89 protein-coding genes are annotated in these 97,137 nt (G+C 33.1%); 50 read left to right on the forward strand and 39 right to left on the reverse strand.

The features are described from left to right. The 5 genes from ABXT06_RS20445 to rpsF all read right to left on the reverse strand — a co-directional run. On the reverse strand, positions 1-6,763 hold a 6,763-nt coding region (locus ABXT06_RS20445), incomplete at its 3' end, for an Ig-like domain-containing protein (RefSeq protein ID WP_502909069.1). A 1,163-nt stretch (positions 6,764-7,926) separates the two neighbouring features. Next, positions 7,927-8,400, reverse strand: coding sequence for a DUF6495 family protein (locus ABXT06_RS20450; protein ID WP_354592396.1), 474 nt, complete (start codon positions 8,398-8,400; stop codon positions 7,927-7,929). Between the two features lie 131 nt (positions 8,401-8,531). Beyond that, complete coding sequence (gene rplI, locus ABXT06_RS20455) at positions 8,532-8,972, reverse strand: 50S ribosomal protein L9 (RefSeq protein ID WP_177210020.1); 441 nt, start codon at positions 8,970-8,972, stop codon at positions 8,532-8,534. A 66-nt stretch (positions 8,973-9,038) separates the two neighbouring features. Then, positions 9,039-9,335, reverse strand: coding sequence for a 30S ribosomal protein S18 (gene rpsR / locus ABXT06_RS20460; protein WP_002987043.1), 297 nt, complete (start codon positions 9,333-9,335; stop codon positions 9,039-9,041). A 5-nt stretch (positions 9,336-9,340) separates the two neighbouring features. Next, a complete protein-coding gene (rpsF, locus tag ABXT06_RS20465; protein WP_068842999.1) occupies positions 9,341-9,682 on the reverse strand; it encodes a 30S ribosomal protein S6 in 342 nt (113 codons plus the stop codon). A 177-nt stretch (positions 9,683-9,859) separates the two neighbouring features. Here rpsF and ABXT06_RS20470 point away from each other — a divergent pair, with 177 nt between their 5' ends. After that, entirely contained in the window at positions 9,860-10,558 is a 699-nt protein-coding gene (locus tag ABXT06_RS20470) for a LytR/AlgR family response regulator transcription factor (protein ID WP_008463025.1), read from the forward strand. Between the two features lie 10 nt (positions 10,559-10,568). Here ABXT06_RS20470 and priA read toward each other — a convergent pair whose 3' ends face one another. From priA to nadC, 5 genes are all read right to left on the reverse strand, one after another. Continuing rightward, the gene (gene priA, locus ABXT06_RS20475; protein WP_354592397.1) at positions 10,569-13,019 is read right to left on the reverse strand and encodes a replication restart helicase PriA; all 2,451 of its coding nucleotides are present in this window, start codon (positions 13,017-13,019) and stop codon (positions 10,569-10,571) included. A 24-nt stretch (positions 13,020-13,043) separates the two neighbouring features. Next, the gene (gene bla-B1-FLAV / locus ABXT06_RS20480; protein WP_354592398.1) at positions 13,044-13,802 is read right to left on the reverse strand and encodes a subclass B1 metallo-beta-lactamase; all 759 of its coding nucleotides are present in this window, start codon (positions 13,800-13,802) and stop codon (positions 13,044-13,046) included. 11 nt (positions 13,803-13,813) lie between these two features. Further along, positions 13,814-14,242, reverse strand: coding sequence for a DUF2147 domain-containing protein (locus ABXT06_RS20485; protein WP_354592399.1), 429 nt, complete (start codon positions 14,240-14,242; stop codon positions 13,814-13,816). Position 14,243: 1 nt separating this feature from the next. Next, positions 14,244-15,167, reverse strand: coding sequence for a YihY/virulence factor BrkB family protein (locus ABXT06_RS20490; RefSeq protein ID WP_354592400.1), 924 nt, complete (start codon positions 15,165-15,167; stop codon positions 14,244-14,246). Between the two features lie 63 nt (positions 15,168-15,230). Next, positions 15,231-16,088 (reverse strand): carboxylating nicotinate-nucleotide diphosphorylase, encoded by an 858-nt coding sequence (gene nadC, locus ABXT06_RS20495; protein ID WP_354592401.1) that lies wholly within the window; start codon positions 16,086-16,088, stop codon positions 15,231-15,233. 204 nt (positions 16,089-16,292) lie between these two features. Here nadC and ABXT06_RS20500 point away from each other — a divergent pair, with 204 nt between their 5' ends. The 9 genes from ABXT06_RS20500 to ABXT06_RS20540 all read left to right on the forward strand — a co-directional run bounded on the left by ABXT06_RS20500 (position 16,293) and on the right by ABXT06_RS20540 (position 23,100). Then, complete coding sequence (locus ABXT06_RS20500; RefSeq protein ID WP_354592402.1) at positions 16,293-17,393, forward strand: DNA alkylation repair protein; 1,101 nt, start codon at positions 16,293-16,295, stop codon at positions 17,391-17,393. Then, on the forward strand, positions 17,362-18,186 hold the full coding sequence (locus ABXT06_RS20505; RefSeq protein ID WP_354592403.1) for a YwqG family protein: 825 nt from the start codon (positions 17,362-17,364) through the stop codon (positions 18,184-18,186). Before ABXT06_RS20500 ends, ABXT06_RS20505 begins: the two co-directional genes overlap by 32 nt. Before the next feature lie 131 nt (positions 18,187-18,317). After that, on the forward strand, positions 18,318-19,199 hold the full coding sequence (locus tag ABXT06_RS20510; RefSeq protein ID WP_354592404.1) for a pirin family protein: 882 nt from the start codon (positions 18,318-18,320) through the stop codon (positions 19,197-19,199). A 2-nt stretch (positions 19,200-19,201) separates the two neighbouring features. Further along, positions 19,202-19,597, forward strand: coding sequence for an OsmC family protein (locus tag ABXT06_RS20515; protein WP_111376967.1), 396 nt, complete (start codon positions 19,202-19,204; stop codon positions 19,595-19,597). A 5-nt stretch (positions 19,598-19,602) separates the two neighbouring features. Then, on the forward strand, positions 19,603-19,887 hold the full coding sequence (locus ABXT06_RS20520; protein ID WP_354592405.1) for a GNAT family N-acetyltransferase: 285 nt from the start codon (positions 19,603-19,605) through the stop codon (positions 19,885-19,887). A 167-nt stretch (positions 19,888-20,054) separates the two neighbouring features. Continuing rightward, a complete protein-coding gene (locus ABXT06_RS20525; protein ID WP_354592406.1) occupies positions 20,055-21,470 on the forward strand; it encodes an adenosine deaminase in 1,416 nt (471 codons plus the stop codon). 92 nt (positions 21,471-21,562) lie between these two features. Beyond that, positions 21,563-21,865 carry an antibiotic biosynthesis monooxygenase family protein gene (locus tag ABXT06_RS20530; protein ID WP_354592407.1) on the forward strand — a complete coding sequence of 101 codons (303 nt, stop codon included), beginning with the start codon at positions 21,563-21,565 and terminating at the stop codon, positions 21,863-21,865. A gap of 98 nt (positions 21,866-21,963) precedes the next feature. Continuing rightward, positions 21,964-22,437 carry a 23S rRNA (pseudouridine(1915)-N(3))-methyltransferase RlmH gene (gene rlmH / locus ABXT06_RS20535; RefSeq protein ID WP_354592408.1) on the forward strand — a complete coding sequence of 158 codons (474 nt, stop codon included), beginning with the start codon at positions 21,964-21,966 and terminating at the stop codon, positions 22,435-22,437. Between the two features lie 186 nt (positions 22,438-22,623). Next, the gene (locus ABXT06_RS20540) at positions 22,624-23,100 is read left to right on the forward strand and encodes a CHRD domain-containing protein (RefSeq protein ID WP_354592409.1); all 477 of its coding nucleotides are present in this window, start codon (positions 22,624-22,626) and stop codon (positions 23,098-23,100) included. 64 nt (positions 23,101-23,164) lie between these two features. On the opposite strand, the gene ABXT06_RS20545 is transcribed toward ABXT06_RS20540, so the two are convergent. Together ABXT06_RS20545 and folP are read right to left on the reverse strand one after the other, a co-directional pair. Beyond that, a complete protein-coding gene (locus ABXT06_RS20545; RefSeq protein ID WP_354592410.1) occupies positions 23,165-23,797 on the reverse strand; it encodes a hypothetical protein in 633 nt (210 codons plus the stop codon). A 143-nt stretch (positions 23,798-23,940) separates the two neighbouring features. Continuing rightward, positions 23,941-24,768: a dihydropteroate synthase gene (gene folP / locus ABXT06_RS20550; RefSeq protein ID WP_354592411.1), complete on the reverse strand. Its 828-nt coding sequence runs from the start codon at positions 24,766-24,768 to the stop codon at positions 23,941-23,943. A 223-nt stretch (positions 24,769-24,991) separates the two neighbouring features. On the opposite strand from folP, the gene ABXT06_RS20555 reads away from it, so the two are divergent. From ABXT06_RS20555 to ABXT06_RS20630, 16 genes are all read left to right on the forward strand, one after another. Continuing rightward, complete coding sequence (locus ABXT06_RS20555; protein WP_354592412.1) at positions 24,992-25,534, forward strand: DUF1599 domain-containing protein; 543 nt, start codon at positions 24,992-24,994, stop codon at positions 25,532-25,534. A gap of 88 nt (positions 25,535-25,622) precedes the next feature. Then, positions 25,623-26,723: a BT_3928 family protein gene (locus ABXT06_RS20560; protein ID WP_354592413.1), complete on the forward strand. Its 1,101-nt coding sequence runs from the start codon at positions 25,623-25,625 to the stop codon at positions 26,721-26,723. A 151-nt stretch (positions 26,724-26,874) separates the two neighbouring features. Next, entirely contained in the window at positions 26,875-27,540 is a 666-nt protein-coding gene (locus tag ABXT06_RS20565; RefSeq protein ID WP_354592414.1) for an alpha/beta hydrolase, read from the forward strand. 324 nt (positions 27,541-27,864) lie between these two features. Next, complete coding sequence (locus ABXT06_RS20570) at positions 27,865-28,362, forward strand: TlpA family protein disulfide reductase (RefSeq protein WP_354592415.1); 498 nt, start codon at positions 27,865-27,867, stop codon at positions 28,360-28,362. Between the two features lie 56 nt (positions 28,363-28,418). Continuing rightward, the gene (gene tpiA, locus ABXT06_RS20575) at positions 28,419-29,171 is read left to right on the forward strand and encodes a triose-phosphate isomerase (RefSeq protein ID WP_354592416.1); all 753 of its coding nucleotides are present in this window, start codon (positions 28,419-28,421) and stop codon (positions 29,169-29,171) included. A gap of 136 nt (positions 29,172-29,307) precedes the next feature. Beyond that, positions 29,308-30,141 carry a 50S ribosomal protein L11 methyltransferase gene (gene prmA / locus ABXT06_RS20580; RefSeq protein ID WP_008462980.1) on the forward strand — a complete coding sequence of 278 codons (834 nt, stop codon included), beginning with the start codon at positions 29,308-29,310 and terminating at the stop codon, positions 30,139-30,141. Positions 30,142-30,177: 36 nt separating this feature from the next. Further along, positions 30,178-30,453, forward strand: a complete 276-nt coding sequence (locus ABXT06_RS20585; protein ID WP_095927736.1) for an ATP-dependent Clp protease adaptor ClpS — start codon at positions 30,178-30,180, stop codon at positions 30,451-30,453. An 86-nt stretch (positions 30,454-30,539) separates the two neighbouring features. Next, complete coding sequence (locus ABXT06_RS20590; RefSeq protein WP_354592417.1) at positions 30,540-32,051, forward strand: WG repeat-containing protein; 1,512 nt, start codon at positions 30,540-30,542, stop codon at positions 32,049-32,051. A gap of 109 nt (positions 32,052-32,160) precedes the next feature. Continuing rightward, on the forward strand, positions 32,161-33,432 hold the full coding sequence (locus ABXT06_RS20595; RefSeq protein ID WP_354592418.1) for a sterol desaturase family protein: 1,272 nt from the start codon (positions 32,161-32,163) through the stop codon (positions 33,430-33,432). Positions 33,433-33,440: 8 nt separating this feature from the next. Further along, complete coding sequence (locus ABXT06_RS20600; RefSeq protein WP_354592419.1) at positions 33,441-34,127, forward strand: lysoplasmalogenase; 687 nt, start codon at positions 33,441-33,443, stop codon at positions 34,125-34,127. A 19-nt stretch (positions 34,128-34,146) separates the two neighbouring features. Further along, positions 34,147-34,593, forward strand: coding sequence for a 2-dehydro-3-deoxyphosphooctonate aldolase (locus ABXT06_RS20605; protein ID WP_177210046.1), 447 nt, complete (start codon positions 34,147-34,149; stop codon positions 34,591-34,593). 579 nt (positions 34,594-35,172) lie between these two features. After that, on the forward strand, positions 35,173-35,991 hold the full coding sequence (gene kdsA, locus ABXT06_RS20610) for a 3-deoxy-8-phosphooctulonate synthase (protein ID WP_111376987.1): 819 nt from the start codon (positions 35,173-35,175) through the stop codon (positions 35,989-35,991). Between the two features lie 19 nt (positions 35,992-36,010). After that, positions 36,011-36,907: a hypothetical protein gene (locus ABXT06_RS20615; RefSeq protein WP_354592420.1), complete on the forward strand. Its 897-nt coding sequence runs from the start codon at positions 36,011-36,013 to the stop codon at positions 36,905-36,907. 99 nt (positions 36,908-37,006) lie between these two features. Next, positions 37,007-37,687 (forward strand): YiiX family permuted papain-like enzyme, encoded by a 681-nt coding sequence (locus ABXT06_RS20620; RefSeq protein ID WP_354592421.1) that lies wholly within the window; start codon positions 37,007-37,009, stop codon positions 37,685-37,687. An 86-nt stretch (positions 37,688-37,773) separates the two neighbouring features. Continuing rightward, positions 37,774-38,226 carry a hypothetical protein gene (locus tag ABXT06_RS20625; RefSeq protein WP_354592422.1) on the forward strand — a complete coding sequence of 151 codons (453 nt, stop codon included), beginning with the start codon at positions 37,774-37,776 and terminating at the stop codon, positions 38,224-38,226. 4 nt (positions 38,227-38,230) lie between these two features. Next, positions 38,231-38,533, forward strand: coding sequence for a hypothetical protein (locus tag ABXT06_RS20630; protein ID WP_354592423.1), 303 nt, complete (start codon positions 38,231-38,233; stop codon positions 38,531-38,533). A gap of 78 nt (positions 38,534-38,611) precedes the next feature. On the opposite strand, the gene ABXT06_RS20635 is transcribed toward ABXT06_RS20630, so the two are convergent. From ABXT06_RS20635 to dnaK, 17 genes are all read right to left on the reverse strand, one after another. Beyond that, positions 38,612-39,136 carry a PsbP-related protein gene (locus tag ABXT06_RS20635; RefSeq protein WP_354592424.1) on the reverse strand — a complete coding sequence of 175 codons (525 nt, stop codon included), beginning with the start codon at positions 39,134-39,136 and terminating at the stop codon, positions 38,612-38,614. A gap of 8 nt (positions 39,137-39,144) precedes the next feature. Beyond that, the gene (locus ABXT06_RS20640) at positions 39,145-40,536 is read right to left on the reverse strand and encodes a M20/M25/M40 family metallo-hydrolase (protein ID WP_354592425.1); all 1,392 of its coding nucleotides are present in this window, start codon (positions 40,534-40,536) and stop codon (positions 39,145-39,147) included. Between the two features lie 251 nt (positions 40,537-40,787). Next, positions 40,788-41,975 carry a hypothetical protein gene (locus ABXT06_RS20645; RefSeq protein WP_354592426.1) on the reverse strand — a complete coding sequence of 396 codons (1,188 nt, stop codon included), beginning with the start codon at positions 41,973-41,975 and terminating at the stop codon, positions 40,788-40,790. Next, positions 41,968-44,271 (reverse strand): C40 family peptidase, encoded by a 2,304-nt coding sequence (locus tag ABXT06_RS20650; RefSeq protein WP_354592427.1) that lies wholly within the window; start codon positions 44,269-44,271, stop codon positions 41,968-41,970. Before ABXT06_RS20650 ends, ABXT06_RS20645 begins: the two co-directional genes overlap by 8 nt. A gap of 173 nt (positions 44,272-44,444) precedes the next feature. After that, a complete protein-coding gene (locus tag ABXT06_RS20655) occupies positions 44,445-46,364 on the reverse strand; it encodes a discoidin domain-containing protein (RefSeq protein ID WP_354592428.1) in 1,920 nt (639 codons plus the stop codon). Positions 46,365-46,395: 31 nt separating this feature from the next. Next, complete coding sequence (locus ABXT06_RS20660) at positions 46,396-47,169, reverse strand: glycerophosphodiester phosphodiesterase family protein (protein ID WP_354592429.1); 774 nt, start codon at positions 47,167-47,169, stop codon at positions 46,396-46,398. A gap of 91 nt (positions 47,170-47,260) precedes the next feature. Then, positions 47,261-49,561: a beta-glucosidase BglX gene (gene bglX, locus ABXT06_RS20665; RefSeq protein ID WP_354592430.1), complete on the reverse strand. Its 2,301-nt coding sequence runs from the start codon at positions 49,559-49,561 to the stop codon at positions 47,261-47,263. A 10-nt stretch (positions 49,562-49,571) separates the two neighbouring features. Continuing rightward, a complete protein-coding gene (locus tag ABXT06_RS20670; RefSeq protein ID WP_354592431.1) occupies positions 49,572-50,063 on the reverse strand; it encodes a carboxylesterase family protein in 492 nt (163 codons plus the stop codon). 14 nt (positions 50,064-50,077) lie between these two features. After that, the gene (locus ABXT06_RS20675; protein WP_354592432.1) at positions 50,078-50,284 is read right to left on the reverse strand and encodes a hypothetical protein; all 207 of its coding nucleotides are present in this window, start codon (positions 50,282-50,284) and stop codon (positions 50,078-50,080) included. Between the two features lie 6 nt (positions 50,285-50,290). Next, the gene (locus tag ABXT06_RS20680) at positions 50,291-51,667 is read right to left on the reverse strand and encodes a glucoamylase family protein (RefSeq protein ID WP_354592433.1); all 1,377 of its coding nucleotides are present in this window, start codon (positions 51,665-51,667) and stop codon (positions 50,291-50,293) included. 74 nt (positions 51,668-51,741) lie between these two features. Further along, a complete protein-coding gene (locus tag ABXT06_RS20685; RefSeq protein WP_354592434.1) occupies positions 51,742-53,199 on the reverse strand; it encodes a RagB/SusD family nutrient uptake outer membrane protein in 1,458 nt (485 codons plus the stop codon). Positions 53,200-53,203: 4 nt separating this feature from the next. Continuing rightward, positions 53,204-56,212: a SusC/RagA family TonB-linked outer membrane protein gene (locus ABXT06_RS20690; protein WP_354592435.1), complete on the reverse strand. Its 3,009-nt coding sequence runs from the start codon at positions 56,210-56,212 to the stop codon at positions 53,204-53,206. Between the two features lie 244 nt (positions 56,213-56,456). Beyond that, positions 56,457-59,201: a helix-turn-helix and ligand-binding sensor domain-containing protein gene (locus ABXT06_RS20695; RefSeq protein WP_354592436.1), complete on the reverse strand. Its 2,745-nt coding sequence runs from the start codon at positions 59,199-59,201 to the stop codon at positions 56,457-56,459. Positions 59,202-59,303: 102 nt separating this feature from the next. Next, positions 59,304-60,488: an acetate/propionate family kinase gene (locus ABXT06_RS20700; protein ID WP_354592437.1), complete on the reverse strand. Its 1,185-nt coding sequence runs from the start codon at positions 60,486-60,488 to the stop codon at positions 59,304-59,306. Positions 60,489-60,644: 156 nt separating this feature from the next. Next, a complete protein-coding gene (gene pta / locus ABXT06_RS20705; protein WP_354592438.1) occupies positions 60,645-62,738 on the reverse strand; it encodes a phosphate acetyltransferase in 2,094 nt (697 codons plus the stop codon). Between the two features lie 65 nt (positions 62,739-62,803). Further along, entirely contained in the window at positions 62,804-63,877 is a 1,074-nt protein-coding gene (gene corA, locus ABXT06_RS20710) for a magnesium/cobalt transporter CorA (protein WP_354592439.1), read from the reverse strand. Positions 63,878-64,050: 173 nt separating this feature from the next. Next, positions 64,051-65,934 (reverse strand): molecular chaperone DnaK, encoded by a 1,884-nt coding sequence (dnaK, locus tag ABXT06_RS20715; RefSeq protein ID WP_354592440.1) that lies wholly within the window; start codon positions 65,932-65,934, stop codon positions 64,051-64,053. 425 nt (positions 65,935-66,359) lie between these two features. Between dnaK and ABXT06_RS20720 the strand changes: the two genes are divergently transcribed. The 7 genes from ABXT06_RS20720 (at position 66,360) to ABXT06_RS20750 (ending at position 70,708) form a co-directional block, all read left to right on the forward strand. Further along, on the forward strand, positions 66,360-66,854 hold the full coding sequence (locus tag ABXT06_RS20720; RefSeq protein ID WP_354592441.1) for a hypothetical protein: 495 nt from the start codon (positions 66,360-66,362) through the stop codon (positions 66,852-66,854). A gap of 33 nt (positions 66,855-66,887) precedes the next feature. After that, positions 66,888-67,286, forward strand: coding sequence for an NUDIX hydrolase (locus tag ABXT06_RS20725; RefSeq protein WP_354592442.1), 399 nt, complete (start codon positions 66,888-66,890; stop codon positions 67,284-67,286). A 16-nt stretch (positions 67,287-67,302) separates the two neighbouring features. Beyond that, positions 67,303-68,580 carry a Na+/H+ antiporter gene (locus ABXT06_RS20730; protein ID WP_354592443.1) on the forward strand — a complete coding sequence of 426 codons (1,278 nt, stop codon included), beginning with the start codon at positions 67,303-67,305 and terminating at the stop codon, positions 68,578-68,580. A 41-nt stretch (positions 68,581-68,621) separates the two neighbouring features. Next, positions 68,622-69,089 carry a hypothetical protein gene (locus ABXT06_RS20735; RefSeq protein WP_354592444.1) on the forward strand — a complete coding sequence of 156 codons (468 nt, stop codon included), beginning with the start codon at positions 68,622-68,624 and terminating at the stop codon, positions 69,087-69,089. Positions 69,090-69,144: 55 nt separating this feature from the next. Beyond that, positions 69,145-69,606, forward strand: a complete 462-nt coding sequence (locus tag ABXT06_RS20740) for an SRPBCC family protein (RefSeq protein WP_354592445.1) — start codon at positions 69,145-69,147, stop codon at positions 69,604-69,606. A gap of 75 nt (positions 69,607-69,681) precedes the next feature. Next, a complete protein-coding gene (locus tag ABXT06_RS20745; protein WP_354592446.1) occupies positions 69,682-70,155 on the forward strand; it encodes a DUF1203 domain-containing protein in 474 nt (157 codons plus the stop codon). Between the two features lie 115 nt (positions 70,156-70,270). Then, the gene (locus ABXT06_RS20750) at positions 70,271-70,708 is read left to right on the forward strand and encodes an acyl-CoA thioesterase (protein ID WP_008462813.1); all 438 of its coding nucleotides are present in this window, start codon (positions 70,271-70,273) and stop codon (positions 70,706-70,708) included. Between the two features lie 95 nt (positions 70,709-70,803). Here ABXT06_RS20750 and ABXT06_RS20755 read toward each other — a convergent pair whose 3' ends face one another. Continuing rightward, positions 70,804-71,496, reverse strand: a complete 693-nt coding sequence (locus ABXT06_RS20755) for a hypothetical protein (RefSeq protein ID WP_354592447.1) — start codon at positions 71,494-71,496, stop codon at positions 70,804-70,806. 280 nt (positions 71,497-71,776) lie between these two features. Between ABXT06_RS20755 and ABXT06_RS20760 the strand changes: the two genes are divergently transcribed. The 7 genes from ABXT06_RS20760 (at position 71,777) to ABXT06_RS20790 (ending at position 77,587) form a co-directional block, all read left to right on the forward strand. Further along, entirely contained in the window at positions 71,777-72,766 is a 990-nt protein-coding gene (locus tag ABXT06_RS20760; protein WP_354592448.1) for an alpha/beta fold hydrolase, read from the forward strand. A gap of 213 nt (positions 72,767-72,979) precedes the next feature. Further along, positions 72,980-73,369, forward strand: coding sequence for a DUF1398 domain-containing protein (locus tag ABXT06_RS20765; protein ID WP_354592449.1), 390 nt, complete (start codon positions 72,980-72,982; stop codon positions 73,367-73,369). Positions 73,370-73,383: 14 nt separating this feature from the next. Beyond that, entirely contained in the window at positions 73,384-74,241 is an 858-nt protein-coding gene (locus tag ABXT06_RS20770) for a ThuA domain-containing protein (RefSeq protein WP_354592450.1), read from the forward strand. 21 nt (positions 74,242-74,262) lie between these two features. Further along, on the forward strand, positions 74,263-74,625 hold the full coding sequence (locus ABXT06_RS20775; RefSeq protein WP_354592451.1) for a hypothetical protein: 363 nt from the start codon (positions 74,263-74,265) through the stop codon (positions 74,623-74,625). Between the two features lie 48 nt (positions 74,626-74,673). Further along, positions 74,674-75,528: a sulfurtransferase gene (locus tag ABXT06_RS20780; protein WP_354592452.1), complete on the forward strand. Its 855-nt coding sequence runs from the start codon at positions 74,674-74,676 to the stop codon at positions 75,526-75,528. A 202-nt stretch (positions 75,529-75,730) separates the two neighbouring features. After that, entirely contained in the window at positions 75,731-76,972 is a 1,242-nt protein-coding gene (locus ABXT06_RS20785; protein ID WP_354592453.1) for an ATP-binding cassette domain-containing protein, read from the forward strand. Beyond that, complete coding sequence (locus ABXT06_RS20790; protein ID WP_354592454.1) at positions 76,973-77,587, forward strand: 3-keto-alpha-glucoside-1,2-lyase-like domain-containing protein; 615 nt, start codon at positions 76,973-76,975, stop codon at positions 77,585-77,587. It begins immediately after the preceding gene. A gap of 218 nt (positions 77,588-77,805) precedes the next feature. Here the strand turns inward: ABXT06_RS20790 and ABXT06_RS20795 are convergent, their stop codons facing one another. Together ABXT06_RS20795 and ABXT06_RS20800 are read right to left on the reverse strand one after the other, a co-directional pair. Continuing rightward, a complete protein-coding gene (locus ABXT06_RS20795) occupies positions 77,806-78,849 on the reverse strand; it encodes an RluA family pseudouridine synthase (protein WP_274258008.1) in 1,044 nt (347 codons plus the stop codon). Then, positions 78,839-79,459 carry a PASTA domain-containing protein gene (locus ABXT06_RS20800; RefSeq protein ID WP_281632108.1) on the reverse strand — a complete coding sequence of 207 codons (621 nt, stop codon included), beginning with the start codon at positions 79,457-79,459 and terminating at the stop codon, positions 78,839-78,841. The genes ABXT06_RS20795 and ABXT06_RS20800 overlap by 11 nt, the downstream gene beginning before the upstream one ends. Positions 79,460-79,780: 321 nt before the next feature. Here ABXT06_RS20800 and ABXT06_RS20805 point away from each other — a divergent pair, with 321 nt between their 5' ends. The 6 genes from ABXT06_RS20805 to ABXT06_RS20830 all read left to right on the forward strand — a co-directional run bounded on the left by ABXT06_RS20805 (position 79,781) and on the right by ABXT06_RS20830 (position 84,366). Further along, positions 79,781-80,752, forward strand: a complete 972-nt coding sequence (locus ABXT06_RS20805) for a D-alanine--D-alanine ligase (RefSeq protein ID WP_354592455.1) — start codon at positions 79,781-79,783, stop codon at positions 80,750-80,752. A 193-nt stretch (positions 80,753-80,945) separates the two neighbouring features. After that, positions 80,946-81,638, forward strand: a complete 693-nt coding sequence (locus ABXT06_RS20810; RefSeq protein ID WP_354592456.1) for a DUF421 domain-containing protein — start codon at positions 80,946-80,948, stop codon at positions 81,636-81,638. A gap of 186 nt (positions 81,639-81,824) precedes the next feature. Beyond that, the gene (locus tag ABXT06_RS20815) at positions 81,825-82,469 is read left to right on the forward strand and encodes a hypothetical protein (protein WP_354592457.1); all 645 of its coding nucleotides are present in this window, start codon (positions 81,825-81,827) and stop codon (positions 82,467-82,469) included. Between the two features lie 145 nt (positions 82,470-82,614). After that, positions 82,615-83,073 (forward strand): pantetheine-phosphate adenylyltransferase, encoded by a 459-nt coding sequence (coaD, locus tag ABXT06_RS20820; RefSeq protein WP_111377084.1) that lies wholly within the window; start codon positions 82,615-82,617, stop codon positions 83,071-83,073. A gap of 80 nt (positions 83,074-83,153) precedes the next feature. Then, entirely contained in the window at positions 83,154-83,771 is a 618-nt protein-coding gene (locus ABXT06_RS20825) for a zinc-ribbon domain-containing protein (RefSeq protein WP_354592458.1), read from the forward strand. 16 nt (positions 83,772-83,787) lie between these two features. Continuing rightward, complete coding sequence (locus tag ABXT06_RS20830) at positions 83,788-84,366, forward strand: PhnA domain-containing protein (protein ID WP_354592459.1); 579 nt, start codon at positions 83,788-83,790, stop codon at positions 84,364-84,366. 211 nt (positions 84,367-84,577) lie between these two features. On the opposite strand, the gene ABXT06_RS20835 is transcribed toward ABXT06_RS20830, so the two are convergent. Further along, positions 84,578-85,024: a hypothetical protein gene (locus tag ABXT06_RS20835; RefSeq protein ID WP_354592460.1), complete on the reverse strand. Its 447-nt coding sequence runs from the start codon at positions 85,022-85,024 to the stop codon at positions 84,578-84,580. A gap of 214 nt (positions 85,025-85,238) precedes the next feature. Next, complete coding sequence (locus ABXT06_RS20840) at positions 85,239-86,600, reverse strand: DEAD/DEAH box helicase (protein ID WP_354592461.1); 1,362 nt, start codon at positions 86,598-86,600, stop codon at positions 85,239-85,241. 257 nt (positions 86,601-86,857) lie between these two features. On the opposite strand from ABXT06_RS20840, the gene ABXT06_RS20845 reads away from it, so the two are divergent. Then, positions 86,858-88,585, forward strand: a complete 1,728-nt coding sequence (locus tag ABXT06_RS20845) for a M14 family metallopeptidase (protein WP_354592462.1) — start codon at positions 86,858-86,860, stop codon at positions 88,583-88,585. Positions 88,586-88,983: 398 nt separating this feature from the next. Here the strand turns inward: ABXT06_RS20845 and ABXT06_RS20850 are convergent, their stop codons facing one another. The 3 genes from ABXT06_RS20850 to ABXT06_RS20860 form a co-directional block, all read right to left on the reverse strand. Further along, positions 88,984-89,436, reverse strand: a complete 453-nt coding sequence (locus tag ABXT06_RS20850; RefSeq protein ID WP_354592463.1) for a hypothetical protein — start codon at positions 89,434-89,436, stop codon at positions 88,984-88,986. Between the two features lie 101 nt (positions 89,437-89,537). Continuing rightward, positions 89,538-89,894 carry a hypothetical protein gene (locus tag ABXT06_RS20855; protein ID WP_354592464.1) on the reverse strand — a complete coding sequence of 119 codons (357 nt, stop codon included), beginning with the start codon at positions 89,892-89,894 and terminating at the stop codon, positions 89,538-89,540. Positions 89,895-90,360: 466 nt separating this feature from the next. Further along, positions 90,361-91,383 carry a hypothetical protein gene (locus ABXT06_RS20860; RefSeq protein ID WP_354592465.1) on the reverse strand — a complete coding sequence of 341 codons (1,023 nt, stop codon included), beginning with the start codon at positions 91,381-91,383 and terminating at the stop codon, positions 90,361-90,363. A 1,222-nt stretch (positions 91,384-92,605) separates the two neighbouring features. On the opposite strand from ABXT06_RS20860, the gene ABXT06_RS20865 reads away from it, so the two are divergent. Next, positions 92,606-92,836 (forward strand): DUF4287 domain-containing protein, encoded by a 231-nt coding sequence (locus ABXT06_RS20865; RefSeq protein ID WP_354592466.1) that lies wholly within the window; start codon positions 92,606-92,608, stop codon positions 92,834-92,836. Between the two features lie 55 nt (positions 92,837-92,891). Then, the gene (locus tag ABXT06_RS20870; RefSeq protein WP_354592467.1) at positions 92,892-93,632 is read left to right on the forward strand and encodes a DUF6882 domain-containing protein; all 741 of its coding nucleotides are present in this window, start codon (positions 92,892-92,894) and stop codon (positions 93,630-93,632) included. A gap of 149 nt (positions 93,633-93,781) precedes the next feature. Here ABXT06_RS20870 and ABXT06_RS20875 read toward each other — a convergent pair whose 3' ends face one another. Together ABXT06_RS20875 and ABXT06_RS20880 are read right to left on the reverse strand one after the other, a co-directional pair. Next, positions 93,782-95,335, reverse strand: a complete 1,554-nt coding sequence (locus ABXT06_RS20875) for an SGBP N-terminal domain-containing protein (protein WP_354592468.1) — start codon at positions 95,333-95,335, stop codon at positions 93,782-93,784. Between the two features lie 409 nt (positions 95,336-95,744). Next, positions 95,745-96,395 (reverse strand): NUDIX hydrolase, encoded by a 651-nt coding sequence (locus tag ABXT06_RS20880; RefSeq protein WP_354592469.1) that lies wholly within the window; start codon positions 96,393-96,395, stop codon positions 95,745-95,747. Positions 96,396-96,402: 7 nt separating this feature from the next. Here ABXT06_RS20880 and pyrE point away from each other — a divergent pair, with 7 nt between their 5' ends. Next, positions 96,403-97,047, forward strand: coding sequence for an orotate phosphoribosyltransferase (gene pyrE, locus ABXT06_RS20885; RefSeq protein ID WP_354592470.1), 645 nt, complete (start codon positions 96,403-96,405; stop codon positions 97,045-97,047). Positions 97,048-97,137: the final 90 nt, after the last annotated feature.

Here is a 97,137-nt window from a genome sequence, read left to right on the forward strand (position 1 = left end):
ACCAAACAATATTAGTCTCATTTGTCTGGATGCTTGCAAATGTAGGAGCATTTGCCAAACAGAAGTTTTGCGTTCCTGCAGTAACCAATGTTGGTGTTCCCGGATCATTAACTATCACATCAACCGTCAACCTTGTGGCGCTCTCGCAGCCTGTTACAGGATCTGAGATAGCCGCAAAATACTGACCTGTTGTTAGAGCCGTAGTAGATGGAATTAATGTTCCGCCTATTGCAGCTGTATACCAAACAATATTTGTTTCGTTAGTTTGGATGCTGGCAAATGTCGGAAGGTCTTCTTTACAGAAACTTTGTGTTCCCGCAGTCACCAATGTCGGTGTTCCCGGATCATTTACAATCACATCAACTGTCAGTCTTGCAGCGCTCTCGCAGCCAGTTGTCGGATCTGAGATAGCCGCAAAATACTGGCCTGTTGTTAGAGCTGTCGTAGATGGAATCAATGTTCCGCCTGTTAAAGCCGTATACCAGACAATATTTGTTTCATTAGTTTGGATGCTTGCAAATGTCGGCGCATTTGCCAAACAGAAATTTTGTGTTCCCGCGGTCACCAATGTCGGTGTTCCCGGATCGTTTACATTTACTGTTACTTCTAATCTTACTGAGCTTTCACATCCAGTAACTGCATCAGTTGCAGCTCCATAATAAATTCTGCTTACTAATGGAGTAGTTGAAGCAATTACGTTTCCTCCTGTATCAGCATCATACCAAATTACATTGCTTTCATTTACTTGAATATTTGCAACTGTAGACGAAGAAGATAAACAGAAATTCTGAGTACTTTCTGTAGTTGTCGGTGTATTTGGATCACTAATAATGATTACTGCATCTTGTAATGTTCCTGCTAAGTTTTCGCAAGTATTAGTGCTTGCAACAGCAACATAATATGTTTTAGGACTTACTGCTTTTGTTAAACCTGAAGCGGTTAAAACACCGGCAACATCTATAGTATAAGTAACTCCTGCAATAACATCTCCATTTGTAATAGGCTGTGTTTTATTAGCATCTAAATACCAAGTGAATACTGGGCTTGACAATGATGGTGCTGAAGGCGTTAATATCGCTGGAACTCCATTACAAACCGTTGTATCATCAACTAAAATATCATTTACTACTGAAGGAGGCAATATTGTGAATGTAATTTGTTTTCTATCTGCAGCTGCAGTTTCACACAATTCATCTGAACTCACTCCAACAAAATAAGTATAAGTTCCTGGAGTCAATCCATTTACTATCAATTGTGCAGTTGTTTCACCTGGAATTAATTGACTTGTTGTTCCATCAAAACGATACCAATGATAAACAGGATTTGTTAAAACTGGTGTTCCGCTTAAACTTGTTGCTAAAGTTACAGTTCCAGAAGCAGAACAAATTGATGTTGCTGTTCCTCCGTTTAAAGTAATATCTGTCAAAGCATTTACTGGAGCAGAAGCTTTTACTTCAACAGTAACTTCTCCTCTCGCGTAATTCTCGCAACCATAACGAACTGGCTGTACATAATATCTATAAATTCCTGCAGTTAAATTATCTGGCACTGTAAAAGTAGGTCCAGTAGCCACTAAGTTTCCTCCTGTCTCTGCATCGTACCATCGATAAGTAGAACAAGCCACTTCGGGTATTTGGAGCGTAATATCCGTTCCTGGACAGACCGTTATTTTATTCTGCGGATCTGCACCTATAACAGTTGTGTTAGCTGTTCTTTCTACAGTATGAACTCTTAAGAAATCTAACACTCCTGCAACCCCTCCTAAACGAATTCTAACTCTATCATAAATTTCTGTTGGAGAAGAAACCAATACCATTGCCAATGTATTTCCTGGCAATAATTTTATACTTAATAAAGTACTTGTATTTTGGATTGGAGCACCAACTGCCACATTTCCTAAATAACGCTGCACTGAAAACCCTGTAAGTAGATTCACGCTTAAAAGAGTGCCTGGTTTAGAAACCACAATTCTTAAAGTATCACTAAGAACAGAAGGTGTTTTAAATTGCACCGTTAAGTCTGCAGCTGCTAAAACTCCTGCCCCGCTATACATTGTTGCAAAAGTAGTCACATCATTGTCAGCAACATTCCAAGCATCACTCACTCCTATTAAAGCAGTTGCTGCGCCCACAGGAAGGTTTATGTCTGTTGCTCCATAAAATATATCCTGAATATCTCCCGGAGTACATGTTACAGCTGTAACTGGCTTTTTATAATAAGCCTCAAATACTTTTGTGTTTTGTGCAACACTTAGAAGTGAAGAAGACACAATACGAATACCATCATAATTTTGCGGACCAGATGCATCGGAAGGAACAAAAGTAAATTCATAAGTATTATCTCCTGAAATTAATTTTAATAGCGATCCTGACACAGGCTGCATTGCTCCAATAAGATTTCCTCCGATAGTTCCTACTACCGATAAGTTCTCTCCAACAGCCAATAAACTATATTCAGATCCTAATTTAACCGTTACTGGAGTACCTTTAGCAATAGGAGCTGACCAGTTTAAATTTTGCCATGTTGTACCAACTCCCAAAAGTCCCAAACCTGTAGTAATTGTTGAGAATGTCTGGGGATTTCCATCTACTGCATTAGCACCGTTTGTAACAGTTCCAATGATTATTCTGCCATCAGACTGTGTAGAAGCATAAACTCGTTCTGTTAAGTTTTGACAGCTTGTAAGGTCTATCACATTGATTACCTTAGTGGCAGTTGCAGTACAAATTCCGTCACTTGCAACTGCGGTATAAGTATATATTCCAGGGATATTTAATGGCCCCGTTGTAAATGGAGGTCCAGCAATTGGATTTCCTTGTGGATCAAACCAAGTAATTGTTCCTGTAGAAACTGCATTTAATGGAACATCTGTTCCAACATTTACAGATTCTTGCGGATTAGTAACTATCAAACTTGGTAAAGCATTAATTGTCACCGTTACAGTTTGTTTAGCTGAAGGACAAGTGTCACCAGCAAGCTGTGCTTCTATTGAATAAACCCCGCTTACTGTTATATTAGCTGCAGCATCCGCAGTTATCACATTATTTGAAGGATCATAAAAAGTATAAATAGTCGCTCCTGTTGAATCAAAATTAGTGATTGCATTTACTAAATTAGCACTTCCACAAGCTTGCAATGGAGTAGCGATAACAGTTAAAGACGTTGTTGAAGGGAAATTAACTGTTACTTGTTTTAAATCTCCATTCACATTCTCACAAGTACCTCCATTCACTGCAGATATATATAAATTGTAAGGAGAATTCAAAGCGGTCAAACCAGTTAATGAAAGATCACCAGTAATAGGGTCTTTTGCAAATGTTATACTTCCATCTATACTTCCATCTACAATTTCTGTTGCTTTATTTTGATCTTTATAATATTTAAATGTAGCTCCTGCAATTGTTGAAGTAGGTGCTACAGCCGCTGTTCCAGTACAAGTAGCTTCAATCGGACTTGCTATTACAATATTTGCCTCTGTTGGGATTTGTAAAACAGGAACAGTAACTGGCTGACGAACACTATTTATACATATTCCTCTTACCGCCTCTATATAAAAAGTAGTTGTTACTGTTAATGCACCAGTATTATAAGTGCTTGTATTAGTTGCTAAAGCAGTTCCACCGCTCGCGTCAGCATACCAATTAATCGTATCTCCTGCAGTAGTAGTAGCAGTTAAATTTGCCGACTGTCCAGAACAAATTGCAGGTGATATACCCGTAATAGCAGCTGCTTTATATTTAAATGAAGCACCATAAATATCCAATTCGCTTAAAACTGTAGCAACGCCTCCTAAACGTATTTGAACTCCAGAAAAGTCAGACCCAGCAACAAAGCTAGCTTTAAAACGATTTCCCCCTAAAAGCTGCACATTTAAAAGATTGTTGATAGAACCTCCATCACCATTATTTGTTCCTCCGTTATAACTTTCTAAAGCGATATACGAAAGAGCGCCAATATCTAAAACGCCTGTTGGCAAGCCAAGTTCCACTTCAATAATATCTCCCTGAAATCCTAAATTTGAAAAATCAAGCTTTTGTTGTATGTAAGCTCCTACTCCAACTACATTTTGAAGAGTTGTTGCGGTATCAAAATCATTGTCTACCGAATTTCCTTCAGTGCCTAAAACGGCTGTACAGCCAATACATAATCCATTTGTAGAAATGGTTTGCTGGAAAGGTCGTAAACAAGAAGTAATTGCTGCTGGAGGTGTCACCACAACATTAATTGCTGTTCTAGTACTGCTTAAACAATCAGAAGTATTTCTGGCAACAACATAAAATGTTTTGTTTGCTGTTAATGCTGGTGATGGTGTGTAACTAGGACTGTTAGTTACGAGAGCTGGTCCTCCAGTTGGCACATCATACCAGTCATAAGCAATTTGAGAAACAGGGTTAGAAACTTGTAAAGTCACTACCTGTCCTGACTGAATAACTACTGTTGACGATGCTACAGTAGGTGCGGCTGGTAGTGGGCTGACACTAAGTGTAACCTTAGTGCGAGTTGGACTCGAACAATTTCCTATTACCTCCTCTACAAAATAATCTGTAGTTGCGTTCAATGCTGGAGTTGTAAAGACATTGCCTGTAAACACTAAATTTCCGCCTGTATTATACCAATTATAAGTAGCTCCAGCCACTGGTGCTTGTACTGTAATAGTAGATGTCTGTCCAGCGCAAAGATTCACTGGAGTAGGCGTGACAGCTGGTGCTATAGGATTATCAATTGAAACTTGAACCGATGATCTTTCACTATTCACACAGCCATTTCTCGTAACCTCAAGATAATAAGTCGCTGGTGCAGTTAAAGCTGGCGTTATATAAGACGCTGTCGAAGCCAATGAAGTGCCTCCCGTAGGAACATTATACCATTTAACTGTTTCCCCTACTGCTAGTGCAGCAGTTAAAGTGGTAGTTGCCCCACTGCAAATAGTAGTATTTCCAGTAATCGCAGGGTCTTTATATCGGTAAGTTGCCTGATAAATGTCCAAATTAGTTAAAAGACCTAAAACTCCTCCTAAACGAACCTCTACACGATCAAAATTGGCACCAGCTGTAATGCTAGCTCTATATTTAGTACCACTTAATAATTGCAAAGTAATTAGAGGATTATTAATCGCAACTCTATCATTATTATAAGTCGCCCCATTGTAGGTTGCCAAACTAATTACGCTTAGCAACTGAACATCGGCTAAACCTCCTGGCAATTCTAAGTCAACATCAACACGATCTCCTGCTTTTCCAGGATTAGTAAATTGCAATGTTTGCTGCATAGATCCTAATACATTCACAGGAATAGTGAGTCTTGCTGCAGTTGCAGGATTTCCGTCTACGGAGAAATTCGGATTTGTAGCATTACACAATAAACATATTCCCACTTGGCTAGTTACCTGACTGCTGGCTTCAAGACATCCTCCTAAAGCTGCTGGCTGAACCGTTACAGTAACTGGTTCTCTAGTTGCACTAACGCAATTTCCATTTGGACTTTGCGCTTCAACATAATAGGTTTTAGTAGCTGTTAAAATTGGCGTGGTAAAAGTGGCTGTATTTGTAGCAACCGCTGTTCCGCCAGTGGCCGTTTCATACCAATTTAATTGTGCCCCAACTTCTGAAGTTGTTGCATTTAACGTTGCATTCTGACCAGATTGTATTGTTACACTTTGCGTCAAAACTGTTGGTGTAGCAGGAACAGCTGTAGAAACAACATTCGTTTGTATTCTATTACTTATACAGCTTCCAATAGAAGCTTCTACAAAAAATGGAGTAGTCCCTAAAGGAACTGTAGGTGAATAAGTTGTACCTGTTGCTAATGCAGGCCCTCCAGTTGAAGCAGAGTACCAAGAATAAGTTGTTCCTGGAACAGGATTTACAACTGATAAAGTAGTCTGCTGTGTCGCTCCTGTAGAACAAACTGTAAGCCCCGTGTTACTAATTGCTGGGGCAACTGGATTAGAAACATTTAAAACAACAGGCACACGAACATTTCCTTCGCATCCTGCAGCTCTAGTTATTCCTATATAATATGTAGTATTTGCTGTTAAAGCAGGAGTTGTATACGTATTTCCTACTGCTAAAGCTGCCGTAGAAAACTCAGAACTATACCAAGCTAGGGTAGTACCTGCTGCAGGTGTTGCGGTAAGAGTTGTCGGAACTCCAGAACAGACAGTCTGTGATAAACCGCCTGTTACGGTTGGCTGAGCAAATTCTAGTCTAACATCGTAAACTCTTAAACTTGTTAGAAGAGCTAACAAACCTCCTCCAACTTGAATTTGAATTTGGTTGGTATCACCCGTAATAGGAAATTTTGCAACGGCAACAGTATTGCCGCTTAGCAAATTCAAATTCAAAAGCGGACTATTTAATGCCACACTTGAACCGACATTGGTTCCCGAATTTTTAGCTTGAACTGTTGCATTTGACAACAAAGTTAAATCAAGTAATCCGTTGCCAGTACCAATGTATATTGCAACTTGGTCACCGGCTCGGGCAGTTTGATTTAAGGTCAATGTTTCTTCTGCAAAACACCCAGCTACTGCAATACCATTTGATAAGGTCGCATAAGTAGATAAGCCAGCGCTATCAAAAGCATTGGCAGGACTATTAACATCTACTCCTAAACACAAAAGCCCTCCTCCCGCACTATTTGTCTGAGACACAGGTCTACAAATAGTCTGAGAGAATGCATTAGTGCATATAAAGAATAACATTAAAAGTCCTAATAATCTCATTTGAGGATTGAGACTACAAAAAGTAAATTTTTTTTTCATAATTTGGAAGATTAGAAAATGGACAATAAAACACCTCTTGCAGTAAGTGCGAGCACCTACGCAATAAACAATCAATTAAAAATCAAACAGTTAAAACAAATCCTAGTAACTTATAAAAAAGCTACTGAATTCTGTTTTAATAAAAAAAATATTGAATTCGGTATATCTAAATATACCTGAGAACATATTCTATCTTCAAGAGACAAAATAAATTCCGCATTTTTTGAGGAAAAATGATTGCAGTCAATTTCCCTAGAGGAGTGATTTGTTGCAGGCCTAATTTTCATAACGAAAATTTTAATTTAAAGTAGAATGGGGATTCTATATATATGTCGATTCGTTTATTAGAAAGTTGATTAGGCATTCTAAACTATCTAGCTTGCAAAAGCTAATATGAATCTCTTTATATCCAATAAAATTATTGCTCCTTATAATCAGCCCGCAAAATGGGGCAGCTACAAGAGAGCAAACTAAAATGTAAACCTTTTGAAAAAAAATTAGATGTCGTATAACGATTAAAAATTTTGCTGAGATGAAGCAAGCTTAATAGGATAAAGTATAAAGCTAAAACAAAGGAAACAACTAAAGTAAATTTGATAAAGAAAGTAATTGTCAATTCCATACACAGACTTATTAAGTTATTATTTAATTTTCTATAATTTCAATCTCAACAGCAAAAGAAAAATAATTCAATCTTTTTTGCTTAAAAAACCAAAAGAAAAACTTTGTTTAACTTTTGTTACCTAAAATTAGGAAAAACAAAAACATAAAACAAGAATAAAATTCTTATAATTTATTCATGAAACTTTAATTTCAAAATTACAAGTCGCCAAAAACATTAGAAAAAACGCTACATTTAACATAAATTAATTGTTATTTACTCATTAAACAAAATATTAAACAAAATATGTTAAATCGATATAATTAAAGCATATTCTTACAATTTAGATTGATTTATCGGTAAAACTATCCGTAATTAAGGCCAAACATGTTCATGTTTTTCTAAAAAACTTAAATTTTAAAAAAGTTTAAAGAATTTTAAAAAAACGCGTAGAAATACGGGGCAAAAAACAACAAAAAGATTGAACAAAAGTTAAAAAACAAAAAAAGACAAGCATTTAATTAATAACTGCTTGCCTTCTAAAAGCTTACTTAAACTTAAACTAAGATTCTATAATTGTGTTAATTTGATTGAATAATTGGCCGTCACTTAAAAAAGCACCTTGTTTAATCAATTCAAAAATTGAAAAATTACGCTCTTCTGTAAACACCTTTTTCCCTACTTTCATTTCGATATTCTCAGTAAACATATTATCACTCAACCACTGAAGCCCTTCTTTTGTCAAAAAATCAACATCCAAAGAAAGTGATTTCAAAACAATCGATTGAATGTAAGTATCAAAACAATGAAACAAAAATATATGGCTTTTAGAAAAGTGCTCTAAATATTCTGCCCTAGACAATACACCTTCCCAAATTAAATCCGAAAAGACATCAAGTTCCTGTTCTGCTACTTCCGGCTTATTAGTTTTAAGCTCTTCCCACTCTTTCCTATCTATAGCTTGTGTAGCCAAAAAACTTGCAAATTCAGCGTGTAATTCGTCAAATTGTTCTTTTGTTAGTCTTGCGTATTTCATTTCCTTTTTAAGCTTTATGTTTATGCTGTAAGCTCTAAGCCTCAGCTATAAATCTAATTATTAATGTCAGTTTTATATTAAACAAAAAAATCCCGATTTACATCGGGATTTTAATATAGATTTTAAAACTATTACTTTTCAGCAACAATTTCGTATGGTAACTCAACAATTACATCTCTGTGTAAACGGATACTTGCACTGTATTTTCCAGTACGTTTTACGATACCACTAGTGATGAATTTTCTATCGATAGCGTTTCCAGATTTTTCTAAAGCTTCAGCAATGTCGATGTTTGTGATAGAACCAAAAAGTTTTTCTCCACCAGCTTTTGCAGAAATTTTAATTTCAAGAGCTTTAATTGCCTCAGCCAATGATTTAGCATCAGCAACAACTTTAGCTTCTTTGTGTGCTCTTTGTTTTAGGTTTTCAGCTAAAACTTTTTTAGCAGAAGGAGTTGCTAAAGTAGCAAAACCTTGAGGAATCAAGAAGTTACGACCGTAACCAGGTTTTACAGATACTACATCATCTTTAAATCCTAAGTTCTGTACGTCTTGTTTTAAAATAATTTCCATGTTGTTGTCCTTATATTTTAGAAGTTAGGTTCTGCTTGAACAGAAACCAGCGACTAGATTTTTATACTATTTTAATAAATCGGCCACGTATGGCATTAAAGCTAAGTGACGAGCTCTTTTTACAGCTACAGAAACTTTTCTTTGGTATTTTAATGAAGTTCCAGTTAAACGACGAGGAAGAATTTTTCCTTGCTCGTTAACGAATTTCAATAAGAAATCAGCATCTTTATAATCGATGTATTTGATTCCTGATTTTTTGAAACGGCAATACTTTTTAGTTTTGTTAGTTTCAATGTTTAAAGGCGTTAAATATCTGATATCTCCGTCTTTTTTTCCTTTTGCAGATTGCTCGATTGTAGACATAATAATTACGCTTTAGTAGATTTTAATTTTGCTCTTCTTCTCTCAGCCCATGAAATAGCATGTTTATCTAAACTTACAGTTAAGAAACGCATAACTCTTTCATCACGTCTGAATTCAGTTTCAAAAGCTAAAAGAACTTCTCCAGCTACTTTGAATTCGAATAAGTGATAAAAACCACTTTTTTTGTTTTGGATTTCGTAAGCCATTTTTTTAAGGCCCCAATCCTCTTTCGATACCATTTCAGCTCCTCTACTAGTAAGAAATTCTTCAAATTTCGTTACTGTTTCCTTCACCTGAACCTCAGATAAAACGGGATTTAAAATGAAAACAGTTTCATAATGATTCATAAATAAAAAATTTATTTGTTAAAATTGGGTGCAAAAGTAAGCATTTAATTTATATATGCAACAGTTTTTTCCTTTTATTCGTCATAATGCAAAAAAGATGCTCCAAGTTTAGTTTTTTTTACAAAAAAATAATACATTTACTACTGCTATCCTGAATTTATTCTAAATTTAAATGTTATGAAACTAAATTGTGTTGTCGTAGATGATAGTTCTATACAAAGGACAATTATTGCCAAATTGGTTAATAATCACCCAGGCTTGCATTTAATCGGGGATTTTTCTAATGCAATTGAAGCAAAAAGTTGTATCTCATTAAATAATATCGATTTAATATTTCTTGATATAGAAATGCCAGTTATTAACGGCTTTGATTTTCTTGACGGATTAAAATCAAAACCGCAGATTATATTTATCACTTCTAAAGCCGAATATGCATTAAAAGCTTTCGATTATGATGCTACCGACTATCTTCAAAAACCAATTGCAGTAGATCGTTTTAATGCCTCTGTAAAAAGGGCAATTGATATGCATTTACTTAAAAAAGATATCAAAGAAGAAGAAGGCGAACATATATTCATCAAAAGTAATCTTAAAAAACTTAAAATCTTTACTTCAAAAATAAAATGGATTGAAGCTTTTGGAGATTATGTAAGAGTAGTAACGGAAGATGACAGTAATCTGGTACTTTCTACTATGAAATCTTTTGAAAATGATTTATCCAAAGACAAATTTATCCGTGTTCACAAATCCTATATCATTAATATAGATAAGGTTGAGCGCTTTAATAGTAAATTTGCTGAAATAGGAATTACCAAAATACCTTTAAGCCGAAACAAAAAAGAAGATCTTGTAAAAGCACTTTCAACTTCTTCTTAATTATGCCGTCTTAATAGAAATCTACATTAATCACAACTTTTATAGCTCTATACTGAGCCACAGCTTCAAAACTATTCAGCATTTTCTGAATAGTTTTTTTTGTATTCCCTAAGTGAAGATTTTGCGGAATCTTAATTAATATAGTTCTGATATATTCATTTCGTATTCTGCTTATCGCTGGTTCTTCTGGCCCTAAAACTGGCATTCCTAAGTTTTGATTCAAAACCTGATATAGCCACATCGCTCCCTCTTTCAGTTTATCAAAATCTTTATGCTTTAGCGTAAGCTTTATAATTCTAAAATAAGGCGGATATTTATAAATTTGTCGATCATACAACTGCTCTTTATACATACCTATATAATTATGATCTGTAACTTGCTGAATTGTATTATGATTTGGATTGTAAGTCTGAATAACAACTTTACCTTGTTTTTCTGACCGTCCAGCTCTTCCCGCAACTTGAGTCATCATCTGAAAACTACGTTCAAAAGCCCTAAAATCGGGATGATGAAGCATATTGTCAGCATTCATAATTCCAACTAGACCTACATTATCAAAATCAAGCCCTTTGGCTAGCATTTGTGTGCCAACTAGAATATCAATTTCACGATTTTTAAACGTATCTATTATCTTTTCAAAACCAAATTTACCGCGCGTTGTATCCTGATCCATTCTGGCTGTTTTTGCTTTAGGAAAAAGTAAAGACAACTCCTGCTCTATTTGTTCTGTACCAAAACCTTTTGTTGTCAAATCTATGCTCGAACAGTTGTGGCAATTAGTTGGTTTTGCAATTGAATAGCCACAATAATGGCATCGAAGCTGATTTTTGTGTTTATGATAAGTCAAACTAACATCACACTGCTGGCAATGTGGAACGTGACCGCAAGTCATACATTCAATTATAGGCGAATATCCTCTTCTGTTTTGAAACAAAATAACTTGTTCGCCCAATGACAATGATTCAGCAATTTCTTCAATTAAAAGATCACTAAAATGCCCTGTCATTCTTTTTCTGAAATGTTTGTCTTTTATATCAACCAAAACCACTTCAGGCAAACGAACATTTTTATAACGCTCAGAAAGAGTTACCAATCCGTATTTATCATTTTGTGCATTAAAATAAGTTTCTATACTAGGTGTTGCTGAACCCAATAGTACTTTAGCCTTATGAAAATTAGCCAAAACAATCGCTGCATCTCTCGCATGGTATCTTGGCGCAGGATCCGTCTGTTTAAAAGTCTGTTCGTGCTCTTCGTCAACAATTAATAATCCCAAATCGTTAAAAGGCAAAAACAAAGCTGATCTTGCTCCTATTACGATTTGTGCTTTTGGCGAATTCTCAAGCGTTTGTCTCCAGACCTCAACCCTTTCATTATTACTATATTTAGAATGAAAAACCGCAACTTTATCCCCAAAATGAAGACGCAGTCTCGAAACAAGTTGCGTCGTAAGCGCTATTTCTGGAAGCAAATACAAAACCTGTTTTTCAGTCTGTAAATATTCCTCAATTAATTTAATATAAATTTCGGTCTTTCCGCTCGAAGTAACTCCATGAAGCAAACATACTTCTTTTTCCAAAAAGCTGTTTTTTATTCCAGAAAAAGCCTTTTCCTGAGCTACACTTAACTTTAACTCTTTTTCTGTTTTTTCTCCATCAAATACAACTCGGTCATGTTGCAAATAGTACTCTTCAAATATTTCCTTTTCAATTAGAGATTTGACAGCTGCCGATCCTGCATTTGAAGCCTCTGTAAGCTTTTTTACTGTTATCGGCTTTTTTTCTGAAGCACTGATTTGAAAATAAGTTAAAACAATTTCTCTTTGTTTATTGGCATTTTTCAACACAGCTAACAGCTCTTCCAAACCATTGTCTGATTCATATTGTGAATGCAATTTTACATATCGAACCAATTTAGGCTTGTAAGTTTCTTTTATTTCTTCATCCAAAAAAATAATATCCTTAGCAATCAATTTTTGCAGAATCGGAAGTATATTTTTTTTATTTAAAATTGAAACAATTTCCTGAACTTTTAAAGAACTCTGATGGTGCAAAGCTTCATAAATCAAAAACTCATCATCAGAAAGTTCGCTGTCGTTTACGGCAACATCAGGTTTATGCGAAATAATAGTTTCACTTTCCAATAGTAATCCGCTTGGAAAAGCTCCACGATATACATCGCCAATACCACACATGTAATAACTTGCCACCCAAAGCCAGTGCTTAATCTGAATTTCAGTAGCAATTGGTTTTTCGTCTAAAATCTGATGAATTTCTTTGGCTTCATACAATGTTGGAGCATTTTCATGAACATCCAAAACAAGTGCTGTATATATTTTGCTTTTACCGAAAGGCACAGCAACCCGCATTCCTTTTTTAAGGAAATGAAATTCAGCCTCAGAAACTCGATAAGTAAATGTCTTAGCTAAAGAAAGCGGTAAAATGACTTCGATAAAATGCATGCAAAATTTTTATAGGCCGAAAAATTATTTCTGGCCAGATTTAAGAGAGGCTTTATTTGAAAGATTATAATCTTGAACTAGCTTCAAAGTATGATTTATAGATTTATTGGTTGTTCCGCCATCATGCCCTGGAATAACATATTTTGGATTTTTAAATTTGGACTGAACCTTTTTAATAGATTTTTCCCATTCCTTAACATCGGCATCTCCTAAATATCCAAGATCTTTTGCTTCAGCGCTTTTTATAAAACATCCGCCGTACAGAATTTTATCTTTTGCAAACCACGCTACAATATTGTCTGGCGCATGTCCTTTGCCAGGATAATACATTTCAAATTTATATTGGCCTACAGTAAAAGTAGTATCATTCGGAATTACAAATTCAGCTCTTGGTTCATTTTTACTTTTCAGAATGTCATCTGTCAATTTAATTGAGTATGTTTTGATTCCTTTTTTTCTGTAAAAATCAAATCCGCCTGCACGATCCTCATGAGAGTGCGTACCAAAAAGCATTACAACCTCTTTATTGTGCTTTGCTTTTATGCTATCCAATAAAGGCTGAAACTGACTTTTATCCCAAGGCGCATCAAAAAGCACAACACCATTATCTGTAACTAGATACATGGCATTGGCAGAAATCAGCGTTCCATTATAATCATGAAACGTTTTATAAACATAAAAGTCACCTATTAGATGACTTATTGGTAATGGCGAATTCTTAGATTGTCCGAAGCTACTTAAAACCGTAACTAAGAATAAAATTATCGAAGTTAATTTTCGCATTTAGTTTTTAATTAATTTTTAACCCTCGTCCAATATTGTGTTCTTCCCATTAAAGAAATTCCAACATAACCGCGAAGTTTCAATTTATCTGCAGATTCTAAAGTCACATAACATTTGTATTTTTTTCCGCTTGTGGGATCCAAAATTGTTCCTCCGTTATATTCAGAACCGTCTTTTTTAAGTCCGTTTATAATAACCATTCCTAAAATTGGCTTGTTTTTTTCGGCACCGTCACACTTAACACAAACATCTTTTTTATGGCCTTCGCGAAGTATATCTACAATCTTCCCGTATATTTTTCCAGATTTCTCATAAATCTCAACTACCGATTTGGCTTCTCCTGTTTCGTCGTCAATGGTTTTCCATTTTCCAATTACATTTTGACTTTGCATGGTCAGGGCAAAGAAGAACACTCCGATAGTTAGCATCAAATTTTTCATATTATTTTTCTTTTTTTTGTTTTAATTTTCTGATAGAAGCATTCAATTCGAATCCCAAAAGCAGAATCATACAGTTTATCCAAATATAAAACATTAGAATTAATAATGTCCCAATAGAACCATAAAGTTCGTTATATTTTGAAAATTTTATAACCCAAATTCCAAAAAAGAACGAAGATATAACAATTAAGATCGTTGTAAAAACAGAACCAATGCTTATAAAAGGCACTTTATTGTACTGCTTTGTACCATAACGCAATAATATTGAAGATGTTATCAAAATCATTAAAACAACAAACAAATATCGCCCTAAAATAATAAGCGGAATACGATCACTGAGCACATCTTGAATGATTGTTTTTTGAATAAAAACCTCAAAAACAACAATTGTTGCCACTGTAACAAACAAAATTATTGTCATTATGAGCGAAATAGCTAGAGCTACTAAATATTGATGCAAAAAACCTCGTTTGTCAAAAACGTGTTTTGAAGATTCAAAACCACTTAAAATTCCGTTAATTCCGTTTGCCATTAAAAATATCGAAAGAAAAAATCCAGACGAAAGTAAACCAGAGTGACTATTATTTAAAATATCGCTGATAATTTTACTAATCGCATCAAAAGTATTTGGCGGAACGCTTTGCTGAACGAACTGCAAGAAATCTTCCTGAAAATTGTCTATGGGAATAAACGGAATTAAGTTTAATATAAAAAGTGCAAAAGGAAATAAAGCCATAAAAAAGCTAAAAGAAACCGCACTTGCATGATATGAAAATGCACCATCAATAATTCCTATGGTATACATTTCGAGCAAATCATACAAAGAAAATCCCTCTAACCAAGGGAATTTTATTCTTTTAAAAAGTCGGGCCAGATTGCGTATTACAGGCAGTTTCTCAATCCGATCTTCTATCTCTTTCGACATATATTTTTGATTTTAGATATTAGAGTTTAGATTTTTAAATCAAACTCAAAATTCATAACTTCATTAAAAAGCCTTCAAGCTCAAATCCATGTTGTAAACAGAATGCGTTAAAGCGCCAGAAGAAATATAATTCACTCCGCACAAAGCATATTCGCGAACTGTTTTTTCACTGATATTTCCAGAAGATTCTGTCTGACATTTTGTGCCAATCAAATTTACTGCCGTTTTGGTATCTTCATAGTTAAAATTATCAATCAAGATTCTGTGCACTCCGTCGCTCAATAAAATTTCTCTAATTTCATCCAAATTACGAGCTTCAACAATAATTTTAAGATCGAGATTATTCTGCTTCAAGTATTCTTTTGTTTTAGAAATAGCGCGAGTAATTCCGCCAGCAAAATCAATATGATTGTCTTTCAGCATGATCATATCATATAAAGCATAACGATGATTCTCGCCACCACCAATTTTTACAGCCCATTTCTCTGCAACCCTAAAATTTGGAGTTGTTTTACGTGTATCCAAAATCTTCGCATTTGTCCCTTCCAAAAGCTTCATCAAATGACTCGTTTTTGTAGCAATTGCAGACATTCTTTGCATCGTATTCAAAACTACTCTTTCTGCTTTTAAAATAGATTGTGAGCTGCCAGAAACTTCAAAAACAACTTCGCCATATTCTACACGCGTACCGTCTTCAATAAATGTTTTTACTTTAAGTTTCGGATCAACATACTCAAATATCATTTTGGCAAGTTCAACACCAGCAATAATTCCCTGATCTTTTACCAATAGCTTTGCCTGACCATGAGCTGTATCAGGAATACACGCAAGCGAACTATAATCGCCTGGTCCGACATCTTCTCTTATGGCATTTTCTATTAAGAGTTTTAATTCTGCTTGAAATTGAACTTTGCTTATCATTTTTCTTTTTTTAATAATAATGCTAAATTAGAACTTATTTTATGGATTTGAAAGTTCCGAGAACATGAAAAATTATACAAAACATTAAATATCTCTTTTTTAACCTTTAAGATATTCAGAAAAATAAAGTTACAATTCTTAACAAAACTTAATCCATTAATAAGCGTTCAATTAAATATCTTTGAAATTTAATCAAGCAAAATTATGGGATTAATTAAAGATATTTACTCGGTTTCTTTTTACGAAAATTTTAGCAAAGCTGTCGCTGAAGTCTATCCAACATTCGACAGACAAAAATTTATTTCCGCCATTTACAAAGGAGATTTTGCTCTAAAAGAATGGAAAGAGAGAATGAAACATACGACAGTCGTCTTTCATCAGTTCATGCCTCAAAATTTTCCTGAAGCAGCTGCTTTAATCGATAAAATAATAGAAAACTTAAGACAAAATAATTTTGCCGATAGCAATCTGGCTTTCATCTTCTTTGCCGATTATATCGAAATGTACGGTTTAGATGATTTTGAAACTTCTAAGAAAGCCTTTGTTTCTGTAACACAATTTATAAGCTGTGAATTTGCCGTTCGTCCTTTCATTTTAAAATATAAAGGGCAAATGATTGAAGAAATGATTAAATGGTCATTGCACGAAAATCATCATGTTCGTCGTTTAGCGAGTGAAGGTTCACGTCCGAGATTGCCTTGGGCAATGGCGATTCCGTTTTTGAAGAAAAATCCCTCTTCTATTCTTCCAATTTTAGAAAACCTAAAAAATGATCCATCAGAATATGTTCGCAGAAGCGTTGCCAATAATTTAAATGATATTGCTAAAGATAATCCTGAAATTGTTCTTGAAATCGCTTCAAGATGGAAAGGCCATAGTAAAGAAACGGACGGAATTATCAAACACGGATGTAGAACTTTACTAAAACAAGGCCATCCTGAAATTCTAAGTCATTATGGTTTAGAAAGTACGAATATTGAACTTTCGTCTTTCGAAATCAAAACGCCAACTGTAAAAATTGGAGATTATCTTCAGTTTCATTTTCACTTGAATAATAAAAACGAAAAGTCAAAAACAGTTCGTTTAGAATATGCTGTTCATTATAAAAAAGCAAAAGGACATTTGGCAAAAAAAGTTTTCAAAATCAGTGAAAAAATCTACCATCCGAATCAATTAACGAAAATTGAAAGAAATCAGTCTTTTAAATTGATTACGACGCGTGTTTTTCATGCGGGAACTCATCAATTGTCTATTATAATTAATGGAACAGAGAGTGAAGTTTTGGAATTTGAACTTATTTTTTAAATTTGTAAATAAAATAACACAAAAAAAAAATATGATTTTTCCAGACTTTTTAAAAGAATTTGAAAATGACTTATTAAAGTACAAATTGGACTTTATTAAAATTGAGGCAAAACCAATAGAAAAAGAAACTATTCTAAATTTTACTCAAAGTAAATTTTTAGGAAAACCTTATTTACCAATTGGATTTGAATATCCAAAAGACAATTCCGGAAAACCAATGGTTCTATTGGCGCAATTAAATTTTTCTGAAATTCCCAGATTAGAAAATTATCCAGAAAAAGGTATTCTGCAATTTTATATTCCAAGTGAAGATTGGTACGATATGGATGATTATAAAATTATATATCACGAAGAAATAAAAAATCATGAAACTAACTTTGATTTTTTAACGGAAGATTTATACGAAGATTTTCCTGTTTATTGCGAACATAGTTTAAATTTTTCATCAGAAATTGAATATGGTGGTGTTACTGATTTTAGATTCGATTATTTATTTAATGGATTAAATTATTGGGAATTTGAAGAAACTTTAAATAAGTCTCAAAAAGAAGAACTTGAAAATTTTATTTATGACAATAATTGTGGACACAAAATTGGAGGCTATGCTTACTTTACTCAAAGTGACCCTAGAGACTATGATATAAATTCAAAAAATGATATTTTATTATTTCAGATAGATACCGATGAAGAAATCATGTTTGGTGATAGTGGAGTTGCTAACTTTTTCATTAATAAAGATGATTTAATCAATAAAAGGTTTGAAAAAGCATATTTTAACTGGGATTGTTGTTAATCAAACAAGCAGTAAATAACCTCAACGATTTTTCTTATTTTTATAAATCCAAAAACAACTTTTCTTAATCTAAATTAAGTTACAGATTTCTATCACAATTGTAATTTTGTTTTCAAATCAAATAATACCACATGTCAAATATCAGTTTAATTATCGAAGAACGTTCTGCCAACATTGGAAATTTTATGGTTGGCAGATTATTGCCTTTCCGTGAAAAAAGAGCTGTCGGACCATTTGTATTTATCGATCACATGGGGCCTGCGCATTTAAGTGATCATGAAAATATGGATGTTCCTCCGCACCCGCATATCGGACTTTCTACATTAACTTTTTTGTTTGAAGGAAGCATTATGCACCGCGACAGTTTAGGAACAGAATTAGAAATAAAACCAGGCGCTGTAAACTGGATGACAGCTGGAAAAGGAATCGTTCACTCTGAAAGAACTCCTGAATATTTAAGACATTCAGACAAAATGCTTCACGGATTACAGATTTGGGTTGCGCTTCCAAAAGAATTGGAACAAATGGATCCAAATTTTACGCATGTCGAAGCTGATGATATTCCGGCTTGGGAAGAAGACGGCGTTTCATACAAATTAATTGCCGGCGAAGCTTTTGGCAAAAAATCTCCAGTTCCTGTTTATAGTCCGTTGTATTTTATTGAAATTAAGAGCAAAGAAGCGAAGAAAATCAATATTGGACATCATTTATTCGGCGAAAGCGGTTTATATATTTTAGATGGAAGTATCAAAAATGGCGAACATACTTACGACCCAAGACAAATCTTAATTACAACTGAAGCTTCTCTTTGCGAATTCGAAATTGCTGCAAATTCAACTGTTTATATCTTTGGTGGACAACCGTTTCCTGAAGAACATTTTATCTTTTGGAACTTTGTTTCTTCTGATAAAAACCTCATCGAAAAAGCAAAACAAGACTGGACTGCTCAAACTTTTCCGAAAGTTCCAGGCGAAACCGAATTTGTTCCATTACCTGAACCAAGAATTAAATAATTATGGATACAATTTCAGCAAAAATAGATACACGTTTGTATCGCACGGAAATCACTTCAGCAAGTGGAAATGTTTTAATTTCAGACGAACCTCAGCAATTAGGCGGAAAAAATTTAGGTTTAAATCCAACCGAGCTTTTAGCTTCTTCATTGGCTTCTTGCACTTTGATTACTTTACGAATGTATATCAATCGCAAACAATGGAACGTTGAAGAAATTAATATCAAAATTGATTTCGAAAGAGATTCAGAGCGAAATTGTACCTCATTTACTAGAAGAATTGAAGTAATAGGCGAAGTAGACGAAACGCAAAGACAAAGATTAGAAACGATTGCAAACAGCTGTCCAATTCATAAAACATTGACACATTCAATCGAAATTAAAACGACATTAATATAATTACAATGGAAATTCAACAAATAAACGATACAAGACGAGGCTATTTTGAAGCAATTGAAGATGGAAAAGAGGCCGGAAAAATGACCTATACTTGGGCTGGAGATACAAAATTTATAATCGATCATACAGAAGTAAGTCCAGATTTTAATGGGAAAGGTGTTGGGAAAAAACTGGTTATGGCTTCTGTAGAATATGCAAGAGCAAACAATCTTAAAATTATTCCGCTTTGTCCTTTTGCTAAAAGCGTTTTTGATAAGGTTCCTGAAATACATGATGTACTTTTTTCTTAAGTAACAAAGGTTCAAAGTTACAAAGGAACAAAGGCTTATTTTAGAGACGCACTGCTGTGCGTCTTTTTTATTTAATTGCCATTAATCATATATCCTAAACTTTGAACCTATGTAACTTTGAACCTCAAAAAAAAATCGTATATTTGCGCGTAATTTAAACTTAATGTATGACAAGGATAATTACGCTTTTCTGTTTTTTTATAGCACAAATCGGCTTTTCTCAATCGGCTGAGAGTTATTTAGAAAAAATCAGAAATAATGAAGCTCTCTTAACAGCTTTCTTCCAACAAATGCCTAAAGGAGGCGATTTACACCATCATTTTTCAGGATCAGTTTATGCAGAACCGCTTTTAGAAAGAGCTATTGCAGAAGACTTTTATTTGAATCTTGAAACTATGGCAGTTTCTAAAACCAAACCTGCAAACGGAAACTGGGAGAACTTTTCATCTATTAAAAATAAAGGAAAATTAGAGTATTACGAACAGCAGATCATGCAGACTTGGTCAATTAAAGACTATAATGGCTCTGTACCTTCTGACGATCAGTTTTTTGATTCTTTCATGAAATTTGAACCAACAATTGCAGGTCATTTTGCCGAAGGAATGCTGGAATTAAAAAAACGTGCCATTGCCGAAAACGTGAGTTATATAGAAACGCAATTATCGACTATTCCATGTGATATGAACGTTTCTGATTTGGCAGATTTCAATACCAATCTTCGTCAGGCAGCTAGTCAAAAAGATGAAAAAGCGGTTCTAAAACTTTTAGATGACTTGTATAAATCACTTCAGAAAAAAGATGCTAAAAAATATGCCGACGATTTCAATACTAATTTCATAGCAAAACTGCACAAAGATTTAAAAATGGATGATGAAAAATTCACCATGCGTTATCAAAACTTTGTACTTCGTTTTATGGAACCGGTAGATTTATTCAAAAATCTGGTCATTGCTTTTATCTCGTCAAGCGAAAGTAAATTGACTGCTGGCGTAAATATTGTTTCACCGGAACATGGAGAAACTTCCATGAAAGATTACTGGCTTCATATGGTGATGTTTAAATACTGTCACGCTAAATTTCCAGACGTAAAATATACGCTTCACGCTGGTGAATTGACTTTAGGTTTGGTTCAGCCAGAAGAGTTGACTTGGCATATTAATGATGCTGTTTATGTGGCAGGCGCTAATAGAATCGGTCACGGAGTTGATATGGCTTACGAAGCCAACTCGTATGATTTGTTGAAATATATGGCTCAAAAAAATATTCCAATTGAGATCAATTTAACGAGCAACGAGTTCATTTTGAAAGTAAAAGAAAACAGACATCCATTTACGCTTTACAAAGAATTTAATGTACCAATTGTAATCAGTACAGACGATGCAGGAATTTTAAGAAGCAATATGACAGAACAATATGTTTTACTAGCAAAAAGATATCCTGATGTGAATTACGAAACGATAAAAAAATACGTTTATAACAGTATCAATTACAGTTTCATTCAAGATGCATCAGTAAAAAAACAATTAATTAAAGATTTAGATAATCGCTTTAAAACTTTTGAAGCGAAGTTTTCTAAAAATTAGTAAAAATAAAATCAGCCAAATCTGCTAAATCTGCGAGAGTATAATTTTTTTCGGCAGATTTAGCAAATCAAGCAGATAAAATTCATTTGAATATGATTCTAGAAGCTGCATTTCTGTATGTCAAACCAGAATTAGCCCATCAATTTGAAGCTGATTTTGCAAAAGCAAGTCAATATATTTCCTCAATCGATGGTTATTTAGGACATCGTTTAGAAAAATGTCTTGAAGTCGAAAACAAATACCTTTTATTAGTTGATTGGAATACACTTGAAGATCACACAGTGGGTTTCAGAACTTCTGAAGCGTACTTGGAATGGAAAAAGATTTTGCATCATTATTATGAACCGTTTCCAATTGTAGAACATTTTGAAACCGTTTTTGAGAATAAAAAATAGATTTTATTTGCCACAGATTTCACAGATTAACACAGATTAAATTATTCTAAAATAAAAATCCTTTTAATCTGTGAAATCTGTGGCTAAAAGAAAAAACAATGAACATCAAACTCATCGCCATAGGCAAAACAGATAATAAATCGCTTCAAACTCTGATTGACGATTATACTAAGCGTTTGTCATTTTACATCAAATTTGAATTGGAGATTATTCCCGACATCAAAAACGTAAAAAACCTGTCTGAAAGTCAGCAAAAGGAAAAAGAAGGCGAATTAATCCTTTCTAAACTTTCGCCAACCGATCAATTGATTTTATTAGATGAAAACGGAAAAACATTCTCCAGCGTTGGTTTCTCAGAAGAATTGCAAAAGAAAATGAATTCTGGTGTAAAAACCTTGGTTTATGTAATTGGAGGCCCTTATGGCTTTTCTGAAACCGTTTATAAAAAAGCTCAGGGAAAAGTTTCGCTTTCGCTAATGACATTTTCGCACCAAATGGTTCGTTTATTTTTTATAGAACAATTGTACCGCGGATTTACGATTTTACGAAACGAACCTTATCATCATCAATAATCTTCTCTCCAAGTTTTACAAAATTCAAGTCGCACAAACACTAAACACTAAAAACAAGCATTTTAAACACAAAAACAAACAAATCAAAAATAAAAATCGTAAATTTATAGTGATTTATTAAATCTTAATAAAATTTAATAATTATAGTTTTTTAAACCTCTCTTTTAACCTAAAAAGCATATAATTATGAAATCTTTATTTCGCCTTTCGGCAATCCTACTATTGCTTTTAATTGGAATTTCGTGCTCCAATGGGTACGATGACAACAACGACAATTACACACCAGTAATTATCACATTTACTGCTAATTTGACCCCAGTTACAGGCGCAACTTCTTCAGCTTCTGGTAGTGCAACACTTAAATTAAATAAGACTGCCAAAACATTTGATCTTAAAGTGAATTTTTCAGGCCTAACACCAATACATGGACATATACATGCAGCAGACGACGTAATTGTTATTCCGTTTCCTGATGCCAGTGTATCTACCTCTCCAATATCTGTGTCTGGTTCTATGACTGATGCGCAAATTACCGAGCTGATGGCCAATCATTATTATGTTAACTTACACACTACTGCTTATCCTAATGGCGAAATTAGCGGTACTCTGACAAAAACTGGCACTTCTGGCGGAGACGGCGGTGGCGGAGGCGGTGGTTATTAAATTTCTAAAACTAAAAAAGCCTTTCTTGAATCAGAAAGGCTTTTCGTTTTTTTATGTTAACGTATTAAAAAATAAATTCTACTGGAAGTCTATCGAGATTATAAGTTACCTCTTTTTGCAATAGGATTTTGTATTGAATGTACTCTCCATAACTCATATCCTTATCAAATAAAAACACCAAATCTGGTACTTTTTCAAACTTTATACTATAGAATTGTTTTAATATTTCTGATATTTTTATCTCCTTATTTCCCATAAAAACCTGTTGTTTTCCCTTTTTAAAGTAAACTACAAAATTTCCTATTTTAGGTCTTTCTGTTTTATAAAACACTTTCGTGAAAGGCAGAAAAGCTAAATTCTTTCCAACAGAATCTGCATACGAATAATAGTTTTCAGATTCTTCATTTTGATGCATTTTCTCATTTCGCTTTTTGTCCTGCATTTTCATTACTTGCGGAATCACTAATTTCAAAGGAAGACGCTTGTCAATATTAAAAATCCAATTTGTTGAAATAATGGCACTTTTTCGGTTTAAATCGGCGATTGTGTCTTTTCCTTCAACTTTAAAAAAGATGTAAATTGGTGAATGATCTTGTACGTCTTTTACAATTGAGACATTTGATTTTGGAAGTAAAACATCTTCTTTTTTTCCGCAAGAGAAAAGAAATAAAGCGATAATTAAAGTGAAGTATTTCATAATTTATAATTCATTTTAGATAAAGTATGTCCTTTCGACGAAGGAGAAATCACACTAGTATTTCCTCTCAGAAATTCGCCAATCTTTGTCGAGTTTCGAGTGTGATTCCTCGTTCCTCGGAATGACAAAACGATCGTTAAATATTATTCGAAACTCATTTTATTAAACAAAGTAACACATTCCACAGCTTCTTTCACATCATGCACACGAAGAATTTTTGCCCCTTTCATCAAAGCAACTGTATTTAGAAAAGTTGTTCCGTTTAAAGCTTCTTGCGGCGTAATATCTAGTGTTTTATAAATCATTGATTTTCTTGAAATTCCTGCTAAAACGGGTAATTCCAACAAATTAAAAAGCTCCATCTTTTGCATCACTTCATAATTCTGATCGGTTGTTTTTGCAAAACCAAAACCTGGATCTAAAATCAAATCGTTAATTCCTAAAGCTCTGGCCTTTTTTATTTTTTCTGAGAAATAGAAAAGCATTTCTTTGACAATATCTTCATACGCTGTCAAACTCTGCATTGTCTGCGGATTTCCTCGCATGTGCATCATGATGTAAGGCACATTATATTTTGCTATTACCTCAAACATTTTATCATCCAGTTCTCCCGCTGCAATATCGTTTATAATCGCTGCACCACTTTCAATACTTGCTTTTGCAACCTCAGCCCTAAAAGTATCAATTGATAATAATGTTTTCGGAAAATGCTTTAAAATCAATTCAATTGCCGGAACAATTCGGTCGATTTCTTCTTGTTCTGAAACGAATTCTGCACTTGGTTTACTAGAATAAGCTCCAATATCGATAAATGTCGCTCCTTCTGAAAGCATTTTATCAACTTGAGAAATAATTTCGTCTTCATTTTTATATTTTCCTCCATCGAAGAAAGAATTTGGCGTTACATTTAGGATTCCCATTACTTTAGGAATCGACAAATCTATAAGTTCGCCTTTACAGTTTATTGTCATCGTTTTGTTTGTTTTTGTTTGTTTCAGGTTTCAGATTTCAAGTTGATGCAGATTGCGCGATTAGAGAACTTGAAACATGGAACATGAAACTTTAAACTTTTTAAATTTCAGTTCCATTAACACTTTGTTTAGAAAAAACTTGAAACAAAGAAAACCTGAAACTTGAAACTCTTTAATTTAATCCTTATTTTTGAAGAAATTTTAGCAAATATACAGCATATAAATGAAGAATACTTCCCAAGATTTTGATAATGTTATAGAGGTTTGCCGAACCTTGTTCATCAATAAAATGAAAGATTATGGCAGTGCATGGAGAATTTTAAGATTGCCATCGCTGACTGACCAGATTTTCATAAAAGCACAAAGAATTAGAAGTTTACAAGAGAATGATGTTCGTAAAGTTGATGAAGACGAAAAAGGAGAATTTATCGGAATCATCAATTATTCCATCATGGCTTTGATCCAGTTAGAATTGGGCGTTGTAGATCAGCCGGATCTTGACGTTGAAAAAGCAACTGAATTATATGATGCTAAAGTAAAACTGACCAAAGATTTAATGGAAGCCAAAAATCATGATTACGGAGAGGCTTGGCGTGATATGCGTGTAAGCTCTTTAACTGACTTGATTTTGCAAAAAATTCTTCGTGTAAAACAGATTGAAGACAACAAAGGTAAAACCATAGTTTCTGAAGGAATTGATGCCAATTATCAGGACATGATCAATTATTCTGTATTTGCATTGATTTTAAATCCTATAAATAAATAAAATTTCAAAAAAATAAAATCCCAAATTCCAACTTTAAAATTGGAGTTTGGGAGTTACAAATTTGGAGTTAAAACCCTAAATATTTGCCATGAAAAACATCATTACTCAATTCTCCCGATTATTTGTCGGTGTATTATTTATCATTTCTGGATTAATAAAACTAAACGATCCTGTTGGTTTCTCTTATAAATTAGCTGAATATTTTAGCGAGCCAGTTTTCAATATGCCTTTCTTAGAGCCATTAGCTTTAGGATTAGCTATTTTCTTGGTAATTTTAGAAGTAGTTTTAGGAGTAATGCTTTTGGTTGGATATAAATCAAAATTAACGATTTGGGCATTATTGCTTTTAATTGTCTTCTTTACATTCCTTACTTTCTATTCTGCTTATTTTGATGTAGTAAAAGATTGCGGCTGTTTTGGAGATGCTTTACACTTAACGCCTTGGCAGTCATTCACAAAAGATGTTGTTTTACTTTTCTTTATCTTGATTTTATTCATCAATAAAAAACTAGTTAAACCTTTATTTTCTAAACTGGTTACCAATATTATCGTATTGATTAGTATTATTCTTTGTGTATTGATGGCGGTTTGGGTTATCAACCACAATCCGATCAAAGATTTCCGTCCGTATAAAGTGGGAACAAACATCGAGAAAGGAATGGAAATTCCAGAAGGTGCTCCAAAATCGGTTGTTGAAATGATTTTTATCTACAAAGTAAATGGTGTTGATAAAGAATTTACAGAAAAAGATTTAATGAATATTCCGGAAGGAGCAGTATTCGTTGATAGAAAAGATAAAGTAATTTCAGAAGGATACATTCCGCCAATTCATGATTTTACCATGACAAAAGATGATTCTGATTATAAAGAAGAATTATTAAAAGAGCCTAAATTGCTAATCTATGTAACTTACGATTTGAATTTATCAAATCCAGAAGGAATGAAAAAATTAGCTAAAGTCACGGCAGATGCAAAAGACAAAGGTTACAAAGTAATCGGAATGACGGCTTCTGGAGCTGATGAAATTGCTAAAGCGAAAAAAGACTATACTCTAGACATCGATTTCTATTTCTGCGACGGAACGGCTTTAAAAACTGTTGAAAGAGCAAATCCAAGCATTGTTGTGGTTCATGACGGAACTATCGCTCAAAAAGTGCATTACAATGATGTTGATAATTTGAAATTATAATATTTCAAAAAATATAAATGTTCAAGGACGCCAATTCATTTGAATTGGCGTTTTTCTTTGAAAAACTCCGCAACAAAGACGTAAGAAAAATATTAAAGCGAATATTAAGTTTATATATTTGTTAAAATCAATTAAACCAAAAAAAACTTTTATGAGTTCATTTCAAAAAATCCTCTTTACATTCTTCTTTATTTTTCTTTTAAATTACGCATTTAGCCAGGAAAAAACTACCAGCAAAGACCAACGCTATATTTTCTTTTTTCATAACAAATTTGTTGAAGAAAACGATCTAAATGTAGCTCATCCCGAATATGGTAAAGCAGAATACAATGAGATTTTAGAATCTTTTAGAAAAGATAACTTTATTGTTTTTAGTGAAAAAAGAAAGAAAAACACAAATGCTGCTGATTATGCCGAAAAGATTGTAAAACAGATAAAAGCATTAATAAAAAAAGGAGTTCAGCCAAACCACATTACTGTTATTGGAACTTCAAAAGGCGGTTATATTGCGCAATATGTCTCTACTTATCTCTCCAATCCAGATGTGAATTTTGTTTTCATTGGCTGTTTCAGAGATTCTGATATTAAAGAAATACCAGATATCAATTTCTGCGGTAATATTTTAACCATTTATGAAAAATCAGATATTTATGGTGTTTCTGCCATTAAAAGAAAAGAAACTTCTAAATGCAAAATAGATCATTTTAAAGAAATTGAACTTAACACAGGGCTAAAACATGGCTTTTTGTACAAAGCTGCAGACAACTGGATTGCTCCAAGCAAAAAATGGGCAAATGGTAATTATGAATTAAATTAAGCATTCAAAAACATAAAGGAAGCCTTCGATAATTTTGATTTTATTGAAGGCTTTTTTCATTGTAATCTGACGTTTTTTTGATTAAAATCTTTTTCTAAAAATAAAATTTTTATCATTTTTCTATTTGCAAAATACCTCCGTTAGAAAAAAACACCATTTTTCGTCTCTACTATTACGATTTCAAAACGCTTTTTTCAACCAAAAAACACCGTTTTGTTACAAAATAAACGACTCTTCAAATTTTGTTAATCTACAATTGGCATTCGATTTGTTTGTTTAACTTTGTGAATTCAGTACCCTAATAAAAAATAATTTTAATAAAATATGAAACAATTAGTCCTAGCCGTAATTGCATTTATTTCTTTTTCTTGCACACAAGCTCAGAAAACAGCTTTTTCTAAAGAGGCTTTATCCGAGAAACTACTGGCCACTGATGGAAGTCAGGTTACTTTCAAAAACATCTTAAAAAAATATAAGGGTAAAACTTTAGTAATCGAAGTTTGGGCTTCTTGGTGTGGTGACTGTGTGAAAGCAATGCCGAAATTAAAAGAATTGCAAGCTAATAATCCTGATGTGTCTTACTTATTCATTTCGGCTGATAAAACAGCTGATAAATGGAAAGCTGGAATTGAAAAACATGAGTTAAATAAAGGCGATCATTACATGATGAACGATGGTATGAAAGGCCTTTTCGGAAAAGCTATTGACTTAGACTGGATTCCAAGATACATCGTAATTGACAAAACTGGAAAAATTGTGCTTTATCGTGCAATTGAAACTGATTTTGAGAAAATCAATTCTACTTTACAATCATTGAAATAATTTTTCAACCACAACATTTCAAACAAAAAACAAAAAAATAATATAAAACTACCAAAATGAGAAAATCGATTGTTGCAGGAAACTGGAAAATGCATAAAAATGCAGCGCAAACTGAAGAGTTATTAAACGAATTAATTGCTAAAATTCCAGCGAAAACAAATGCACAAGTAATTGTTGCGCCAACTTTTGTAAACTTACAAGCAGCGGCGGCTAAATTAAAAAATACAACTATTGGAGTTTCTGCTCAAAACGTTCACCAAGCTGAAGGTGGTGCTTTTACAGGAGAAATTTCTGCAGATATGTTAACAAGCATTGGCGTTAATACAGTAATCTTAGGTCACTCTGAACGCAGAGCTATTTTCCACGAAACTGATGCTTTAATCGCAAATAAAGTGGATACAGCTTTAAAACATGACATGACAGTAATCTTCTGTTTTGGAGAAGAATTAAAAGACCGTCAATCTGGAAATCACTTTAATATTGTTGAGAACCAATTGCGTGATGGAGTTTTCCATATTGCAAAAGAATCTTGGTCTAAAATTGTTTTAGCATATGAGCCAGTTTGGGCTATCGGAACTGGAGAAACTGCTTCGCCAGAACAAGCTCAAGAAATGCACGAATTCATCAGAGAAACTATCCGTAAAGCTTTCGGAGCTGATATCGCTGATGAAGTTTCTATTTTATACGGTGGTTCTGTAAAACCAGAAAACGCTAAAGAAATTTTCTCTAAACCAGACGTAGACGGTGGTTTAATTGGAGGTGCAGCTTTAAAAGCTGACGATTTCTTAGCAATCGTAACCGCTATCTAATTTTAGATTTTAAATTTTAAATTTTAAATTTTACAAAAAACCATTCGTGATGCGAATGGTTTTTTCGTTTTGGAATTTGGAATTTTTAAATTGAAAATTTATAATTTAAGGATTACCTTTGCAAAAATTTTTATTTATGTCAAACATCTATTTAGGATATCATTTTACAATTGAGCCAAAAGAATTAGGCTCTGAAATTTTAGTGGCTGAATTGGGCGAAAAAGCGTTTGAAAGTTTCACAGAAACAGAAAACGGAATTTCGGCTTTTGTGAAGAAAGATTTATGGGATGAAAATATTCTAGATGATATCTACATTTTGCAATCTGAAGAGTTTAAAATTGAATATACAATTGAAGAGATCGATCAGGTAAACTGGAACGAAGAATGGGAAAAGAATTTTGAACCAATTGATGTTGACGGAAAATGCCACGTTCGCGCGCCTTTTCACGAAAAAACTGATGCTGAATTTGATATCGTAATTGAGCCAAAAATGAGTTTTGGAACTGGGCATCATGAAACCACTCACATGATGATTCAGCATTTATTGGAAATGGATGTAAAAGGTTTAAAAACACTTGATATGGGATGCGGAACTGCTATTTTAGCCATTTTAGCAGAAATGAAAGGCGCTGAACCAATTGATGCCATTGATATTGACAACTGGTGCTACCTTAACTCTATCGAAAATGCCGAACGCAATAATTGCAAACACATTAGCGTTTATGAAGGCGATGCGGCATTATTGGCAGGCAAAAAATACGATTTAATCATTGCCAATATCAACAGAAATATTTTGCTAAATGATATGCAGGCTTATGTTGATGCTTTAAACCCAAAAGGAATTATTCTTTTTAGCGGTTTCTACGAAGAAGATATTCCGTTTATTGATGCTTCTTGCGTGGAAAAAGGCTTAACTTATGTTAAAAAGCTTCAAAGAAACAACTGGGTATCTTTAAAATACGTAAATTAGATACTGATAATCAATTCAGTACAAAAACCATACAATATGAGTACTAAAGAAAAAGTAAGAGAAAGAGTTCGCGAAAAAGAAGCCATAGCTTTTAATAACGAGATCATTGTGTATAATGATGATGTAAACACTTTTGATCACGTAATTGATACTCTTATGCGTGTTTGTGACCATACGGCTGAACAAGCCGAGCAATGTTCTTTAATTGTTCACTACAATGGAAAATGCACTGTAAAAACTGGTCCGATCGAAAAACTTAAACCTCAATGCACACAACTTTTGGAAGCTGGACTCAGCGCCGAAATTGTTTAATTGATCTGATAATTTTAATACGCATTCTGTTTTATTCTATACTAGAATTGAAGAGAATGCGTTTTTATTTGTATTAATTCAAAATTATGAGAAATATCTTTCTTTTAATGATTCTGTTATTTTCTTTTATCTCAAAAGGGCAAGCAAAATTTGAGCCTTTTCGCAAGCAATTGACAGAAAATAAAACTTACGAATATGTTTATGGTTTTGAAAACAATTATGCTGCATTTAGAACTTTTAAAGGAAAAATGGGATTAATTGATTCTCTCGGAAATGTGGTTATAAAGCCCAACTATCAATACATCCATAATCGAAAAGATCTTAAAAACACATTTGAAGCTGGCATTTATGTCAATAAAAAATTCAAAAGAGGATTTATTGATTTGCAAGGCAATATTATAATTCCCTTTGATTATGAAGATGTTTTTTACTTAGGAAATAATCTGGTAAGAGTTTCAAAAAACAACAAAAGCGGAGTTATTGACCTGAAAAATAAAATCATTCTGCCGATTAAATATGAGAATATAATGGGTAGCAATGCTATTTTATTTGTCCAAAATAAGAATAGCATTGATTTATTTAATGCTGAAGGAAAACAAATCACCAATTTTCAGGCTTTTGATATTGAGTATTTCCAGCATAAAAGATCGATTGTTACGCTTCAAAACAAAAACACTTTAATAATCGATACTTTAGGAAATACCGTTTTAAATACTATTAAAAATCATAAGTTTGAGAGAATACTTGATCAAGATGCTTTTCTTATTTTAAATACATTAACGAAGAAAAAAGGAATTATAAATTCGAATGGTCAATATGAAATTGAATGTAAGTATGATGAAATTTATCCGTCAAATTCCATTTATATTGTAAAAAACAATGAAAAAAATGGTCTAGTCGATAAAAAAGATTCTGTTTTGAAACCTTTAGTTTATGATAACGTTTACGGTGTTTTTTCTAGAGACAGTATTTCATTCAAAAATCATTATTTTGCCTATAAAAACAATTTGCAAGGCATTGTAAATCCTTATCAGGAAAAGGAAATCATTCCGATATCATACAAATACATTGATCCTTTTTCTAATTACTATATAACAACCAATGCAGAAAATAAAGGCGGATTGTTTTCTGTAAAAGGTGAAATTATAATTCCTGAAGATTATGATTTTTATAGCGCTGCCCAAAACAAAATTTTTGCTGTAAAAAACTCTAAAAAGTACATTCTCACAATCGAAAACAATAGCTACACTGAAACCGAAATCTTTGTAGATGGGTTTGTAAAGAATAATTCCATTTTTAGAGGGTTTTCAAAGAGCAATTATCAAATTTTTAAAAACAAAGATAAATTTGGTGTTTACAGCAATAACAATACAATAGCAATTCCGGCAGAATATGATGTGATTACAGAAATTTACGGCACAGGAGAGTTTGTTGTGAAGAAAAACAATAAATACGGAGTAGTAAATTCGGACAATCAAATTCAATTGGAATTAAAATACGACTCGTTTCAGATTATTAAAGAAAATGTACGATTTAATATAAAAAATCCCAAAACAGTAAAATATCATCCAGTAAAATATCCTTTTGAACCTCAATAATTTGTATCCTCATTTTGAATTAATAATACAATCATAACGGTTTAATTATAAATAATTCAAAATGCATTCGATTTTATTATATATTTGAACGAAATTGAATGCATTTTTTATGGAAGAATATGGAAAGATATTGATTATTGCAATGCCGATTTTTTTAGCCTTGATTATCATTGAAAAAATTTACGGCATTTACAAAAAGAACGACACAGCTCCATTAATAGACAGCGTTTCCAGCATAAGCTCTGGCATTACCAATTCGGTAAAAGATGTTTTGGGTCTGAGTGTAACTTTTCTTTCCTACGAATGGCTAGTTTCTAAAATTGCATTACAGCATTTAGAAGCGAATGTTCTCTCCTACTGCATTGCATTTTTTGTAATTGATTTTTATGGTTATTGGAGCCATCGTTTGGCGCATCAGATTAATTTTCTTTGGAACAAACATGCCATTCATCACAGCAGCGAAGAATTTAATCTCGCTTGTGCATTGCGCCAACCCATTGCAAGTTTGGTCAATTTGTTTACCTTTTTATTGATTCCTGCAGCTTTGTTGGGCGTTCCTGCTTCTGTAATTGCAATAACACTGCCTATTCATTTATTTTTACAATTTTGGTATCACACAAAGCATATCAAGAAAATGGGATTTGTTGAGCATATTTTGGTAACTCCTTCCCATCATCGTGTACATCATGCCATTAATCCAGAATATTTGGACAAAAACCACTCGCAGATTTTTATTTTTTGGGACAAACTTTTTGGTACTTTTCAAGAAGAATTAGACAATGTACCTCCTGTTTTCGGGATTACAAGACCTGCCAATACTTGGAATCCTATAAAGATAAATTTTCAACATTTAAGTTTATTAATAAAAGATGCGTGGCGAGCACCAAAATGGAAAGACAAACTTACTATTTGGTTTAAACCAACTGGCTGGCGTCCTGAAAATTTTGAAGAAAAATTTCCAGTAAACAAAATTGAAAATGTTTTTAATTTTGAAAAATATGGCACGCAGAATTCTCAAAAACTGATTTATTGGTCTGTTATTCAAATGCTGATAACATTATTGTTTGTAAGTTATTTGTTTGAGAATATTGCCAAAATTGGTCTTCCAAACATCTTTATCTACGGCTTTTTTATTTTTGTAACCATATATAGTTATACAGAATTAATGGACAAAAATCGGTTTGCTCTTTTATGGGAAGGTATCCGATTGGGAATTGTAATTTGCATTATTGGCTATTATGGAGATTGGTTTGGTTTAAATCGTACAATTCCGATTAGCAATTATATTATTTTTACTTACCTAATTTTATCTTTTTTAACAACGCTTTATTTTGTTAATTTTGACTTTAAAACCAACCAAAACCAATATACCAATTCATAACCCCTATTATGAGAAACTCATCTTTTTTTAAAATTTATCTGGCATTTAGCATGGTTTATCTCATTATTCTGCTCACTGGCCACGAACGTTTTGATCTTTTTCTTAAACCCATTCTAATACCAATTATTGGGTTTGGAGCTTATTTTTACAGAAAATTTCCCACTCAGAACATTCTATTGGCGGCACTTGCGCTTTCATGGCTTGGAGATGTTACTTTACTTTTTACAGACCTTGGCGAAATTTACTTTATTTTAGGACTAATATTTTTTCTCTCAGCACACGTAGTGTATTGCATACTTTTTAATAAACAGAAAAGAATTAGAAAAAAACAGAATAAACCTTTTTTTATAACTGGCAGTGTATTAATTGCATTTTACTTAATTGGAATGATTTCTTTTCTAATGCCATATTTAGGAGAACTTGAAATTCCTGTTTCTATTTATGCTTCTGTAATTTCAATTATGCTTTTATTTGCTTTCAACGGATTTTTGGTATGGGAAAAACCAGGAAATCAACTTGTGTTTTTAGGCGCAATTTTCTTTATTATTTCAGACAGTATTTTGGCAATGAATAAATTTTATGCGCCAATTCCTAAAAGTTCCTTTTTTATTATGCTGACTTATCTTCTGGCACAATATCTGATTGTAGTTGGTACTTTAAAACTAAATCCGAAAACAACAGAACAAACAGTTTAATTATCCAATAAACTTAACCATGAAAAAAATAGCTTTTTTAATTGTTTTATTAATCAGTGTTTCTTCTTGCGTAAGCACAAAATCGACTTTAAAAAATGTCGACGACAACGCACCAGATTTGATTTTGAAAAAGGACAACACTTTTGCTATAACACAATTTGCTAAAGATAAAAAGTACGGTTATGATCCTGATTATCCAATTAACATATTTTTTCAAAATACAAATAACGAAGCTCTAAACGAAACTCGTTTCTTAAACGCTTTGGCTGGTCCAAATGGCGAAAAAATAACGTATTCTAGGTTAGAAACCTGTTGCCCATTTCCTACTAAAAGGAGTAATATGGGGGCTGGATTTTTGAATGTTTATGAACTGAAATGGGAAGGACAAAAAAAACCAGTAAAACTGTATTTGAATATTTATGAAAAAGGGATTTTAATGGTTCCTCTAGGATTGAGGCTGAAATAAATGTCCTCAAACTAAGATTATGCTTAATATATTGCCATTGTTGCTTATTATTTTGCCAGTTTTATCACAAGTAATATTGGGAACATTTTCTATCTATAAACCTGCTTCATTAAAACTCAGTCGAATTTCTTGGATCAATTTTGTCCTGCAAATCGTCCACTCTTTCGCAGCATTTAATATTGCTGATTATAATCTTACAAAACTTTATGAGCCAAATCCTGTGCGATGTGGTATGCCACTCGTTGGAATTGCGGTAGCTTGTTTCTCTTTCTTTTTTATTCTGATAATAGTAATCATTATTCAATTTTTGATTAAAAAATGGAGAGAGAATCGATCAAAAGGATAGATTAGCCAAAACTAAAACCAATATTAAACTGCAAAACTTCAGAACATGATAAATGTCATTTATCAGTTTCTTTCCTTGCTTTAATATTGCCTCGGAAAAAGCATTTATAAATTTTAGAAATTTGTTAATTCTACTAAGCTCCTAGCCAGCTATTCGAGTTCTTAAAATAATCTTAAATCTTCATCTGCTATTCATAAATCATGACTACCTTTGCATTGCAAAAAAATAATTTTATGAACTTACAACATATTCCACAAATTAAGCATACTGACAGCGGAAATTTCTTTTTATTAGCAGGACCTTGCGCTATTGAAGGAGAAGAAATGGCTCTTAGAATTGCTGAAAAATTAGTTGGCATTACCGACAATCTGCAGATTCCTTATGTATTTAAAGGATCTTTTAAAAAAGCAAACCGCTCTAGAATTGACAGTTTTTCTGGAATTGGCGACGAAAAAGCATTAAAAATCTTAAGAAAAGTTTCAGAAACTTTTCATGTTCCAACAGTAACAGATATTCATACAAATGAAGATGCTGATATGGCGGCACAATATGTAGATGTGCTACAAATTCCTGCTTTCTTAGTTCGTCAAACTGATCTTGTTGTGGCTGCTGCCAACACTGGAAAAACAGTAAACTTAAAAAAAGGACAATTTATGAGTCCTGAAAGCATGAAACATGCTGTTCAAAAAGTTTTAGACTGTAATAACGAAAATGTTATGGTTACAGATCGAGGTACTATGTTTGGCTACCAAGACATGATTGTAGATTTTAGAGGAATTCCTACTATGCAGCAATATGCTTCTACAGTTCTAGACGTAACACATTCTTTACAACAGCCAAATCAGACAGCTGGAGTTACTGGCGGAAGACCTGATATGATTGAAACAGTAGCTAAAGCAGGTATTGCAGTTGGTGTTGATGGGATTTTTATCGAAACACATTTTGATCCCGCTAACGCAAAAAGTGATGGTGCCAATATGCTTCATTTAGACTATTTTGAAGGTCTGATGAATAAGTTAGTTGCTATCAGAAAAACAGTTAACGCATTTTAATTTATAATACTTAAGTTCTTTGAAAACAAAATTTTTATTTTTCTTACTGGCTTGTGTTTCTTTAAACACATTTGCTCAGGAAGAAATACCAGTACAAAAATATGCTGCTCACAATAAAGGAAAATTCTTTGTTATGTGGGGTGGTAATAGAGAAAGTTACTCAAAATCTGATGTAAACTTTAGAGGTAAAGATTACAACTTTACAGTTGAGAATATGGCAGCTCATGACAAACCGAAAGGATGGCATGTAGATTATATCAATCCAGTAAATATGACTATTCCTCAAACTAATTTGAGATTAGGTTATTTTTTCAGTGATCATTATAGTGTTACAATTGGTGTTGACCACATGAAATATGTAATGACACAGAATCAAATTGCAAACGTAAACGGAAATATCAATTTACCTGCAGATGACCCTGGTCATATTTATAATGGAGAATACAATAACAGACCCGTAGATATGTCTCAAGGTGGAGCTGAGGAAGGTGGCATGCCTCCAGGTAGCACTACAGTTCCATTTTTAATTTATGAGCATACTGATGGTTTGAATTATGTTAATACTGAGGTCTCTAGATTTGATGATGTTTCAAAATGGTTTGGATTACCAAATATTGATAAAGTTCAGATTAACTTAACCGAAGGTTTGGGAGCCGGTCTTTTGTATCCAAAAACTAATACTACGCTTTTGGGCAAAGAACGTCATGATGATTTTCATATTTCTGGTTACGGTGTTTCTGCAAAAGCGGGTCTTAATATTACTTTTTTCAAACACTTCTATATTCAGGGAGAGTTAAAAGGAGGTTACATCAATATGCAGGACATCAGAACTACAACAAGCAGTGCTGACAAAGCTTCTCAAGACTTCTTCTTCTTCCAGCGTATTATTGCTGTTGGAGGTATTTTTAGAGTCTAATACCACATAAAAATATTTATAAAAATAGCTGTCATTTTATTTGGTGGCTATTTTTTTTATCATTTACTTTGCAACTCAAAGTACTTTAAATTATACTTTATGAAATTCAAAAAATATCTATTCCCGATCATTACTTTTATCATAAGCTTTGGCTGTGCACTATTTGTTGCCATAAAAGTTTTCCCAAATAATCCATTTACAGGAAACAAAGAAGAAAAAGAAAAAACAACAGCGAGCAAGTTTAAAGATGGTGATCTTATTTTTCAGACCTCAGAATCTAAACAATGTGAAGCGGTTCGAATTGCAACAAATTCTAAATTCTCACATTGTGGTATTATTTACGATATTAACGGAAATTGGTTTGTTTTTGAAGCCGTTCAGCCTGTAAAACTTACTCCGCTTGAAGATTGGATTAAGCATGGAAAAAATAGCCAATATGTGGTAAAAAGATTAAAAGATGAAAACACTTTGAATCCGCAGATTTTACAAAAAATGAAAGATTACAGCCAGCAGTTTGATGGTAAAGAATATGATGCTTATTTTGAATGGACAGACAATAGAATCTATTGTTCTGAATTGATCTGGAAGATATATAAAAATGCTGCAGGAATCGAATTGTCTAAACTTAGAGAATTGAAAGATTTCAATTTGCAAGATCCGAGGGTTCAGAAAATACTAAAAGAGCGTTACGGTAACAATATTCCATTAGAAGAAAAAGTCGTTGCTCCTTCTGACCTGGCCGATTCTACTATATTGAAAACAGTCGTAGATACTTATTAATATCTTAAAAAGCTAGCCTTAATTCATTCTAGCTTTTTTATTTGTTAACTAACTTTGAGATTCAAAGAACTTTTAAAAACCAAACCATGAGAGATTATTTGATTGAAAAACTGTATGAATGTTCTAAAAAACCCTATCAAAAATATTTTAAGAAGAATGAGCCTTGGAATATTGACAAAAGCTTATTAATGAATTATCCCGAAGAAAGCTTAGGATTTGGTCTAGGAAATTTTCTTTATAAAAATCATTTTGACATTCAGGAAAAACTCGAAGATCATGATATTATCCATGTTTTGACTAATACTGGAGTTTCGGTTTATGAAGAAATTGGCATGCAGTATTATTTGCTTGGAAACGGGAAAAAAAGCTTGTATCTATTTATGGTAATAGCAACTGGAACTATTTTTTATCCAAAACGTATAAACTATTTCATTCAGCAATTTAAAAGAGGTAAAAAGGCAAATGCATTTCATTATCTCGATTTTTCAAAAATGCTTTTTATGCCCATTCAAACTATTCAGCAAACTTTTAAAATTTAAAATCATGAAAACAATTCATAACTCTTTTGAAGAAAAACAATCTATTGAATTGGCTGTTGGCACTTTCATAATCAGTACAATTCTGTTTATCCTTTATATTGTTTCAAATGCAAATTCTATGGTTTTGGTTATTGCGTGGCCATTTGCATTGGGCGCAATAATTGTAAATGCAATTATGTTTGTACATTTAGCCGACCGGTTTATTCATCTTCCAGAACAGCGAAGAGATATAGGAATCAAAATTCTAACCTTACTTTCTAATATTCCTCTCACCTTTATATTTTATTTGATTGTAATGAAATTGTAATCTCAATCGATACTAATTATCAAAAAAAAACAGCAATCTGATATCGATTGCTGTTTTTCTTAATAAAAACATTCTGTTTTATCTTATATCAAAATTCTCATACATGTATTGAAAAACGGGCATATAAGACAAGTATTCTTCACTTTTACTGCAAAAAGTAAGTATGTATAAATCTCTATCTTTAATAAAATAGTATTGCAAAATGGTACCGAAAGCACCATTACTCATTAATTGCTTGTAAACAATTTCTTGTCCCTGTAAACCGTTTTTTACAACCTTTCGATTAGAAATAATTTCGCTGCTTACTCCGAATCTTTTATCAATTATCTTTTTTACTGTTTTTGCTTTAACTCCTGAATATCCAAGATCAGAAATCCGTAAACCTACATTTTCAATAAAATTGTCATCTGTCGAACTTTTTTCGCTTAAAAGCGTAAATTTCATTTGCAAAGAATCTGATTGTTGAAGGTGCCAGTTATAAGGAAATAATATCGAATATTTTTTTTCGCTTATATATAATTTCCCAGAGTCATCTTCAGATTTATGCTGTCCAAATCCGACTGTTACAAATAAGATAGTGATTAAATTAAAAAACAGCTTCAAAATAAATCTTAATTTGCTTTTTTAGTCTCGATTCCGTTTTGGTCTAATAAATACATTAATGTAGTCATTGTTGCTGCTCCAAGTTCTAATTCTCTTTTGTTGATTGCATCAAATTTATCATTTGCAGCGTGATGATAATCAAAATAACGCTGAGAATCTGGTTTTAAACCTGCTTTAACAATTGCTTGAGAAGTCAAATGGCTAATATCTGAACCTGCGTGGCCAATTGTGAAACTGTGTACTAAATAAGGCTCAAAAAGATCTTTATAACCTTGGATTTTTTTCAAATTAGTATCATCAGCTTCAATTGAAAATCCTCTTGGAGAAAATCCTCCTGAATCACTTTCTAAAGCAAAAATATGGTTCTCTTTGTTTTGTTTTGAAACTTCTTCGTATTTAGCTCCACCTTTTCCGCCATTTTCTTCATTCATGAACAATACAACACGAATAGTGTTTTTAGGTTTGTAGTTTAAGTTTTTTAAAATACGAATAACTTCCATACTCTGCACTACTCCTGCCCCATCATCGTGAGAACCATCAGCTAAATCCCAAGAATCTAAATGCCCTCCAACAACCATAATATTTTCTGGAGTTACAGTTCCTGTTAATTCACCAATTACGTTGTAAGACAATGCATCAGGTAAAGTCTCACAAGATTGTTTAAAGTAAAATTTTAAAGTTGGATTTACTTTTAAAGATTTGCTCAACAATTCAGCTCCATTTGTACTGATAGCAGCTGTCGGGATATATTGTTCTTTTGGCAAATCACCATAACTCTGAGCTCCTGTATGAGGAAAATCATCTAAACGCAAATTCATAGAGCGAACAATTGTTCCTACTGCTCCTAATTTTGCAGCTTCTTTTGCTCCTGCATATCTTTGATCAACACAAGCTCCGTAAGAAGTAAAAGTTTCAATGTTTTCAGGATTCATTGGTCTATTATAGAAAACAATTTTCCCTTTTACTTTATCTGCTCCAAGTTCAGTCAATTCTTTTATTCCTTGAACTTCAATTATTTCTGCTGTAAGACCAGTTTTTGGAGTTGCTACTGAACCTCCTAATGCACAAATTGGCACATTGGTTTTTACTTTTCCGTCAAGAATATAAGCTGTTTCTTTTTCTCCACGAACCCAATGTGGTACCATAACTTCTTGCAAATATACTTTATCAAGCCCTAAGCTTTCTAATTGCCTTTTAGTATAGTCAACAGCTTGTTCTGCACCTTTAGATCCAGACAAACGAGCTCCGATATCATTTGACAAGTATTCAAGCCAAGTATAGCATTTTGACTCGGTTAAGGCTTTTTTGTAAAATAATTTGATGTTTTTTTCATCATTTGTCTGTGCAAAAGATGTCAATCCGTTTAAAACTAAAGCAGTTAAAAGAATCGTTTTTTTCATAGTTTTTGTAGTAATTTGGAGTTTAGCATGCCAATGGCATATTCACAAAGGAACAAAATTATTGACATTTTTAAAGTCATTTTCTCAACCTTTTCTCAAAAAAAAACTCCAATTACAAATTCTTCAATTTGCAATCGGAGCTTTTACGTATTCTATAAATAAAAATTATTTTACTTCAATAATCTTATTTTTTGTTCCAATCCCATTTTCGTTAGAAGACTCTAATAATTGAAAAGTAGTAAGCATAGCTTTTACATAGGCAAACCAATACCCCCATTTTTAGTATCCTCGAATAATTTTTTAAAATCAGGGATATTGTAGTAGTTGTTTCTTTTGAATTCTTCCTCAAATTTCTCATCATTCAATTTTGGGAAAAAGGAAAACATATAATTTCTATCAATTTTTGTAGCATAATAACAATACAAAGCTTTAATTCTTGTGTCTTCGCTAAAATTAAGCCCCTCAATTTTTGGCAGATCTATCCTTCCTATTAAAAAATTAAGATAATTTTCTTTGTTTTTGGCATCAGCCTGGGACATTATGTCAAAAACCTCTTTATGGAAAATATATTTGTTATCACAGGTTTTTGTGACTAGTATTTTATAAAATTCCTCTTCTTTAGATTTATCCTCTTTTAGACTTCTGTCCAAAACCCATTTTAATAAATCTTTATCTTGAACGTAACCAAAAACTTTTACAAGTGATTCTAAAAATTCTTGATCGTTAAACTTTAGCCATACCAAACTTGCTTTGTTATCATTGAATAGATATTTGTTGCGATTTATAAGTATCTGGATATTTTTTTCTCTTGTTTGAGCTAAATATTGTAAATCATCTTTCCATTGAGAAGCTTTTGTTTTTACATTCTCTATCTTATCTTCAATAATGATGTCCTCTTTTTCAAATTTTGAAACATCAGGAAACAGTTTTAAATAATCAATTATTGTTGGAAGAGGGTAAAAGTTTGTAATGAATTTACCTTTTACGACATATAAGTATTGTGCATCAGTAGTATAAGGGTAGTATTGCAAACTTTTATCGCATTTATTTTCAGCAAATGTTTCAATCTTTAAATATTCATTTATGGAATGATCATCAATTATTCTTCCAAATACTTTTTTTACAATATCATTAAAATTCTTGTTATCTACTATTTTGTATCCACTTGATTTCAAAATGGATTGCGCAACTATAACAAGAGCGTCTAGATCATCTTTATTGTAATCTTGAAAACTACCATAGACTTCATCACTTCCAGAATCAACCTGCTTTATTAAAATTGATTTTATCTTATCGTTATTATCATTATATAACATAGTCTCTTTATTAATTTTATTTTCAATTTGAATATTTTCTTCTTTTTTTTTAGCACAGCCATAAATCAAAACAAAAATTAATATTCCTAGTTTGGTTAATTTACTTTTTTCATTTTTAATCATCTTTCTCCCCTTTAACAGTTTTAATTGAACTTAATCCTATTGATTTATTTGCTTCGTCAGGATTTGAATACACATCTGATGCCGTTAATTTTTCAGTTGTTTTTATTTCATATCCCTTAGGCTTGAAAAAACCCATAAATTTTTTATATACGTCTCTTTTTTTCTTGGCACTATAATGACTGTGGAAAACGTTTCCACTACAGTCATACGATGAAACTTTAATCATATTATTTTGGTTTCCTCCTAACACAGCATAATTATCTGTGCCATTTATTTTTCCATAAACAAAAGTTACATGTCCCGAGCTTTCAACAATACCATTTTTATTACAATCAGAAAATGTAGCTATTGCACCGTAAAATACTTCACATTTTTCAACCGTTTTATTATTAATAAATGATCTAGATCCTGGTGAATGGGGTGAAGGATAATCAGGATTACTATTTTCAAGACACCAGCATGCAAATGATGAACACCAGGCATCTTTTTTACCTAGATAGCTAGCGCCTTCTTTATGGTACATTGTTACTCTATCTTGTATTAAATTTTGTTTTTTGCCACCATAAATTTTAGCTTCATTAACAGCTACTTCCATCCATGGTGCTCTGTCACTGATATCAACACTTCCTTCTTCAGCATTTTCACAGATACCTTTAAAAAGCTCTTTTGCTCCAGGATCATAATGCTTTTCCTTTAATTCTAAAATAACATCAGAAACTGTGGTTTTTCCGTTTATAAATCCCCAACGGTCTTCAAAACGCTGTCTGGTGTAAACCCACTTTTTTCGTTGGGTATGTTCCTCGCCTTTCATAAATGAAGGATTTGAGGAATAGCCGTATTTCGTTACCCAAGGCTCAATACCAATATTAATCCCCCTTTGCTTAGCGCTTGTTTGGCTTCCATCGCCATCCGGCACTGAAATACTTTCGTCAAAGAGAATATAATCAGGATTATTTCCATTTCCTACAGCATTAGGTTTTAAAACATGCAAATACAAGTCTACCATGTTTGATATTTCTTTCTTTGAAGCAAAATAATCATGAACATAATCCATTTGCTTTATAAAAGTCATCTTCTTTAGTTCAGCTCTTGTAGTTCCTAATTTTTTAGCCGAAGCATCGCTAAATTGTATTAAACCAGAATAGTCAGCTCCATTATCGGCATAAGGCTTAAACATGTCTTTTTTACCCGTTTCAAGATGCATAATTGCCATTAGTTCACTTGCTTTGTCTTTCTTTTTATCTTCTCCCCAAAGTTTTGCACATACTTCGAGTACTTTTTTGCGCTCGTCACAAGTTAATTTATTGCTCCAGTAGAAATTATTTTCTTTACAGGTACAAATACCTTTTTTCTGATGCCACACAGAATCCCCAACATCAACCATCATCAAACTATTAATAAACTCTTGGTTTGGATTGAAAACAATAGTAGGCTGTACATCAACTTTCTGCTCATGATAATCATGAGCTTTTTCATCTTTTTTTGCTATTCCTCTAGTTTCTTTTTTAGAAGCGCCTTTTTGTTCTCTGGGAGATGTTTTTTTGGTTTCTGTTTCAGATGGTTTAGAAGCAGAAGTTTTTGAAAGTATATCTACTTTATAATCCGGATTGATGACATTAACATCTTGGGTAGGTTTTGAAACTTTTTTGTAAAACTCAGCCGTTACATAATATTCATGAAATGCGCCTTCGTTTGACTCACCAGGTGCCGATTTTGCATTGGCAAGCCATACTTTACTAGGATCAAAAGTAAATTCTACATCGGCTTTCCCTTGCAATACATTAGCTTCTTTTGTGTCCATGACAATGTCGGAAAGGTCTTTTTTGCCTCCGTCATTCTCCCATAAAGTAACATTTATGCGAAATTTTTCCATATTAAGGCAATGCACGCGAGCTGTAATGGTTTCGCCATAGCTAAATAATTTCGTGGGCTTTTTTCCTAGATTATCAAGAATTTCGATATGCAGTATTTTGCTTTCTGAATTATTTTTGGTTTTTATATCCAAAACTGCTTTTTCGCCGTTGGCATCAACAAGCATCCTGATTCCTTTGCGTTTAAGGCTGGTTTGGGTAAATGTATAGTCTACTGTTGCACCTGTCTTACTGTTTTTAGTCATTTTTGTCCATGTATTTCCCAATAATATCCAAATACTCCATTTGATATTTTCGTCAGGTATATTTTCCAATGGCTCAATGAATTTTGATGGAGCAGAACTGCCAAAAAAATCATGTATAGAGTAATATTCTTTTATCCCTATCACAGGATTGGGATTGCCATATATTTTTACTTTGCTCATAGAAAAACTTTTAAAATTATAAGTAAAATCTTATTTTATCATAAACGTACAATTTTTTTTACAATAAATATTTTACATTTATTTTTTTAACAGTTATCAATTGTCAAAACATAAAAAAACCGCCTCAAAATGAGGCGGTTTCAATACAAAACCATAAAATAAGCGGTAGATAGCTACTTTACTTCAATAATCTTATTTTTTGTCCCAATCCCATTTTCATTAAAAGGCTCAATAGTGAAATAATATTTTGTGCCTTTATCCAAACCTCTAAAATCGTATGTATTGTCACCATAAACCATAATACTGTTGTATAATTTATCAGGAGTAATTCCGTAATAAATGTTGTAACCAATTGCATCGGTCTGTTTTTTCCATGAAATCATAGCGTTTCTTGAGTCAGCTTTATTTCTATCGACTTTAAAAGAAGCAACGGCTTTAGGTTTTGCTGCCAATCCATTTCCGAAAACTCTGAAATCTGAAATTGCAAATAAGCCAGAAGCGTTGTGAATATTTTCCATTTTAATATAACGTGCTTTAAATGGCTTTGTCAATTCTACATAATCATGCGGAGCATCTTTATCATTTTTAGATTTATCAACCACCAAAGTCCAATTTTGGGCATCATCAGACATGAAAATTTTATATTGATAATAAATATCCATTGCTTTATTAAACTGTGTCGCTTTATGATCTGCGTAGTTAATCTGCAAAGCATTTATTTCCATTTGTCTTCCTAAATCCATTTGAAGCCATTCGCCAGGATTGCTTGTTTTAGCAGACCAATAGGTTTGAATGTTTTCATCTGTAAGATTTTCAGCTCCGTAACAGAACTTCTCATACACTTTTTTACCACCATGATCCATTCTGTGTGTTTCAACTTCCATACATTCCTCAGAAGAAGAAACTGTTACAGGCTTTTTATACGAAAGTAACATCCATTCTGAAGCTGCACCTTTAGTTTGATCGCGTTGGCCTGTTGGCAATACAATCGGAAAATCTCCATAAGCGGTGATAGAATACATTACATCATCTTTGTCGAATCCTGCTGGAAACATATCAATACGGCGCTCAAAACGATCTTTAATAGAAATTTTACAAGTTCCAGTATTCCAGTAATTTCCGTAATTATCAGCAAAAGTATTTCCGTGTCCAGCTCCAATTACAAATCCGCCTGGTTTATAAGACATTGGATTATGTTTTTGGTACGTAAAAGGCCCTAACGGATTGTCTCCTACATGAACACCATTTGCATAACCTTTAAATTCTGTTGCTGGTGCACCATACTGCATATAGTATTTTCCGTTGTGTTTCGTCATCCAAGCACCTTCAATAAAGTTACCCCAAGGCGCTGGTTCCATATCGTTATTTGGTCCAAAACGCTCCCATCCGTGAGCTGAAGGATCTAAAATGGCAACTTCTTTAATTTGTCCGTAAGGTTTCTGAATATCCTCTACTTCTGTCGCTTTATATAATGTTGCATAATCAGCCTGATTTCCTTTTGGAAGCCAAGTATTATAATCAACTTCTACTCCAACAAGTGGTAATTTTCCGCTTGAACCGTAGTACATATATACTTTTTTGTCATCATCTTGAAAAATCGCAGGATCCCAAGTTGGCAACATTGCTTTGTCTACGTGGCGTGTCCATCTTCCTGATTTTGGATCTGCTGTCTTCCAAATTGGGTGATCTCTTTTCCAAGTTGAACCCACATAAAATAATGTATCATTTACAACCCAAGCTGCAGGAGCGCATTGATCGTCATCGCCTGGCTGTCTTTGGAAACTTCCGTAAACAAAATTCCAATCTGACATGTCTTTACTCCAAAAGAAACCTGCCTGATTGGTAGCAAATAAATAATACTCACCTTTATAAGTAATAATTACAGGATCGGCACTTGAACGGCGTGATTCTGGAATTCCGTTGTGATTATGAGTCGTAAAATTGTACCCAATATTTATTGGATTACAATAGGTTGTAGCGGGTCTGCTAGGATCAAACCATTCTGTTTTACCAGAATTTTGCGCCAAAAGATTGTTTCCGAAAAGCATCGAAAACAATACAATTGGCGTTAGTTTTTTATATAATTTCTTCATAGTTAGATTTTCTTAAGTTAAGTTTTAAAGACTATTTTTTAATCTCTTTTCTTTCCTTTAAAAGTTCGGGTTCGTTTGTAGTAATGTAATTGAATTTATGTTCAATAATCCAATCCATATCTTTAGCATCATTAACAGTCCAAGCATTTAAGATCACTTTATTGTCTTTAGCTTCTTGGATCCATTCTGGGTGTTTTTGAAATACTGAATAATGATAATCGACGCCGTTAATTTTATCTGCTTTAACTTCTTTTGGCGATTTATTGCCTTCTAAATATTGCAGAGAGGTTTTAGAATCTATTTCTCTAATTTTCTTTAGAATATCATAATCAAAACTGATGTAGCAGGTGTTTTTATCGGCTTTTAATTTTTTTATGGTTTCGACTGCTGCTACACCCGTTTTTTGTCCTCTTTCTTTACTGATTTCTGACGGTTTAATTTCACATACCAAAAGCGTATGTTTATTATTTCGCATTCCCTCTGAAATATACTCATGAAGGGTTGGAAGCTTTTCCCCGTTAGAAAGTTTAAATTTTATCAAATCTGCATAATTCGTTTCTTCGATAAGCAGTTTGTTATAATGTGCATCATGATTGATTACAAGCGAATCGTCTGCTGTTCTCCAAACATCAAACTCAGAACCTGGCAATTTTAAATTGATTGCATGTCTTAAAGATGCAATTGAGTTTTCTGGAAGATTGCTTTTTTTCCATGCACCGCGATGTGCTACAATGGCATTTTTTTGCGCATTGCAATATGAAAAAGCAATAAGGCAAACGGCACTAACTATTTTGATTTTATTCATAATAACGTAGTTAAAAAATTACAAAAAAGGTTTTTCGTTTTAGAAAAAAAGCCCTCCAAAAGAAGGGCTTTTCACTAATCAAATAAACCAACTATTTAGTTAACTCAAAACTAACTTTCTTATCGGCATTTGAATTTCCTCCAATGAAGATATCAAACTGCCCAGGCTCTGCTACGAATTGTAAATCAGAGTTATAAAATTTTAAATCTTCGACAGTAATATCAAAACTTACTGTTTGTTTTTCACCTTTTTTAAGTGCTATTTTTTGGAAACCTTTTAATTCTCTAACTGGTCTTGTTACTGAACCAACTAAATCTCTAATATATAACTGAACTGTTTCTTTTCCGTCGAAATTTCCAGTGTTTGTTACATCAACTGTCACTTTTAATTTCCCTGAAGCATTCATTTTATCAGAAGAAATTTTCAAGTTTGAATAATCAAAAGTGGTATAGCTTAAACCAAATCCGAATGGGAATAAAGGTTCGTTTCTTTCGTCAATATAATTTGATCTGAATTTTTCGAATTTACCTTCTGTGTTAGAAAGTGGTCTTCCTGTATTTTTGTGTGCGTAGTAAATTGGCAATTGTCCAACGCTTCTTGGGAAAGTTGAAGTTAATTTTCCTGAAGGATTTACATCTCCAAATAACACATCAGCAATAGCATAACCTGCTTCTGTACCAGCAAACCAAGCATTCAAAATTGCTGGAACTGTTTTTTCTTCGTCAGTAATTACTAACGGACGCCCGTCAAATAAAACCAAAACAACTGGCTTTCCTGTTTTTAATAAAGCGTTTAATAAATCTTTTTGCGCTTGTGGAATTTCTAAGTTTGTACGGCTGCTAGATTCTCCACTCATTTCTGCAGATTCTCCTAAAGCTGCAACAATAACATCTGACTGATCAGCTACTTTTAAAGCTTCTGCTAATAACTCTTCTTTTGTACGAGCATCACGGTGTAATGTTTTACCGAACATTGTTGCGTTCGTTTCAAAAGTTTCATCATAATCTAAGTTGCTTCCTTTTGCATATAAAACTTTTGTTCCTGCCCCAGCAACTTCTTTAATACCTCTCAATAATGAAACGGCATTTTCCATTTTTGTAGCCACACTCCAAGTTCCTGGCATATTTTCTTTAGCATCTGCCAATGGTCCGATTAAACCAATTGTTCCAGATTTTTTTAGAGGCAATAACTGATTTTGGTTTTTTAATAAAACTAAAGATTGAGCTGCAATATCACGTGCTTCTTTTCTGCTATCTGTTGTAAAGATTTCAGTTTTCGCTCTCTTCTCGTCACAATACTTATATGGATCTTGGAATAAACCTAAATCATATTTTGCTTCTAAAATAAGTTTTACAGCGTTATCGATTGTTTCGATTTTTACTTTTCCTTCGTCTAAAGATTTTTTCAAAGTTCCTAAGAAACCTTCTCCAACCATATCCATTTCAACACCAGCATTTAATGCTAAAGCAGAAACTTGCTGTAAATCTCCCATTCCGTGAGGAATCATTTCAGGAATACCTGTAAAATCTGTTACTACGAATCCTTTGAAGCCCCATTGTTTTCTTAAAACATCTGTCATTAACCATTTATTTCCTGTTGCTGGAATTCCGTCAACTTCGTTGAAAGAAGCCATAACCGAACCTACACCTGCATCAACTGCAGCTTTGTAAGGAGGAAAATAATCATTAAACATTCTGATATGGCTCATATCAACTGTGTTATAATCACGTCCGCCTTCTGGAGCTCCATATAATGCGAAGTGTTTAACACAAGCTAAAATTGAATTGTTTTTAGAAAGATCGTGCTGTTGGTAACCGTTTACCATTGCTTTTGCGATTTGGCTTCCTAAGTACGGATCTTCTCCTGAACCTTCAGAAACTCTTCCCCATCTTGGATCACGAGAAATATCAACCATTGGAGAGAATGTCCAGTTGATACCATCTGCACTAGCTTCTTTTGCTGCAATTTGAGCACTTCTTTCAATTAAGCCCATATCCCAAGTACAAGATAATCCTAGCGGAATTGGGAATGTTGTTTCGTAACCGTGAATTACGTCCATACCAAAAAGCAAAGGAATTTTTAAACGGCTTTTTTCAACCGCAATTTTCTGTACTTCTTTGATTTTTTGAACTGATTTAATGTTGAACAAACCGCCCACTTTTCCTTCAGCAATATTTTTTGCCACATTTGAGCTGTTTGCCTGCCCTGTGGTAATATCACCAGATGTTGGCAAGTTTAACTGACCCAATTTCTCGTCTAAAGTCATTTTTGACATTAATTCCGCCACAAATTCAGACTTTGGTTTAATTTTCACTGTATTTTTAGCTGGCTTTTTTTGAGCATAACCCAAAACAGCGCATCCTAAAAAAAGTAAGACTAATTTGTTTTTCATTCTATTCTATTTATTTGTTTGTATTCGTTTTTCTTTGCTGTAACATCCAGTCGTAGATCTCTTGATTATCATATACTTTTGTCCAGCTATCATGTCCTGCATCATCAAAAATGGTTAGCTTCACATCTTTAGCATTGCATTTTTTCAACTCTTTGTAAATTGTGATTGCGTAATTCACATTTACCACATCATCTAGCAATCCATGAAAAATTCTGGTTGGAATATTGGCTATTTCACATGCTTTTTCTAACTGAATCAAATCTACAAAGCCAGCGACAGGTACATTTGCGGCAAATAGATCCGGATGTGCAAAAGCCAAATTCCAAGAAGCCCAACCTCCTGAGCTCAAACCAGTAACATAAATTCTTTCTGAATCAATTTTATTCTCTTTCTGAATTTTCACAATCAGCTGATAAATTGATTCTATATCCCAATTTTCATCTTCTTTACATTGTGGAGCGAGAACATAAGCATCTAATTGATGCGTTTTTAAATATTTCAAAGGACCGTGAATCTTCACTTCTCAAGATCAGTTCCTTTTTCTCCATCTCCAGAAATAAAAACTATTAAAGGCTTTTTGTCTTTTGTATTTGCTGGTTTATGCAATACATAGCCCAACTCATATTTAGACATTATAACTGTATTAATTTTTCCTGTCGTTTCGTTTTGTGCCGAAACAATCATAGAAAATAATAGAAATACAAATGCCAGTTTATTTTTCATAGAAAATTAAATTCCGTATTTACCAGATTTAAATCCAAGTTTTGTTAAGCCTTGTTTTACTTCTGGCGCATTCATAAATAATTTCCACAACAATCCCGTTCTGTAGTTTTCAATCATTACCACTTCTGGGCCTTGATCAATAGCTAAGTAACGTTTTGCCACCCATTTATTTCCTAAACTCAAAGCATCATAAAAACCAGCATCTCCCCAAGTTTCATCTTTATGATTTTCATATAAATTTCTAATCAGAGCCATAGATTCTTTTGGTGTATAAACAATTGAACTGATAGCTGCCGTTGGCGAAATCACACCTTGATCGTTACTTGGCATGTGTGCATTATATCCAATAGAACCGTCAGGGTTTCTAGAATAAGAAGCTGTTAGTCCCCAATATTCAGGCCCATAACCTGCATTTTTATTTGGATTTTCAACACAATATTGGTAATTGATTTTGGTCTGATTTACATTTAAATCCCAATAGTTCGCGTATTTATCGCTTAATTGATTTGGATCTAAACCTACATAAGAATAGTGTGCCCAAAATAATGGACCTCCAAATTCTTCTGCACCATTGTGCTTTAAAATAAGTGGGATATTATATTTTGTTTTTGAAGAAACTATGCCACCGCTTCTCGCCCATCCTTCATGATATGCTTTCACATCGATTGTATGTGTTGGCGAAGACGCTGCCATTACATAAGTAATAAGGCATTCGTTGTATCCTTGTAGTGGGAAATTCATCTCCCAAGCATAACTCGGAGACCAGTGCCAATATAATACATTTTTTTGATTTGTGTACCATTGCCAGTCAACACCTTTCCAAAGTGCATCGTATTTTTGTGCTACTGCTTTTTCTTTTTCAGAACCATCTTTAAGATATTCACGAACAGTAATCATTCCTGCAACCAAAAATGAGGTTTCAACTAAATCTCCTCCATTATCCTTGGTTCCAAAAGGCTTTACTTTTCCTGTATTTCCGTCAATCCAATGAGACCATGCTCCATGAAAACGATCAGCTTTGCCTAAAAAGTCTGCAATTTTGTTCAATCTTTCTACTCCTTGATCTTTCGTAATATATCCTTGTGACATTCCTGAAACAAGTGCCATTAATCCAAAACCTGAACCTCCTGTTGTTACGATATTAGAATCGTTTTCAGGATAAACGCCGTCTGGATGATAACGTTCTCTGGCTAATCCAGAATTTGGTTCTGCATAATCCCAGAAATATTTAAATGTTTGTTTTTGAACAGCATCCAAAAGTTGCTCATCTGTTAATGCAACAACACCAGAAGTATTTTCCTGTACATTTTCTTTTGACTTATCAGCATTTGATCCACAACTAAAAAAAGCAAAAGCTAAAAATAAAACTGAAATTCTAACCATTATAAAATTTTAAGATTTTGAAAAATAATCACTTCCTTCAGATTTCCTGAGGGAAGTGATTTTTAAGATTTTGATTAATAACCAGGGTTTTGCTGCGAAAGTGTTCCTGCTTCTCTCATAAATGTAGTTGGAAGAGGCCACAATTCATGTTTTCCAACTATAAAAGTTTTACCATCTGCTGCCATAGCCGCTTCTGCCTGTCCTGTTCTAACGATATCAAACCATCTGTCGTGCTCAAAAGCAAATTCTAATCTTCTTTCTTTATAAATTGCTTTTCTAATATCAGTTTGAGAAGTAAAAGGAGTATCTCCTAAACCTGCTCTATGACGAATTTGATTTACTAACGGAATTGCTGCTGAAGTCTGTCCTAATTCGTTCAAAGCTTCAGCTTTCATTAATACAACCTCTGCATATCTTAAATATCTAAGATTTGTATCTGTAAATTCTTGGTTATAAAAAGATGAAGAATATGCTTTGTAATTATATCTTGGATTTGCAACAGTTGATGGCACTTCTTTACCATCATATAAAACTGAACCTCTGAAAATAATTGTAGCTGCTCTTCTCACATCTCCTGCCTCATATGCATTTGCTAAACCTTCAGTTGGTGTATTGAATCCCCAACCCCATCCTCCAGCACCACGTGGTGCTTGAGAAACAGTATAATTTCCAATTCCAAATCCAGGGCTAGAAGTTCCCCCAATTCCATCAATCTCAAAAATAGATTCTGGACCAAATTCTCCTTCTTTTTTATATTGCAAAGAATAATCAGAAACCAGCGAATAACCAGTCACTTTATCGCAATTGTCAATTACTTTTTGCCAATTTTTTTGATATAGATTTACTTTTGCTAATAAAGCATATGCTGCTCCTTTAGAAGCTCTTACGACATCTTTACCAGTATAAGCCGATTTTTCAGGCAAATTGGCAATTGCATCTGTTAAGTCTTTTTCTATAAAAGCGTAAACTTCGGCAGGAGTTTTACGGGTTAACTGCATAATTCTGTCTGAGTCATTTCCAGGAATTGGCAAATGATCTACAATAGGAACTCCACCATATCCTTTAACTAAAGTAAAGTACATAAACGCTCTCATAAATTTAGCCTCTCCTTCTAATCTGACTTTTAAACTAGGTGTCACCTGATCTAACTTAGGAAATATTGCCAAAGCCTGATTACATCTATTAATTCCCGCATAATTTGCATTCCAGGTAGACTGAAATGATGGAGTTGAAGCATTATATGTTAAAGCATCCATAATATCTTTATCACCACCTGCATCTCCTGGATCAGAACCTTTATCAGCATCATCACTAATAATACTTGTAACTGCATTCCAACCAAAAGAAGACATATCCCAGCCTAAAAATTGATTGTAAATTGCTGTTACAAAACTAGAAGCTCCAGCATCGCTATTTACCAAAGCTGGATCAGCAGGAATAGACTCTGTTGACTCTACGTCCAAAAAATCATCTGAACATCCTGTAAACAAAAGTCCAGAAAGTACAAACATTGATATATATATTCTTTTCATGATATTAAAATTTTAAATTTGCACCTACTACAAAAGATCTCAATGACGGGTAAGCATCTAACTCAACACCTTGAGTACCTTCAACCAATTTACCATCAGATACTACATCTGGTGAGAATCCAGAGAATTTTTGTGTAATAAATGGATTAATTGCGTTTACATATAATCTGCAATAGCTAATAAAATTGTTCTCTTTTATTGGAAGCTTATATCCTAGAGTGATGTTGTTAATTCTAAAGAAATCTGCCGACTCCAAATAGTAAGTTGAAGCATACGGAGTTAAATTAGATGGCGCTGGAATTGAAGACGTAGTATTTGTAGGCGTCCAAAAACCATTAGCCATAGAAGCTTCTACATTTTCTCCTCCAAAACGTTGTGCTTTTTTTCCATTATATACTTTTGCTCCTCCTGTTCCATAACCATCAACAGAAAAATCAATATTTTTGTATGTCAATCCTAAAGTAACTCCATAAGTAGAAGTTGGTAAAAGAGAACCTACATATTTTTTATCTTTAAGTTCATCTAAGCCAGTCTGAGGGACTTTAGAACCATCTGCTTTATAATACAACATTTGACCATTTGCTGGGTCAACACCCGCATATTCATACATATAAAAACTACCTAATGGCTGTCCTACTGATGTATTATCCAAGATTTTAGTATTTTGACCATTTCCTAAACTTCCTCCAATAATTGGATTTAACTGAACATTTTTAAGACTTGTAAGTTCATTTTTATTATGAGAGAAATTCCCTCCAACCCAATAACTTAAATTATCATTGATTTTATCATCCCAACGCAATGCAATTTCATATCCTTTGTTAGATACTTCACCAACATGTGCAGGAGTAGCTAATGTAATTCCTGAAGTTGAATATGGTTTAACATTCAGAATTGTGTTTGTTGTATTTTTGTCATACAAATCAAAAGATCCTTTTAATCTGCTATTAAACATTTCAAAATCAAAACCTCCTGAAAGTTCTTCTACAATCTCCCATGATAAATTAGGATCAACCTGAGAATTAATTGTTGTACCTGAGCCAAGATCTGGATAATCTACCCCTGAAGTGAATACTTGAGTATTAAGAGGTACATTTTGATTCCCTAATCTACCCCAAGATCCTCTAAGTTTTAATAAATTAATTGGCTCTACATTACTTAAGAAGCTTTCTTTTGAAATAATCCATCCTAAACCAACGGAAGGAAATGTCCCCCAACGATTGTCTTCATTAAATTGCGATGAACCGTCACGTCTCACTGTACCAGTAACCAAATATTTATCCATCAATTTATATTGAAAACGAGCAAAATAAGATGCCAATCTTCTTTGATTAAGTGCCTCATCCTTATAACCTGTTACATTAGCTACATTGTTAACATCTTTCAAAGACCAATAATTAGAATTTGGATTTACATTTTTTCTGTCGATAGTTAATTTCTCACGCGTACCTTGTACATTCGCCTCTATACCTGCAGTAACCTCAACATCATGAATTTCTGCAAAAACCTTATTATAAGTTAAATAATTTGATAAATTCCAATTAAAATACTCATCTCTGCTTCTGGTCAAAGTATTTTTATTTAAATCTAAAGGATATTTTTCTAATGTACGAGTAGGATCTGCCGATAACCAAAGAGCCACATTATCTACATAATTATACTGTTTGTAAGTATAATATTCTCCATTAAATTGTGATGTGAATTTTAAAGATTTAATAATATCCCAATCTAACTTTAGTCCTCCTTGTAAAGTAACCGATTTTTGCTGCTCATTTGTATAATCTAATTGAGCTACTGGGTTTCCAACATTATTAAATGACTCTCCTGTTTCACCTACAACTCCATTTAAAACAAATGGTACACCATATTTTCCATCAGCATAACGTACAGGAACTAATGGAGATTGTCTGTAAGCATTAGTAAATGCACTCAAAGGCATTGGTGTATTTTTAATAGTACTTACACTAAAATTTTGAGTCAATTTAACTTTTTCTGAAAGTTTAAACTCATTGTTATTTCTGAACGTCGTACGTCCATAATCAGAACCATTTAAGATTCCTTTTTCTTCATAATTTCCAAGACTGAAAAAGTATTTTACATTTTCTGAAGATCCTGAGACTGCAATATTGTTCTGAGTATAAGACCCAGTTCTTGTGATTGCATCTAGCCAATCAGTGTTATACGGCTGATTTGCAGAAAATCTTCCTTGTGGAAAAACGTTGCTATAAGCGGCGTTACTGTAACGAACATACTCATCAGCGTTTGCCATTTTTACAGTTTTTAATGGAGATCTAACTCCTGCAAAACTTTCTACATCTACAGTAATTTTTCCTTTACCTGCTTTGGTTGTAATCATAATTACACCATTCGCACCTCTAGTACCATAAATAGCTAATGAAGAAGCATCTTTTAATACTTCATAAGATGTAATATCATTAGTATTGATGTTGTTGATATTATCAGTTGGCATACCATCTACAACATAAAGAGGATTTCTTCCTCCTAATGCTGTACCAGCCCCTCTAATTACAACTGATGGTGTACTTCCTGGCGCATCTGAAGTAGATACCTGAACCCCAGCAGCTTTACCTTGAATAGCCTGAGAAGCATTCATTACTTTCATTTTGGTAATTTCTTCGGACTTAATTGAGCTAACCGCCGAAGTATTATCAATTTTCTTTCTTGTACCGTACCCGATTACAACCACTTCTTTTAAAGCAGTATCACCCGCTTCTTTTAAAGTGATTGTCATTGGTGCGGCTGTAGCCGGCACAGAAACCGAATCAAAGCCTAACATAGAGATTTTTAAAATATCTCCCGGTTTTGCATTAATTGTAAAGTTTCCGTCGAAATCTGCATCTGCAGTAGCTCTAGCATCAGCTGAAGCGATAATTGCTCCTGGAATTCCCATTCCACTACTGTCTACTACTTTTCCTTTGATTGCTTGTGTCTGTCCTAACATAAATGTAGGCAGCAGCAAGAGCGCTAAAAAGCTAAAAATAAAATTTTTCATACAGTACGTAATCGTTTAAGTTAGTAGAGCCAAATTAAGCAATTACAACGTTGTAGTACATCAAACACCACTACAACATAGCTACATCATTGTGTTAAAATTTTATCTTACAATAGTGATTATCAATACTATAAATGTTAACAAAATTCCTTTAACACAACATTATGATGTAGTAATGATGTATCGTAATTATATAAAAAATGATATGGAAAAATATAAATTCTGTAAAAAATAAAATCAAATCTTACAGAGTTAATAAAAACTTTGACAGGTTTTCGTCTTGAGTAAGGTTAAGTTTCTTTCTTAGACGATATCTGTGCAGTTCTACACCTCTAAAAGAGATATTCATCATAGGGGCAATTTCTTTAGAAGAAAGGTTCATTTTAAGATAAACACATAGTTTTATATCCTTTGGAGTTAGTTGCGGATATTTTTTAGATAGATTTATTATAAACTCGTTATGAATTTGATTCAAATTGGTCTCAAATGTTTCCCATTCGTGTTTATTGACTTCATTAATCTTAATGGCTTTTCTAATTTCATTCTTAAGCTTGCCAAAATCTTTCTCAGTTTCCAAAATGCCTTGAATTTTGTCAATCATTTCGGTTTGTTTCGCAATAGATAATGATTTGCCTGCAACTTCAGAAGATTTTGCTTGAAGTTCTAATTCTAAAATATGTTTTTCGTATTCCTGAATATTAAGTTCATTTTCTTTCTTCAATTCCATTTCAAGAATTTCTCTCTGATGTTTTAATTCTTCGGCCTGCAATTTTAATTTTTGCATATAACGAAGTTTATTCCATTTATAGTAGAAAAATAAGACTGCTCCAATAACTAGAAAATAGAGCAGAATCATCCAAAATGAAAAATACCAAGGTTCTGCAACTTTAAATTTATATGACGAAACTGTTTCATAAGTTGCTCCATCATGTTTAAAAATTTCTACAGAATGATAACCACTACTCAAATTGTTCAAAACAATTAATCCGTCTGAAATTGGAATAAAATCTTTTTCTTTGTCGAGCTTATAAAATAAATTTGGTTTGCTCGCTCCGTAAATTCCAGAAATAACGTTAATCTTTAATTCGGTATTGAATTTAATTTTTTCATCGCTCGGAATTAAAGCATCATCACTAAATGCTTCAATTTTCACTTCTGAATTTTGTTTATTTTCGTATTCGAGTTTAAGCGAAACAAATCCGTCATCTAGATTAAATAAGTAATAATTATCTTTTTTGAAAATCCTTAGATTCTCATTAATCAATTTTCCTTTATAATATTTCTCCTGAATAATATTCCAGACAAATTTGTTTCCTTGAGCATAAATATGATACAAGATTCCGTTTTGCAAAACCATGAAATGATCTTCGTCTATAGAAACGACATCTGTCACATTTCTAAAGTTTGTATTAAACAATTCATTTTCCTCCAATTTATTAGATATAGAATTGTAAGTATACCAAGAGTTATTAATTAGAAATAGGATTTCTTTTCTAAACTCAAAAATCTTTATTCCAAAATCGTTTTGTATTTTGCTCTGCTGTGTAACGTTTTCAACTTTAAGCGTATTATAATTATCGTCTAACAAAACACGGTATAGGCCTCGGTAATTGTCTGCTGCCCAGATTTCATTCTTTTTGTTTTGGGCAACATATTTTATAGGTTTGGCCAGATCTTTTATGATTTTATAATGAGACATATTCGATGGATCATCATAAACCAGAATACCGCTATAAGTTGACTGAAAATAAGTATTATTGATACTGCTTTTGGACATGTTCCAACCACCACTGACACCATTTATCTTGGTCAGAGTATTATTTTCATACGAAAAAGTGCCATCATTATGTCCTATAATATACTTTCCATCAATTAGAGAAATATTCCAGCCCTGCCCTTGAGTATTAGGCATCATATTAAATTTTCCCGCACTATACTCAAAAATACCATGATTTGACGCAATTAAATAACCTTTATTAATTGCCGCCACAGCATACACAGATCCTAATAGCCCAGAATTATCGTAAAAGAAAGAAATAGGAGAATTAACCTCAACATGTGCAATACCGTTATCTAAACCAACCCAGAGATCATTTTCTTTATCCAGTCCTATACTTAAGACTGAATTATTCATTAAAACATTATCTCGCTCAATATTTTTAAAGGAATTATTTTTTAAATCTAAAATGAAAATCCCGCGATTTCCGGTTCCAACAATTAGCTTTTCATCTTTAATGAATTTTGCCACATTGATTGTTGCCGACTTTAACGTTTCGTTTATAGGATGCTCCCAGCTTTTAAGTCCATTTTTTTCTACAATGAAAACTCCTTTTTTTTGTGTGAAAATATAAGTCTCGTTTTGGTACTTTTCTATGGCATGGACAACAGTATTTTTTAAAACATTCCATCCTTTTGGGTTGGTAATACGCTTACCATTCATTTTATAAATTCCATCTTTAACCGAAGCGACATATAAATTTTCATCTACTTCAAAACAATACGAAATAAGAAAAGGGAACTTAATTTTCTTAATCTTTTTCCCATTATAAATAAAAATATCATTAAAAGACTGAAAATAAAGCGAACCGTTAAATCTGAATATTTTCCAGATCTCTTCATTATCCTTTTCATCAAATAATCTAAGATTTTTGGTAATCGAAACATAATGCATCGTTCCATCTTTTCTATACCAATAGCCAAATTCTTTATAAGAACCAGAATAGATTTTATGTCCTTCAATAAGAATTGATCGAATAATAGTTTTGTTTGGAAGTGTATATTTTTCCCATTTTACTCCATCGTAACGTAGCAAATAGTGATTATTAGCAAAATACATTGCATTATCATTTCCTTGTGCAACATTCCAGATCTGATTATCTCCCTGATAATCAGATTTGCTGTAATTTTCGACAAAGGGAAGTAATTCTTGTGCTTGAAGCTGTAAAGCAATGAAAAAGAAGAAAACGGATTTAAAAAGTATCGATTTCAAGATATTATTTTTTAAATTCAAAGATACTGACAAAAAACTTAAACTGAAAGCATAAAAAAGGCTCCCAAAAGGAGCCTAAAATTATGTTTAAAATAAAACCTTCTAGTTTTCAAGCAATTGAAAAACCTGATTAGCAATTTCATATTCCTCATCAGTGGGAACAACCAAAACTTTTACAATAGACTTTTCTGAATTGATTTCTCTTAATTCTTTTGAACGCAGTTCATTTTTTCCTGTGTCAATTTCAATTCCAAAATAATCCATGTCTGTACAAATCAAATTACGCATATAAAATGAGTTTTCTCCAATTCCTGCTGTGAAAACAATTGCATTTAATCCGTTTAAAGCTGCTGCATAAGCTCCAATTGTTTTTCTAATTCTATAAGCATTCATTTGCAATGCCAACTGACAATCTTTATTACCTTTTTCGGCTTCTGCTTCAATATCACGCAAATCACTGTAGCCAGTAAGCCCAAGCATACCGCTTTGTTTCAGCAAAACTGCGTTTACTTCGTCTGGAGTATATCCAAGATTTTTAATCATATAAAAAACAACAGACTGGTCAATATCTCCGGCACGTGTTCCCATAATCAAACCATTTGAAGGCGAAAATCCCATCGAAGTGTCAATACATTTTCCGTCTTTAATCGCAGCCATACTGCAACCATTTCCTAAGTGAATGGTAATTATTTTAGAATTGTCTTTTAAGTAATTAATGGCTTTTTCTGAAACATATTTATGGCTCGTTCCATGAAAACCATAAACACGTACTTTATTTTCTGTCAAAAGATAATTTGGAATGGCATACTTATACGCAACTTCTGGCATCGTTTGATGAAAAGCAGTATCAAAAACAGCTATTTGCTCAGCCGAACTGAAAATTTCTTCTGCCACATTAATTCCTTCTAAATTTGCAGGATTATGCAAAGGCGCCAATTCGAAAAGCTGTTTGATTTTTTCTTTTACTTTTTCATCGATTTTTACTGTGGCGCTAAAATCGCTTCCGCCATGCACTACACGATGTCCGACAGCAGCAATCTCTGAAGTAGATTTAATCACTCCTTTTTCGGCATCTAAAAGCATATTGGCTACTTTCTGCAAACCTACTTTATGATTCGGAATTGGAAGCGTTTCTTCGCGTGAAGCAACAGCCGTTTTAAAAGTGATATTTGAAGTTTCTAAACCAATTCGGTCAATCATTCCAGAACAGATTACTTCGTTTTCTGGCATTACCATTAATTGGTATTTAATTGACGAACTTCCTGAGTTTATAATTAGTATTTTCATTTTTTATTAAAGGTGCTAAGATGCTAAGTTTCTAAGGTGCCGAGTTTTCTTAAAAGACTCAAAACTTTTAATTTTTTGTATCACAAATTTATAGTCAATAAAAGTAATTTTTAAGGCAAAGCAATTAATCATTTACCATTAACCATTCACAATTAACTACATTCCCTGTGCCTGAATGGCTGTAATAACCACTGTATTGATAATATCATCTACAGTACATCCGCGGCTTAAGTCGTTTACGGGCTTATTCAAACCTTGTAACATTGGACCAATAGCCAAAGCTCCGGTTTCTCTTTGAACGGCTTTATAAGTATTGTTTCCTGTATTTAAATCAGGGAAAATCAACACGCTAGCTTGTCCTGCCACTTCTGAATCTGGCATTTTGCTTTTTCCAACGCTTAAGTCAACTGCGGCATCATACTGAATTGGGCCTTCAATTTTTAAATCTGGTCTTTTTTCTTTTACAATGGCTGTTGCAGTTCTTACTTTATCCACCTCATCTCCTTTTCCTGATGATCCAGAAGAATAAGAAAGCATGGCAATTTTTGGTTCAATTCCGAATGCTAAACTTGATTCTGCCGAAGAAATAGCAATTTCTGCCAATTGTTCTGCTGTTGGGTTTGGATTAATAGCACAATCTCCAAAAACAGAAACACGATCCTCTAAACACATAAAAAACACAGAAGAAACTACAGATGAATTTGGTTTTGTTTTAATGAATTGAAGAGCTGGCAAAATAGTATGCTGAGTAGTATGCGCGGCACCAGAAACCATTCCGTCTGCATGACCCTTATATACCATCATGGTTCCGAAATAAGAAACGTCTTCCATTAAATCTCGTGCCATGGTAATACTCACGTTTTTGGCTTTTCTAAGCTCATAATACGTATTAGCATAATCTTCATAAAACTCAGATTCTATCGGATTGATGATATTTACTTTAGAAAAATCAAATGTAAGTCCAAGCTCTGTAACTTTACTTTCTATTTGTTTTTTATCTCCAATGATTGAAATATCTACCACATCCATATCCAGCAATCTAGACGCTGCTGTAATAATTCGGTCGTCGTTTCCTTCTGGCAGTACAATATGCTTTCTGTGCTGTTTGGCTCGCTTAACCATGTTGTATTGAAACATTTTTGGCGTCATACCTTCAGGTTGGAAAGTAATTACTCTTTGCGATAACGCTTCAATTTCAACGTATTTTTCGAAGGTATTAATTGAAGTTTCAATCTTGTGCGTATTATTGGCGTAGATTTCCGATTTTATAGAACCTATTTTGTTGGTAATATGATACGTTCCTCCATCAACAGCGATAATTGGCACGATTGCAGAAAGACCTTCAATAAGCTTTAAAATACTTTCTTCTGGAACAATATTTCCTGTCAGGATAATTCCTGAAATGGTTGGATAATTGGCTGATTCATTTGCTTGCAAAGCACCAAGAATAATATCAGAACGATCTCCTGGTGTAATTACCAAAGCATTGTCATGCAAATGAACCAAATAATTATGCAATTGCATTGCTCCTACACTGTAATGCCCGATTTCATTATTCAAATAATTTTCTCCGAATAAAACCTTAGCATTCAATTCGTGCACAATCTCCTGCATCGTTGGGTTATTAAGGCTCGATATCAACGGAATCGTATTAACCAACACATTTGATGGCAAACTTTTTTGTAGACTACTTGTAACCAATTCTATATTTTCTGGCTGTACTTTATTAGCAAAAACAGATAATACCTCAACCTCTTTTATTTTAAAAGAATCATAAACCAAGTACAAACTGTCTAAAAGTTCTTCTAAGGTTTTACCAACTCCAGAACCAACAATTATGGTTGGAATTCCAAGGTTTTTAGCAATTAAAACGTTCAAATCTAATTCGATAGAAGTTCCTTCGCCTGTAAAGCTCGTTCCTTCAACCAAAACGAAATCAAAACGTTCTTCCAGTTTTTTATATTTCTCAATAATCAAATCCAGAACCTCTCCTATTTTCCCTTTGTTCTTTTTCTTGATTAATCTGCTTTTGGTGATGGCATAAGCATCTTCAAACTTAATATCAAGGTTAAAATAGGACAAAACGGTCTCGATATGATTATCTACCTCACCATCGACAAAATCTTCGATTATAGGTCTAAAATACCCTACTTTGGCAGTCTTACCAATCAAGATACTCATTAACCCGAGCGTAATAATTGATTTACCACTATTATGGTCACTAGTGGCTATATATATTGCTTTACTCATAATTATTTATTTTTATTCTAAATACCAAATTTACAAAAATCAAATTTTTCAAGTGTAAAACAGGGCTAAAACCAGCGTCGTTTTTTGAAATAAATGATTAGGGCTATTACCAGCAAAAACATTACGCCCATGACTATAAAATAGCCATTTTGAGTTTTGAGTTCTGGCATGTTTTCAAAGTTCATTCCGTATACTCCAACAATAAAAGTAAGCGGAATAAATATGGCTGATATGATGGTCAGCGTTTTCATGATTTCGTTCATTTTTCGACTTTGTTCCGAAAAATAAAAATTAGAAGCACTTTCCAATGCGCTCATATCTGATTCTATCTGATCTAAAAGCTCCAAACTTTTTTGATGCAGTCTGATAAAGAAATTGAAAGTTTCTTTTTGAATTAATCCATTATCGTCGTCGTCGTCTTTTTTCGTTTTCAGGTAATAAAGAGAATCTCGAAGCGGTACTATAGAACGTTTTAAGAAATTTAAATTATCCCGATGGTTTTCAATTTTTTCTAAAATAACTGGTTTAGCGTCTTTTTTAGTTAAATTGATTAAATCTTCGATTTTATCTTCTTCATCTTCCAATGTAATGTAGAAATTCTCCATTACAGCATCTAAAAGTAAATACAAGAGATAATCTACCTTTTTGGTTCTAACTATTCCAGCATGCGTACGTAAACGCTCTCGGATATGCGTAAAGAAATCGCTTCGTTTTTCTTGAAAAGAAATCAAGATTCCGTCCTTCAAAATAAAGCTTAATTGCTCTACACTAATATTATCTGAATATTCAGAAGGAAGAAGCGATTTTATATTAAAGAACAGAATATCTTGCTGATCTTCTAATTTGGTTCTTTTGGTCGTATTTAAAATATCGGCAAGTAGAAAATCATCTAATTTGAAATGCGCACCAATCGTTTTTATAAGATCAATATCATGAAGCCCGTGAATATTGAGCCAATTGTTTTTTGTATAATCAAAACAAGAATTTAAAGCGAGAACAGTAAACTTATCATATTCGACAACATCAGCGTCATTATATACAAAAAGTTGCATTTCTGTTTCGTGATCTTTATGCGTGCCAGTATACTCTAAAGTAATGTGTTGCAACTTGCGCCCTTTCTTGTATTTAATCTTTCTCATTCATGAAAATTTACAATAGTAATATTACGAAAAAGAATCCGAACAGGAAATGACATTTATCAGTTTGTGGAAAACCTAGAGTTAGACGCACTACAGTGCGCCTCTACGCAAAACAATATCCATAAAAAAACCGAGCCATTTCTGACTCGGTTTCTATTCAATTTAAGAGTAAATTATTTTACTTCTTCGAATTCAACGTCTTCAACGTTGTCTCCAGAAGACTGCTCTTGTTGTGGAGCAGCTTGTTGTCCTTCACCTCCTTGAGCGTACATTGCTTCTGTAGCTGTTTTCCAAGCTGCATTAACATTGTCTAATCCTTTTTGGATTGCGTCAAGATCTTGAGATTGGTGAGCCATTCTCAATTCAGTTAAAGCATATTCGATAGCTGTTTTTTGCTCATCTGTTAATTTATCTCCTAACTCTTTCAATTGAGATTCAGTTTGGAAGATAGTACTATCAGCTTCGTTCAATTTCTCAGCTCTTTCTTTTGCAATTCTGTCAGCATCAGCGTTAGCTTCAGCATCTTTTTTCATTTTTTCGATTTCTTCAGCTGTTAATCCAGAAGAAGCTTCGATACGGATATCGTGAGATTTTCCTGTTCCTTTATCAGTTGCAGAAACTTTGATGATACCATTAGCATCGATATCGAAAGTTACCTCGATTTGAGGAACTCCTCTTGGTGCTGGTGGAATACCATCTAAGTGGAAACGACCGATAGTTTTGTTATCAACTGCCATAGCTCTTTCTCCTTGTAATACGTGGATTTCAACAGATGGTTGGGAATCAGCAGCAGTAGAGAATACTTGAGATTTTTTAGTTGGGATAGTTGTGTTAGACTCGATTAATTTAGTCAATACACCACCCATAGTTTCGATACCTAAAGAAAGAGGTGTTACATCAAGTAACAATACATCTTTTACATCTCCAGATAAAACTCCACCTTGAATAGCAGCTCCAATAGCAACAACCTCATCAGGGTTAACACCTTTAGAAGCTTTTTTACCGAAGAATTTTTCAACTTCGTCAGCGATTCTTGGCATACGAGTAGAACCTCCAACAAGGATTACTTCGTCGATATCAGATGTAGATAAACCTGCATCTTTTAATGCTTTAGCAACTGGCTCCATAGAACGTTTTACTAAAGTATCAGATAATTGCTCAAATTTAGCTCTAGATAATTTTTTCACTAAGTGTTTTGGTCCAGAAGCAGTAGCCGTTACGTATGGCAAGTTGATTTCTGTTTCAGCAGAAGACGATAATTCAATCTTAGCTTTCTCAGCAGCTTCTTTCAAACGCTGTAATGACATTGGATCTAAACGTAAATCAATTCCTTCTTCAGATTTGAATTCGTCAGCTAACCAGTCAATAATAACTTGGTCAAAATCATCACCACCTAAGTGAGTATCCCCATTTGTAGATAATACTTCAAATACACCGTCTCCTAATTCAAGAACAGAGATATCAAAAGTACCTCCACCTAAATCGTAAACAGCAATTTTTTGATCAGTTCCTTTTTTATCTAATCCGTAAGCAAGTGCAGCAGCAGTTGGCTCGTTGATGATACGCATAACTTTAAGACCAGCGATTTCACCAGCTTCTTTTGTAGCCTGACGCTGAGCATCGTTAAAGTAAGCAGGAACGGTAATAACTGCCTCAGATACTGTTTGACCTAAATAGTCTTCAGCAGTTTTTTTCATTTTTTGAAGTGTCATTGCAGACAATTCTTGAGCAGTGTATAAACGACCGTCAATATCCACACGTGGAGTATTGTTGTCACCTTTTACAACACTGTAAGGAACTCTTTTTGCTTCTTCTTGAGTTTCAGCAAAAGTGTGTCCCATAAAACGTTTAATAGAAGCAATCGTTTTTGTAGGGTTAGTTACTGCTTGTCTTTTTGCAGGATCACCTACTTTAATTTCTCCACCTTCAACAAAAGCGATGATAGATGGTGTAGTTCTTTTTCCTTCTGCGTTAGGGATAACAACTGCTTCGTTACCTTCCATTACAGAAACACAAGAGTTCGTCGTACCTAAGTCAATTCCGATTATTTTACCCATTTTTTATATATTTAATTTTTGATTTTATTTTAATAACTCAGGTGGCATAAGTCAATCTTTATGCCAATATAAAAAACCAATGTAAATTGTCAGTTTTGCTTTTGGCACACTAATAATCATCTGACAACATGACATTTTTAAGACATGACAGATATGGCATACCAACACAATTATGTCATTATTAATGAGCTGACACTGACTTATTCTACTATTCTTTTGTTGCTTACTTGATTTATAAAATTTCACAAATTGCTAAACAAATTAAAATGTCTTTGATGATCAGCAATAAAAAGCAATATATTTGAAATTAAATATCACGTGATACCTAGTTAAACATATTCACCTGATTTTAAGTTATTTTATATAGTTCTATTCACACTAAACCAGCGAGAAATTTACAAGAAGCATTTGATAATTTTAAGAAAATGAAAAGATACATTGCAATTTTTATTATCAATCTGATAGCTTTACTTCTTTTCATTACTTCGTTTTCGACTACCTATTACAATGTAAAACATTTTGATAAAAGTGATATTGTAACAGGAACAGTTACCAAAGCAAATTTAGTTTCAAATCATAATAAGGGCAGAACATTACATGGATTCGAATATGAAATCAACAATAATAAGAATATCTTATATTTAACGCAATACGAGAGATTAAACTACACTATTAACGTTGGAGATAGAATAGTTTCTAAAAATTTACACATAGGAAATACAAACTCAAAAATACTAACTATTAATGGTGAAAAAATTAATTTATATTATGGGATATTTGACCTATTAATGCTGATAGCAGTTGTTACTATTCCTTTGATTTACTTTTTTTATTTTAGAATAATGAATAAGAAAAAATACAAAAATAGAACCAAAGAATACCAATTGATGTACAATAGAAAAAGGTATAGACAGAAATAAAAGTCTAAAAAAATATAGTTTTAAAAAAGTATAATGATTGAAATTGATAAAATTGCATTAATTAAAATTGAAAACGGTCAAATTTTAAGCACAAGATCAAAAGGAAAAAATAAATATTACATTCCAGGCGGTAAAAGAGAACATAACGAGACCGATGAGCAAACTTTAGTTAGAGAAATCCAAGAAGAATTAAATGTAGAAATCATAGCAAAATCTATAAAATATATCGGGACTTTTAAAGCACAATCAGATGGAGCTGCCAAAGGTGTTGTTGTAAAAATGACATGCTATAAAGCTGATTATAACGGAATTCCTAAAGAAAGTAGCGAAATTGAAGAAATTAAATGGCTGAACTATAAAGATCTGGACATAATATCTGAAGTTGACAAAATCATTTTTAAACACCTGAATGAAAGTGGATTGTTACTTTAAGAAAAATTAAATCGGAATGGAAAATTACAGCATTATTATTTTTATACTAACAATTGTTATAGGACTTTCGGCTTTTGCTGATAAATTAAAAATCCCCTATCCTATTCTTTTGGTTATAGTTGGAGTTGAAATTGGCTTTATTCCAACAATGGCAGAAATTGAAATCAATCCCGAAATTATTTTCCTGCTATTTCTTCCTCCTTTGTTATACGATGCTTCTTTCAATATTTCGTCAAGAGATTTTAAAACTAATATCCATACTATAACTACTTTGGCAATTTGGCTTGTTTTCCTTACCACTATCGCAATTGCAGTTGTGGCTTATTACTTAATTCCAGAAATGACATGGCCATTGGCGTTTGTCTTGGGTGCAATACTTTCGGCTACAGATGCCGTTGCCGCAATCAACATTACAAAAGGACTTAAAATATCGCATAAAACCATTACCATTTTAGAAGGCGAAAGTTTAATTAACGATGCTTCAGCGCTGGTTGCTTATCGTTTTGCAGTAGCAGCCGTAATGGGAGCCACTTTTATAATCTGGAAAGCAGCATTAGAATTTGTTTTATTGCTTGGTGGCGGTTTTCTGGTTGGATTTGTAATGTCAAAAATTTTGGCATTTATCTTAAAACGAGTGCAAAAAAAGCCTGAAGTAACCATCAGTTTTATGCTTTTAATGCCTTTTGTAACCTATCTTGTAGCAGAACATTTGCATGTTTCTGGCGTAATTGCGGTTGTTATTCTCGGATTGGCAATTTCGCGATTCAGTAAAAAAATCTTCCCTGAGAGCCTTAAAAATCAATCGAAAGGCCTGTGGGATGTAATCATATTTCTTCTAAACGGATTAATTTTTATTTTAATCGGACTTAACTTCCGTTATATTTTGGAAGACATTGACAACAAAATGATTCTTCCCTACATTGGCTATGCCACAATTATTACAATTGTCGCGTTATTAGTCCGAATGGCGAGGGTTTATTTGCAGAAAATCAATTTACAGAAGGCATTTCAGAAAACTAAAAATGGAAAAAGAAGAGTAAGCGAACATGCTCTTCTTGATTTTGGCAACAGTTTAATCATAAGCTGGTCAGGAATGCGAGGAATTGTTTCACTAGCCATAGCGATTGGACTTCCGCGATTTCTTGAAGACGGAACTCCTTTTCCGCTCAGAAATGCGATCATTTTTATTTCTGTTGCAGTAGTATTATTGACATTAATCGGACAAGGGTTGACATTGCCTTGGATTGTAAAAAAAATAAATGAAATTGAAGAAAAAAAACAGTTAAACCAATAAAATTCTAAATACACTAACTAGCCCAATTTAAACCAAAAACTATGGAACAAGAATTAAAAGGTCAATTTGATGAATTTGAAAAACCTGAAGTAATAAGACGTAAACTTCTGCCTTGGTGGATAAAAGTTTTCTGCTGGATTTTTATGTTTATGGCCATTTGCGCAATTGGTTCTCTTGTTACCAATCTTTTTGTTCCCAACGTAAATTTATCTCTTTACGGATTCTCAACAGACACGGCCTATTCTGGAACTGGGATATTTATAATTGCCATTATGCTTTTAAAAGGATTTGCAGCCTATTCGCTTTGGTTTGAAAAACCAAATGCCATCATGATTGCCAAAATAGATGCCATTGTCGGAATTGCAATATGCATTGCTTCTCTTTTCATACTTCCTTTTAGTGCAGGAAAAGATCATTTTTCTTTTAGATTAGAAATTCTACTATTAATTCCATATTTCATGAAAATTAATAAAATCGAATACGAATGGGATAATCTTGAAAGTATCTAAGAAATAGCGTAATTTTATAACTCTACATTTTTGTTTAATTTAAAATAATCGAAAAATGACTTCAGAGATTCTTTCTACCACACCCGATTCAGAAATCGTCACAACACGAATTCTAAATTTTCCGCAAGAACTTGTTTTCAAAGCATGGAGCACACCTGAGCATTTGAAAAATTGGTGGGGTCCAAAAGGTTTTACCAATACATTTCATGAATTTAACTTTTGTGAAGGCGGTAAATGGAGTTTCATCATGCATGGTCCAGAGGCTGGAAATTATGCTAATGAATGCGAATTCATCAAAATAGACAGACCCAATCTTATTGCCTGGAAACGTCATTCTAAACCTCTTTTTCAGATTCTAACAACATTTGAAACTATTGCTGAAAATAAAACAAAAGTAGTATTTAAAATGCTTTTTGAAACTGAAGCGGAATGTCAGAAATTAAAACCATACGTAGTTGACAAAAACGAAGAAAATTTTGATAAGCTGGAAGTAGAATTATCGAAAATGACATCGTAAATACATTATAAAGAAACATAGCAAGATTTGGATTTTTTCTCGTTCTAACAAATATGATTTTTGCTTAAAAAAATTATGGAAGCAAATTTTAAAATCAAGTCTTTAAATCACACAGAATTTTCAGGCTATTTCGAATTAACAGATCTAGAACTAGAAAAAATCGGCGCGATCAGAATGACTGTCGATAAATTTCCAGGATTTCCTTGTAGAGTAAGTCTAGAAGATGCCCAAATTGGTGAAGAAGTTATTCTTTTGCCATACAGCCATCATAAAACTATCTCACCTTATCAAGCAAGCGGACCAATTTTTATACGAAAGAAAGCCACGACACCCACTTTCGAAATCAACCAGATTCCGCATATGCTGAATCACAGATTACTTTCTTTGCGTGGTTATAATGAAAATGGAATGATGAAAGAAGCATCTGTAACAGAAGGAAGTTCTCTCAAAGAAAGCATCATTAAAACCTTTGAAAACGAAAAAATAAGCTACATCCATATTCACAATGCAAGACCAGGCTGTTTCAACTGTTTGGTCGAAAGAGCGTAATTTCACGATATTATATAAAATTGGAAACAATAAAAAATATGCATGCATAGTAATTTTATGCTATTCGCTTACTTTTTATTTGTAATTTCGGTTTTCAATAAAATACAATATTAAAATGGCTTCATTTGTAAAAGAAATATCTTTCCGCTGGTCAGATTTAGACCCAAATTTTCACGTTCGTCATAGTGCCTATTACGATTTTGGCGCACAGCATCGTATCGAAATCCTTGAAGAACTGGGATTAACTCTAAAAGTAATGCAGACACAAGGTTTTGGACCTGTTTTATTTAGAGAAGAATGCGTTTTCAGAAAAGAATTAAAACTTTCAGACAAAATATTCATTCATACTAAAACTTCAAAAATGAAAGCCGATGCTTCACGTTGGTCTATCATTCACGAATTTAGAAGAGAAGATGATACACTTTGCGCAACGATTACAGTAGACGGAGCATGGATGGATACCAAACTTAGAAAATTGGCTTCTCCTACCCCAGAAATAGCGATTGAAGCTTTAAGCATTTTCCCAAAAAGCGACGATTTTGTTGGGTTATAAGCCCACGATGTCATAAACTTATAAAAAATCCCAAAAACAACTACTGATATTGTCTTTGGGATTTTTCTCTTAACCAAACTGTATTTTTAATTTCACTATTGAAATTTTAATCCAAAGTTTACCCTTTCAAAAGTGGTACTGCAAGAAAAGGCAAATCGGCCGACATTGACAGTTCCGAAAATTCCACCAACTGAATGTCCAGAATAAAATCCTCCAGCTGAAAATCGGCGAACCTGATATTTTAAAGCAATATCATTTACTCTCGAACTCAATTGTCCAAAAGCAATCACATTTGGGATAATTTCATAACTTCCAAAAACTTTAGGAACTAGTTTTTTATAATAATCAAAACTTTCATCGGTATCATAATCAATTATTGACGAATGCAAATTTTCTAAATTTCCGCCAATATAGGTGTTCTCAGAAAAATGCCATGAGATGCTAAAACCTGTAAAAGTTCCCTCATAACCACTTCTTGAATCCACATATCCTATGCCAATTGTTGCTCTAAATTTATCGCAAATTTTACCGATATAGCCAACATAAGTTCGGTCAATTTCAGACTTGTCAATTCCGGCACCAAAAATAATATCGTCTTCGCACATCGTTAGAGCGTACTGAAAATAAGCCGAGTACTGATCTTGATTTGCCGCAACAACGCTCCGGCCTTTATCGAGGTCAATATTTGCAGAAATTAAGGTTGAGTTGATAACTGCAAAATCAAATGTATTAAGTTCTTGGGCAAATGTGGGGACTGTGAGCAGGAGCAAAAGTATTGTCTTTTTCATAATACTATCATTTAAGGCTTGCAACATTCTGATACTAAATTACATACTATTTCCCTGTTAATAAAAGAAGTCCTTTGAAGTGCTACATTACTCGTCAAAATGCATTATTTTCATAATCAGCATCATTTAATCGATAAAATTTCAATAAATCGTCGATTATTGGCATTAAACACAACGAAACCTCTTTGATTGCTTTTTTTCTGATAACTTTAAGATTTTGAGCTTTGTTTTAAAACTGGTTCGGTTTAACTTTATAAATCATAAAACAATTCTCTCTCAAATGAAAATCCTTAAACTATTATTCATATTAATTCCTTTCTTAAGTTTTGGCCAACAGGGAAATATAAAAGCATTAGATATTAATTTAAGCAATTACGAATATCCTTTCTCGGTTAACTTTATCGAATTGAGCAATCAGCGCCAATACATGAAAATGAGTTATATGGATATTATTCCTGAAAACTATAATCAAAAAAACATTGTTTTATTGCACGGAAAAAATTTCAATGGTGCCTATTGGGAAACTACTATAAAAGCTTTAACAAAAGAAGGTTATCGTGTAATTGTTCCAGACCAGATTGGTTTCGGAAAATCGACAAAACCAGACAACTTTCAATACACTTTTCAGCAGTTAGCCGAAAATACCAAGAAACTTTTAGATCATTTAGGAATTAGTAAAACGACTATTTTAGGACATTCTATGGGCGGAATGCTGGCAACACGCTTTGCATTGATGTATCCGGAAACGACAGAAAAATTAGTTTTAGAAAATCCAATTGGTTTAGAAGATTGGAAATTAGTCGTTCCTTACAAACCTGTTGATTGGTGGTATGAATCGGAATTAAAACAAAATTATGAAAGCATCAAGCAATATCAAATGGCAAATTATTATGACGGAAAATGGAATGCAGATTATCAAAAATGGGCAGAACTTGGCGCAGGCTGGACAACAGCTCCAGATTATGATCTTGTAGCTTGGAATTCGGCTCTTTTATATGATATGATTTTCACACAGCCTGTTCTATACGAATTTAAAAATATTAAATGCCCAACGTTATTAATTATCGGAACGAGAGATAAAACTGCTTTGGGAAAACCTTTGGTTTCTGAAGAAGTGAGAAAAACAATGGGAAATTATGCAGAATTGGGTAAAAAAACTCAAAAAGAAATTCCAAATGCAAAACTGGTAGAAATTCCAAATACCGGACATTTGCCACATATCGAATCTTTTGATTCATTTATAAAATCATTAATCGTATTTTTGAAATAATATTTTTTTTGACACGACCCGAGCGACAGAGCCTAGGCGAAGCAATTACACAAATTTTCGCAAATTATTTTTCTGCCACAGATTAAAGGATTAAAAAGATTTAATCTGTGTAAATCTTTTTAATCTGTGGCAAAATAAAAAAATAATTAGTGCAAATTCGTGTAATTTGTGGCGAAATCTAAAATCTAAAATCATTAATCTAAAATTAAAAATATGTTTACAATAGCACAAATAAAAGAAGCGCACTCAAAAGTTAAAACTGGTGCAGATTTTCCAAATTATATTCAAGATTTAATAATTCTAGGTGTAAAAGGTTATGACACTTTTGTACATGACGGAAGCGTTGTTTATTACGGATTAAACAACTATACTGCTGCAGCCGAGGAAAAATATCCTGAAATTAAAGTTGCCGATTTTCCTAACAAAGAACTTTTTATAGAAAATTTGGTAAAGCATCAGCATGGAGAAACCGATTATATGACTTTCTGCAATCATTGCGCTCAATGCGGTATTGCAAAATGGCGCGTTGATATTGTTGAAATGACTTGCACTTATTTTGACAAATCTGAAAATGAAATTCTAATCGAAAAAATACCAGTCTAATTTCTAAAACACAAATGACTATTTTTAACCAAATCCACCAAACCACTTTTAAAAGAAGCATTTTATTTTTCCTTTTAGTCTTTTCGTTCTTTGGCTTTTCACAAAGCAAAAAAGGCAATCCAAAATTTAAAGTGATTGCTTTTTATACAGCAAAAAACGATCAGGCGCATATCAGTTTTGTACATGAAGCCAATAAATATTTTCCAAAATTGGCTGCTGAAAATCATTTTCAATATGATTCAACCAGCAATTGGGACAATTTGAACGCTAAATTTTTGTCCAAATATCAAGTTGTCTTATTTCTGGACACACGCCCAGAAAAGAAAGAACAGCGCGAGGCTTTCCAAAAATATATGGAAAACGGTGGTGGTTTTATAGGATTTCACTTTTCTGCTTTTGCTTTAAACAATTCAAGTTATAATCAAGATTGGGACTGGTATCACAATACGTTTTTAGGTTCTGGCGAATATGGAAGCAATACCTGGAGACCAACTTCAGCAGTTTTGAGAGTCGAAAATCAGCATCCTGTGACCAAAAATCTGCCTAAAACTTTCTCTTCTGCTCCAAACGAATGGTACAGATGGTCGAATGATTTAACCAAAAATCCAGATATTGAAATTTTATTAGCGATAGACGAATCGAGTTTTCCTTTAGGAACTGGCCCAAAAGCATATGAAATCTGGCACAGCGGTTATTATCCTGTTGTTTGGACTAATAAAAAACACAAAATGGTGTATGTAAATATGGGACATAATGACATTGATTATGAAGGAGGAACAAATAAAACCTTATCTTACACTTTTGACAACAAAACACAAAGCCAATTAATTTTAAATGCTTTGCTTTGGCTTGGAAATTCGAAGAAAAAATAAATTTGTTAAATGAATAATTATTTGATTTTAGAAGAAGAATATTATGCCTATGTCGACAATTCTATTATAAATAAGATTGCAAGTGATCATTCTTATGCCGAAGAACTTTTATTTAGCGCTTATGAATGGTCCAATTATTTAAAAATATATTTACTCCTTACTCATGAACTAAGCGTAATTGAAAAAACAAAACTTAAACCAATAGATTTATTAATAAATAGGTATTACTGGTTTAAAAAATTTTACCATAATTATTTTTTAACAAAAGGGATTGATGCCGGAACTGAGCAACAAATTTTTGAAATATTAGAAGAAATACGTAATCAAGATAATTTTGACTGGCTGATTATACAAAATATTGATAACGAAATAGAAAATGAATAATCTTGTATTCCAAACTAATAGATTATACAATTAGAAAAAAAAGTAATAATGTCTAAAAAACTTATCTCCTTAATTACGGCTCAAGAATTAATCGAATTAAATGCTACTTCAAAAATCATTTTAATTGATGCTCGAGCTGGTGCAAACACTTTTGAATCTTATCAAAACGAACACTTAAAAGGCGCTCGCTTTGTCGATTTAAATCGAGATCTGGCTGCTATTCCAGAAAATCCAGCCAATGGCGGAAGACATCCGTTGCCTTCTCCAAAAGATTTTTCGAAAACCTTATCTTCATTAGGAATTTCACCTTCAGATCATGTTGTGGTTTACGATGATAAAAATGGCTCTAATTTCGCCGCTCGTTTCTGGTGGATGATGCGTTCAGTTGGACATGAAAAAATTCAGGTTTTAAATGGCGGATATCAAGCAGCGCTTCAAGCAGGTTTTCCAACCAATTCTGGCATCGAAACTTTTGACCAAACAGCATATCCTTCTCAGGAATGGAAATTACCTTTAGCTGATATCGAAGAAGTCGAAAAAGCTCGAAAAAATGATCAAAATATTATAATTGATGTTCGTGATAAAAACAGATTTGACGGTTTGGTAGAACCATTAGATTTAGTCGCAGGGCATATTCCGGGAGCTGTAAATGTTCCGCTAACGGAAAATCTGGATGAAAACGGATTCTTTAAACCAGCCGATGAATTAGCTGAAAAGTACAAAGCTGTTTTGAAAGACATAAAACCAGAAAACACAATCGTTCATTGCGGTTCTGGTGTTACAGCTTGCCATACGTTATTGGCAATGGATTACGCCGGACTTCCAATTCCTAAATTATACGCGGGCTCTTGGAGCGAATGGTCAAGAAACGACCGAGAAATGGCAACTCGACAAACGGAATAATTTTTTGCCACAGATTTCACAGATTAAAGTGATTTTATTAGCCACGAGCCATAGCGAACAGGCGAAGCAATTACACGATTTTTCACTAATTATAAATAAAAAAATTCGTGCGAATTCGCGAAATTCGTGGCAACACATTTTTTTTAATCCTTTTAATCTGTGAAATCTGTGGCTAAAAAAAATAATACAAATAAAAATTACAATGCAACACTGGGATATACTTTTATCAAATCAGGTAAATAAAAAGAAGTTAATAGACAATATATTAAATGGCGAAGCGACTGGAGAATTAGCCGTTTTTAACAATCAAAAAGGAATACTGTTTTCTGACATAGCCATTGAAAAATTTATAGAAAAAGAGTTTCAATATGACAGCGTGGAAGCTTCTCCAGATTCGCACAGACAGCTTCGCACTTTTTCATCTGGTGAACGTAAAAAAGAGTTTTTGAAATATTGCATCAATCAAAAGCCAGATTTTATCATTTTCGATAATCCTTTTGATCATTTGGATCAGGCCTCACGAGTAGTTTTAGCCGATTCCTTAAAAGATCTAACGAATGATATTGCCATTATTCAACTTTTAAACCGTACTGTTGATGTATTAGAGTTTGTTCCCAACAAAGCTCAAATCAAAGACAACACATTTGAACTGCATCCATTTAAAAAAGTCGAAAATCATTTCAAAACCTTAAATACAACTGCAATTCCAAAAGCGACAGAAACTCATACTTTTCCAGAAAACGAATTAATCAGATTAGAAAATGTTTCGGTAAGTTATGACGAAAGAAAGATTCTCAACAACATTTCGTGGACGATAAAACAAGGTGAATTCTGGCAGTTAATTGGACCAAATGGTTCTGGAAAAAGCACTATTTTATCATTAATTACAGGAGACAATTCGAAAGGTTTTGGACAAAACTTGTTTTTATTCGGAAGAAAAAAAGGTACAGGAGAAAGCGTTTGGGACATCAAAAAACAAATCGGAATTTACGCTACTTCGATGATGGATTTGTTTCAAAAAGGCCATACACTGGAACAAATGATTCTTTCAGGTTTCTTTGACCAAATCGGATTGTATACAGAGCCAACAACACATCAAAAAAATATCGTGACACAATGGCTTGAAGTCATCGAAATGTCTCATTTATGCAAAAAACGTTTTATCGATCTTTCTATCGGACAGCAGCGCGTTGCGTTAATTGTTCGTGCCGTTTTAAAACATCCGCCATTATTGATTTTAGATGAACCTGTAGAAGGTTTAGATGATGAAAATGTAGATTTGGTAATTCAGCTAATCAATACCATAAAACAAGAAACTAACGTTTCTATATTGTATGTTTCGCATCGAATCGAACAAGGCCTTGCCCCTACTTCTGTCTTTGAACTTTTACCAACTGAAACGGGATCAATCGGAAAAATAAAATACCATTCAGAATTAAATTAAATGAAAATAAAATTTGCCCTATTTCTCCTTTTACAATTCATCTTGATTTCGTGTTCCAACACCATTTCAACAGTAAAAAAAGAATATACTTTAGACAATTCAAAAGAACTAAAATCAAATTGGATAATCGATTCTAAAGAATGGATTCTAAAAAATGATACTCTTACAGGAAATGGTTCTCTTTCGCCTTGGGGAGTTTTGGTTTCAAAAAAAAAGCTTCCAGAGAATTATGAAATCGATTTTAAAGTCAATATGACAAATGCATCTTTATTCGAAGTCATGCTCAATTTAGATAAAGGAAAATACATCAGAACATACTTATATCAAATTGACCAGAACATTGTAATTGGCGACGGAGTTTATGATAAAAAAGACGATTCGTATGGCAAACGAGGCGGAAAAACTTTGTTCAGAAAACCAATGCAATTAGAAAATAACAAATGGTATGCTGTAAAAATTAAAGTTTTAAATAATCAATTATCGTTTTCTGTTGACGATAAAACAACTTTAGAATGTTCGCTAGAAAAAAGCAATCTAAACCAAAAAGGAAAACTAGGTTTCATAACCAACGGAGAAGTCAAAATAACCGATTTAGTAATCAAATCACTACAATAATTAAATTAATAGAAACAAAATATCTCATTAATATTCTAACACAAAGCATATCTGTAGAGACGCACTGCAGTGCGTCTCCGCAACGAATATCCACATACGTTAGACGCACTGCAGTGCGCCTCTACAGAATATTGTAACGATAAAACAAAAAAGCTCCCAAAAGGAGCTTTTTTATTATTATAAAAATTATCTAATTTTCTAATTGACAAATTATCTAATTAACTTTCATCTTCAACATTATGCGACTTCACATAATTACGCCATTTCTCGATACAATCCTGAAAATCCTGAGGCAATTCTGTATCAAAACGCATTAATTCTCCCGTATTTGGGTGAACAAATCCAAGTGTTTTAGCATGCAGCGCCTGACGTGGTAAAGCTTTAAAACAATTCTCAATAAACTGTTTGTATTTTGTAAAAGTCGTTCCCTTCAAAATCAAATGACCGCCGTATCGCTCATCATTAAATAACGGATGACCAATATGCTTCATGTGCGCGCGAATCTGGTGCGTTCTTCCTGTTTCCAATTTACAAGAAATAAGAGTCACATAACCAAAACGCTCCAAAACTTTATAATGCGTAATAGCAGGTTTTCCGATTTCTGGATCATCAAAAACCGCCATTTGCATTCTGTCTTTCAAATGTCTTGCTAAGTTTCCTTCAATTGTACCGCTGTCAGCCACAACATTTCCCCAAACTAGGGCGATATACTCACGTTCGGTAGTTTTAGCTTCAAACTGCTTTGCTAAATGCGTCATAGCTGCTTCTGTTTTAGCCACAACCAAAAGACCAGAAGTATCTTTATCAATTCGGTGAACCAGACCTGGGCGTTCGCTGCTGTTCATTGGCAGATTTTCAAAATGAAATGCCAAAGCGTTCACCAAAGTTCCAGTATAATTTCCATGTCCTGGATGCACAACCAATCCTGGTGGTTTATTGATCAGCAATAACGCATCATCCTCATAAACAATATCCAACGGAATATCTTCTGGATCTACTCTATTTTCAAAAGGAGGATGCGACAACATAACCGTTATCACATCAAAAGGTTTTACTTTGTAATTTGATTTTACCGGAATATCATTCACAAAAATGTTTCCGTTAGTTGCCGCATTCTGAATTTTATTTCGCGTGGCATTCGGAATCAAATACATTAAATATTTGTCAATACGCAAAAACGCTTGACCTTTTGGGACTTCAAATCTGTAGTGCTCAAATAATTCGTCTTCCAGATCTAAATTTTCTTCAATATTATTGTTCATCATTTGGGGTTTCTGCAGGCACCGCAGTACTATCTGTCGCCTGACTTTCATCTACATAACTTGCTTTTCCGTCTCCTAAAACCAAATCAATTTTAGAAGCTTTAAGCACTCTATCTCCTACTTTTAAGTTTCTTCCTTTTAAACGCATTTCCAAAACCATATCTTTTCCAAGGTTCGGAATATACGTAATCGTTCCTGGCTCAAGACCTAACGCTTTCAACGTTGGAACCGCTTCACGATATGTTTTTTCGATTAAATCTGGAATTTTCACAGAAGAAAAACCAGACGCATTAATCTTGATATAAATTTTTCTACCCACTTTTACCATTGTTCCAGGCAACGGATCTTGCTCAACAACACTATATTTTGGGTATTCACTTCTGTAATCAACACTATCCAATAGAACATAATCCAAATCCAATTCGTCCAATTTGTTTTCCACTTGTTCCTCAGTCAATTTAGACAAATTCGGCACTGCAATTTCGTGTCCGTGATCTGTCGTAAAAGTTAACCAATGCATAAATAAATAACCAATAACCGCAATAATAGCTGCGGCCGCAAGCAATTGCAAGAAAAAAACTCGGCTTGTTAAATACTGACGTAAACTCATAAATTTATTTTTAATAGCGACAAAGATAAAGTATTTCGTTTCAAAAAAAATGATAATTTTGTTTAAAACAAGAAAGTGCCGTGATTGTCATCCTGAGCGAAGTCGAAGGATAATTTTCAGGAGCTATTTCCTGCTATCCGCTGTATCTTTTGCGCCGAACCCCGGCACAAAAGGATGCCGCTTCTATCAGGGCTAGGACACTCTATTTCATAAGAACGTTATTTATTAAAAAATCATATATTCAATAAAGTTTCAAAACAGATTTGAACGATTTACCGCAAAACCTGAAACTTGAAACAAATTAAAACCTGAAACAAAAACATGAAAAACATTGCCATCATCATGGGCGGCTATTCCAGCGAATATAAAATATCTTTAATTAGTGGAAATGTCGTGTATCAATATCTTGACAAAACAAAATACAACGGATTCCGTATTCACATTTTCAAAGAAAAATGGGTTTATGTAGACGAAAATGAAGCCGAATTTCCAATAGATAGAAATGATTTTTCAGTAACGGTAAACGGTCAGAAAATCACGTTTGATTGTGTTTTCAATGCCATTCACGGAACTCCAGGTGAAGACGGATTAATGCAAGCCTATTTCGAATTAATCGGAATGCCACAATCTTCTTGCGATTATTACCAATCGGCGTTAACATTCAATAAAAGAGACTTATTATCTGTTTTAAAACCATACGAAATCAAAACAGCCATTTCTTATTACCTAAACAAAGGTGACGAAATCAATACTGCAGAAATTGTTACGAAAGTAGGATTACCATGTTTCGTAAAACCAAACAAAGCAGGTTCTAGTTTCGGAATTTCAAAAGTAAAAACAGAAGCTGAACTGCCAATCGCAATTGAAGTAGCTTATAAAGAAGATAACGAAATCATCATTGAAAGTTTCCTTGACGGAACTGAAGTTTCTGTGGGAGTTATCAATTATAAAGGCGAAATTATCGTTTTACCAATTACAGAAATCGTATCAGACAATGATTTCTTCGATTACGAAGCCAAATACGAAGGAAAATCGCAAGAAATCACACCTGCGAGAATCTCTGACGAACTGACTAAAAAAGTCTCAGAAACTGCAAAACGCGCTTACGAAGTTTTAAAAATGAGAGGCTTTTCAAGAAGCGAATTCATTATTGTAAACGGCGAACCGCACATGCTTGAAATGAACACTATTCCAGGTTTAACAACAGAAAGTTTGATTCCGCAACAGGCAAAAGCAGCTGGAATCTCTCTAGAAGATTTATTCACAAATGCTATTGAGCTGGCTTTGACTTAATAAATATCCCAAGATACTAAGGTGTTGAAATTCTATAATTTCAGCACCTTTTTTTATGTTTTCTATTCAAAATATTGATGCATTATTTATCAAAATTTACATAAAAAATTACGGTCAAACATGGGAATTAAGATACATTCCATACACCAAATGGCAGTATCTTAGTATCTCAAAATCTTAGCTACTTAAAAAAATGAAACAAATATTTGAATGGGAAAGACTACTTTTTAACAATCTGCCAGAAAGCTTTGTTTTCGAAGTTATTTTTCGTTCAACCATTATGTTTATTATTCTATTGCTGACACTTAAATTAGCAGGAAAACGCGGTGTTAAACAATTGTCTATTTTCGAAACAGTGATCATTATCGCCTTAGGTTCTGCTGCAGGCGACCCAATGTTTTATGAAGATGTCGGCATTATTCCTGCTTTAATAGTTTTTACAGTAATTATTATTTTATACCGATCAGTAACTTGGCTGACAGGGAAAAGTAAAAAATTTGAAGAATTCATTGAAGGTAAAACCGAATGTTTAATCAAAGACGGCAAGTTTTCTGTTTCGACTTTTAAAAAAGAAAGTTTAGCACAGGACGAATTTTTCGCTGAATTACGAATTCGGTCTATTGAACATTTAGGACAAGTAAAACATGCCTACATTGAAACGAGTGGTGAAATTAGTGTGTATTTCTATGAAGATCAAAAAGTAGGATACGGCCTTCCTATTCTTCCTTCTTTATTTTATGCTAAAAGTAAATTCATTCCAAAAGATGGCATTTATTCCTGTACTTTTTGCGGTCATACCCAAGAACAAAAAAGCGGAACCGCTGTATGTCAAGTCTGCAAAAAAGATGAATGGGTAGAATCTATTAATACGAAGAGAATCACATAAATTTTTAAATTCCAAATTCCAAAACTTGGCATATTTTAAGTTTAAAAAGAAAAAATCTTAACAGCTTAGCAACTCAGAACCTTAGAACCTAATAAAAACTTTGTACCTCTGTATCTTTGAGCCTTTGAACCAAAAAAAGAAAAAATCTTAGTAGTTTAGCGACTCAGAACCTTAGAACCTAAAAAAATGCTTTTCTTAATTGGAACAAACGATTCAAATGTAAAAAATGGTTTACTGTCAGGCAAAAAATGTCCGAATTGTGAGAGCTTTGACACGTTGCATTTTAGTATTTTTAGAAAATATGTTTACATAACCTTAATTCCTTTATTTCCCGTTGGAAAAACCGTAAACATTCATTGCAATCAATGCGATCATTATTTTGATTATGAAGAGCTATCAGAAGATATCCAAGAAAAGCTTCGAAATGAGAAGCTGCAAAGTTCAGTTTGGATGTTTTCAGGAAGTATTATAATTGCTCTGTATTTAATATACAACTTAAATAATTATTGGCAGGAAAAAGACGAAACCAGTTTATTAATAAATACTCCATTAAAGGGCGATGTCTACAATTTAAAATTTTCGAATGGCTATTATTCTACTCTGAAAATAGATAAAATTACAAAAGACAGTGTTTATACAACGCACAACGATTATGATGCTTATTTACCATACGAAGCTGATGATCTCGATAAAGCTGAAAACTATTCTGATCGCAAAGTAAATTATTCTAGAAAAGGTCTTTTAGAGCTTTACAAAAATGATGAAATAATAAAAATCAGAAGATCAAGACAACTTGAAAATCAAGATCAAAATTATAAAATACCACTTTAAAAACTAAAAAAACTTTGTACCTCCGTATCTTTAAACGTAAAAAAGAAAAAATCTTAGTAGCTTAGCAACTCAAAATCTTAGAATCTCAAAAAAAGCCTTTGTGCCTTTGCGCCTTTGCAGCTTTAAACCTTTAAAAAGAAAAAAAATGCGTAAAGCCATATTCCCAGGATCATTTGACCCAATTACATTAGGACACGAAGACATTATCAAAAGAGGAATTCCTTTATTTGACGAAATCATAATTGCCATTGGTGTCAATGCCGAAAAAAAATACATGTTTTCATTAGAAGAAAGAAAACGTTTCATTGAAGAAACTTTCAAAGACGAACCAAAAGTTTCGGTTATCACTTACGAAGGCTTAACGATTGATTTGGCTAAAAAAGAAAAAGCCAATTTTATTCTAAGAGGTCTTCGCAACCCAGCCGATTTCGAATTCGAAAAAGCAATTGCACACACCAACAGAAAACTTTCGAAAATAGAAACCGTTTTCTTATTGACAGCTGCAAGTACCTCATTTATCAGTTCGAGCATTGTACGCGACGTATTGCGTCATGGTGGCGAATATGAGATGTTGGTTCCAGAGGCGGTGAGGGTTAAGAAATAATTAGTTCAAATATTTTTATAATTGCATGAAAAATGTAAGATAAAACTTTATTTTTGTGCAATAATTATAAAATCTTATTTATGATCTTTTTTTACGGAACAAAGGCCAGTACAATTAAAAATGGAATAATCAATAATGTTACCTGTCCACATTGTGATACAAATACAGGAATGAATTATAGTATCTTTGGAAAATATGCACACCTTTATTGGATTCCAATTTTTCCAGTTGGAAAAGTAAAAATATTAGAATGCAAAAATTGTAAATCTACTTACGAATTAAAAAAATTACCAGAATCAATTCAACAAAAATTCAATAAAGAACAAGAACAAAACCCTTCAAAAACACCTATACATCATTTTGCTCTTTTAATCATAATCGGATTAGGCGTTATATTTGGTTTTTACTCTAGTTTTAAAAGTGATTCAGACAGCAAAGAATTTGCAGAAAACCCTAAAGTTGGAGATGTATATTTTGAAACCACAAGTACTGGAAAATATTCTACTTCAAAAGTTACGAAAGTCACTACGGATAGCGTTTTTGTTCTTGTAAATAATATGGAAATAGACAAAAAAAGCAATGTTTATAAAATAAATACAAACAGTAATTTTACAACTAATACTTACGGTTATAGTAGAAAACAAATCATAGATTTTGTAAAAGATGGAAAGACCATTTATGAAATCCAAAGAAAATAAATAAAAACAACAAACAATGAGTATCGAGAGAGAATTAAGCAAACGAAGCGGATCAAAATGTGAACTTTGTGGTAATGAAGAGAATTTAAAAGTTTATCAAGTCTTGCCAACTAGAAAAGGAGGAATTGACGAAGCTATATTCGCCTGTAACACTTGTATTGACCAGATTGAAAATCCAGATAACGTAGATTTAAATCACTGGAGATGTCTTAACGACAGCATGTGGAACGAAAACATTCCTGTACAAGTTGTAGCTTGGAGGATGTTAAGCCGTATGCGCGCTGCTGGATGGCCACAAGAATTGCTAGATATGATGTATTTAGACGAAGATACTCTAGAATGGGCAAAAGCAACTGGAGAAGGCGAAGATGACGAAAATAAATTAGTTCACCGCGACAGTAACGGTGTAGTACTACAACACGGAGATTCTGTAGTTTTAATCAAAGATCTTAAAGTAAAAGGATCAAGCATGGTTGCCAAACAAGGAACTGCTGTGAGAAACATTCGCTTAGATCACGAAAACGCTGAATACATTGAAGGAAAAGTAGATGGCCAGCAGATTGTGATTATTACACAGTATGTTAAGAAAATATAATTTTTGAGGTTCAGAGGAACAAAGGGACAAAGGTGCAAAATTTCCAAACTAAAATAAAATCTTTGTCCCTTTGCAACACTGAGCCTTTGAACCTAAAACAAAAAAAAGCTGTTCGATTAGAACAGCTTTTTTTGTTTATGTGAATAAGAGATAAGTCTTAAAAAAAACTTTGCTCCTTCGTCCCTTTGAAGCTTTGAACCTCAAAAAAGAATTACTTTTGGAATAATTTACTGATTTGGTCTTTTACGAATGGCTCAGAAACATTGTTTGTATCAGCATCTCTTTCTTTGCTAGAAACCATAAATTGTACAGTTGCTTTGTCTGGAACTACGTTTCCTGTGTAGTGCAACCAAATGTAGTTATTTGGCAATTCTAATTTGATATCATACAAAGGCGTTGCAGTAAATCCTCCAACAATAATGTTGTAAAGGTTGTTGTAGGCATTATCGATGTTTTTGAATGAAAACTTTCTTAAGTTAGAAGAATCTTCTTCATTCTGGATAATAGTATAATACACCGTGTACTCATCTCCAATTTTTTGGATGTAATTGTTATTCACTTTTCCTAATTTCTCAACAGGAACTGTCTCTAGAACTTTAACTTGTCCAAACGATACAAAGCTAATGAACAGAATAGCAAGGGTAATAATGTTTTTCATACTGAATTTGGGGTTTACAATTTTACTGTAGCAAAAAAACATAGAATTATTGAAAAAACACCTATCAAATCATTATTTTTTTAACATAAAATTGCAAAACTTAACCACATAACTCTAAACTATTGAAATACAACAAAATAAATATCAAAAATTAAAATTCCAATCTTCAAATTTACGTCTTGCTTCTTGCATCTTTCCTCTAATTTATCTAAAATCAATACTTCCCTTTCTTCTCCTCTTCTACTTTCTTAATGACATTTCGGGCAACTTCGATTTTAAACTTCTTGCCTTTCATTTTTTCATCCTTGATATTTTTCAGAAGCTCTTTTACTTTATTGTATCTAACTGCAGCAAACGAAACAAAATCTTTCACTTCAATTAAACCTAAATCATCTTTTTCTAATTTCCCTTTTTGAGAAAAGAAACCTACTATATCAAATTTATTCAACTTAGTTTTCTTTCCGCCACTGATGTAAATAGTCTGAAATTGAGGCGGATTCGGAAGCGAAACTTTTCCCTCAACATCCAAAACCTTCATTTCATAATCAATATAATCTAACTGTTTTTCACTTTCGTGGATGATAATGTAAGCCGTTCCTGTTGCCTGCATACGTGCTGTACGTCCGTTACGATGTGTAAACTCGTCTTCTTTTAATGGTAAATGGTAATGAATAACATGTTTCATTTCTGGAATATCCAAACCTCTCGCAGCCAAATCTGTCGTAACCAAATACGTCACACTTCCGTTTCTAAACTGAATCAAAGCACGCTCACGTTCTTCCTGATCCATTCCGCCGTGATAATACACCGAGTAGATTCCTTTTTCATTTAAAGTATCACTAATACGTTCTGCGGCATCACGGTGATTGCAGAAAATAATAGCCGATTCTGATTTCAACGAACAAATTAAATTGAACAAACTTTGCAATTTATCCTTTGAAGGCGAAAGAACCATTTTCATAGAAAGATTCGTCTTTTCTTCTTCGTCTGGAATGAAATCTAAAACTGTCGGATTTACAACTCGAGTATATTTCGGAATCTCAATATCTGAAGTTGCCGAAACCAAAACTCTTTTATTGACTTTAGCCAACCTTCCAATAATGAAAGACATCTGCTCATGAAACCCTAATTGAAGCGATTTATCAAACTCATCTAAAATTAGAGTCTGAATTTTATCTGTTCTAAAAGTTTCTCTGTCAATATGATCTGCAATTCTTCCAGGTGTTCCAATTAAAACCGCTGGCGGATTACTTAAGTTTTTCATTTCCGTTTCAATCGAATGTCCGCCATAGCAAATATTCACTTTGTACTGCGTTCCCATTTTCTTCCAAACCTGTTCGATTTGTAATCCCAATTCTCGCGACGGAACTAAAATCAAACATTGAACCGATAAAATCTCAGGTTGCAATAATTCTAAAACTGGCAGCAAAAACGCTAATGTTTTTCCTGATCCTGTTGGAGAAAGCAATAAGACATTATTATCATTCAGAATAACGTCATGAGCAGTTTCCTGCATCTCGTTGAGGTTCTGAATCCCTAAATTCGAAAGTATATTGTTAGAATGGTGTTTTTTCATGCTGCAAAAGTAGGGAAAAAAGTTGTTTCAAGTTTTTCTTGTTTCAGGTTTCATGTTAGTTAATGTAAAAGTTTTGTTTCACGCAGATTTAAAAAAGATTTAGGCAGATTTAAACAGATTTCTCTAGCATAAAAATCAAATAAATCTGCCAAAATCTGGAAAATCTGCGTGAAACCATTAACCCAAAAGCATATCAACTTGAAACCTTAAACTTGAAACAAAAAACTTTATATTTGATTCCTACTAAACCCAAAACCATGAAACTTTTTACAATTCTCTTTTCACTTTTCACCATAACCATTTCTGCACAAAACAATAAAAAATACGATACGTTTTTTGAAAAAGGAAACGGAAACCAATCTGCTTCGTATCAAGAAACTATCGCTTATTGGAAAATGCTTGCCAATGATTTTCCAACGATTCAAATGAAAGAAATGGGATTGACCGATTCTGGCGAACCTTTACATATGATTACTTTCAATCCTGACAAGGAATTTGATTTTGATAAAATCCAGAAAACCAAAGCGATTTTATTTGTAAATAACGGAATCCACGCGGGAGAACCTGACGGAATCGATGCAACCATGCAATTTTACAGAGATTTGGCAACAGGAAAAATGAAAGCGCCACAAAACACGGTTTTGGTTACCATTCCAGTTTATAATATTGGTGGAGCTTTAAACCGAAATTCGACAACTCGCGCCAACCAAAACGGACCTGAGATTTATGGCTTTAGAGGAAATGCCAGAAACTACGATTTGAATCGTGATTTAATGAAATCGGATACGCGAAATACAAAGAGTTTTGTAGAGATTTTCCAGAAAATAAATGCTGATGTTTTTATCGATAATCACGTAAGTAACGGTTCTGATTATCAATACAAACTGACATACATTATGACGCAACATAATAAACTTGGAACAGTTTTGGGCGATTTTATGAATAACGAAATGATGCCCGCTTTGGTAAAAGATCTTCAGAAAAAGAAAATCGAAACTACGCCTTATGTCGATTCGTTTAAAGATACGCCAGATAAAGGTTTTGGGCAGTTTGTTGATAGTCCGCGATATACAACGGGTTATACTTCGTTGTTTAATACGATTGGTTTTGTGGTGGAAACGCACATGCTGAAAAAATACGCCGAACGTGTAAAAATGACCTACGAATACATGAAATCGACTTTGGATTTTACCGATGCGAACTATCAAAAAATAAAAGATTTACGAGTAAAGAATTTAGAGCCATATCAGCCAAAGAAATCATATACTTTAAAATGGGAATTGGACAGCACAAAAGCGACCACTTTTTCGTTTTTAGGTTATGAAGCAGGTTACAAAAAAAGCGACGCCACAACAGGAAATCGTTTGTATTACGACCGAAGCAAACCGTACAAAAAAGACGTTCCATACATTAAAGAATTTAAATCGGCTAAAGAAGTCGTGATTCCGACGGCTTATGTTGTTCCGAGAGGATATTGGAATATTATGGATCTTTTAAAAAACAATAATATCTCATTTAAACCAATTAAAAACGATACGATTATAGAAGTAGAAAGCTACAGAATTGCCGATTTCAAAACCGTTCCATCTGCTTACGAAGGACATTACATACACCGAAATACAACCGTAACTTCTAAAATGATTAAAATGGCTTTCACCAAAGGAGATTACTTAGTTCCAACCAACCAAAAAGGCGTAAAATATCTTCTAGAAGCTTTTGAACCAGAAGGCGTTGATTCGTTCTTTAACTGGAATTTCTTTGATCCAATTTTACAGCAAAAAGAGCATTACTCAGAATATATTTTTGAAGATACTGCTGGACAGCTTTTAAAAGAAAATCCGTCGCTAAAAGCAGAATTAGAAACTAAAAAGCAAAACGATCGCGAGTTTGCTAAAAACGCCGAAGCGCAATTGGATTGGATTTACAAACATTCTGTTTATTATGAAAAAGCGCATATGCAGTATCCTGTTTATCGTGTGCTTTAGTTTTTTTTAAAGAGCCTCAAAAAAAATTCGAGGCTCTATTTCTTAAGTTATTAATTGTTCCGTTTTTGTTTTAGAAGTTTAAAAATATAGATTATAGTTCCAATTATTAAAACTAGTAAAACAGGAAAAAAATAACTCACTATGTAATATGTGTCTGAAATACAAAAAATGAAATTATATTCTACGAAATAGAAAAAAATCAACAGCAAAACACAAACTGCAAGAAATATCAAAAATTTAACTTTCATTTTCTATCATTGTCACATTATTAAAAAAAGCATTAAACAAATTAAAATGCCCAAAAACAGCTTCTTGAAAACTTACATCTTCAACTACAAGACTAAGCATTTTATCAGGAAATTTATTGTGCAAAAATTTAAAAATATTAACTATTAGAATTAGTAAGTTATAAACAAACTTTCGTCTCCCTTGGTAATATAATCAAAGGAAAGTATTCTATCATTTATTAATGAAAAATACATTACAAGATTGTTTTTACTTAACAAAATAAAAACATTATATGTTGTTTTAAAGACTGCTTTAGCATATTTGTAATCATCATATGGCACAATAGAAAAATCTTGCGGATTTATTAATGAAGATTTTTCTTTTTTAATTTTCTTTAAATGTTTACCCAGAATTTTTATTCTATCTTCAGAACTATATTTTGTATTATTGATAGGTTCAAAAAACATATAGTTATCCGCAACAAATTTTGCATTTTTCTTTTCAAAAAAGACAGACTTTACAAAATTATTCACAAGCAACTCATTGGTTTTGTTCTGACTTTCTGCAACAATTGTTTTCAACAAAAACATTGCAAGCAACAAAATTAATTTATTTTTTTTCATTTAACACACTCCTTTCTTTTTTGGGGCATTCCCTTTAGTTGCACTTTTTGTAGCTCCACTTGGAATAAAATCACAACAAGCTTCAAACTACAATAAAGCATTTACTCGCAAGTAACTTTTCTAACCAGATGGTCAACGGAGTAATATTTCTTTTTATCCTTTAAATAGACAAAAAAGTGATATGCTTTATTTACATTATCATTTTTTACAATTTCATTTAACTGTTTTCTATCTGTATTTACCTTTAATTTACTATTACTAGTAGGATTTGAACTAAAAAATATTTTTTCATTATTTATGATAAATGTAAACCCTGATATTTCTTTAGTTTTAGTATTTTTTCTATAAACAATTTCATCTGTCTTTTTATCAAACTCAAAAACAAAAATGTTTTTATGATTTTGTGAAAAGGCTTTAAAACTTAAAATCGCTATTACAATTATATATATCTTTTTCATTTTTTATTTAATTACAAGCAAGACACTTGTGCCTAAAAAGATTCTCATTAAAAACGCTCATTCCAGCAAAAAAATTAAGACACTTTAATATCTGGCTTTTGTTTTTTCACTATTATTATTACGTAAACCGATGATATTACAAACACGGTTAAAGGGAGTAAAAAAGCAATGTTTATTCTGTGATAATTGTATATTAGACCTGTAATGAAAACTAGAATAAGCAATAAAATTAAAAAACTACTTAGCAAAATTTTATAATTTTTGCTTCTTAAAAATAAAATAATCAGTCCAGATGTAGGAATGGTTATTAGCCCCTGCCAAAGAATTGACGTTGTGTTATTAAAGAGGTCATACAAAAACTGGCAGAAATATATAATAAGAAGAATAAAATTTGGAACCCCATTCTCTTGAACGCCAAAAGTTACTAAAAAACTTATTACGGCGATTAATTTTAAAACTTTCAGATTCATAAACATGATTTTATTGTTTTAGGTGCATTAAATGACCCCGTGATATGATTTGGAAGGCTCTGTAATATAATTGCAGTGGTATCTGGATTATCCAAAGACCCACTGGTAGAAACACCAGCAATATTTAGCACATCAGTGGCAAAATCAGCACAGTTGTGAAAACTTATATCATAATTGTCCGATTGATATGTCTGTGAGAGCGTTATAATCCGGTTCAATTGCGCGCCAGTAATTGTCATACTAGCAGCTACGTTATAATGTGCATTTCCATTATCTCCCATAATTCCTTGCCCAGTCACGGAACCTAATAACCTTTTAGGGTAATAGCCGTAAACCGCAGAATTGGTTCCTTGCGATACGCCTATAAATGCATGTCCGACTCCATTACCCTCCCACATAGTTTCCGCATAAACAGTAAGCTTTGCCGATTTAGAAACATCTAAGCACTTCAGAAAATCTTTTATGTCACTAATTGGCACCTTGGGAGGAGGAGGCATCATCGTATTTTGTCCTCCTGAGCTATTGCTTCCACCACCACCGCCTGTAGTTACCCCACCACCAATTGTTGGGTCTTCACCACCTCCACCATCGCAATACAGCAATCTAATAGGCGTAAAACTTCCGTCACCATTCCAATATCCAAAAAAGGTACAATCTAAATTTTCTTCACGCATTTTAGAGGTCACTCCTAGCTGAACGCCTTTGCCATTTTTATATTGTACTGACGAAACAAAATTTTCTTTTAAGTCTTGCTTAAAAATTTTACCGCTAAAATTATTTGGCGCTCCATAATAAACAGAACTTTTACCAAAACTACTATAATTCTCATCGTCAGCAAAAATTTGAATGTAATATGCTTTGAATTTTTTCTGTCCATCTTTTACAAAAACCAAACGATGACTGTCATTTTGCAATGTTGCATTTTCATTTGAAGTGCTTAAATTTTCTTTGAGTGTAAAAGGCACTTCAATTACCTCTCCATCTTTGCCGTCTGATACTATGGCATTTTCCCACTGCAAATTGTCAATATACTGCAGAATTGAAGCATTCTATTCTGATTCGTTATTATTGAACCAACTTCTTGCTTCGACAGACGCTTTGACATTTGGATTACTACTGCTGTCTTCAGAGGTACAGCTTGTCATTAAAAGAACACATACTAAAAGCATACGACCTATTAGGCTTGTGAATTTTTTCATGATAATGCGGTTAAATAGTTTAATTCTTACAAACATAAACTTTATTTTTAAATATTAAGAAAAAACTTATATTATTTTTATAAAATTTATTAAACCATCCACTACTGCACGACTGTAATGCTCATGAATGTAACCTCAAACCACTTTGATGTAAAAAGATCACAAGCAGGACACTTGTGCCAACAAAGATTCATATCAAAATGCTTATGCTAGCAAAAAAATTAAGACACTTTGATATCCGGTTTTTGTTTTTTTACCATTACTATGACGTAAACTGATGAGATTACAAATACGGTTAAAGGGAGTAAAAAAGCACTGTGTATGTTCTGGTAATTAATTCTTAGTCCTGTAACGTAAAACTGATAAACCAATAACACTATAAAACAGCCCAAGAGAACCTTATAATTTCTACTTATTAAAAACAAAAAAAGCACACAAAATACAGGAATAATTGACAACCCTTCCCAAAATATTCCCAAGCTCACACTACTAAAAACGTCGTACCAAAATTGGTAGAAATAAATCAGCAGTAGAGCAATAGTTGGCACCCCATTTTCTTGAAGCCCGAAGATTAATAGAAAAGAAAACATTGTGATGAATCTTACAACTTTTAAATTTATTGACATATTTAGTTTATTTTTCAGTGGCAAAATACACTAATAAATAAAAAAATAAAGAAAAAACTTATAAACATAAAAATTACGGAATTCCGTAATGAAATTTAAAATTTTCGTATTTACTTTATAATTATTTTTAAAGGTAAAAACAGAAACTTTAGACATTATGGATGCAGTTATAAAAGATTACGATTATTCGTTGATGGCTTGGCAATTTTTTTGTTTACTTTTTGGGATAGCAATACTTTATTTGCTGTACAAAGTTTATAAAAAAGTCAAATAAGTTATAGCTAATAAAACAAATAGCCCTAGAATGTGCTAGGGTTATTTTTATTAACAAGCTGAACCAAATAAATTAAAAAACCGAATACTAATCCTACTTTTAATTTGTATTTTCGTTTCACTTAACTTCTAACTTATATTTTATGTCATTTCAAGGATACCTAAAAACAATTAAAGAAAAAACAGGAAATGGTCCAGCTGAGTTTAGAACTCTAGCAGAGCAAAAAGGTTTTACAGCAAACGGAGAATTAAAACCAGAAGTAAAAGCTGGAGATATTGTCAACTGGCTAAAAAATGATTTTAGTTTAGGGCAAGGGCATGCAATGGCAATTTATGCACTGCTTAAAGGCATTAAAAATGAAGACAGCGAATAAAATTTAAGTAAAAAATCAAGAATTTCAATTTTATAATTATACAAGCCACAAAAAAATGGGACTATTCAATAATCTTTTTAAAAAGAAAGAAGAAAACACAGAATCAACTGTTAATCAACAAAATGCATCTAAATATTTTACATCTGAAAATGATTTTTTAGAAAAATATGGAGCTTTGGCTTTAGAAAAACAAAGAAATCTCTATGCGGTAACTGGAGATCTTTCTTGGAATGTTAATATGGACGCTGAGGAAATTACTTTTGGTGATGATCTTACTTTTCCGATGCAGGTTTTAGGTTCTTTTTCGCATTCTTCAGAAACATGGCTTTGGCTTTGGGAAAATAAAGCTGGTGGTTATGCCGAATCGGTTATGAAACAGGCGCTTTTATTAAAACAATATGGAGAAAAAAACAGCATTGATTTACTTACTATTGGAAAATTTGACGCTGTACAAAACGATTTACATTTAATAGGAATGATTGCTACTGAAATGTTTAACGGAAGCGGTTATTATCTCGGAAATTATGGACAGGGAACAATGGTTGTCACCATAAAAGATGATTCAATTGACAATACTGAAAGTGACGAATTATCTAGAATTTTAACTGTTTTCCCAGAATTGATTTCGACATTTGAAATCCAGAATCATAAAAATGCTTTTACGAATTATCTTTCTCAAAAAGGTTACGAATTGACTCCAAATGGAAATGAAATTAAAGCAGAAAAAGACGGAAATATCATAAATGCCGTTTTTAACGAAAATAATCTTTTGACAGCTTTAAATGGTAATTCTTAAGATTAGAAAAATCTGAATTCTATTTTAAACAGAAAGTCATTCATAATTATTTTATTGAAACTTTAATACCTTAATACCTTATACAAAAAACAAACCTCGTAAAATCAGATGATTTACGAGGTTTTATTTTATTTAAAGTAATGATCGTTTTATTGACCTCCAACTCCTACTAAAGTTGGGTACTTACCTGCAGTAAAGTTCCAATTTGCACTTGTCCAAGTACTATTATAAGGAGTTCCTGTTTTCATTTCGGCAGTTGTTTTACCAACCGCTTTGCCACCATCTTCAGAGGTTGATTGCCCTGTAGTTTGAACATCCCAAAAGCAATCTGGGGCAGCACTCCAGTGAAAATTAAACCCAACCAATCCGCCGCCTGTTACTACTTTTCCTGTAGCATAACAATTAGTGATTTCACATGCATTCTTTCCTATAAGCGCTCCTCCATTTTTATAGGTTCCTGTTAGAGAGCCTGTAGCATAGCAATTTTCTAGAATACAAAGATAATTGTAACCTACTAAACCACCAGCAAATGAATCGCCCCCAGCTTCAACATTAGCAGTGCTATAGCTGTTTGAAAGCTTACTTGGCCTTCCATTTTCGTCATTGTTAATTCCAACTAAACCACCTACATGTTTTTGAACGGAAAGACCTGTTAGTACAACTTTTCCAGTTGAAAAACAATGAGATATTGTCCCTCCTTTGTTATTACCTACCAACGCGCCTACATTCCCGCCACCGGTAATATTTACTGAAACAAGCCCAAGATTTTTAACAACGCCTTTGGCCCCTAATACAGAAATAAATCCTATATCTTCTGTACTTCCACGTTTAATAGTCAAATTTTTTATTACATGCCCGTTTCCGTCTATTGTTCCTACAAAACTATCAAAGTCCCCAATAGGATTCCAGCCTTGACTTGCATAATTAGGACCTAATGGATATTCGGTACCGTCTACAGGAGGCATTTCAATGTCATTCATCAATTTAAAACTCTCTTCAAGATAATAAGTTGGATCTAACAACTGCTCTGGAGTATATATACCGTAAGGGTTTGTATCTTTATTATAAACTGGGATTTTAATAGTATACGTTTTCTTTGTTTTTTTGTCGGCAGATGTTACAGTAAATGTAAATCCTGTTGTATTATAATCACTTTCTTCATTACTTCCCGCATCTGTCACTTCTGCTCCTATAGGTAAGATTGGGAATCCCGTGTCATAATTAACAGACATTGGAGCATTGTAAATTGTATTTATTCCTTCTTTAAGCCCTTTCAATTCCCAATAAATCTCTTGATCGGCATCTTCAAAAGTAAAGCCTAATATATCTGCAGAGTTAGGAGGTGTTATGGTATAATCTTGCTTACTGCCATCTTCTGCGACAACTGTATAAATTATGGTTTTACTAAAATCATTTTTAGTTGTACCACTTATCTGCTGTACATCCCCAACAGTAACTTTTGCTCCCGTTGTAGTAAATGTTGCAGCCAAACTAGTTAAATCAGTTCCAGCAGGAAAAGCGATAGAAATTGTGTGTGTATTTTCATCTATTGTACCTGTTACTGCAGGATTTACAAAAGAAAAAGAAGTAATTGCTTTTGCATTACTTACAGGAGTTTCAGGCCCCTCTTCATTTGATGAGCACGAATAATTCAATACAATAAATAATGTAAGTAAACTAGAGTACTTAAAGAATCTGATCATTTTAAAGTTTATTTTTTTTAGCATTTTGGGTTTTAGGTTAAATTTTAAATGAAAATTATAAATGTTTTTTTTGTTTTGAACAGCAAATCTAACTAATAGCGTAATACTTTTTTTACGGTTTACCGTAAAGCAGGAATTTTTATTTAGTTTTTGTTGTTTTAATGCTAAAACGCGAGCAAAATGTTTACATCACGTAAAAAAATAATCTCAGAAACAATTAAAAATTAAAAAATATATCTGAAGCGTGAGGGACAGAGTTAATCTGACGCAGCGGAGAGGAAAGCCCAATAGCAATAAAAAAAGACCCAATGAACGCAAAGTTGATTGGGTCTTTTCTTTTTTATTGGTGGCACGCCCCAATGTTAATTTTTAAATTCTAAATTCCAAATTAAAAACTCTAAATATCTATTTATTTGGAATCTGGACCTGAGCGATAAGCAATTGGCGCAACCATTTTTTCCATTGGTCTTTTTTCTTCTTCGAATAACAATTTAATGTTTTCGTATGAGTTTTTAAGTGCTTCTTTTATTTGTTCTGGGTTTAACCACGCTACTTTTTCAATTCCTTCTTCAAGTTGTCCGTGTGGTGTTCCTTCAAAATCAGATTGCATTTCGAACCAATGCGTGATTTTGAGTTTGTATTTTCCATTGCGCTTAAAGATATGATAGGTTTTTTGAAGTTTATTCGTAATACGAAGCTGGTTTACTCCTGTCTCCTCCTCTACCTCACGCATAGCCGTCGCCTCGATGTCTTCCCCTTTCTCGATTCCGCCTTTTGGCAAGTCCCATTTTCCATTTCTAAAGATAAATAAGACCTCGCCTTTTTTGTTGTAGACAAAGCCTCCGCCTGCTTTATTTACCGGAATTTTGGCTTTTAGGGTTTTCATCATCTCACTTTCGTCGGGATGATATAGAATAGCTTTTTGAATTTTATTTTGAAAAATTTTTATAATAAGCTGTTCGATATCAATACTCTCCAACAAGAACAATTGGAAATCTGTTTCCTTTGAGATTTCATTTGTCAAAAAAAGTGGTTTGTCGTTTACAAAAACTTTATACATTTGTACTATGATTTTTAATAAAGATACTGCCGAAAAAACAGCCGAATTGCTTTTGCAAATAAATGCAATTAAATTGAATCCCGAAAATCCTTTTACATGGGCTTCTGGTTGGAAATCTCCTATTTACTGTGATAATAGGTTAATTCTTTCATTTCCGAGCATCAGAAATTATGTTCGTGATGAGTTTGCTAAAAACATTGAAAAACAATTTGGAAAACCTGATGTGATTGCTGGTGTTGCTACTGGAGCCATTGGAGTTGGAATTTTGGTTGCCGAAAGTTTAGGTCTTCCCTTCGTATATGTGCGTCCAGAACCTAAAAAACACGGTAGACAAAACCAAGTGGAAGGTTTTTTACAAAAAGGACAAAATGTTGTAGTTGTTGAGGATTTAATTAGTACCGGAAAAAGCAGTTTAATGGCTGTAGAAGCTTTAAGAAGCGAAGGCGCTAATATTAAAGGTATGGCCGCTATTTTCACATACGGTTTTGATGTTGCAGAAACAAACTTTAAAGAAGCTAATGTTGATTTATTCACATTAAGCAACTACGAAAACCTATTAGATTTAGCTGTTCAGAAACAATATATTACAGAAGACCAACAGTCTACTTTGCTTGAATGGAACGCAAGTCCATCAACTTGGGGACAGGAGTAATTTTAGATTTTAGATTTTAGATTTTAGATTTTAGATTTTAGATTTTAGATTTTAGATTTTAGATTTTAGATTTTAGATTTTAGATTTTAG

The organism is Flavobacterium sp. UW10123, assembly GCF_040538975.1.
In the GTDB taxonomy this organism is placed as follows: domain Bacteria; phylum Bacteroidota; class Bacteroidia; order Flavobacteriales; family Flavobacteriaceae; genus Flavobacterium.

What these genes read in the sequence shown, in the direction of transcription:
- ABXT06_RS20450 (WP_354592396.1), bottom strand. Translation starts at nt 8,400, where the DNA reads ATGAAATACGCAAGACTAACAAAAGAACAATTTGACGAATTACACGCT.
- rplI (WP_177210020.1), bottom strand. Translation starts at nt 8,972, where the DNA reads ATGGAAATTATTTTAAAACAAGACGTACAGAACTTAGGATTTAAAGAT.
- rpsR (WP_002987043.1), bottom strand. Translation starts at nt 9,335, where the DNA reads ATGTCTACAATCGAGCAATCTGCAAAAGGAAAAAAAGACGGAGATATC.
- rpsF (WP_068842999.1), bottom strand. Translation starts at nt 9,682, where the DNA reads ATGAATCATTATGAAACTGTTTTCATTTTAAATCCCGTTTTATCTGAG.
- ABXT06_RS20470 (WP_008463025.1), top strand. Translation starts at nt 9,860, where the DNA reads ATGAAACTAAATTGTGTTGTCGTAGATGATAGTTCTATACAAAGGACA.
- priA (WP_354592397.1), bottom strand. Translation starts at nt 13,019, where the DNA reads ATGCATTTTATCGAAGTCATTTTACCGCTTTCTTTAGCTAAGACATTT.
- bla-B1-FLAV (WP_354592398.1), bottom strand. Translation starts at nt 13,802, where the DNA reads ATGCGAAAATTAACTTCGATAATTTTATTCTTAGTTACGGTTTTAAGT.
- ABXT06_RS20485 (WP_354592399.1), bottom strand. Translation starts at nt 14,242, where the DNA reads ATGAAAAATTTGATGCTAACTATCGGAGTGTTCTTCTTTGCCCTGACC.
- ABXT06_RS20490 (WP_354592400.1), bottom strand. Translation starts at nt 15,167, where the DNA reads ATGTCGAAAGAGATAGAAGATCGGATTGAGAAACTGCCTGTAATACGC.
- nadC (WP_354592401.1), bottom strand. Translation starts at nt 16,088, where the DNA reads ATGATAAGCAAAGTTCAATTTCAAGCAGAATTAAAACTCTTAATAGAA.
- ABXT06_RS20500 (WP_354592402.1), top strand. Translation starts at nt 16,293, where the DNA reads ATGGGATTAATTAAAGATATTTACTCGGTTTCTTTTTACGAAAATTTT.
- ABXT06_RS20510 (WP_354592404.1), top strand. Translation starts at nt 18,318, where the DNA reads ATGTCAAATATCAGTTTAATTATCGAAGAACGTTCTGCCAACATTGGA.
- ABXT06_RS20515 (WP_111376967.1), top strand. Translation starts at nt 19,202, where the DNA reads ATGGATACAATTTCAGCAAAAATAGATACACGTTTGTATCGCACGGAA.
- ABXT06_RS20520 (WP_354592405.1), top strand. Translation starts at nt 19,603, where the DNA reads ATGGAAATTCAACAAATAAACGATACAAGACGAGGCTATTTTGAAGCA.
- ABXT06_RS20525 (WP_354592406.1), top strand. Translation starts at nt 20,055, where the DNA reads ATGACAAGGATAATTACGCTTTTCTGTTTTTTTATAGCACAAATCGGC.
- ABXT06_RS20530 (WP_354592407.1), top strand. Translation starts at nt 21,563, where the DNA reads ATGATTCTAGAAGCTGCATTTCTGTATGTCAAACCAGAATTAGCCCAT.
- rlmH (WP_354592408.1), top strand. Translation starts at nt 21,964, where the DNA reads ATGAACATCAAACTCATCGCCATAGGCAAAACAGATAATAAATCGCTT.
- ABXT06_RS20540 (WP_354592409.1), top strand. Translation starts at nt 22,624, where the DNA reads ATGAAATCTTTATTTCGCCTTTCGGCAATCCTACTATTGCTTTTAATT.
- ABXT06_RS20545 (WP_354592410.1), bottom strand. Translation starts at nt 23,797, where the DNA reads ATGAAATACTTCACTTTAATTATCGCTTTATTTCTTTTCTCTTGCGGA.
- folP (WP_354592411.1), bottom strand. Translation starts at nt 24,768, where the DNA reads ATGACAATAAACTGTAAAGGCGAACTTATAGATTTGTCGATTCCTAAA.
- ABXT06_RS20555 (WP_354592412.1), top strand. Translation starts at nt 24,992, where the DNA reads ATGAAGAATACTTCCCAAGATTTTGATAATGTTATAGAGGTTTGCCGA.
- ABXT06_RS20560 (WP_354592413.1), top strand. Translation starts at nt 25,623, where the DNA reads ATGAAAAACATCATTACTCAATTCTCCCGATTATTTGTCGGTGTATTA.
- ABXT06_RS20565 (WP_354592414.1), top strand. Translation starts at nt 26,875, where the DNA reads ATGAGTTCATTTCAAAAAATCCTCTTTACATTCTTCTTTATTTTTCTT.
- ABXT06_RS20570 (WP_354592415.1), top strand. Translation starts at nt 27,865, where the DNA reads ATGAAACAATTAGTCCTAGCCGTAATTGCATTTATTTCTTTTTCTTGC.
- tpiA (WP_354592416.1), top strand. Translation starts at nt 28,419, where the DNA reads ATGAGAAAATCGATTGTTGCAGGAAACTGGAAAATGCATAAAAATGCA.
- prmA (WP_008462980.1), top strand. Translation starts at nt 29,308, where the DNA reads ATGTCAAACATCTATTTAGGATATCATTTTACAATTGAGCCAAAAGAA.
- ABXT06_RS20585 (WP_095927736.1), top strand. Translation starts at nt 30,178, where the DNA reads ATGAGTACTAAAGAAAAAGTAAGAGAAAGAGTTCGCGAAAAAGAAGCC.
- ABXT06_RS20590 (WP_354592417.1), top strand. Translation starts at nt 30,540, where the DNA reads ATGAGAAATATCTTTCTTTTAATGATTCTGTTATTTTCTTTTATCTCA.
- ABXT06_RS20595 (WP_354592418.1), top strand. Translation starts at nt 32,161, where the DNA reads ATGGAAGAATATGGAAAGATATTGATTATTGCAATGCCGATTTTTTTA.
- ABXT06_RS20600 (WP_354592419.1), top strand. Translation starts at nt 33,441, where the DNA reads ATGAGAAACTCATCTTTTTTTAAAATTTATCTGGCATTTAGCATGGTT.
- ABXT06_RS20605 (WP_177210046.1), top strand. Translation starts at nt 34,147, where the DNA reads ATGAAAAAAATAGCTTTTTTAATTGTTTTATTAATCAGTGTTTCTTCT.
- kdsA (WP_111376987.1), top strand. Translation starts at nt 35,173, where the DNA reads ATGAACTTACAACATATTCCACAAATTAAGCATACTGACAGCGGAAAT.
- ABXT06_RS20620 (WP_354592421.1), top strand. Translation starts at nt 37,007, where the DNA reads ATGAAATTCAAAAAATATCTATTCCCGATCATTACTTTTATCATAAGC.
- ABXT06_RS20625 (WP_354592422.1), top strand. Translation starts at nt 37,774, where the DNA reads ATGAGAGATTATTTGATTGAAAAACTGTATGAATGTTCTAAAAAACCC.
- ABXT06_RS20630 (WP_354592423.1), top strand. Translation starts at nt 38,231, where the DNA reads ATGAAAACAATTCATAACTCTTTTGAAGAAAAACAATCTATTGAATTG.
- ABXT06_RS20640 (WP_354592425.1), bottom strand. Translation starts at nt 40,536, where the DNA reads ATGAAAAAAACGATTCTTTTAACTGCTTTAGTTTTAAACGGATTGACA.
- ABXT06_RS20645 (WP_354592426.1), bottom strand. Translation starts at nt 41,975, where the DNA reads ATGATTAAAAATGAAAAAAGTAAATTAACCAAACTAGGAATATTAATT.
- ABXT06_RS20650 (WP_354592427.1), bottom strand. Translation starts at nt 44,271, where the DNA reads ATGAGCAAAGTAAAAATATATGGCAATCCCAATCCTGTGATAGGGATA.
- ABXT06_RS20655 (WP_354592428.1), bottom strand. Translation starts at nt 46,364, where the DNA reads ATGAAGAAATTATATAAAAAACTAACGCCAATTGTATTGTTTTCGATG.
- ABXT06_RS20660 (WP_354592429.1), bottom strand. Translation starts at nt 47,169, where the DNA reads ATGAATAAAATCAAAATAGTTAGTGCCGTTTGCCTTATTGCTTTTTCA.
- bglX (WP_354592430.1), bottom strand. Translation starts at nt 49,561, where the DNA reads ATGAAAAACAAATTAGTCTTACTTTTTTTAGGATGCGCTGTTTTGGGT.
- ABXT06_RS20675 (WP_354592432.1), bottom strand. Translation starts at nt 50,284, where the DNA reads ATGAAAAATAAACTGGCATTTGTATTTCTATTATTTTCTATGATTGTT.
- ABXT06_RS20680 (WP_354592433.1), bottom strand. Translation starts at nt 51,667, where the DNA reads ATGGTTAGAATTTCAGTTTTATTTTTAGCTTTTGCTTTTTTTAGTTGT.
- ABXT06_RS20685 (WP_354592434.1), bottom strand. Translation starts at nt 53,199, where the DNA reads ATGAAAAGAATATATATATCAATGTTTGTACTTTCTGGACTTTTGTTT.
- ABXT06_RS20690 (WP_354592435.1), bottom strand. Translation starts at nt 56,212, where the DNA reads ATGAAAAATTTTATTTTTAGCTTTTTAGCGCTCTTGCTGCTGCCTACA.
- ABXT06_RS20700 (WP_354592437.1), bottom strand. Translation starts at nt 60,488, where the DNA reads ATGAAAATACTAATTATAAACTCAGGAAGTTCGTCAATTAAATACCAA.
- pta (WP_354592438.1), bottom strand. Translation starts at nt 62,738, where the DNA reads ATGAGTAAAGCAATATATATAGCCACTAGTGACCATAATAGTGGTAAA.
- corA (WP_354592439.1), bottom strand. Translation starts at nt 63,877, where the DNA reads ATGAGAAAGATTAAATACAAGAAAGGGCGCAAGTTGCAACACATTACT.
- dnaK (WP_354592440.1), bottom strand. Translation starts at nt 65,934, where the DNA reads ATGGGTAAAATAATCGGAATTGACTTAGGTACGACGAACTCTTGTGTT.
- ABXT06_RS20720 (WP_354592441.1), top strand. Translation starts at nt 66,360, where the DNA reads ATGAAAAGATACATTGCAATTTTTATTATCAATCTGATAGCTTTACTT.
- ABXT06_RS20725 (WP_354592442.1), top strand. Translation starts at nt 66,888, where the DNA reads ATGATTGAAATTGATAAAATTGCATTAATTAAAATTGAAAACGGTCAA.
- ABXT06_RS20730 (WP_354592443.1), top strand. Translation starts at nt 67,303, where the DNA reads ATGGAAAATTACAGCATTATTATTTTTATACTAACAATTGTTATAGGA.
- ABXT06_RS20735 (WP_354592444.1), top strand. Translation starts at nt 68,622, where the DNA reads ATGGAACAAGAATTAAAAGGTCAATTTGATGAATTTGAAAAACCTGAA.
- ABXT06_RS20740 (WP_354592445.1), top strand. Translation starts at nt 69,145, where the DNA reads ATGACTTCAGAGATTCTTTCTACCACACCCGATTCAGAAATCGTCACA.
- ABXT06_RS20745 (WP_354592446.1), top strand. Translation starts at nt 69,682, where the DNA reads ATGGAAGCAAATTTTAAAATCAAGTCTTTAAATCACACAGAATTTTCA.
- ABXT06_RS20750 (WP_008462813.1), top strand. Translation starts at nt 70,271, where the DNA reads ATGGCTTCATTTGTAAAAGAAATATCTTTCCGCTGGTCAGATTTAGAC.
- ABXT06_RS20755 (WP_354592447.1), bottom strand. Translation starts at nt 71,496, where the DNA reads ATGAAAAAGACAATACTTTTGCTCCTGCTCACAGTCCCCACATTTGCC.
- ABXT06_RS20760 (WP_354592448.1), top strand. Translation starts at nt 71,777, where the DNA reads ATGAAAATCCTTAAACTATTATTCATATTAATTCCTTTCTTAAGTTTT.
- ABXT06_RS20765 (WP_354592449.1), top strand. Translation starts at nt 72,980, where the DNA reads ATGTTTACAATAGCACAAATAAAAGAAGCGCACTCAAAAGTTAAAACT.
- ABXT06_RS20770 (WP_354592450.1), top strand. Translation starts at nt 73,384, where the DNA reads ATGACTATTTTTAACCAAATCCACCAAACCACTTTTAAAAGAAGCATT.
- ABXT06_RS20780 (WP_354592452.1), top strand. Translation starts at nt 74,674, where the DNA reads ATGTCTAAAAAACTTATCTCCTTAATTACGGCTCAAGAATTAATCGAA.
- ABXT06_RS20785 (WP_354592453.1), top strand. Translation starts at nt 75,731, where the DNA reads ATGCAACACTGGGATATACTTTTATCAAATCAGGTAAATAAAAAGAAG.
- ABXT06_RS20790 (WP_354592454.1), top strand. Translation starts at nt 76,973, where the DNA reads ATGAAAATAAAATTTGCCCTATTTCTCCTTTTACAATTCATCTTGATT.
- ABXT06_RS20795 (WP_274258008.1), bottom strand. Translation starts at nt 78,849, where the DNA reads ATGAACAATAATATTGAAGAAAATTTAGATCTGGAAGACGAATTATTT.
- ABXT06_RS20800 (WP_281632108.1), bottom strand. Translation starts at nt 79,459, where the DNA reads ATGAGTTTACGTCAGTATTTAACAAGCCGAGTTTTTTTCTTGCAATTG.
- ABXT06_RS20805 (WP_354592455.1), top strand. Translation starts at nt 79,781, where the DNA reads ATGAAAAACATTGCCATCATCATGGGCGGCTATTCCAGCGAATATAAA.
- ABXT06_RS20810 (WP_354592456.1), top strand. Translation starts at nt 80,946, where the DNA reads ATGAAACAAATATTTGAATGGGAAAGACTACTTTTTAACAATCTGCCA.
- ABXT06_RS20815 (WP_354592457.1), top strand. Translation starts at nt 81,825, where the DNA reads ATGCTTTTCTTAATTGGAACAAACGATTCAAATGTAAAAAATGGTTTA.
- coaD (WP_111377084.1), top strand. Translation starts at nt 82,615, where the DNA reads ATGCGTAAAGCCATATTCCCAGGATCATTTGACCCAATTACATTAGGA.
- ABXT06_RS20825 (WP_354592458.1), top strand. Translation starts at nt 83,154, where the DNA reads ATGATCTTTTTTTACGGAACAAAGGCCAGTACAATTAAAAATGGAATA.
- ABXT06_RS20830 (WP_354592459.1), top strand. Translation starts at nt 83,788, where the DNA reads ATGAGTATCGAGAGAGAATTAAGCAAACGAAGCGGATCAAAATGTGAA.
- ABXT06_RS20835 (WP_354592460.1), bottom strand. Translation starts at nt 85,024, where the DNA reads ATGAAAAACATTATTACCCTTGCTATTCTGTTCATTAGCTTTGTATCG.
- ABXT06_RS20840 (WP_354592461.1), bottom strand. Translation starts at nt 86,600, where the DNA reads ATGAAAAAACACCATTCTAACAATATACTTTCGAATTTAGGGATTCAG.
- ABXT06_RS20845 (WP_354592462.1), top strand. Translation starts at nt 86,858, where the DNA reads ATGAAACTTTTTACAATTCTCTTTTCACTTTTCACCATAACCATTTCT.
- ABXT06_RS20850 (WP_354592463.1), bottom strand. Translation starts at nt 89,436, where the DNA reads ATGAAAAAAAATAAATTAATTTTGTTGCTTGCAATGTTTTTGTTGAAA.
- ABXT06_RS20855 (WP_354592464.1), bottom strand. Translation starts at nt 89,894, where the DNA reads ATGAAAAAGATATATATAATTGTAATAGCGATTTTAAGTTTTAAAGCC.
- ABXT06_RS20865 (WP_354592466.1), top strand. Translation starts at nt 92,606, where the DNA reads ATGTCATTTCAAGGATACCTAAAAACAATTAAAGAAAAAACAGGAAAT.
- ABXT06_RS20870 (WP_354592467.1), top strand. Translation starts at nt 92,892, where the DNA reads ATGGGACTATTCAATAATCTTTTTAAAAAGAAAGAAGAAAACACAGAA.
- ABXT06_RS20875 (WP_354592468.1), bottom strand. Translation starts at nt 95,335, where the DNA reads ATGATCAGATTCTTTAAGTACTCTAGTTTACTTACATTATTTATTGTA.
- ABXT06_RS20880 (WP_354592469.1), bottom strand. Translation starts at nt 96,395, where the DNA reads ATGTATAAAGTTTTTGTAAACGACAAACCACTTTTTTTGACAAATGAA.
- pyrE (WP_354592470.1), top strand. Translation starts at nt 96,403, where the DNA reads ATGATTTTTAATAAAGATACTGCCGAAAAAACAGCCGAATTGCTTTTG.